Annotated in this window: 95 protein-coding genes, 1 tRNA gene, 1 other RNA gene, 9 pseudogenes, 1 riboswitch and 1 other annotated feature (2 of these 108 only partly in view); of the genes and pseudogenes, 55 read left to right on the top strand and 51 right to left on the bottom strand. The window is 70.1% G+C overall.

Annotated elements, in window-relative coordinates; genetic code table 11:
• A protein-coding gene (locus M6G65_RS33045; RefSeq protein ID WP_238194436.1) for an SEL1-like repeat protein crosses the window boundary here: on the bottom strand, nt 1–775 show its beginning. Its footprint begins 2,456 nt before the window's first position; only the first 775 of its 3,231 coding nucleotides appear in the window; it begins with the start codon at nt 773–775; its stop codon lies off the left edge, out of view.
• A gap of 302 nt (nt 776–1,077) precedes the next feature.
• On the opposite strand from M6G65_RS33045, the gene M6G65_RS33040 reads away from it, so the two are divergent.
• Nucleotides 1,078–2,865 (top strand): acyl-CoA dehydrogenase C-terminal domain-containing protein, encoded by a 1,788-nt coding sequence (locus M6G65_RS33040; RefSeq protein ID WP_250103405.1) that lies wholly within the window; start codon nt 1,078–1,080, stop codon nt 2,863–2,865.
• A 147-nt stretch (nt 2,866–3,012) separates the two neighbouring features.
• On the opposite strand, the gene M6G65_RS33035 is transcribed toward M6G65_RS33040, so the two are convergent.
• From M6G65_RS33035 to M6G65_RS33025, 3 genes are all read right to left on the bottom strand, one after another.
• A complete protein-coding gene (locus tag M6G65_RS33035) occupies nt 3,013–4,293 on the bottom strand; it encodes an O-acetylhomoserine aminocarboxypropyltransferase (RefSeq protein ID WP_250103404.1) in 1,281 nt (426 codons plus the stop codon).
• Nucleotides 4,294–4,384: 91 nt separating this feature from the next.
• Nucleotides 4,385–4,600, bottom strand: a complete 216-nt coding sequence (locus M6G65_RS33030) for a hypothetical protein (RefSeq protein WP_192706824.1) — start codon at nt 4,598–4,600, stop codon at nt 4,385–4,387.
• A gap of 29 nt (nt 4,601–4,629) precedes the next feature.
• Nucleotides 4,630–4,872: a hypothetical protein gene (locus M6G65_RS33025; RefSeq protein ID WP_250103403.1), complete on the bottom strand. Its 243-nt coding sequence runs from the start codon at nt 4,870–4,872 to the stop codon at nt 4,630–4,632.
• A 186-nt stretch (nt 4,873–5,058) separates the two neighbouring features.
• Here M6G65_RS33025 and M6G65_RS33020 point away from each other — a divergent pair, with 186 nt between their 5' ends.
• The 3 genes from M6G65_RS33020 to M6G65_RS33010 all read left to right on the top strand — a co-directional run bounded on the left by M6G65_RS33020 (nt 5,059) and on the right by M6G65_RS33010 (nt 9,373).
• Nucleotides 5,059–5,259, top strand: a complete 201-nt coding sequence (locus M6G65_RS33020; protein WP_250103402.1) for a hypothetical protein — start codon at nt 5,059–5,061, stop codon at nt 5,257–5,259.
• Nucleotides 5,260–5,918: 659 nt separating this feature from the next.
• Nucleotides 5,919–7,700, top strand: coding sequence for an ATP-binding protein (locus M6G65_RS33015; RefSeq protein WP_250103401.1), 1,782 nt, complete (start codon nt 5,919–5,921; stop codon nt 7,698–7,700).
• Between the two features lie 2 nt (nt 7,701–7,702).
• Nucleotides 7,703–9,373 carry a putative bifunctional diguanylate cyclase/phosphodiesterase gene (locus M6G65_RS33010; protein ID WP_238194430.1) on the top strand — a complete coding sequence of 557 codons (1,671 nt, stop codon included), beginning with the start codon at nt 7,703–7,705 and terminating at the stop codon, nt 9,371–9,373.
• A 171-nt stretch (nt 9,374–9,544) separates the two neighbouring features.
• On the opposite strand, the gene M6G65_RS33005 is transcribed toward M6G65_RS33010, so the two are convergent.
• From M6G65_RS33005 to M6G65_RS32995, 3 genes are all read right to left on the bottom strand, one after another.
• Nucleotides 9,545–9,619: transfer RNA gene (locus M6G65_RS33005), tRNA-Gly, on the bottom strand.
• Nucleotides 9,620–9,726: 107 nt separating this feature from the next.
• On the bottom strand, nt 9,727–10,191 hold the full coding sequence (locus M6G65_RS33000; protein WP_238194429.1) for an NUDIX domain-containing protein: 465 nt from the start codon (nt 10,189–10,191) through the stop codon (nt 9,727–9,729).
• A gap of 6 nt (nt 10,192–10,197) precedes the next feature.
• Complete coding sequence (locus M6G65_RS32995) at nt 10,198–10,893, bottom strand: fumarylacetoacetate hydrolase family protein (protein ID WP_238194428.1); 696 nt, start codon at nt 10,891–10,893, stop codon at nt 10,198–10,200.
• A gap of 137 nt (nt 10,894–11,030) precedes the next feature.
• Between M6G65_RS32995 and M6G65_RS32990 the strand changes: the two genes are divergently transcribed.
• The 3 genes from M6G65_RS32990 (at nt 11,031) to M6G65_RS32980 (ending at nt 14,822) form a co-directional block, all read left to right on the top strand.
• The gene (locus M6G65_RS32990) at nt 11,031–12,491 is read left to right on the top strand and encodes an FAD-binding oxidoreductase (protein WP_238194427.1); all 1,461 of its coding nucleotides are present in this window, start codon (nt 11,031–11,033) and stop codon (nt 12,489–12,491) included.
• Between the two features lie 256 nt (nt 12,492–12,747).
• Nucleotides 12,748–13,041 (top strand): DUF2218 domain-containing protein, encoded by a 294-nt coding sequence (locus tag M6G65_RS32985; RefSeq protein ID WP_192706816.1) that lies wholly within the window; start codon nt 12,748–12,750, stop codon nt 13,039–13,041.
• 188 nt (nt 13,042–13,229) lie between these two features.
• Nucleotides 13,230–14,822: an ABC transporter substrate-binding protein gene (locus M6G65_RS32980; RefSeq protein WP_238194426.1), complete on the top strand. Its 1,593-nt coding sequence runs from the start codon at nt 13,230–13,232 to the stop codon at nt 14,820–14,822.
• Between the two features lie 15 nt (nt 14,823–14,837).
• Here the strand turns inward: M6G65_RS32980 and putA are convergent.
• A pseudogene (gene putA / locus M6G65_RS32975) lies at nt 14,838–18,512 on the bottom strand (trifunctional transcriptional regulator/proline dehydrogenase/L-glutamate gamma-semialdehyde dehydrogenase).
• 204 nt (nt 18,513–18,716) lie between these two features.
• Here putA and M6G65_RS32970 point away from each other — a divergent pair.
• The gene (locus M6G65_RS32970; protein ID WP_250103400.1) at nt 18,717–19,763 is read left to right on the top strand and encodes a saccharopine dehydrogenase family protein; all 1,047 of its coding nucleotides are present in this window, start codon (nt 18,717–18,719) and stop codon (nt 19,761–19,763) included.
• A gap of 212 nt (nt 19,764–19,975) precedes the next feature.
• Here M6G65_RS32970 and M6G65_RS32965 read toward each other — a convergent pair whose 3' ends face one another.
• From M6G65_RS32965 to M6G65_RS32945, 5 genes are all read right to left on the bottom strand, one after another.
• Nucleotides 19,976–21,499 (bottom strand): UxaA family hydrolase, encoded by a 1,524-nt coding sequence (locus M6G65_RS32965; RefSeq protein ID WP_250103399.1) that lies wholly within the window; start codon nt 21,497–21,499, stop codon nt 19,976–19,978.
• 35 nt (nt 21,500–21,534) lie between these two features.
• Nucleotides 21,535–22,845 carry an MFS transporter gene (locus tag M6G65_RS32960; RefSeq protein WP_238194422.1) on the bottom strand — a complete coding sequence of 437 codons (1,311 nt, stop codon included), beginning with the start codon at nt 22,843–22,845 and terminating at the stop codon, nt 21,535–21,537.
• A 109-nt stretch (nt 22,846–22,954) separates the two neighbouring features.
• Complete coding sequence (locus M6G65_RS32955; protein WP_238194421.1) at nt 22,955–24,025, bottom strand: malate/lactate/ureidoglycolate dehydrogenase; 1,071 nt, start codon at nt 24,023–24,025, stop codon at nt 22,955–22,957.
• 112 nt (nt 24,026–24,137) lie between these two features.
• Nucleotides 24,138–25,643, bottom strand: coding sequence for a M81 family metallopeptidase (locus M6G65_RS32950; RefSeq protein WP_238194420.1), 1,506 nt, complete (start codon nt 25,641–25,643; stop codon nt 24,138–24,140).
• A 32-nt stretch (nt 25,644–25,675) separates the two neighbouring features.
• A complete protein-coding gene (locus tag M6G65_RS32945) occupies nt 25,676–26,392 on the bottom strand; it encodes a DUF1194 domain-containing protein (RefSeq protein WP_238194419.1) in 717 nt (238 codons plus the stop codon).
• A 111-nt stretch (nt 26,393–26,503) separates the two neighbouring features.
• Here M6G65_RS32945 and M6G65_RS32940 point away from each other — a divergent pair, with 111 nt between their 5' ends.
• Nucleotides 26,504–26,860 carry a hypothetical protein gene (locus tag M6G65_RS32940; RefSeq protein WP_250103398.1) on the top strand — a complete coding sequence of 119 codons (357 nt, stop codon included), beginning with the start codon at nt 26,504–26,506 and terminating at the stop codon, nt 26,858–26,860.
• Nucleotides 26,861–26,884: 24 nt separating this feature from the next.
• Here M6G65_RS32940 and M6G65_RS32935 read toward each other — a convergent pair.
• From M6G65_RS32935 to M6G65_RS32890, 10 genes and pseudogenes are all read right to left on the bottom strand, one after another.
• A pseudogene (locus M6G65_RS32935) lies at nt 26,885–27,651 on the bottom strand (DUF1223 domain-containing protein).
• Nucleotides 27,652–27,658: 7 nt separating this feature from the next.
• Nucleotides 27,659–28,675 (bottom strand): lipid A biosynthesis lauroyl acyltransferase, encoded by a 1,017-nt coding sequence (locus M6G65_RS32930; protein ID WP_238194416.1) that lies wholly within the window; start codon nt 28,673–28,675, stop codon nt 27,659–27,661.
• Between the two features lie 270 nt (nt 28,676–28,945).
• The gene (locus tag M6G65_RS32925) at nt 28,946–29,968 is read right to left on the bottom strand and encodes a zinc-binding dehydrogenase (RefSeq protein ID WP_238194415.1); all 1,023 of its coding nucleotides are present in this window, start codon (nt 29,966–29,968) and stop codon (nt 28,946–28,948) included.
• 75 nt (nt 29,969–30,043) lie between these two features.
• A complete protein-coding gene (locus M6G65_RS32920; RefSeq protein WP_373323653.1) occupies nt 30,044–30,358 on the bottom strand; it encodes an SH3 domain-containing protein in 315 nt (104 codons plus the stop codon).
• A gap of 3 nt (nt 30,359–30,361) precedes the next feature.
• Complete coding sequence (locus M6G65_RS32915; protein WP_238194414.1) at nt 30,362–31,129, bottom strand: SDR family NAD(P)-dependent oxidoreductase; 768 nt, start codon at nt 31,127–31,129, stop codon at nt 30,362–30,364.
• A complete protein-coding gene (locus M6G65_RS32910) occupies nt 31,126–32,409 on the bottom strand; it encodes a beta-ketoacyl-ACP synthase (RefSeq protein WP_250103397.1) in 1,284 nt (427 codons plus the stop codon). The genes M6G65_RS32915 and M6G65_RS32910 overlap by 4 nt, the downstream gene beginning before the upstream one ends.
• A gap of 102 nt (nt 32,410–32,511) precedes the next feature.
• Nucleotides 32,512–33,789, bottom strand: coding sequence for a Zn-dependent hydrolase (locus M6G65_RS32905; protein WP_238194412.1), 1,278 nt, complete (start codon nt 33,787–33,789; stop codon nt 32,512–32,514).
• A gap of 107 nt (nt 33,790–33,896) precedes the next feature.
• Complete coding sequence (locus M6G65_RS32900; protein ID WP_238194411.1) at nt 33,897–34,358, bottom strand: tellurite resistance TerB family protein; 462 nt, start codon at nt 34,356–34,358, stop codon at nt 33,897–33,899.
• 275 nt (nt 34,359–34,633) lie between these two features.
• Entirely contained in the window at nt 34,634–35,800 is a 1,167-nt protein-coding gene (locus M6G65_RS32895; RefSeq protein ID WP_238194410.1) for a carboxylate-amine ligase, read from the bottom strand.
• Between the two features lie 90 nt (nt 35,801–35,890).
• Nucleotides 35,891–37,408: a CYTH and CHAD domain-containing protein gene (locus tag M6G65_RS32890; RefSeq protein ID WP_238194409.1), complete on the bottom strand. Its 1,518-nt coding sequence runs from the start codon at nt 37,406–37,408 to the stop codon at nt 35,891–35,893.
• Between the two features lie 343 nt (nt 37,409–37,751).
• Here M6G65_RS32890 and selB point away from each other — a divergent pair, with 343 nt between their 5' ends.
• Nucleotides 37,752–39,713, top strand: coding sequence for a selenocysteine-specific translation elongation factor (selB, locus tag M6G65_RS32885; RefSeq protein ID WP_250103396.1), 1,962 nt, complete (start codon nt 37,752–37,754; stop codon nt 39,711–39,713).
• Here the strand turns inward: selB and M6G65_RS32880 are convergent.
• The 3 genes and pseudogenes from M6G65_RS32880 to M6G65_RS32870 form a co-directional block, all read right to left on the bottom strand.
• Complete coding sequence (locus tag M6G65_RS32880) at nt 39,710–40,009, bottom strand: hypothetical protein (protein ID WP_238194408.1); 300 nt, start codon at nt 40,007–40,009, stop codon at nt 39,710–39,712. The two genes, selB and M6G65_RS32880, sit on opposite strands and share 4 nt — an antisense overlap.
• 98 nt (nt 40,010–40,107) lie before the next feature.
• Nucleotides 40,108–40,386 (bottom strand): MSMEG_0570 family nitrogen starvation response protein, encoded by a 279-nt coding sequence (locus M6G65_RS32875; protein ID WP_238194407.1) that lies wholly within the window; start codon nt 40,384–40,386, stop codon nt 40,108–40,110.
• A pseudogene (locus tag M6G65_RS32870) lies at nt 40,379–41,592 on the bottom strand (MSMEG_0565 family glycosyltransferase). The gene M6G65_RS32875 and the pseudogene M6G65_RS32870 overlap by 8 nt, the downstream one beginning before the upstream one ends.
• A gap of 426 nt (nt 41,593–42,018) precedes the next feature.
• Here M6G65_RS32870 and M6G65_RS32865 point away from each other — a divergent pair.
• Both M6G65_RS32865 and hslV read left to right on the top strand, forming a co-directional pair.
• Nucleotides 42,019–42,824, top strand: a pseudogene (locus M6G65_RS32865) (SGNH/GDSL hydrolase family protein).
• Between the two features lie 146 nt (nt 42,825–42,970).
• Entirely contained in the window at nt 42,971–43,501 is a 531-nt protein-coding gene (gene hslV / locus M6G65_RS32860; protein ID WP_192707359.1) for an ATP-dependent protease subunit HslV, read from the top strand.
• 272 nt (nt 43,502–43,773) lie between these two features.
• On the opposite strand, the gene M6G65_RS32855 is transcribed toward hslV, so the two are convergent.
• On the bottom strand, nt 43,774–43,998 hold the full coding sequence (locus tag M6G65_RS32855; protein WP_250103395.1) for a hypothetical protein: 225 nt from the start codon (nt 43,996–43,998) through the stop codon (nt 43,774–43,776).
• On the opposite strand from M6G65_RS32855, the gene M6G65_RS32850 reads away from it, so the two are divergent.
• The 5 genes from M6G65_RS32850 (at nt 43,988) to M6G65_RS32830 (ending at nt 51,588) form a co-directional block, all read left to right on the top strand.
• Nucleotides 43,988–45,673, top strand: coding sequence for a methyl-accepting chemotaxis protein (locus M6G65_RS32850; protein ID WP_238194403.1), 1,686 nt, complete (start codon nt 43,988–43,990; stop codon nt 45,671–45,673). The genes M6G65_RS32855 and M6G65_RS32850 overlap by 11 nt on opposite strands.
• Before the next feature lie 263 nt (nt 45,674–45,936).
• Entirely contained in the window at nt 45,937–47,607 is a 1,671-nt protein-coding gene (locus M6G65_RS32845) for a methyl-accepting chemotaxis protein (protein WP_238194402.1), read from the top strand.
• 65 nt (nt 47,608–47,672) lie between these two features.
• Nucleotides 47,673–47,728, top strand: a sequence feature (sul1 is cis-regulatory element that is thought to sense ions involved in sulfur or methionine metabolism; They are found in Alphaproteobacteria).
• 60 nt (nt 47,729–47,788) lie between these two features.
• Nucleotides 47,789–49,285, top strand: coding sequence for a SulP family inorganic anion transporter (locus M6G65_RS32840; protein WP_238194401.1), 1,497 nt, complete (start codon nt 47,789–47,791; stop codon nt 49,283–49,285).
• A gap of 102 nt (nt 49,286–49,387) precedes the next feature.
• Entirely contained in the window at nt 49,388–50,701 is a 1,314-nt protein-coding gene (gene hslU / locus M6G65_RS32835) for an ATP-dependent protease ATPase subunit HslU (protein ID WP_250103394.1), read from the top strand.
• A gap of 62 nt (nt 50,702–50,763) precedes the next feature.
• Entirely contained in the window at nt 50,764–51,588 is an 825-nt protein-coding gene (locus tag M6G65_RS32830; protein WP_238194498.1) for an EamA family transporter, read from the top strand.
• 6 nt (nt 51,589–51,594) lie between these two features.
• On the opposite strand, the gene M6G65_RS32825 is transcribed toward M6G65_RS32830, so the two are convergent.
• The 4 genes from M6G65_RS32825 to M6G65_RS32810 form a co-directional block, all read right to left on the bottom strand.
• On the bottom strand, nt 51,595–51,996 hold the full coding sequence (locus tag M6G65_RS32825) for a PTS sugar transporter subunit IIA (RefSeq protein ID WP_010682249.1): 402 nt from the start codon (nt 51,994–51,996) through the stop codon (nt 51,595–51,597).
• 175 nt (nt 51,997–52,171) lie between these two features.
• Nucleotides 52,172–52,612: an HPr kinase/phosphorylase gene (locus M6G65_RS32820; protein WP_238194399.1), complete on the bottom strand. Its 441-nt coding sequence runs from the start codon at nt 52,610–52,612 to the stop codon at nt 52,172–52,174.
• The gene (locus tag M6G65_RS32815; RefSeq protein WP_250104325.1) at nt 52,612–54,405 is read right to left on the bottom strand and encodes a sensor histidine kinase; all 1,794 of its coding nucleotides are present in this window, start codon (nt 54,403–54,405) and stop codon (nt 52,612–52,614) included. The genes M6G65_RS32820 and M6G65_RS32815 overlap by 1 nt, the downstream gene beginning before the upstream one ends.
• 29 nt (nt 54,406–54,434) lie before the next feature.
• A complete protein-coding gene (locus M6G65_RS32810) occupies nt 54,435–55,145 on the bottom strand; it encodes a response regulator transcription factor (protein WP_010682252.1) in 711 nt (236 codons plus the stop codon).
• Between the two features lie 304 nt (nt 55,146–55,449).
• On the opposite strand from M6G65_RS32810, the gene M6G65_RS32805 reads away from it, so the two are divergent.
• The 3 genes from M6G65_RS32805 to lepA all read left to right on the top strand — a co-directional run bounded on the left by M6G65_RS32805 (nt 55,450) and on the right by lepA (nt 58,667).
• The gene (locus M6G65_RS32805) at nt 55,450–56,235 is read left to right on the top strand and encodes a HugZ family pyridoxamine 5'-phosphate oxidase (RefSeq protein WP_238194398.1); all 786 of its coding nucleotides are present in this window, start codon (nt 55,450–55,452) and stop codon (nt 56,233–56,235) included.
• A gap of 61 nt (nt 56,236–56,296) precedes the next feature.
• The gene (locus M6G65_RS32800) at nt 56,297–56,497 is read left to right on the top strand and encodes a hypothetical protein (RefSeq protein WP_091714603.1); all 201 of its coding nucleotides are present in this window, start codon (nt 56,297–56,299) and stop codon (nt 56,495–56,497) included.
• A 367-nt stretch (nt 56,498–56,864) separates the two neighbouring features.
• Nucleotides 56,865–58,667, top strand: coding sequence for a translation elongation factor 4 (lepA, locus tag M6G65_RS32795; protein WP_238194397.1), 1,803 nt, complete (start codon nt 56,865–56,867; stop codon nt 58,665–58,667).
• Nucleotides 58,668–58,775: 108 nt separating this feature from the next.
• Here the strand turns inward: lepA and M6G65_RS32790 are convergent, their stop codons facing one another.
• From M6G65_RS32790 to M6G65_RS32780, 3 genes and pseudogenes are all read right to left on the bottom strand, one after another.
• On the bottom strand, nt 58,776–59,093 hold the full coding sequence (locus M6G65_RS32790; protein ID WP_238194496.1) for a c-type cytochrome: 318 nt from the start codon (nt 59,091–59,093) through the stop codon (nt 58,776–58,778).
• A gap of 145 nt (nt 59,094–59,238) precedes the next feature.
• A pseudogene (locus tag M6G65_RS32785) lies at nt 59,239–60,521 on the bottom strand (PQQ-dependent sugar dehydrogenase).
• Between the two features lie 170 nt (nt 60,522–60,691).
• Nucleotides 60,692–62,194 carry an NAD(P)/FAD-dependent oxidoreductase gene (locus M6G65_RS32780; RefSeq protein WP_250103393.1) on the bottom strand — a complete coding sequence of 501 codons (1,503 nt, stop codon included), beginning with the start codon at nt 62,192–62,194 and terminating at the stop codon, nt 60,692–60,694.
• A gap of 332 nt (nt 62,195–62,526) precedes the next feature.
• On the opposite strand from M6G65_RS32780, the gene M6G65_RS32775 reads away from it, so the two are divergent.
• Nucleotides 62,527–64,224, top strand: coding sequence for a hypothetical protein (locus M6G65_RS32775; protein ID WP_250103392.1), 1,698 nt, complete (start codon nt 62,527–62,529; stop codon nt 64,222–64,224).
• Between the two features lie 3 nt (nt 64,225–64,227).
• On the opposite strand, the gene M6G65_RS32770 is transcribed toward M6G65_RS32775, so the two are convergent.
• The 7 genes from M6G65_RS32770 to M6G65_RS32740 all read right to left on the bottom strand — a co-directional run bounded on the left by M6G65_RS32770 (nt 64,228) and on the right by M6G65_RS32740 (nt 72,190).
• Nucleotides 64,228–65,457, bottom strand: coding sequence for a molybdopterin molybdotransferase MoeA (locus tag M6G65_RS32770; protein ID WP_238194394.1), 1,230 nt, complete (start codon nt 65,455–65,457; stop codon nt 64,228–64,230).
• Nucleotides 65,454–65,945, bottom strand: coding sequence for a cyclic pyranopterin monophosphate synthase MoaC (moaC, locus tag M6G65_RS32765; RefSeq protein ID WP_238194393.1), 492 nt, complete (start codon nt 65,943–65,945; stop codon nt 65,454–65,456). The genes M6G65_RS32770 and moaC overlap by 4 nt, the downstream gene beginning before the upstream one ends.
• Nucleotides 65,946–65,948: 3 nt before the next feature.
• Entirely contained in the window at nt 65,949–66,851 is a 903-nt protein-coding gene (gene trpC / locus M6G65_RS32760; protein ID WP_250103391.1) for an indole-3-glycerol phosphate synthase TrpC, read from the bottom strand.
• Nucleotides 66,848–67,885, bottom strand: coding sequence for an anthranilate phosphoribosyltransferase (trpD, locus tag M6G65_RS32755; RefSeq protein WP_250103390.1), 1,038 nt, complete (start codon nt 67,883–67,885; stop codon nt 66,848–66,850). The genes trpC and trpD overlap by 4 nt, the downstream gene beginning before the upstream one ends.
• Nucleotides 67,886–67,920: 35 nt before the next feature.
• Nucleotides 67,921–68,535 carry an anthranilate synthase component II gene (locus M6G65_RS32750; protein ID WP_238194390.1) on the bottom strand — a complete coding sequence of 205 codons (615 nt, stop codon included), beginning with the start codon at nt 68,533–68,535 and terminating at the stop codon, nt 67,921–67,923.
• Between the two features lie 229 nt (nt 68,536–68,764).
• Nucleotides 68,765–70,285 carry an anthranilate synthase component I gene (trpE, locus tag M6G65_RS32745; RefSeq protein WP_238194389.1) on the bottom strand — a complete coding sequence of 507 codons (1,521 nt, stop codon included), beginning with the start codon at nt 70,283–70,285 and terminating at the stop codon, nt 68,765–68,767.
• Between the two features lie 3 nt (nt 70,286–70,288).
• Nucleotides 70,289–72,190 (bottom strand): peptidylprolyl isomerase, encoded by a 1,902-nt coding sequence (locus tag M6G65_RS32740; protein ID WP_238194388.1) that lies wholly within the window; start codon nt 72,188–72,190, stop codon nt 70,289–70,291.
• Nucleotides 72,191–72,376: 186 nt separating this feature from the next.
• Between M6G65_RS32740 and tpiA the strand changes: the two genes are divergently transcribed.
• Nucleotides 72,377–73,138, top strand: a complete 762-nt coding sequence (tpiA, locus tag M6G65_RS32735; protein ID WP_192706776.1) for a triose-phosphate isomerase — start codon at nt 72,377–72,379, stop codon at nt 73,136–73,138.
• 275 nt (nt 73,139–73,413) lie between these two features.
• On the opposite strand, the gene M6G65_RS32730 is transcribed toward tpiA, so the two are convergent.
• Nucleotides 73,414–73,860 (bottom strand): nuclear transport factor 2 family protein, encoded by a 447-nt coding sequence (locus M6G65_RS32730; RefSeq protein ID WP_192706775.1) that lies wholly within the window; start codon nt 73,858–73,860, stop codon nt 73,414–73,416.
• 251 nt (nt 73,861–74,111) lie between these two features.
• On the opposite strand from M6G65_RS32730, the gene secG reads away from it, so the two are divergent.
• From secG to cobJ, 13 genes and pseudogenes are all read left to right on the top strand, one after another.
• Nucleotides 74,112–74,531, top strand: a complete 420-nt coding sequence (secG, locus tag M6G65_RS32725) for a preprotein translocase subunit SecG (RefSeq protein ID WP_250103389.1) — start codon at nt 74,112–74,114, stop codon at nt 74,529–74,531.
• A gap of 155 nt (nt 74,532–74,686) precedes the next feature.
• Nucleotides 74,687–76,315 (top strand): CTP synthase, encoded by a 1,629-nt coding sequence (pyrG, locus tag M6G65_RS32720; RefSeq protein WP_250103388.1) that lies wholly within the window; start codon nt 74,687–74,689, stop codon nt 76,313–76,315.
• A 58-nt stretch (nt 76,316–76,373) separates the two neighbouring features.
• The gene (locus tag M6G65_RS32715; RefSeq protein ID WP_250103387.1) at nt 76,374–76,826 is read left to right on the top strand and encodes a DNA polymerase III subunit chi; all 453 of its coding nucleotides are present in this window, start codon (nt 76,374–76,376) and stop codon (nt 76,824–76,826) included.
• A gap of 1 nt (nt 76,827) precedes the next feature.
• The gene (locus M6G65_RS32710; protein WP_250103386.1) at nt 76,828–78,417 is read left to right on the top strand and encodes a S10 family peptidase; all 1,590 of its coding nucleotides are present in this window, start codon (nt 76,828–76,830) and stop codon (nt 78,415–78,417) included.
• A gap of 75 nt (nt 78,418–78,492) precedes the next feature.
• Nucleotides 78,493–78,687: riboswitch (cobalamin riboswitch) on the top strand.
• Between the two features lie 34 nt (nt 78,688–78,721).
• Nucleotides 78,722–78,904, top strand: a complete 183-nt coding sequence (locus M6G65_RS32705; protein WP_210032911.1) for a CbtB domain-containing protein — start codon at nt 78,722–78,724, stop codon at nt 78,902–78,904.
• A 16-nt stretch (nt 78,905–78,920) separates the two neighbouring features.
• Nucleotides 78,921–79,658 carry a CbtA family protein gene (locus tag M6G65_RS32700; RefSeq protein ID WP_238194384.1) on the top strand — a complete coding sequence of 246 codons (738 nt, stop codon included), beginning with the start codon at nt 78,921–78,923 and terminating at the stop codon, nt 79,656–79,658.
• Nucleotides 79,651–79,938, top strand: a pseudogene (locus M6G65_RS32695) (DUF1636 family protein); the annotation flags it as partial. The gene M6G65_RS32700 and the pseudogene M6G65_RS32695, both read left to right, overlap by 8 nt.
• A 109-nt stretch (nt 79,939–80,047) precedes the next feature.
• The gene (cobW, locus tag M6G65_RS32690) at nt 80,048–81,082 is read left to right on the top strand and encodes a cobalamin biosynthesis protein CobW (protein WP_238194382.1); all 1,035 of its coding nucleotides are present in this window, start codon (nt 80,048–80,050) and stop codon (nt 81,080–81,082) included.
• 70 nt (nt 81,083–81,152) lie between these two features.
• The gene (gene cobN / locus M6G65_RS32685; RefSeq protein ID WP_250103385.1) at nt 81,153–84,500 is read left to right on the top strand and encodes a cobaltochelatase subunit CobN; all 3,348 of its coding nucleotides are present in this window, start codon (nt 81,153–81,155) and stop codon (nt 84,498–84,500) included.
• Nucleotides 84,497–85,864 (top strand): precorrin-3B synthase, encoded by a 1,368-nt coding sequence (gene cobG / locus M6G65_RS32680; protein WP_238194380.1) that lies wholly within the window; start codon nt 84,497–84,499, stop codon nt 85,862–85,864. The genes cobN and cobG overlap by 4 nt, the downstream gene beginning before the upstream one ends.
• Nucleotides 85,865–85,980: 116 nt before the next feature.
• A complete protein-coding gene (locus M6G65_RS32675; protein WP_238194495.1) occupies nt 85,981–86,553 on the top strand; it encodes a precorrin-8X methylmutase in 573 nt (190 codons plus the stop codon).
• Complete coding sequence (locus M6G65_RS32670; protein ID WP_238194379.1) at nt 86,553–87,332, top strand: precorrin-2 C(20)-methyltransferase; 780 nt, start codon at nt 86,553–86,555, stop codon at nt 87,330–87,332. Before M6G65_RS32675 ends, M6G65_RS32670 begins: the two co-directional genes overlap by 1 nt.
• Nucleotides 87,329–88,090 (top strand): precorrin-3B C(17)-methyltransferase, encoded by a 762-nt coding sequence (gene cobJ / locus M6G65_RS32665; RefSeq protein WP_238194378.1) that lies wholly within the window; start codon nt 87,329–87,331, stop codon nt 88,088–88,090. Before M6G65_RS32670 ends, cobJ begins: the two co-directional genes overlap by 4 nt.
• On the opposite strand, the gene M6G65_RS32660 is transcribed toward cobJ, so the two are convergent.
• On the bottom strand, nt 88,057–88,824 hold the full coding sequence (locus tag M6G65_RS32660; protein ID WP_238194377.1) for a cobalt-precorrin-6A reductase: 768 nt from the start codon (nt 88,822–88,824) through the stop codon (nt 88,057–88,059). The genes cobJ and M6G65_RS32660 overlap by 34 nt on opposite strands.
• Before the next feature lie 28 nt (nt 88,825–88,852).
• On the opposite strand from M6G65_RS32660, the pseudogene cbiE reads away from it, so the two are divergent.
• From cbiE to M6G65_RS32640, 5 genes and pseudogenes are all read left to right on the top strand, one after another.
• Nucleotides 88,853–90,086: pseudogene (cbiE, locus tag M6G65_RS32655) on the top strand (precorrin-6y C5,15-methyltransferase (decarboxylating) subunit CbiE).
• The gene (locus M6G65_RS34175; RefSeq protein ID WP_430929535.1) at nt 90,083–90,298 is read left to right on the top strand and encodes a cobalamin biosynthesis protein; all 216 of its coding nucleotides are present in this window, start codon (nt 90,083–90,085) and stop codon (nt 90,296–90,298) included. Before cbiE ends, M6G65_RS34175 begins: the two are co-directional and overlap by 4 nt.
• 38 nt (nt 90,299–90,336) lie before the next feature.
• Nucleotides 90,337–90,486: a cobalamin biosynthesis protein gene (locus M6G65_RS34170; RefSeq protein WP_430929585.1), complete on the top strand. Its 150-nt coding sequence runs from the start codon at nt 90,337–90,339 to the stop codon at nt 90,484–90,486.
• Nucleotides 90,483–91,259, top strand: coding sequence for a precorrin-4 C(11)-methyltransferase (cobM, locus tag M6G65_RS32645; RefSeq protein WP_238194375.1), 777 nt, complete (start codon nt 90,483–90,485; stop codon nt 91,257–91,259). Before M6G65_RS34170 ends, cobM begins: the two co-directional genes overlap by 4 nt.
• Nucleotides 91,256–92,575 (top strand): cobyrinic acid a,c-diamide synthase CobB, encoded by a 1,320-nt coding sequence (locus tag M6G65_RS32640; RefSeq protein WP_238194374.1) that lies wholly within the window; start codon nt 91,256–91,258, stop codon nt 92,573–92,575. The genes cobM and M6G65_RS32640 overlap by 4 nt, the downstream gene beginning before the upstream one ends.
• 44 nt (nt 92,576–92,619) lie before the next feature.
• On the opposite strand, the gene M6G65_RS32635 is transcribed toward M6G65_RS32640, so the two are convergent.
• Complete coding sequence (locus M6G65_RS32635; RefSeq protein ID WP_238194373.1) at nt 92,620–93,027, bottom strand: helix-turn-helix domain-containing protein; 408 nt, start codon at nt 93,025–93,027, stop codon at nt 92,620–92,622.
• Between the two features lie 382 nt (nt 93,028–93,409).
• On the opposite strand from M6G65_RS32635, the gene hmuQ reads away from it, so the two are divergent.
• Together hmuQ and M6G65_RS32625 are read left to right on the top strand one after the other, a co-directional pair.
• Nucleotides 93,410–93,757: a heme-degrading protein HmuQ gene (gene hmuQ / locus M6G65_RS32630; protein ID WP_238194372.1), complete on the top strand. Its 348-nt coding sequence runs from the start codon at nt 93,410–93,412 to the stop codon at nt 93,755–93,757.
• 369 nt (nt 93,758–94,126) lie between these two features.
• Entirely contained in the window at nt 94,127–95,632 is a 1,506-nt protein-coding gene (locus tag M6G65_RS32625) for an undecaprenyl-phosphate glucose phosphotransferase (protein WP_238194371.1), read from the top strand.
• A 72-nt stretch (nt 95,633–95,704) separates the two neighbouring features.
• Here M6G65_RS32625 and M6G65_RS32620 read toward each other — a convergent pair whose 3' ends face one another.
• Nucleotides 95,705–96,190 (bottom strand): transcriptional repressor, encoded by a 486-nt coding sequence (locus M6G65_RS32620; protein WP_238194370.1) that lies wholly within the window; start codon nt 96,188–96,190, stop codon nt 95,705–95,707.
• Nucleotides 96,191–96,316: 126 nt separating this feature from the next.
• Here M6G65_RS32620 and M6G65_RS33620 point away from each other — a divergent pair, with 126 nt between their 5' ends.
• From M6G65_RS33620 to M6G65_RS32610, 3 genes and pseudogenes are all read left to right on the top strand, one after another.
• Nucleotides 96,317–96,451 (top strand): hypothetical protein, encoded by a 135-nt coding sequence (locus M6G65_RS33620; protein ID WP_283214823.1) that lies wholly within the window; start codon nt 96,317–96,319, stop codon nt 96,449–96,451.
• Nucleotides 96,448–97,273, top strand: a pseudogene (locus M6G65_RS32615) (metal ABC transporter ATP-binding protein). Before M6G65_RS33620 ends, M6G65_RS32615 begins: the two are co-directional and overlap by 4 nt.
• A gap of 47 nt (nt 97,274–97,320) precedes the next feature.
• A pseudogene (locus M6G65_RS32610) lies at nt 97,321–98,144 on the top strand (metal ABC transporter permease).
• Here M6G65_RS32610 and M6G65_RS32605 read toward each other — a convergent pair.
• Genes M6G65_RS32605 through M6G65_RS32595 form a run of 3 tightly spaced genes read right to left on the bottom strand, consistent with a single transcriptional unit; the run spans nt 98,145 to nt 100,869 of the window.
• Complete coding sequence (locus M6G65_RS32605) at nt 98,145–99,008, bottom strand: SDR family oxidoreductase (protein WP_238194368.1); 864 nt, start codon at nt 99,006–99,008, stop codon at nt 98,145–98,147.
• Complete coding sequence (queG, locus tag M6G65_RS32600) at nt 99,005–100,147, bottom strand: tRNA epoxyqueuosine(34) reductase QueG (RefSeq protein WP_347710511.1); 1,143 nt, start codon at nt 100,145–100,147, stop codon at nt 99,005–99,007. Before queG ends, M6G65_RS32605 begins: the two co-directional genes overlap by 4 nt.
• A 29-nt stretch (nt 100,148–100,176) precedes the next feature.
• Nucleotides 100,177–100,869 carry a glutathione S-transferase family protein gene (locus M6G65_RS32595; RefSeq protein WP_192706754.1) on the bottom strand — a complete coding sequence of 231 codons (693 nt, stop codon included), beginning with the start codon at nt 100,867–100,869 and terminating at the stop codon, nt 100,177–100,179.
• A gap of 255 nt (nt 100,870–101,124) precedes the next feature.
• Here M6G65_RS32595 and M6G65_RS32590 point away from each other — a divergent pair, with 255 nt between their 5' ends.
• The 5 genes from M6G65_RS32590 to M6G65_RS32570 all read left to right on the top strand — a co-directional run bounded on the left by M6G65_RS32590 (nt 101,125) and on the right by M6G65_RS32570 (nt 105,720).
• Nucleotides 101,125–101,928 carry an undecaprenyl-diphosphate phosphatase gene (locus M6G65_RS32590; protein WP_250103384.1) on the top strand — a complete coding sequence of 268 codons (804 nt, stop codon included), beginning with the start codon at nt 101,125–101,127 and terminating at the stop codon, nt 101,926–101,928.
• 150 nt (nt 101,929–102,078) lie between these two features.
• Nucleotides 102,079–103,968, top strand: coding sequence for a methylmalonyl-CoA mutase subunit beta (locus M6G65_RS32585; RefSeq protein WP_238194367.1), 1,890 nt, complete (start codon nt 102,079–102,081; stop codon nt 103,966–103,968).
• Nucleotides 103,969–103,989: 21 nt separating this feature from the next.
• Entirely contained in the window at nt 103,990–104,364 is a 375-nt protein-coding gene (locus M6G65_RS32580) for a hypothetical protein (RefSeq protein WP_238194366.1), read from the top strand.
• Nucleotides 104,365–104,501: 137 nt separating this feature from the next.
• The gene (locus tag M6G65_RS32575; RefSeq protein ID WP_238194365.1) at nt 104,502–104,951 is read left to right on the top strand and encodes a hypothetical protein; all 450 of its coding nucleotides are present in this window, start codon (nt 104,502–104,504) and stop codon (nt 104,949–104,951) included.
• 49 nt (nt 104,952–105,000) lie between these two features.
• Nucleotides 105,001–105,720, top strand: a complete 720-nt coding sequence (locus M6G65_RS32570) for a glutathione S-transferase (RefSeq protein ID WP_250103383.1) — start codon at nt 105,001–105,003, stop codon at nt 105,718–105,720.
• Nucleotides 105,721–105,732: 12 nt separating this feature from the next.
• On the opposite strand, the gene M6G65_RS32565 is transcribed toward M6G65_RS32570, so the two are convergent.
• Together M6G65_RS32565 and M6G65_RS32560 are read right to left on the bottom strand one after the other, a co-directional pair.
• On the bottom strand, nt 105,733–107,493 hold the full coding sequence (locus tag M6G65_RS32565; RefSeq protein ID WP_250103382.1) for a bifunctional protein-serine/threonine kinase/phosphatase: 1,761 nt from the start codon (nt 107,491–107,493) through the stop codon (nt 105,733–105,735).
• A complete protein-coding gene (locus M6G65_RS32560; protein WP_238194362.1) occupies nt 107,490–109,028 on the bottom strand; it encodes a YifB family Mg chelatase-like AAA ATPase in 1,539 nt (512 codons plus the stop codon). Before M6G65_RS32560 ends, M6G65_RS32565 begins: the two co-directional genes overlap by 4 nt.
• A 146-nt stretch (nt 109,029–109,174) precedes the next feature.
• On the opposite strand from M6G65_RS32560, the gene M6G65_RS32555 reads away from it, so the two are divergent.
• From M6G65_RS32555 to M6G65_RS32540, 4 genes are all read left to right on the top strand, one after another.
• Nucleotides 109,175–109,435 (top strand): PepSY domain-containing protein, encoded by a 261-nt coding sequence (locus tag M6G65_RS32555; protein ID WP_192706747.1) that lies wholly within the window; start codon nt 109,175–109,177, stop codon nt 109,433–109,435.
• A gap of 52 nt (nt 109,436–109,487) precedes the next feature.
• Nucleotides 109,488–109,586: signal recognition particle sRNA small type (gene ffs / locus M6G65_RS32550), an RNA gene on the top strand.
• 36 nt (nt 109,587–109,622) lie between these two features.
• Nucleotides 109,623–111,485: a DNA polymerase III subunit gamma/tau gene (locus M6G65_RS32545; RefSeq protein ID WP_250103381.1), complete on the top strand. Its 1,863-nt coding sequence runs from the start codon at nt 109,623–109,625 to the stop codon at nt 111,483–111,485.
• Between the two features lie 81 nt (nt 111,486–111,566).
• Entirely contained in the window at nt 111,567–111,890 is a 324-nt protein-coding gene (locus M6G65_RS32540; protein WP_238194360.1) for a YbaB/EbfC family nucleoid-associated protein, read from the top strand.
• 240 nt (nt 111,891–112,130) lie between these two features.
• Here the strand turns inward: M6G65_RS32540 and M6G65_RS32535 are convergent, their stop codons facing one another.
• Nucleotides 112,131–113,750, bottom strand: a complete 1,620-nt coding sequence (locus M6G65_RS32535; RefSeq protein ID WP_238194359.1) for a phosphoenolpyruvate carboxykinase — start codon at nt 113,748–113,750, stop codon at nt 112,131–112,133.
• Between the two features lie 403 nt (nt 113,751–114,153).
• Between M6G65_RS32535 and recR the strand changes: the two genes are divergently transcribed.
• A protein-coding gene (gene recR / locus M6G65_RS32530; protein ID WP_250103380.1) for a recombination mediator RecR crosses the window boundary here: on the top strand, nt 114,154–114,220 show its beginning. 539 nt of this gene lie beyond the right edge of the window; 67 of the gene's 606 nt are visible here — the first part of the coding sequence; the start codon lies at nt 114,154–114,156; its stop codon lies beyond the right edge, outside the window.

Raw genomic sequence — 114,220 nt, 5'->3', positions numbered from 1 at the left:
CCAGCGCACCGATGTCGCGGCTCGTGGCCAGCTGGTTGATCGCCTCGCGCAGGCGGGCCGTCTCGTCCTGCAGCTCGGACAGAGACGCAGAAGGAGCGGCAACCTCCTCGATCCGGGCTTCGAGTCGGCGGGCGAGGTCCAGGCGCATGCTGGCGACCACGCCCCCGTCGGAGGCGGCATCCAGCGTGGGTCCGGCGGCGACCTCTTGCGACAGCTCCCGCTGCCGCTGGCGGATATCCTGGACCGCGTTGCGAATGTCGGCGGCTGCGGGACGGGCGCGGCGGCCCGGCGGGCGGGTGGCGGCGACCTGCTCCCCGAGCTGCGACATCCGGCGCTCGATATCGCCGAGACGGTCGGTGACTTCCTGGACGGGCGCAGCCTTCAGGGCGCGCTCGATGCGCGCCTCGATCTCGGCGAGCCGGCGCGCCTCGGCCTCCTGGGCGCTGCGCCGTTCCTCGTCGAGCACCCGGTTGAGGCCGTCGAGGCGGTCCATCAGGGCGTTGATGCCGTTGCCGTAGCCTTCGGCCGATTCGGCCTTGGCCGCGCGGCGTTCCTCGGCGGCCGCGGTCTCGGACCGGCTGGTGGTATGCGCGAGTTGCTCGGCGCGATGACGGCGACGGTGACGCCGATTGCCTCCCGGCGCCGGCTGCCCCTGCGGCACCACCGAGGCGATCCAGGTCTCCAGCGGAACACCTGCGCGCGCCGCGACGTCCCGGGCGGCATCCAGCACCTCGGGATCGAAACTGTCGAGCTGCGGCATCGCGTTGCGGGTCATCGGTGGCCTGTCGTCGGCAGCGTTCGGCAACCGATCCTGTGCACGACGGAGACACCCCGGCTGGGCATCCACGGAACGCGCACATCGGATCGTTCGAGCGTGACGATTAACTTTCTTGGTAAACACGAGGTTAAGGGTTCGATTGTCCGGTAATCACCAAGCCTGGAAGATCGTGATGGCTGAGGCCGGGCGTCACCCTGCGGCAAGGCTTCGCCGTTGATCGCCGGGCGGCGGATTGTTTACATGCGGCCAACGCGGCGGATCGATGCAAGAGGTCCGCGCACAGCCGGGGGAAGCCAGAGATGCCGCAGTACCGCGCACCGGTCGACGACACGCTGTTCCTGCTCACGGACGTCCTGGGATTTCACGCGCGCGACAACTTGGCCGGGTTCGCCGACGCTTCGCCGGACGTCGCCGAGGCGGTCCTGCGCGAGGGCGCCAAGCTGGCGGAAGAGGTGCTGGCCCCGCTGAACCGGACGGGTGATGTCGAGGGCTGCCGCCGGGAGGCGGACGGCACCGTCCGCACCCCGACCGGCTTCAAGGCGGCCTACGATACCTACGCGCAAGGCGGCTGGATGGGCCTCTCGGTTCCCGAGGCCTATGGCGGGCAGGGACTGCCGCACACGCTCAACACGGCGATCCAGGAATTCGCTTCCGGCGCCAATCTCGCCTTCGGGATGTATCCCGGCCTGACCCAGGGCGCGATGGCTGCCCTGCTGGTCCACGGCACCGAGGAGCAGAAGGCGCTCTACCTGCCCAAGATGGTCGAGGGCGCCTGGACCGGCACCATGAACCTCACCGAGCCGCATTGCGGCACGGATCTCGGCCTGCTGAAGACCAAGGCGGTTCCGAACGGCGACGGCTCGTACAGCCTCACCGGAACCAAGATCTTCATCTCGGCCGGCGAGCACGACCTGGCCGAGAACATCGTGCACCTCGTCATCGCCCGGATCGAGGGCGCGCCGGCCGGGACCAAGGGCATCTCGCTCTTCGTCGTGCCCAAGTTCCTGGTGAACGCGGACGGTTCCCTCGGCGCGCGCAACGGCGTGACCTGCGGCTCCCTGGAGCACAAGATGGGCATCCACGGGAACGCCACCTGCGTCATGAACTACGACGGGGCGACCGGCTGGCTGGTCGGCCAGGAGAATCGCGGCCTCAACGCCATGTTCGTGATGATGAACGAGGCGCGGCTCGCCGTGGGTGTCCAGGGACTGGGGCAGTCGGAGGTCGCCTACCAAAACGCCGCCGCCTACGCGAAGGACCGCCTCCAGGGCCGGGCGCTGACCGGCGCGAAGGCGCCCGAGAAGGCGGCCGACCCGATCATCGTCCATCCGGACGTGCGCCGCACGCTGATGCAGATCCGCGCCTTTAACGAGGCGGCGCGCGCCCTGATGCTCTGGACCGCGCTTCAGGCCGACATCCTGCACCGCTCCGAGGATGCCAAGGAGCGGCAGGCCGCCGACGACCATCTCGGGCTGATGACCCCGGTGGTGAAGGGCGTGCTCACCGATCGCGGCTTCGCCAACGCGGTTGAAGCGCAGCAGCTCCTCGGCGGTCACGGCTACATCGAGGAATGGGGCATGTCGCAGTTCGTGCGCGATGCCCGCATCGCCATGATCTACGAAGGCGCCAACGGCATCCAGGCCATGGACCTGATCGGCCGCAAGCTGCCCAAGGACGGCGGCCGGGCGATGATGGCCTTCCTGGGGGAGGTCCAGACGTTCCTGAAGGATCACGGCGAGGACCCGGCCATGGCGCCGTTCGTCAAGCCGCTTCAGGCCGGGGTGAACGACCTGCAGGGCGCCGTGATGTGGCTGATGCAGAACGCTTTCGCGAAGCCCGACAATGCCGGGGCGGGCGCGACCGACTTCATGCACCTCTTCGGCCTCGTGGCCCTGGGCTACATGTGGGCGCGGATTGCCAAGGCGGCCCTGGCCAAGCATGCCGAGGCGCCCTCACCGCGCTGGGAATCCAAGCTGGCAGGCGGCCGGTTCTTCATGGAGCGGATGCTGCCGGAGACCGGCTTGCGCCTGACGCGGATCAAGGCTGGTGCCGAGAGCACCATGGTCCTCGAGGCGGACGCTTTCTGAGCGTCTCGCCGAGCGCGCCCTTGAACGCGTAGCGCACGGCGGACGGTCAATCCCTCTCCGCCGACCTTGCGAGCGGACCGAAGCCATCCAGGCAGCACCGCGATCCCAGACCGCGCGCTGCTCCGGGTCGCTTCGCTGCGCGCGGGATCAGCTGCCGAGCGCCGCGTCCAGATCCTCGATGAGGTCTGCGGGATCCTCCAGGCCGATCGACAGCCGCACCACGTCCGGACCCGCACCGGCGGCGGTCTTCTGCGCGTCGGTCAGCTGGCGGTGCGTGGTGGAGGCCGGGTGGATGATCAGCGAGCGCGTGTCGCCGATATTGGCGAGGTGCGAGAACAGCTGCAGGTTCGAGACGAGCTTGACGCCGGCCTCGTAGCCGCCCTTCAGCCCGAAGGTGAACACCGCCCCCGCCCCATTGGGCGTATAGCGCCGGGCGAGCTGGTGATAGCGGTCGCTCTCCAGCCCGGGATAGCTGACCCACGAAACCGCCGGATGCGTCGACAGATGCTTGGCCACCGTCAGCGCGTTGTCGGAATGGCGCTGCATGCGCAGCGGCAGCGTCTCGATGCCGTTGAGGATCAGGAAGGCGTTGAACGGCGACAGGGCCGGCCCGAGATCGCGCAGTCCTAGGACCCGGCAGGCGATAGCGAAGCCGAAATTGCCGAAGGTCTCGGCCAGCACCATGCCGGAATATTCCGGCCGCGGCTGGCTCATCATCGGGTAGCGCGCATCGCCCGCCCACTGGAATGAGCCGCCGTCGACGATCAGGCCGCCGATCGAGTTGCCGTGGCCGCCGAGGAACTTCGTCGCCGAATGCACGATGATGTCGGCACCGTGCTCCAACGGGCGGATCAAGTACGGCGTCGCCATGGTGTTGTCGGCGACGAGAGGAATGTTGTGCTTCTTGGCGATCTGCGACAGCGCCGCGATGTCGGTGATGACGCCGCCGGGATTGGCGATCGACTCGCAGAAGATCGCCTTCGTGCGCGGCGTGATCGCCGCCTCGAAAGAGGCCGGATCATCGTTCTCGGCCCAGGCCACCGACCAGCCGAAGTTCTTGTACGAGTGATTGAACTGGTTGATCGAGCCGCCGTAGAGCTTGTTCGAGGCGACGAACTCGTCGCCCGGCTGCATCAGGGCGTGCATCGTCAGGAACTCGGCGGCGTGGCCGGATGCCACCGCCAGGGCGGCCGTTCCGCCTTCGAGCGCGGCGATGCGCTCCTCCAGCACGGCGTTCGTCGGATTGGTGATCCGCGTGTAGATGTTGCCGAAGGCCTGGAGCCCGAACAGCGAGGCGGCGTGATCGACGTCGCCGAACACGAAGCTGGTGGTCTGGTAGATCGGCGTCGCGCGCGCGCCCGTAGCTGCATCGGGGGCGGCGCCCGCATGGATCGCCAGCGTGTTGAAGCCGGGCAGGCGGTCGGTCATCGCCGAGTCTCCTCGGATCACCCAAGCCTGTACGCCCGCGCGGGAGCGGGGCGCAAGGTCGGGCCGTGCGCCACCGCCCGGGCCGAGACCGCTACGGGTCCGGCGCGTATCCGATGTCGACGTGGGGCTGTCCGGCATCGACCAAGGCGCGGTCCACGGCCTCGATGGCCAGAAGCGTCCGCGTGAGATCCTCGGCCATCGAGATCGGTGCCACGTCGAGGCCGCTCAGCCGCCGCGCGATGGCATTCCGCTGCCGCGCCAGCGCCGCGCGGGCCCGGTTCAAATCCTCGATCTCCTCGGACGTCATCTGCACTCCTCCACCGGATCGGTCCCCGCTCAGCCGCCCGGCGCCCAGTCGATATTCGGTCGCTGGGCCAGCATCCGCTCGAAATAATTGGCCACCGCCTGGGCACCATCGGTGTGCATCATGGCGACGGGATGCGCGAGGTAGGCGCGCGCGAGATCCAGGGGAATCTGGCCGGATTGGAGCGCGCTCAGGACCTCGCCGATGAAGGCATCGTTGGCCTCATTGAAGTCGTTTGACAGCTTCTTCCGGTCGTTCAGGGCCTTGATCGGCATTCCGCGTCCTTGTCGCTCGGGGGTGGTGTCGAACCCGATCGCTCCCGTCCCGCCCGAACCGGACGGGACCGCCGAAGGTTCCGGCGATGGACGCTGAACCCGATACCATGTGTGCAGCGCCGCATCTCGGTAACCGTCCGAACAGGGCGATTGGAGCGGAAGTCCGATCCTGGACGTTAACCCGGCATGTCGATCGATTCTGCCCGCACCCACTCCGTCGAGATCGTCCCCTGCCTGGACGATCCACGGTGTTACCGCTGGATCATCCGCGCCCGCAGCGGCGCGGTCGCCGAGCACTCGCCCTACGCATTCGTGACATCGAACGGCGCGCGCATCTCCGGTGAGTGCTGGATGCGCGAGCATTTCGACGAGGGACGCGGCGGCTAGCCTCTCTCCTGACTCCGACGCGACCTGGTGGACGGCGACGGGGCAAAAAGACGTGACCTCCCGCTTCCCCGCTCGGGAGTGTGCTCCGCTTCGCGGAAATTCCGGCGCGGCAAAGCGCAACGCTTCATCCTGTCAGACGGACGCACGTGTTCGCGGTCGCCGCTGCGGCGTCATTCCGAGAGTCCGCAGCGAGAGGCAATATGGCGTCTGATCAGCGCGCATTGTCCCTCCCTGCATGTCGCGAGCCGGGAGGAAGCAGCATCCGGGACCAGGCCTCGGGTTGAGCGCACGCACGCTGCCTTAGCATCGGTGGGAGACGGGCTCCCCCTACGATTCGTACCCGGCCGCCGCCCGAGTCGCGGGTCTCGCTTCTTGGATCCGGACCACCCAACAAGCCTCTTAAGCATCGTGACCGCATGCACGTGGCGCCAGCGCGTGTCGCAACGGTTGCGCACGTCGCTATGCAACTGTTGATACAGGCCAGGACCTGAGCCACATCACTCGATGATCTGAGTAGGCAATGATTAATCATTTCACCGCCTGAACTCTATCTTAGTTGGATCTTTAATACCGCTCGTGCAGTCTCGGCGAACTTCCGAGAAGCGGCCGAGGAGTGAGCGATGCTGAGCGCCGACAGGATGGACCGGGATGGGGCGCCCATGGCTCGAATCGGCTCCGTCACCTCCATCGACGGATCCAAGGTTCATCTCGCCCTCGCCGGCCAGCATGGCCGTCCGGACGTGCGTGTGACCGTCGGCAATTTCGTCCGGATCCACGCCGGGAACGCCCTGCTCATCGGCATCATCACGACCCTGTCGTCGGGCAGCGACCACGGGCGCCAGCCCGGCGCCTATGCCAGTCTCGACCTCCTCGGCGAGATCGTGATCGAGGAGGGCGCGCAGCGCTTCCGCCGGGGTGTCACCGCCTATCCTGCCATCGGCGACTCGGTCGATCTGCTCCCCGCGGAGCTGCGCGTGGTCTACCAGGCTACGGCCTCCGACACGGCTTCTGTCGGCGCGCTGTATCAGGACCCGGACATCCCGGCCTGCATCAAGGTCGAGGACCTGCTCACGAAGCATTTCGCGGTGCTGGGCACGACCGGTGTCGGCAAGTCGAGCGGCGTCGCGGTCATCCTCGATCAGGTGATGCGCGCGCGGCCGAGCGTGCGCATCTTCCTTCTGGACGTCCACAACGAGTACGCCGCCTGCTTCGGCGATCGCGCCAGCGTCATCAATCCGCGCAACCTCAAGCTTCCATTCTGGCTGTTCAACCTGGAAGAGATCGCCGACGTGATCTACGGCGGCCGTTCACCGATCGACGAAGAGATTGAGATCCTCGCGGAAGTAATCCCGCTCGCGAAGAGCAAGTACGCCCAGTACAAGGAGGCGAGCGATCGACAGATCGTCAAGCGCTCGATCGGCAAGGGCGCCGGCTACACGATCGACACGCCCGTCCCCTACATGCTGCAGGACCTGATCGCGCTGATCGACGAGCGGATGGGGCGTCTGGAGAACCGCGTCTCGCGGATGCATTACCACCGCCTGATGACCCGGATCGAGGCGCTGCGGAACGACCCGCGCTATGCCTTCATGTTCGAGAACGCCAATGTCGGCGGCGACATGATGGGCGAAATTCTGGCGCATCTGTTCCGGCTCGATCCGGACGGGCGCCCGATGACGATCATGCAGCTGGCGGGCCTGCCGATGGAGGTGGTCGACGCCGTTGTCTGCGTCCTCTGCCGCCTCGCCTTCGAGTTCGGGATCTGGAGCGAGGGCGCGATCCCGCTGCTGTTCGTGTGCGAGGAGGCGCACCGCTACGCCTCGGCCGACCGCTCGGTCGGTTTCACCCCGACGCGCCGCGCCCTGTCGCGGATTGCCCGTGAGGGCCGCAAGCACGGCATCTATCTCGGCTTGGTGACGCAGCGCCCCGCCGAGCTCGATCCGACAATCATGTCCCAGTGCAGCACGCTGTTCGCTATGCGGATGACCAATGACCGCGACCAGGCCTTCCTGGCGGCGGCCGTCTCGGACGCGGTCAATCTGCTCACCTTCGTCCCCTCTCTGGGCACCGGCGAAGTCATCGCTTTCGGCGAGGGCGTGCCGATGCCGGCGCGGATGACCTTCTATCCCCTCCCGCCCGAGCGGCAGCCGCGCAACGATATGAGCGGGCGTACCCCCGAGGATGGCGCGTCGATCGCCGGCGCGGCTTTCGTGGGCGCCGTCGTGGAGCGCTGGCGCGGCGCGACCATGAGCAAGGTGAGCGGGCTCGAGGCGGACCAGTCAGCGCTCTCGCGGCTCGGCCGCGAGGCGGGCGGCGATGGCGGACACGGCGCGGCTCTCGATCAGGTGCATCGCCGCCTGCTCCGGCGGCCCGTCGATGGGAGCGACGCGGCCGCGGAGGCCGGCTTGCGGTCCGCCAAGACGCTCTGGCAGCAGGGCTGAGCGTGAGCCAATCCCTGCCCAGCGACCGGCAGAGCTTGCTGGAAGCCGCGCTTCAGACGCTTCCGGTCGGCGTGGTGGTCCACGACGCCCGCGGCCTCTGCGTGCTGGCCAACGCGGCCGCGCGCGCCCTCGGTCCGAAAGCCCTTCACGACCTGCCGGAGGCGGCCTGCAATCAGCCCGAAGGCGCGGTGATCGAGGAGATCGGCGAGCGCGTGGTCGAGGCGCGGGCTCTACCGCTGCACGGCGAGCGGGATGCCTTCACGCTTACCACCCTCGCCGACGTGACGCAGCATCACCGGATCCAGCGCGAGCTGATCGCCCGGGCGTTCATCGATGCCCTGACGGGGCTGCCGAACCGCACGATGTTCGAGCAGAGTATCGAGGAACTCCTGGTGGAGGTGGGACCGGCGGACCGCTTCGCCCTGGCCTTCATCGATCTCGATAACTTCAAGCACATCAACGACTATTACAGCCACGACGCGGGCGACGCGCTGCTGCGCAAGGTTGCCGACCGGATTCGCGGCGCGTTGCGTCCGAGCGACTTGCTGGCGCGGATCGGCGGCGACGAATTCGTGCTGCTGCTCAACCCGATCTCCGATCCGAGCAGCACCCTGGCGACGGTGCAGGGCATCTCCGAACGCCTGAAGCAGCCGTTCTTCATCGACGGTCACGAGATCTTCGCGTCGGCGTCCATCGGGCTGAGCCTGTTTCCGGAGCACGGCACCACCTACGAGGTGCTGCGACGCCAAGCCGACAACGCCATGTACCGGGTGAAGGGCGGTGTGAAGGGCGGCGTCAGCGTCTTCGAGGAGACGATGAGCCACGCCGCCACCGCGCGCATGGCGGTCGAGCAGCGGCTCAGGCTGGCGATCCGCGACCGCTGCTTCTGCTGCGCCTTCCAGCCGAAGGTCGACATGCGCACCCACGCGGTGCTCGGCGTCGAGGTGCTCCTGCGCTGGCGCGACGAACTGGGCATGATTCAGGCCCCCGGCGACTTCATCGAGCTCGCCATCGAACTCGGCCTGATCAACGAGATCACGCTTCAGGTCCTGGCCGAGACCGTGCGGGCGATGCCCGACATTGACGAGGTTTTCGGACCCGACGTGTCGGTGAGCCTCAACATCGCAGCCAAGCAGGCCTGCGACGTCCCGTTCATGGCGGCCTTCTGCGACGCCCTCGGCGAGACCGGCCTGGCACGGCGCTTCGTGCTCGAACTCACCGAGGAGGCCTTCTTCACGAAAGGCCGCTTCCAGCGCGATGTCCTGCCGCGGATCCGCGCCATCGGCGCGCGGGTCTCCATCGACGATTTCGGCGTCGGCTATTCGTCGCTCGCGGCGCTCGCGGAGATCACCGCGGACGAATTGAAGATCGACCGTTCGTTCATCACCGACATCGACAAGCGGCCGCGCAGCCAGATCGTCCTCAAGGCGATCGAGTCACTCGGGCTGGCGCTGGGCATGTCGGTGGTGGCCGAAGGTGTCGAGACCTTCGAGGAGGTCGCCTACCTGCTTGGGGCGACCCAGATCCGCTGCGCGCAGGGCTTCTACTACGCCAAGCCGATGCTGATCGATCAGATCCGCCTGACGGAAGAGCGTGCGGCCGGGCCGCGGGCTACCGTTGCGCACAACCGGAACTCGGATTTCCGGTCTCCGAACCTCCTGAGGCGGGCCTAGACGGCCGCCGTAACACTGGAACGCCCGGGGCACCGCACTGGCGCCCCTCGTCAGGCCGGCGAACCCACTTGGTCCATGCGGCTCGTCCAAGGGATGGCTGCCACGAGCAGCCAGAAACGACAAAGGCCGCAGAGCTGCGGCCTTGGAAGTCGTTCGTTTGGTTGGGAAAACTGGAGCGGGCGAAGGGATTCGAACCCTCGACCCCAACCTTGGCAAGGTTGTGCTCTACCCCTGAGCTACACCCGCTCACTGTACCGTGCCGCCCGGACTTTCGTGCCGGCGGCCCCCGGCGGCGCTCTCTAAACACCATTCCGCCGGGCGACGCAAGCGCCTCTTTTGCGAACCGTGACGATTCACCAATTCGGGTCCGGCGGAAGCCCGTCGCGGATCTCCCGCAGGCGGGCCCGGGTCCCGCGGGTGGTGCCCTCGGGCAGGGCGTCGACCGGGAAGAAATCGCAGGCCGCGATCTCCCGGTCCGGCGCTTTGGGGCGCAGCATCGTGAAGGCCGGCAGGACGAACAGGGCGACGTGATCGCGCGGCGCGGCCACCACGTTCCGGTAGAGCCCGTGCAGGCGCGGCTGACCTTCGGGGACGATCTCCGCCTCCTCCCGGAACTCGCGCACCATGGCGTCGAGCGCGGTCTCACCGCGCTCGACGCCGCCGCCCGGCAGATGCCAGCCGCTGACGTAGGTGTGGCGCACCAGCGCCACGCGGCCTTGCGAGTCGATGGCGATCCCGCGCACGCCGAGGGTCATGCCGCGGGAGGCGAGCGCCCCGAGATGGAACAGGTGCCGCAGCAGGCGCCGGTCGAGGAGCATGCCGGGTCAGACGACGTCGAGGGTGATGTCCCCGAGGCCTTCGACAGCACCGACCATGCGCTGACCGCGCTCGACGGGGCCGACGCCGGACGGAGTCCCGGTGAAGATCAGGTCGCCCGGCTGCAGGTCGAAGTACCCCGACAGGTAGGCGACCTGCTCGGCCACCGACCAGATCATGTCGGCGAGGTCGCCCTTCTGGCGCGTCTCGCCATCCACCGTGAGAGTGATCGCGCCGCGCGCCGGATGCCCGATCAGCGAGACCGGATGGAGCGCGCCGATCGGCCCCGAGCCGTCCGCGGCCTTCCCGGTATCCCAGGGCCGGGACATCTTCTTGGCCTCGTCCTGGAGATCGCGCCGGGTCATGTCGAGGCCGACCGCGTAGCCGTAGACGTGATCGAGGGCGCTCTCGACCGGGATGTCGCTGCCACCGCCTGCGAGCGCGGCCACCATCTCGATCTCGAAATGGTAGTTGCGCGTCTTCGGCGGATAGATGTGCTTGGCGGGCTCGGACCCGACGATCTGCAGCGCGTCGGCGGGTTTCATGAAAAAGAACGGCGGCTCGCGATCCGGATCGGCCCCCATCTCGCGGGCATGGGCCGCGTAGTTGCGCCCGACGCAGTAGACGCGGCGGACCGGGAAGAGATCGCTGCTGCCGACGATGGGAAGCGCGACGCGGGGCGGGTTCTGGATGACGGAGAGCATCACTGCCTCTGCGGTGGATCGTCCGGATGGCCGGGCGCTGAGCCGCCCGAGACCTAGGAAATCGTTGTAAGGTGCGCATCGCCGCGCGCCATAGCGGCGCTTGCCAAGACGGCGCCCTGGCCTACAAAATTTTACCGATGACTCCGATCGCGGTCTCCCCAGGCACCTCCCACGACACCCTGCTCACGGCGCTGCGTGACGCGCTCGGCGCGCGGCATGTCCTGACCGACCCGGAGGATCTGGCGCCCTATCTGGTCGAGACGCGGCGATTGTTCACCGGCTCGGCCCTGGCGGTGCTGCGGCCGGCGAGTACCGAGGAAGTCGCCTTCGCGGTCCGCGCCTGCACGCAGGCGGGCATCGCCGTGGTCCCGCTCGGCGGCAATACCGGCCTCACCGGCGGCGGCGTGCCCTCGGGCGGCGTGGTGCTCTCCCTCGAGCGGATGACGCGCCTGCGCGCGGTCGAGCCGGTGGACGCCACGATCACAGTCGAGGCCGGGATGATCCTGCAGGATGTGCAGGATGCGGCAGATGCGGCCGGCATGCTTTTCCCGCTCTCCTACGCGTCCCGCGGCTCGGCGCGGATCGGCGGCGGCATCAGCACCAATGCGGGCGGGATCGCGGTCCTGGCCTACGGCAACGCCCGCGACCTCGTCCTCGGGCTGGAGGTGGTCCTGGCCGATGGGCGGGTCTGGGACGGGCTCAAGGCCCTGCGCAAGGACAATGCCGGCTACGATCTCAAGCAGCTGTTCATCGGCTCCGAGGGCACGCTGGGCATCGTGACGGCGGCGGTCCTCAAGCTGTTTCCGAAACCGCGCTCGACCAGCGTCGCCTTCGTCGGCCTGGATTCGGCACAGGCCGCCTTGGATCTGTTCGTGTTCCTGAGGGGCCGGATGGACCGCGACCTCACGGCGTTCGAATACCTGCCGCCCTTCGCCCTGGAGATCGTGCTGCGGCATGTTCCCGGCGCCGTACGCCCGCTCGACGGCGCCCACGGCGCCTACGCGCTGATCGAGGCGGCCTCGGCACGTCCGGATGCCGACACCCGTGCCGAGCTGGAAGCGGCGCTGGGCCAAGCGCTCGAGGACGGACTGATCGCCGATGCCACGAGCGGCGCGAGCGGCGCCCAGAACGACGCCCTGTGGCGCCTGCGCGAGGGCGTGCCGGAGGCCCAGACCCGTGAGGGCGCCTCGATCAAGCACGACATCTCGGTGCCGCTGTCGCGCCTGCCCGCGTTCCTCGACCGGGCAAGCGCCGCCTGCGTCGCCGCGATGCCGGGCCTGAGACCCTGCGGCTTCGGCCATTTCGGCGACGGCAACATCCACTTCAACCTGACGCAGCCGGCCGACATGAAGCCGGCCGACTTCCTGGCCGAATGGGGCCGGTTCAACCGGATCGTCCACGACATCGTGCACGAACTGGGCGGCTCGATCGCGGCCGAGCACGGCGTTGGCCTGATCAAGCGCGACGAGCTGGAGCATTATGGCGATCCGGTCGGGCTCGACCTGATGCGGCGGCTCAAGGCCGCCCTCGATCCGCAGACCCTGCTCAACCCAGGCAAGGTCGTCGCCGCGCCCGAACGCGACCCTCCTGCCGTCTGAGAAATTTGTGCGACGCGCCATAATTCGGCGCGCAGACGGGTGCAGGAGAGTCACGCGTCGTCGCGTTCCGCCGCGGACGCGCGGGGTGTTAAGCGACTGCTAACGCTTCGGACTGACCTTTATCACAGACGGCGGGGACATGTCTGTCAGCATCAGGCATGGCATTTGCTCACGGCACTACCTATCTCGCAGGTGCGAGATCGCTCGACGACCCGTCAACGACAGACAGCTTCCCATTCTTCTGGAGACCGACGGAATGCCCACCTCACAGGCCCGCGTGCAGACCACGGAAGCGAGCCGCTACCTGCAGCAGCTCTGCCGGCACTGGAGCCACAAGTTCAAGGTCGAGGCGACCCCCGAGCATGGCACCGTGCCGTTCGGCGAGGACCGAGTGTGCACGTTCGACGCCGAGCCGGACGCTCTGGTGATGCGCATCGACAGCGCCGATCCGGTCAACCTCACCCGGCTGGAGAACGTGGTCTCCGACCACCTCGCCCGCTTCGCGTTCCGCGAGAGCCTCGGCGATATCCGCTGGTCCCGCGCCGCCTGACGACGTTCACGCGGCCGGTCTGATCGGCTGATCTACCTGCGCCCGGTGCCATGCCGGGCGGTCGAACCCGTCCGGCTGCCAGCCGGGCGGGTTTTTCCGTTCTCGGGCGCCGGGATGCCGAGCCGCTGGCGTAGCATTTGCGAACGCCGGGCCGCGCGCCCCTCAGCCGGCGCATCGGGGACCCATCAATGAAGCGACGCACGCTGCTGCGAGGCGCCGGCGCCCTGGTTGCCGGGACGCTCGCCCGGCCGGCTCTGGTCCGGGCAGCCTCCGCGACCACGCTGAAATTCGTGCCCTACGCCGATCTCGCGCTGCTCGACCCGATCATCACCACCAACTACGTCACCCGCACCCACGCGCTGATGGTGTTCGACACCCTCTACAGCCTGGATTCCGGGTATCGCGCACAGCCCCAGATGGTCGCCGGTCATCAGGTGTCGGATGACGGCCTGACCTGGCAGCTCACCCTGCGCGACGGCCTCCGCTTCCATGACGGCACGCCGGTGCTCGCCCGCGACGTGGTCGCGAGCCTCAAGCGCTGGGCGTTGCGCGACGCCTATGGCGGGGCGCTGTTCGCGACGGTCGACGCGCTGACGGCACCGTCCGACACGGTGGTGACATTCCGGCTGAAGCGGCCGTTCCCGCTTCTGCCGGACGCGCTTGCGAAGCCGACCTCCTACCTCCCCGCCATCATGCCGGAGCGGCTGAGCACGATTCCGGCCACCCAGGCTGTCTCGGAGATCGTCGGCAGCGGACCGTATCGCTACGTCCCGGACGAGCGGGTGCCCGGCTCGCTCAACGTCTACCGGCGGTTCGAATCCTACCGCCCGCGCGAGGGCGGCACACCGAGCTTCACGGCGGGGCCGCGGATCGCACATTTCGATCGCGTCGAGTGGCGCACGATTCCCGACGGCGCCACCGCGGCCGGCGCCCTGCGCTCCGGCGAGATCGACTGGTGGGAGCAGCCGCTGGTCGACCTTGTGCCCGACCTGCTGCGGCAGCCGGCGGTGCGCGTCGATCTCGTGGAGACGGCCGGGCTGATCGGACAGATCCGGCTCAACCACACGCTGCCGCCGTTCGACAACCCGGCGATCTGCCGGGCCCTGCTGTCGGCCGTCGACCAGGCCGAGATGATGGATGCGGTCGCCGGCAGCGATGCCGCGATCCGGCGCGGTCCGGCGGGCGTGTTCACGCCCGGTGGCCCGATGGCGTCCGAAGCCGGCCTGGGGGCGCTCACCGGCCCGCGCGATTTATCCGCGGCGAAGCGGGCGCTGGCGGAGGCGGGATACAAGGGCGAGCGGGTCGTCCTGCTCGCCGGCACGGACGTGCCGCGGATCAACGCGATCTGCGAGGTGATGGCCGATCTCTGTCGCAAGCTCGGGATGAACGTCGATCTCGTCGCGACCGACTGGGGCACGGTGAACCAGCGCATCCTGAGCCCGAAGCCCCTCGACCAGGGCGGCTGGTCGATGTTCGGGATCTTCTCCGGCGGCCTCGACCATCTGTCGCCGGCCTATCACTTAGTCATCCGCGGCAACGGCCGAGCCGGCGTTCCGAGCTGGCAGACCGACACCGCGTTGGAGGAGCTGCGCAGCGCCTGGTTCGCTGCGCCCGACCACGCATCACAGAAGGCGGTGGCGGCCCGGATCCAGGCGCGCGTGCTGGAGATCGGCGCCTACATCCCGTGCGGCCAGTACTTCCAGCCCACCGCCTACCGGCGAGACCTTGAGGGCATGCTCACCGGCTTGCCGCTGTTCTGGAACCTGCGCCGTTCGGCCTGACCACCGGCGCGACCATCAGCCGACGCTCATCAGGCTGGCATTGCCCCCCGCCGCGGCCGTGTTGATTGCGGTGGAGACCTCGTCGACGAGCCCGATCGCGGTGTAGAGGTCGCCCCCTGCCAGCGCCTCCGGGGTTCGGGCCTGGACCGGCAGAATCGCCCCGGCGCGCGCCGCGACGGTCCGATTCAGACCCCGAAGGGCGTCGGCATCGCCCTCGAACAGGATGGCTTCGATGGCGCCAGCCGTGGCGAGGGAAGACGCGTCGGCAACGCGTGCCGCGCAGGCCTCCGGCAGACCGTGAAGCGCGGCCCGGATCGGCTCCGGTGCAACGACGACGGCGCGGTTCCCGCACGCCAGGATCGCGCCGACCTGGAGGAGGAGGCCCGGCTCCGTCGCGGCGATGGCCGCGACACGCCCGCGTGCTCGGAGACCGTAGAGGTTCCGCTCGCCGACCGGTCCCGGGAGGTCGATCTCCGCGGCCGCCGGGTACCGGGCCAACGACAGGGCCTCCGCCAGCCGACCGTGCCCCTTCGATCGCAGCCACGCCACATAGGGACACAGGAGCGTATCGCCGGTTCCGGGCCCGTCCAATGAAGCGGCCGGCGACCTCCGGACCAGCCGGCCGAGATAGAGCGGGCCGCCCGCCTTCGGACCCGTCCCCGAAAGCCCGGAACCGCCGAAGGGCTGCACGCCCACCACCGCGCCGATGATGTTGCGGTTCACGTAACGGTTTCCGGCCCGGACGCGGTCCAGCACATGCGCGATCGTCTCGCCGATGCGGCTGTGCAGGCCGAAGGTGAGACCGTAGCCGTTGGCGTTGATCGCATCGATCAGCTGGTCGAGATCCGTGCGGCGATAGCGCAGGACGTGCAGCACCGGCCCGAAGACCTCGCGCTCGACATCCGCGACACGGCTGATCTCGATCAGGGTCGGCGGCACGAAGGTTCCGTCCGCCGCTTGCGCCGGAAACGCGAACTGCTCAACGGCAAAGCCGCGGTCGCGCATCGCCGCCACGTGGGCGGTGATCGTGTCCGCGGCCTCGGCGGTGATGACGGGGCCGACATCGACGGAGAGCTGGCGCGGGTCCCCGAGCGCGAACTCGCGCAAGGCGCCCCGAAGCATGTGCAGCGTGCGATCGGCGATCTCCTCCTGGAGGCACAGGATCCGCAGCGCGGAGCAGCGCTGGCCCGCCGAATCGAACGCGGATGCGATCACGTCCGCCACCACCTGCTCGGCCAGCGCCGAGGAATCGACCACCATCGCGTTTTGGCCGCCCGTCTCGGCGATCAGCGGCACCGGCTCGCCGTGGCGGCTCAGGCGCTCGGCGAGGATGCGCTGGATGCCCTTGGCCACGGCCGTCGAGCCCGTGAACATCACCGCTTCGACGCGCCTGTCGCCGACGAGGGCGGCACCGACGGTGCCGTCGCCGGGCACAAGCTGCAGCGCGTCTTCCGGGACGCCAGCCTCATGCAGCACCCTGACCGCTTCGGCGGCGGTCAGGGGCGTCTCCTCGGCCGGCTTCGCGAGGACCGGATTGCCCGCCACCAGGGCGGCCGCGACCTGCCCGACGAAGATCGCCAGCGGGAAGTTCCAGGGCGCGATGCAGGTCACCGGCCCGAGGGAAACCTGCGCGCCGTCGAAGGTGCGCTGTGCCTCGGCCGCATAGTAGCGCAGGAAGTCCACGGCCTCGCGGATCTCCGCCACGGCGTTGGCATAGGACTTCCCGGCCTCGCGCACGATCAGCCCGATCAGCAACGGCATTCGCGCCTCGAGCGTGTCGGCGGCGCGGCGCAGGCACGCCACCCGGCTGGCAGGCGGAGTCGAGCCCCAGGCTTCGGCCGCAAGCTCGGCACAGGCCAGCGCCGAATCGATCTCCGGCGGTGCGGCCGGACGCCAGCATCCGACCAAGTCCCGATGATCGGCGGGATTGCGCACCGGTCTGTCCGCCGAGGCCGGATCCGCACCGGTCGGGACCGCGCGCCACGGCATCCGGCCGCTCGCCGCCAGGGCCTCGGACAACCTCGGCCAGCGCGGCCTCGTCGGCGAGATCGAGGCCCGCCGCGTTGGCCCGGGCCGGGCCGTAGAGCGCGCCCGGGCGCGGGATGTGCTCGTGCGGGGCGCCGGGCCTCGGCATGGCCTCGACCGTCGCGACCGGATCGGCGATCAACGTCGCGATCGGCACGGACTCGTCGGCGACCCGGTTCACGAACGACGTGTTGGCGCCGTTCTCCAGAAGCCGCCGGACCAGGTAGGCGAGCAGCGTCTCGTGTGTGCCGACCGGTGCGTAGATCCGGCAGGGCCGCCGCAGGTCGGTTCCTGCGACGACGGCTTCGTAAAGCGGCTCGCCCATCCCGTGCAGGCATTGGAATTCGTACTGCCCGATCTGGAACGCCGGGCCCCCCATCTCGACGATGCTGGCCAGGGTCTGCGCGTTGTGGGTCGCGAATTGCGGGAAGACGGCGTCGGGCGCGGCGAGAAGCCTGCGTGCGCAGGCGAGATACGACAGGTCGGTGTGGACCTTACGGGTGAAGACCGGGAAGTCGGTCAGCCCATCCACCTGCGCGCGCTTGATCTCGCTGTCCCAGTAGGCGCCCTTCACGAGGCGCACCATCAGACGGCGCCGGCTGCGCCGGGCAGGTCGATCAGCACGTCGATGACGAACGGGCATCGCTTGCCGTAGGCCTGGACGACGAAGCCAAGCCCGTCCCAGCCGGCAAGCGCCGGATCCAGCGCGAGGGCCTCGAGGATGTCCAGGGACAGATCGAGGCGGTCGGCCTCCTCGGCGTCGATGTTGAGGCCGATGTCGTAGCCCTTCGCCAGAACGGCGAGCGCCCGCACCCGGGGGACCAGCTCCGAGAGCACGCGGCCGCGCTGCGCCCGCACGTAGCGGGGGTGGAGTGCCGACAGCTTGATCGAGATCCCCGGCCCGCGGAGCACGCCCCGCCCGGCAGACGCGTCGCCGATGGCCCGGATCGCCCCCTCGTAAGAACGGGTGTAGCGCTCCGCATCGGCGGCGGTGAGCGCGGCTTCGCCGAGCATGTCGTACGAGTAGGTGAAGCCCTTCGCTTCCATGCGGGCGGCGTTGCGCAGGGCTTCCGCGATGGTCCGCCCGGTCACGAACTGCTCGCCCATCATCCGCATGGCGAGATCGACCCCCGTGCGGATGACCGGCTCGCCGCCGCGGGCGATCAGCCGGGTCAGCGCGGCGGAGAGGCCGGCCTCGTCGCGCGTGGCAGCCAGGCGGCCGGTGACCAGCAAGCCCCAGGTCGCCGCGTTGACGAAGAGCGACGGGCTGTGACCGAGATGGGCGCGCCAGTCGCCGCCCGCGATCTTGTCGCGGATCAGCGCATCGCGGGTCGCCGCGTCGGGGATGCGCAGGAGCGCCTCGGCGAGGCACATCAGCGCCACGCCCTCCTGGCTCGACAGCGCGTATTCGTGGATCAGGCCCTCGACCCCGCCACGCCGGGTCTGACGACGCAGGGTCTCGACCAAGTGCCGGGCCTGTTCGGCCACGCGCCGGGCGGCATCGGGCGACAGGCGCGCCTGATCGAGGAGCGGCGCCACGCAATCCGGCTCGGGCCGGCGGCAGGCCGCGACGACGGCCGCCCGGAGCGGCGACAATTTAGGCAGCGCCGCCGCGAAGGCGCCGAACGGCCCGGCAATATCGCCGATCGCATGGGATGCGTGCATGGATCATCCCCCGGGAGCGGCTGGCAATTCTCTCGCCGGCCCGGGTGCAGGCTACGCCGTCTGCCGCCGCGGTTTAAGCGCCTCTCAACGATCGTGGATGCGTCGTCCGATCACGGGGCGGCGTCCGGGGCATCGCCCAGCACGGACAGCGCTCACGCGGGCCGCGCGTTTTGACACCGGCGACAGCGGTGGCAGAAACCCGACATGACCGCGATCCTGATCTACGGCGCCAATGGCTATACCGGGCAGCTCCTGGCCGAGCATGCGGTCGCCGAAGGTCTGCGCCCGATCCTGGCGGGTCGCGATCCGGACAAGCTGCAGCCCTTGGCCGCGCGCCTGGGACTCGAAACGCGAGCCGCGCGCCTCGGCGATCCCCCGCGCCTGCGCGCCATTCTGGCGGGGGTCGCGACGGTGATCCACGCGGCCGGTCCGTTCTCCAGGACGGCGCGGCCCATGGCGGAAGCCTGCCTCGCTGCGGGCGCGCATTACCTCGATATCACCGGCGAGATCGAGGTTCTGGAAGCCCTCGCGGCGCGGGACGCTGACGCGAAGGCGGCTGGGATCGTCCTGCTTCCGGCTGCCGGCTTCGACGTGGTCCCGAGCGATTGCCTTGCGGCCCATGTGGCGCGCCGCCTGCCGGGCGCGACGCAGCTCCGGATCTCGATCGGCGGCTTCGGCGGGTTCAGCCGCGGCACCGCCCGCACCATGGCCGAGGGCATCGCCTGGGGGACGCGGGTGCGCCGGGACGGCCGCATCGTGGAATTGCCGAGCCCGCCCCGCAGCAGCGCCGATTTCGGCCGCGGCCCGCGGCGCACCGTCGGGCTCGGCTGGGGCGACGTGTCGAGCGCATGGTATTCCACGGGCGTCCCGAACATCGACGTGTTCTTCGAGGCGTTCCCGGCCATGGCGGCGGCGGCCGGGCTGCCGGCCGGCCTTCGGAAGATCATCGCCGGACGCACCGCGCAGCGTCTGATCAACCGCGGCATCGACCGGCTGCCGGCAGGGCCATCGGCCTCGGCGCGGGCTTCGGCCCGCAGCACCTTCTTGGCGGAGGCCTGGAATGCAGCCGGCCACCGGACGGCGAGCCGCATGGAGACGCCCGAGGGCTACACCCTGACGGCTTGGACGGCACTGGAGGTCGCCCGGCGTCTCGCCGCCGGCGCGGTGGCGGCGGGCTTCCACACGCCGGTCACCGCTTTCGGCCCGGACTTCATCCTGGGCTTTCCGAACGTGGTCCGGACGGATCTCTGACGATCATCTTCCGTCGTCATCCCGGGGCCGCGGAGCGGAGTTCGGGATCCAGACACACCGAGGTGTCAGGGATTGGCACCGAACGCGGTTCTGTATTCCGGGTCCGCCTACGGTGTCCCGGAATGACGAGGCGGATGATCGGAGGTGAACCAGAATACCTCCGGGACGAAGGTTTCAAGGTATCCTGGAGAATGCAAACGATACCCAGCGTATCACACCGTCGCGCCGATCTGCCAGGGCGCGAACTCCGACGATCCAAAGTCGAACTGCTCGCTCTTCGTGCGCTCGCCGCCGGCGACCTTCAGGATCAGCTCGAAGATCCGCTGTCCGGCCTGCTCCACGGTTTCTTCTCCGTCGAGGATCGTGCCGCAATTGACGTCCATGTCCTCCTCGAGCCGTCGGTACATGGCCGAGTTCGTAGCGATCTTGATCGACGGCGCCGGCTTGCAGCCGAACACGCTGCCACGGCCGGTGGTGAAGCAGACAAGATTTGCCCCGCCCGCCACCTGCCCGGTCGCCGAGACCGGGTCGTAGCCGGGCGTGTCCATGAACACGAAGCCCTTGGCGGTGACCGGATCGGCGTAGCGCAGCACCTCGACCAGGTTGGTGCTTCCGGCCTTCGCCATGGCGCCGAGCGACTTCTCCAGGATCGTGGTCAGGCCGCCCGCCTTGTTGCCGGGCGACGGATTCGCGTCGATCTCGGAGCCCTCCTTGCGGGTGTATTCCTCCCACCAGCGCATCAGGTCGGCGAGCTTCTGGCCGACCTCCGGGCTCACCGCGCGGCGGGTGAAGAGGTGCTCCGCCCCGTAGGTCTCGGTGGTCTCCGACAGGATGACCGTGCCGCCATTCTGCACCACGAGGTCGCTGGCGATGCCGAGCGCCGGGTTCGCCGAGACGCCCGAATAGCCGTCGGAGCCGCCGCATTGCAGGGCGACGATCAGCTCGCTCGCCGGCACCGGCTCCCGATGGACCACGTTCGCCTCGGCCAGGATGCCCTTCACGAAGTCGATGCCGGCCTCGACGGTCTTCCGCGTCCCGCCGAGGCTCTGGATGTTCATGCTGCGGATCCGGTCGCCGAGGCCCTGCTCCTCCAGGAAGGCGCCAATCTGGTTCACCTCGCAGCCGAGCCCGATCATCACGATGTGCGAGAAGTTGACGTGCCGCGCGTAGCCCGCGAGCGTCCGGCGCAGGAGCCGGAGCGGCTCGCCCATGGCCATGCCGCAGCCGGTCTTGTGGGTCAGCGCCACGACGCCGTCGACGTTCGGATAAGCGGCCAGCGGATCGAGCCCGAGGATCGGGTGGCGCCGGAATGCGTCGGCGATCAGGTCGGCGACGTGGGCGCTGCAATTCACCGAGGTCAGGATGCCGACATAGTTGCGCGTCGCCACACGGCCGTCGCGGCGGCGGATGCCCTGGAAGGTGGCTGGCGGGGTGACGAGCCGCGTCGGCACGGCATCGACGCCGAACGCGTAGTCGCGGGCGAACTCGCCCATCCCGAGATTGTGGACGTGGACGTGCCGGCCGGCCGCGATGTCGTCCTTGGCGAAGCCGATGATCTGGCCGTACTTGGTCACCGCCTCCCCGCTCCGGTGCGGACGCACCGCGACCTTGTGGCCGGCCGGGATCCGCTCGGCGGCCGTGACGCCATCCGCAACCGGCGTACCCGGCTCGATGGCACCGCGGGCAACGACGACGCCGTCGTCGGGTCGGAGGGTGATGACGGGATAGGCGGACATCGGTCTCTCCTGACAATCCGTCGTTGCGGCTTCGCTCATCGGGCCGCTTCGGTCCGGAAGGCCGGGGCGCGGGCGTCCCGAACCGGCAGCGGCGCGATCTCGCCGACGACAAAGAGGTAGATGAAGGCGCCCAGCAGGCAGAAGCCGCCGGCCACCATCAGCGGGATCGCGAACGAACCCTGGGTGACGGTCAGCATGAACCCCGTGAAGGTGGTCGTCACGATCCCGGCGACGTTCGAGGCGAAATTCTGGATGCCGCCGATCGACGCGACATGGGCGGGTGTCGGTGCTACATCCCCGGGCAGAGCCCAGATCGACGCGGCCGTGAAGGCGAGGCTGCCATAGGCCACGGCGAAGCAGAGCAGCGCCACGTAGATGTTGGGCGCGATGATCGACAGGGTGATCACCGACGACATCAGCATGCCGCCGACGAGGCAGGTCTTGCGCGCCGCCGTGAGGCTCCAGCCCCTGCGGTAGAGGGCGTCCGACGCAAAGCCGCCGAGCCAGCCGGCCGGGATCGAGGCGAGCGCCGGGAGGCTGCCCAGCGTGCCGAGCTCCGCCAGCGAGAAGCCCCGCGCCTTGACCAGGTAGGTCGGGAACCACGTGATGAAGAAGTAGATCACGAAGTTCAGGCAGAAGAACCCGGCCATCATGCCCCAGACCGTGCGGTAGCGGAACAGGGACAGCCACGGCACTTGGTTCTGGGCCTCGGCGGCGTCGACCGCTTTCGGCCGCTCCTGCGCGGCTCGCAGCGCTGCGAGTTCCTCGGGCGTCACCGCCGGATGGTTCTCGGGCTCGCGGTAGAGCCACATCCAGAACACCGCCCAGACGAAGCCGAGCAGGCCGGTGATGATGAAGGATTCGCGCCAGCCGAGCGTCGCGATCACCCACGAGACCAGGGGGATCGCGAGCGCCGACCCGACCCGGGAGCCGCTGTCGAAAATGCTGCTGGCGAAGCTCCGCTCCGAGCGCGGGAACCACGAGGCCGCGACCTTGGCGAAGGACGGGTAGGCCCCGGCCTCGCCGACGCCCAGCAGCATGCGCAGTCCGAGCAGGGACAAGAATCCGCGGCCGGCGGCGGTCAGCGCCGTGCAGGCCGACCACCAGACCACCGCGACCATCAGAGACAGCCGCGCCCCGACCCGGTCGGCGACGTAGCCGAAGGGCAGCTGCATCACCGCATAGGTCCAGAAGAAGCCCGACAGGATCAGGCCCATATCGGTGGCGCTGAGGCCCAGCTCCTTCGACATGGTCGGCGCGGCCACTGCGAGGTTGGCGCGGTCGATGTAGTTGATGGCGTTGGCGGCCATGCAGAGGCCGATCATCAGCCAGCGCAGTCTGGACATCCTGTTCCTCCCGCGTCGCGGGGATGGCGTCCCCGGGCAGTGCGGCGCCCCGTTATCCGAGGGTCTTCCGCAGGCGTATCTCGTCGAGTCCGGGGCGCGCGGCTCCGGTTCAGTCGCGATAGGCGTTGCCGTCCAGCCCGTGCGGACGTCCGGCGGCGAGCAGGGTCTCCCAAACGGGCTCGGGCAGGGGCACGCCGTCGGCGAGACGCTCGGCCCGCATCCGCCGCTCCGGCTCGCCGGGCAGCAGCACCTCGGCGCCGGGCATCGGCTTGGCGCTCTTGAAGAAGTCGAGATAGGTCCGCGCCTCGGCGGCGAGCGCGTTCTCGGTCCCGAAGGCCTCGGGCATCACGTAGATCGACAGCATGCCATTGCAGATCCGCCGCTTGCCCGGCCCGGCGGCGCCGGACCCGGTGAACGCCCCGGCGAGCAGCTCGCAGATGAGGGCGAGACCCGAACCCTTGTGCTCGCCGAAAGCCCGGATCGCCCCCGCGCCGCGCTGGTTGTCGCGCTCGACGCCCTCGAGCGGTCCGAACAGTGTGGCCGGATCAGCGCTGAGGCTTCCGTCCGGCTCGATCAGTGCGCCCTCCGGCAGCGGCTTGCCGCCTCGGGACGCGACCAGCACCTTGCCCTCCGCCACGGCCGAGGTGGCGAAGTCGAGGATGATCGGATCCGCGCCCGGAACCGGGAAGCCAGCGGAGAACGGCGCCGTGGAGAACCGGCGTTCCACCGAGCCGAAGGGTGCGACCAGCAGGCTCCCCGCCACGTTGACGAAATGGATCGAGATCAGACCGGCCGCAGCGGCGCGCTCCGCCCACTCGCCAATGCGCCCGAGATGGCCGGCATGGCGGAGCGCGACGATGGCAACGCCCGTCTCCTTGGCCTTGGCGATGCCGAGATCGGTGGCGAACGGCCCCGCCGTCTGCCCGAAGCCGTATTGCGCATCGAGGAGCGCGAAGGACGGGGCGTCGGTGATGATCTCGGGCGTTCGGCCGGCCTCGACCTCGCCCGACCGCAGCCATTCCACGTAGCGGGTGACGCGGACGACACCATGGGAGTCATGGCCGGTGAGGTTGGCGGCCACGAGGAAGCGGCCGATCCGCTCGGCCTCCGCCTCCGCGCAGCCCTCGCGCACGAAGATGTCTCGCACATAAGCAGACAGCCTGTCGGCCGAAATCCGCATTCCGTGTCCTCCCTGGCCGCGCCTCGTCGGGCGCGTGCGGGATGAACCTAGCGCCCTCACACGTGCTGCGCGAGCACCCGGGGTGACGGCACGGCGGTGGATGTCGTCCCGGTCACGGCCCCGGTTCCGGCGGATCGCCGTAGGGGAAGAAGTCGGCCGCCCGCATCTGGCTGTAGAGCAGATGGTCGAGCCGGACCGTGCCGAGGAACGGCTCCGGCGGCTCGACCAGCAGGATCGTCCGGGCGTAGCCGCTGTCGTCGAAGCCGCGCCGGAAATGGACCCGTGACTTGATCGCCACCACGTCGAACGCGGCCGGGTCGAGGCCGAGGCTCCAGAGCTCGGCGGGCTCGACGATCTGGGCGAGTTGCGGGCTGAGCACCAGAACGTTGCCGGATCCGAAGCCGATACAGATCCAGTGGCCACCCCCGCCGCCGCTCCCGGCGACGCCCGGCGCCGGCGCGGCGATTACCTGCAGCACGGTTCCGGTGATCCGCACCGGAGTTCCGGCGGACGGGTCGGCGCCGCCGCCCACGTCCGCGTCGAATTCGTCGCCCGGCCCGAGACCGCGAGCGAAGGCGTCCGCGACGGTTTCGGCCGACGCGACCGTGGCGACGAGGGTCCGGGTCAGGCCCCCCGCCACGATCTCGCGCAGCAGCCACGTGGCCTGACCGGAGCGGTCGCTGTGGTCTGCCAGCACGACGGGCCCCTCCCCCGCGGCGACGGCCTCACGGGCAAGCCGCACGCCGTCCGCGATGGGGTGAATCCGCGCCGCGTCCAGCAGACTTTGCCGGTGGCGCCACGCGAAGGCGGCAACGTCCCGGGCCACTCTGTCGGCGAGGTCGGGATCGCCGTTGGTCATCGCCTGCACGGTCATGCCGCCGTCCACGGCGTCGCCCCAGGGGAAGCCGAAGAAGACATTGACGTAGACGTCGGGCTCGCGCGCCTCCCAGACCAAGGCCCGCTGGACGAGGTCGGACCACGGCGCGGCGCCGGTCCACTGCACCACGGTGGGCGAGAGGATCGGGACCTTGATCACGCGGTGGGCCGGCCGGTAGTCGCCGCGCACGGCCCGGACAAGCATGCGGGCAGCGCGCTCGCCCTGGAGGTGGCCGTCGTAGTGGGGGAAGTACTTCACCGCGAACGCCATGTCGGCGTGGGCGAGGAACGCGTCATCCTCGTTGCCGTGCAGGTCGAAGGTCCCGGCGATCACGGCCCGCTTCCCGACCGCGTCGCGGACCTGCCGGGCGATGTCGGCCTCCGGACGGGGCACCCCGCGGACCGCCATCGCGCCGTGCAGCGCCAGATAGACGCCATCGAAGGGACCCTGCGCGTGCAGCTCCGCGACTATGTTTCCGAGGAAGTACGCGTAGGCGTCGGCGGTGATCCAGCCCGAGGCAGTGCCGGTGCGCGGCCAGAGCGGCGAGGTGATCCCGACGAGTTCGACGCCCGGGTGCTCGCGCGCCACCCGCACGAAGCCGCCCATGTAGCCCTTCGGATCGGTCGCGAGCAGCGCCTCTCCGGAGGCGGGCGAGCCTGGATAGATGAAGTCTTCCCGAGCCGTGTCGTTCGGCAGGAAGGTCACGGTCTCGTGCGTGAATTGGAGCACGGCAATGCGCATCGGGGAGAGATCCTCGGCAGTTCGGCGGCGGGTCAGGAGATCTCACGCACCAGCTTGGCGATGAGGGCGCGCCCGAACGCCTCGAAGCTCTCGGCGCTCATCACGAAGGCCCCTTCGCCCCCGATCACGACGGAGCGGTAATAGGCGGCCAGACCGCCGGCCGGGTTGGTGTGTTCCTTCAGGAAGCCGGGCATGCCTTCCGGATCGGTGAGGATGACGATGCCGTTGACGGTGCTGCCGGCCGCTACGGCCGCGTCCCGGGCCTCCGTGACGGACGGGCCCGCATTGCCGGTGCCGTCGCCGGAGATGTCGATCACCCTGCGGTCGGTCCGATACGGCGCCTGCGCCAGAAGCGTGGAGGCGAAGCGGAGCGCCGAGCCGATCGCCGTCCGGCCGTAGAACGGTCGCGGCGCCGCGGCGAGCTTGGCCGCGAAAACGTCCGCATCCCGCGCGGAGGCGATCACCATCCAGTCCACCGCGATCTGCTGCTCCCCGGGTCCCGCCCAGTCGAACAGCGCGACCCCGATGCGGCCGTTCGGCCCCTCTCCGATGGCGCGCAGGACGCGCGGATCGCTGAACGCCTCGGCATAGCCGCGCCGTTCGAGTTCGAACCTGTCCTCGCTGATGCTCAGCGACACATCGACGGCGAGGACCAGCAAGACGTCGACCGACTGCTCGGCGGCGCCGGCGCGGCGGCCCGCCAGCGACACAGCGGCGAGCATCCCGGACAGAAGATGGCGTCGCCGCATGGCCGACACTCGGTGAGGGGCGCCCACACGGGACGGCGGACGGCCACCTCCATGCAACGAGCCTGCCGCTCCTCTGGTTCGGCCCGGACCGCGGCGGGACGGCAGGCCGCTGTGCCACAAACGGGGAAAGTTCCGCGCGTCGCGCTCGGGGCTGCGCCGCTTTCCGCCTCATCCCGACCGGACCCCGGCGCGCTACCTCGCCCGCTGAGCGGTGCGGTCGGCACCGTCTCCAGCGAGGTGTGCCACATGCGGATTGTTCATCGGATCGGACGCGTTATCGAGACCCTCGTCGTCGGAGGCGTCACCGGTACGGTCGCGCTGGTCAGCCGCGCGCTCGACGCGACGATCGGGCTCGTCGGCCGCCTGTCCGAGCGCCTGGATGCGCGGCTGGCGGAACTGGCCCGCGAGTCCAGGGCCCGGCGCAGGCAGCAGGGCCGCCGACAGATCGATCCCGTCACGCTGAAATGAACCCCGCGATCCCGCGGCCGGCCGCTACAGCCCCGGACCTTTGGCCGCGCCGAAGATGCGGCCCGGGCGGCCGTCCGCGGCTCCCTGAAGCAAGACGACCCAACTGTCGGCGTCGGCCGTCTTCGTCTGCGTCACGGGCACGTCGAAGCGCGTCGCCTGCCCGGTCCAGGATCCGAGACGCTGCATGCCCCGCACGACGTTGACGTAAGTCGCGGTGCGGCCGCCATTCTCGCCGCCCTGGATCGCGATCGCCCGGCTGCGCAGCACCGGCACCAGCCAGACGTCGCCGTGCAACTCGGTCTTGGCCTCAGGCGCGGCGCCGACCTCGGCGAGGATCTGGTCCCCCTGCCGCTCGCTCTGTACCGGCACCGGCAAGCCCCCACGCTGCGCGGCGTCGCGCAGGAGTCGCTCCAGCGCGCTCCTGTCCGAACCGACCGCGAAGGCACTGCCGTCGATTACAACCTGCGGGGTGAACACCTGGCGCGCGCCGCGGCCCTCGCATAGGCACGCTGGCGCTCGGTGAGCGGGCGCAGGGCCAGCGTGTCCTTCCAGCCGAGATAATCCCAGTAGGTCACCGGCAGGGTGAGAGCGATCACCCCGGGCTGACGGGACAGATCGCGCAGAACCGGATCGGCCGTGCGGCAAGCGCCGCAGCCCTGGCTCGTGAACAATTCCACCACAGCGCGAACCGGCTCGGCTCGCGCCGCCGACGCAAGCACCAGGGTGGAGAACAGAACGGCAGCGCAGAGCGCGCGGCTGTCGCGAGTCAGGGCGCGGTGCCGGGGCGTCATTCGGGTATCAGAACGTCTGGGACGCCGTCTGTGAAATCACGTTGGCTTGAGAGCCATCTACCATCGGTTGAGGCGCCGTCGAGGTCGGCCTCGGCTTCGGCAGCATGTCCGGGCGCCAGCGCCGGTGCATCCAGAGCCACTGGCCGGGATTCTCGCGCACCCAGCTCTCGACCACGGCCGTCATCGCCTGCATGGCGCCCGCCACGTCGATGGTCCCGTCGGAGGCGCGCGGCAGGTCGAGGGGTGGCGTCAGTTCCAGACGGAAGCGCCCTTCGGGCAGCCGAACGACGCGGACGCCGTGCACCGGGCACTCGTAGTGCCGGGCGAGCTTGGCCAGCAGCGGGTTGGCAAGGCACGGCCGACCGAGGAACTGGACCACGACGCCGCGGGTGAAGTGCTGGTCGATGAGCTGACCGAGGTGCCCCCCATTCGCGACGACATCGCGCATGGCGAACACGGCGCCCGGCGTCGAGGCGGCCAGCCCGCCCATGGACCGGCGGCGGACCTCCTGGACGAGGCGGGCCGCGGCCGGATTGTTGGGCGGTCGGAACACGGCGGTCGCGTCCAGGCCGAAGCGGGCCGCGCAGATGGCCGGCAGCTCCCAATTGGCCAGATGCGCCGAGAAGATCAGGCCCGGCTCGCCGTCGTCGCGCAGGGCGAAGAAATGCTCGATCCCCGCGACCTCGGTCCGCGTGGGCGCCGTGGCCTCGGGATCGTAGTCGAACAGGCTGTCGAGATGGGCGTACTCGGCGCCGGTCCGGCCGAGGTTGTCCCAGGCCTCAAGGGCGATCCGCTTCCGCTCCGCCTCGGTCTTCTCCGGAAAGGCGGCCCGGAGATTGGCCAGGGCGGTGCGGTGTGCCGGCAGGAGCGGGCCGACCACACGCAGCAACGCGGCCCCGAGGGCGGTCGATCGCTGCGGCCCGAGGACCCGCGCGAGCCAGACCAGCGCTCGGATCAGGGGAATGGTGGCGAAGCCGGCGAGGCGCGGATACGACCGTTTCAACAGGAGAGCGAGACGCAGCACAATCGAATCCTGGGCCTGACACGGGCGGCCCCCCGACGCGTCCGTAGGGCGAAGCTTAAGCCATGTCTCCTGCAGTGCGAAATGGCGGCGGACGCCCCGACGTTGATCCTCGCGGATAGATCCGGTTCTGCGCCGTCGTTCCGGGGCGCCGCAGGCGAGCCCGGAACCCAGAACCACAGGCAGGCCAGGATCCGGCTCGCCGGCGGTTGTGGATCCCGGGCTCCGCTGCGCGGCCCCGGGATGACAGCGCGTGTGCGGCGTAGCCTCCAATCAGAGGCTGACGAGGATTTTCCCGAACACCCGGCGCGATTCCAGCCGCTCCAGGCCCTGCGCGAAGTCGGCCAGCGGGTAGACGGTATCCACCACCGGCCGGATGCCGGCCGCCATCTTGTCGAGTGACTGGCGGATGTTGGCGAGCGAGCATCCGAACGAGCCGGTGATCCGGTACTGCTGCTGGAACAGCTGCATCAGGTTCATGGTCGCCGAGACGCCGGAGGTCGACCCGCAGGTGACGAGCCGGCCGCCGCGCTTCAGGCACAGCAGGGAGCCGTTCCAGGTGTCGGCCCCGACATGCTCGAACACCACGTCGACACCCTTGCGCTTGGTCAGGCGGCGGACCTCGCCCTCGAAGCGCTCGGTGCGGTAGTTGATCACGTGGTCCGCGCCGAGTTCGGCGGCCTTGCGGCCCTTCTCGTCGTCTCCGACCGTCGTGTAGACCGTGCAGCCGATCGCCTTGGCCATGCGGATCGCTGCGGTGCCGATCCCCGAGCCGCCGGCATGGATCAGCACGCTCTCGCCGGGCTCCAGCCGGGCATTGTCGAAGAGCATGTGCTGGACCGTCCCGAAGGCGATGCCCGCGCAGGCCGCGTCGGTGTCGCTGACGCCGTCCGGCACCTTCACGACCAGCCGCGCCGGCATCGTCACACGCTCGCGGGAAAACCCGTCGAGGTGAAAGCCCATGACCCCCGAGACATCCTCGCAGAGGTTGTCGCGGCCCTCGCGACAGGCGCGGCACCGCCCGCAGGTCATGGCGCCGTAGGGCACGACCCGGTCGCCAGGCGCGAGATCGGCGACGCCCTCCCCCACCGACTCGATGATCCCGGCGGCCTCGGCCCCGACGATCAGCGGCATCTTCCGCTTGGCGAAGGCCATGCCGCGGAAACCCCAGACGTCGATGAAGTTGAGGCCGACCGCGCGGATCCGGACCTGCACCTCGCCGGCGCCGGGCGCGGGCGGCGCTTCGATCTCGCTCAGGCGCAGATCGCGGTCACCGAACAGCTGAAGGGCTTGCATAAGCGTTGTTTTCCGTTGGCGGCGCGGCGACGCGGTTCGTGCATCTCAGGGAAGGTCGGGCCTCGGAACCCGCCGCTAGTCCGGCGCCAGGTAGCGTCGCCGAGCCCAGCCCAGAACCCGGCCGGCCTTGACCCGGCACCACGTGGTGCGGCTCGGGGTCTCGTTGGTGCAGCCGAAAACCAGGGCGCGCGACCGGATCTCGCCGATCTGCTCGGCCGACGGGTCGGGCTCCGCGCGGATGCTCAGAGCCTCGCCGGGCGCAAGGCCCGAGATGCGGTACGTCTCCGGCTCGGCCAAGGCTGGATCCGCCGCGAGCGGCGCGATGCAGAGAGCGACAGGGAGAGCGAGGCGGGCGCGCATCGGCAGGGTGGTCCGGTTCGGCGGCGTCACCGGTCAGGTCCGATGCACGCCCATCATGGCGGTCAGGCCGCCATCGACGGGCAGCACGGCCCCGGTGATGTAGGAAGCCCCATCGCCGAGCAGGAAGGCTGCGAGCGCGGCGACATCGTCGGGACGCGCGAAGCGGCCCGCGGGGATCTGGCGCTCCATACCGTCTCGATACGCGGCGTAGCGCTCCATCATGGCGGTGTCGACGAAGCCCGGCGCGATCACGTTGACCGTGACGCCGCGCTTGGCCGTCTCGATGGCGAGGGTCCGGCAATAGGCGATGAGCGCGCCCTTGGTCGCCGCGTAGGCGGCGTTACCGGCATTGGCCCGCAGCGCGGCGACCGAGCCGATCGCCACGATCCGGCCGGACCGCGCCCGGGTCATCTCGCGCACAAGGGCCTTCGCGAGGCGGGTCAGCGAGAAGAAGTTGACCTGCATGGCGGCCTCGGCGCGCTCCTGATCGAGCATGGCCGCGAGCGCATCGCAGGATTGGCCCGCGTTGTGGACCAGCCCGTAATAGCCCGCCGCCTCCGCGGTCTCGCAGAAGCCGTCGAGCGCCGCCTTGTCGGCGAGGTCCAGGGCATGGGCCGCGAAGGCGCGATCCGGATGCGCCGCGCGCAGATCGGTAAGCAGAGTCTCCGCCGCGTCGGCCGAGGCGCGATAGGTGAAGTCGACCGCGTGACCCGCACCGGCGAGCGCGCGCACGATCGCCGCGCCGATCCCGGAGGCGCCGCCGGTGACGAGGACCCGGCGCGGGGTGGTCACGCCGCTCACGCCGGTTCCGCGCCGAAGACCAGGCAGGTGTTCTGGCCGCCGAACCCGAAGGAGTTCGACAGCACCGTGCGGACCGGCAGATCGCGGGCGGTCTCGGCGACGTCAAGACCGATTGTCGGATCCGGCACCCGATGGTTGATGGTCGGCGGGATCCGGCCGTTCCGCAGCGTCAGCAGCGACACGGCCGCCTCGATGGCCCCGGCGGCGGTGAGGGTATGGCCGATCATCGACTTGTTGGACGTCACCGGCAGGGTGGCGGCCCGGGCGCCGAAGACGGCCCCGAGACCGAGGCCCTCCATCTTGTCGTTCTCCGGCGTCGAGGTGCCGTGGGCGTTGACCGTGTCGATCGCGTCGGCCCCGATCCCGGCATCCTCCAGGCTCGCCCGGATTGCCGCGATGATCGGCGCCCCGTCCGGGCTGGAGCGGGTGCGGTGGAAGCCGTCGCCCTTCTCGCCGCAGCCGAGGACGTAGCCGAGGATCGCGGCGCCCCGGGCGGCGGCGGCCTCCGCGTCCTCGAGGACCAGAGCCGCCGCGCCCTCGCCCATGACGAAGCCGTCGCGGTCCTTCGAGAACGGCTTCGAGGCCGCTGCCGGATCGTCGTTGCGGGTCGAGAGTGCCGAGAGCAGCGAGAAGCGGATCAGTGATTCGGGATTTACCGACCCGTCGGTTCCGATGCAGAGCGCCGCCGCGGTCTCGCCGCGCCGGATTGCCTCGACGCCGAGTTGGATGGCGGTGGCGCCCGACGAGCAGGCGGTCGACAGCGAGATCGGCGAGCCCTTGGTGCCGAAGCGGTCGGCGATCCGGTCGGCGACGGTGCCGAAGATGAACAGGTCATGCCAGGGATCGAACCGGCGCGTTGCGGCGGCCCGGAGCAGGCCGGCATAATCGACCGGCCCGTCGCAGCCGGCGGCCTCAGCCAGAGCCTGCCGCTGCGGCCACTCCATCTCGACCGGCGGCACCGCGATGAACAGCGCCCCCGGGAAATCGCCCTTGGTCCCGATCCCGGACTGCGCCACCGCCTCCTCGGCAGCGACGGCAGCGAAGCGCTCGGACAGCAGCGGCGCCACCAGCGGGTCGGTGTTCAGGAAATCCACCGTGCCGGCGATGCGCGTGCGCAGGCCGTCCGTGGGGAACCGACCGATGGCGTGGATCCCGGACCGGCCCTCGGTCATGGCGGCCCAGGTGTCCGTCTGGCCCTGGCCGAGGGAGGAGACGACGCCGATGCCGGTGACCGCGACGAGCGGCCGGCCCTTGGCGTCGCGGTACGATCGCGCGCTCATGCGATGGTCCTTAAGGGATTTTTACGCTTTCGCACACCGGGCGACCCGACGTGTTCCGAAGCGCCGCACCGGCTGCGGCGATCCGGACCACGCTCCGGCCGGTCAGGCGGCCGTCGCCGCTTTTGGGGCGTTGGCGAGCCGCAGCACCGTCTGCAGCAGCACGTCGGCTCCGGCCGCGCAGTCGCTCTGGGTCGCGGATTCCGCCTCGTTGTGGCTGATCCCGTCCTTGCAGGGCACGAAGATCATCGCAGCCGGCACCTTGCCGGCGAGATTGCAGGCATCGTGGCCGGCGCCCGAGATGATCCGGCGGCGGGCATGCCCCAGCCCTTCGGCGGCTTGGTCGATGGCCGCCACGATGGCGGCGTCGAACGGAACCGGCTCCTTCCGCCAGATCCGGTTCAGCGCGATCTCGAGCTTGCGCCGCGCCGCGATCTCGGCCGCCGCCTCCTGGAGTGCCGCCTCCATCGCGTCGAGGGTCTCTGAGCGCGGGTCGCGCACGTCTACCGTGAAGGCGACCCGGCCCGGCACGACGTTGCGGGAGGGGGCCAGGATCGCGGCCTCGCCGATCGTCGCCACCGCCGAGGGCGCGTGCGCCAGGGCGATCCGCTCGGCGGCCAGCGCGAACTCCGACAGGGCCAGCAGCGCGTCCCGGCGGCGCGGCATCGGCGTGGTGCCGGCGTGGCTCTCGAAACCCGTGATCACGCCGTCGAACCACATGATGCCCTGGCCGCCCTCGACCACGCCGATGGTTTTGCCCTCCGCCTCCAGGATCGGCCCCTGCTCAATGTGCAGTTCGACGAACGCGCCGATCTCCTGCGCGCCCACGGCCTCGCCGCCGCGGTAGCCGATGGCGTCCAGGGCCTCAGCGACCGTCGTGCCGGCCGCGTCGCGCTTGGCCAGGATCGCGTCGGTGGTGAACTCGCCGGCATAGGCGGCCGAGGCCATCATGGCGGGGGCGAAGCGCGAGCCCTCCTCGTTGGTCCAGTTCACCACCATCAGCGGTGCCTCGGTCTCGATGTTGGCGTCGTTCAGACTGCGCATCACTTCGAGACCGGCCAGGACACCGAGAACGCCATCGAACTTCCCGCCGGTGGGCTGGGTGTCGAGATGCGATCCGAAGGCGATCGGCTTCCGGCTCATGTCGCGGCCGGGCCGGAGGGCGTATTGGGTGCCGAGCGCGTCGACCGAGACCGTCAGCTCGGCTGCCTCGCAGGCGTCTCGGAACCAGTCGCGCACCCGCCCATCCTCGGGCGAAAGGGTCAGCCGGTTGATGCCGCCGGCGGGCGTGCCGCCGAACGCGGCGGTTTCCAGAATCGTGGACCAGAGCCGCGTGCCATCGGCGCGCAGGTTGTGGGTCTTGCTCGGGATCGTCTCGGCCATGCCGGTTCCTTTCACGGCGCGATGCCGTGGGACAAGTGCTTTGTGAGGAGACGCCGCCGTCTCAGCGACGCGCGCGCCTCCAGCAACGCCGATGCCAACCGCACCGGTCAGGCTGGCGGATGGCGGACCGGATTGGCTCGAAGGAGCCCGACGCCGTCAACACGCAGCGCCGCCGCGATCTCACCGAGGGCGCTCGCCTCGATGTTGCTGATCCCGTCCTGATCGGCGACATCCGCGGCGATCAGGAACACGTTCTCGCGCTGGATCGCCGGTCGCTCGGAGATCGCCCCGACATGGCGCAGGTTCTCGGCACGACCGAGGCGGGTGCGCGCCCGGGCGATCCCTTCGTAGAGCTCGGTCTCCAGCATCAGCGCGTCGTAGCCCTTCATCAGCACCGGATCGGCGCGAAGGCCCTGAAGGGCAGCGTCGAATTCCCGACCGGCGACCTCGCCGTCGGCCACGATGACGTTGGCGGCCGCCGAGACGGCGGCGAGCATCAGCGCCTTATCGCCCGCGTAAGCGGTCACGGTGCGGCCAACTCGGCCGATGATGTCGCGCAGGAGGCTCATGCCGGATGATCGCGAATGGCTGCGGAAAACGCGTGAGGGATAGCAGAGCGCGGCTGCGAGGGAAGCCGCTGCGCTGCAGGCCGTCGACGCAACACTGGTATGGGCAGATGACAGACGGTTGGCTTTGCCGAATATAGGCAAATCGATCATCGTTTCGGCGAATAGACACGCTTCGGCAACATGCGTGTGCGACTCATCGTGACAACCGCGCTGTCAAAGCGCGGTCGGCGGATCGCAGGCTCCGACACCCCCCTCAGCCGGATCCTGTCCCGTCGTCACGCCGCCGGAACGTTGTTCGGGTGCCCCCCAGGCCCGGGCGTCGTGCCGGCGGCGGTCTCGTCGGCGAGATGGTCCACCACCGCCGATAGCGCTGCGCGCTCCGTGGCTCCGGACCGGCGCGCTGCCGCGAACACGGCCATCTGGCGATCCGCGCTCGTCCCTTCGGCCGCGATCGTGCGGGCGTGTCCGCAGGCCTCGGCGCAATGCAGGGCGTCTGCGTCCTCGGCGATCAGGCCCAGCACATCATCGACGCACGTGACCAAGGGTACCGCTTCAGCGCGGACCTCATCGATGAGCGTGGCCCGGATGCCGTCGCGCTCGGCCCGCCACAGGTTCTCCATGACGAAGCCCCGCGAAGCCGCGGTCAGGCCGGCATTGCAGGTCCGGTCCCGCACGACGTGCCGTACGAGACACCGGAACAGCGACGCGATGCAGAGCGCATCGTCGAGGCGCGTGCAGCTGTCGGCCACCCGCAATTCGAGGGTCGGATATTTGAGCGAGGCGCGCAGGTGCCACCAGAGGTAGCTGGCATCCGCTATGGCTCCGGCCCTGGTCATGACGTCGACGTAGCGGGCGTAGTCGGCCGCGTCGGCGAACAGCTCCGGCACGCCGGTCCGCGGCAACTCGGCGTAGGCGCGCATTCGGTAGCCGGCCAGCCCGGTCTGCTGGCCCTGCCAGAACGGCGATGAGGTCGACAGCGCCAGCAGCACCGGCAGGAACGGCAGCAGCCGGTTGATCAGCCCGATCCGCGCCTCAGGGTCCGGAACCTCCACGTGGACATGAAGGCCGCAGACGAGGTTGCGCCGGCCCAGCATGCGGAGGTCGGCCATGATGCCGTGATAGCGCGCCTTGTCGGTGGGACGCTGGTCACGCCAGCGCGCCGTGGGGTGCGTGCCCGCCGCGAAGGGCAGCACCCCCCGGTCGGCGCCGATCTCCGCGAGGCTGTGCCGCAAGCCAGCGAGGTGCTCCCTGGCCTCGGCGACATCGGCGCTCGGCGGCGAGGCCACCTCGACCTGAGACTGAAGCTGCTCGCGTTCGGCATGGTCGAGGCGAGCCCGCACGGCGGCGTGGAAGGCCCGGAGCCCGGCGCGCGGCGTCCCGCGTGTGCGCGCATCGGCGAGGAAGAACTCCTCCTCGATACCGAACCTGTAGGCGTGGGCCATCGGCGCTCCCTGCCCGCGCCCGGGCGGACCTTCCGGCGAACGCCACCGCACCGGCCGAGTTCCGGACCGTGCGGCGGCGCGCGCGATGCGTCAGCGCCAGAACGGCTTCACGTCGAGGAGCTCGGCCCGGGCTTCCGCGGCAGCCTCAAGCAGCTTCTGTGCCCCCGGGTCGTCCGGACCCGGCATCGGCGGCCCGGACAGGCTCTCGGTCATCGCGCGCGCGGTCTCCTGATCGTTCAGCACGCCGAGATGGTCCTGCAGGTCCGACAGGGCCGCCCCGAACTTGTCCTGCCGCCGCCGCGACTTCTTCTTGTGGAAGAGGCCGGCGAAGAACTCCGCGCCGTAGCGCAGCTTCTTCGCGGCGATCCGGGCACGGTGGCGGGTATGGGGGTCGAGCTTCTTGAGGCCGCGACCGCGCTTCTTGAGCCTCAGCCGAGCCCGGTCGAGCACGCGGGCCGCGAAATCGCGACCGTCCTCATTGGCTGCCGGCTGTGCCGCCCAGGAGCCGGTCTCGATCCAGCCGGCGAACTCGATGATGAGGCCGCGCCATTGCGGGCTCTCCAGGGTTGCGAGGACCGCGTCGTAGGCGCGCTCCCGCTCCGCCTCGGCCCGCTCGCGCAGGCCGTCGAGACCCTGATCATCCGGACGCTCCTCGACCAAAGTCGGCAGCGTGTGCCCGAGGAACACATCGAGGTTGCGGGCGTGGCCGAACGGCTCGGTCACCCGCTTGATCTCGTCGTTGAAGCCCTCCGCGCGCGGATCGCCCTCCAGCATGGGCGCGAACAGCGACAGGGCCGAGCGCAGCCGGCGCAGCGCCACGCGGATCTGATGCAGCGCCTCGGGGGCCCGGCCGCCCTCCAGGAACGCCGTCTCGTTGAGGCGCATGTGGCGTAGGCAGGCCCGCGCGACACGACGGAAAACGTCGCCGGCGCTCGCGCCCTCGGGAAGGTCCAGCGTCTCTGCCTTGACGATCGACGGGCCCTTGCCGTCGAGCAGCGCGAAGCCGACCGCACTCTTTGCCTTTACCGACAGGCGCAGCGGCACGGTCTCGGCGAGCCCCTGAGCGACCAGGAAGAGGTCGGCCGGGTCGCCCTCCTGAAGCTCCAGCTCGATCTCGCAGAGCGGCGCATCGCCGGTCGGGGCCTCGACACGGCCCTCGTCCAGGGTGACCAGGATCTTCGACGCGCCCTGCTCGACCGGAATCTCGCGGCGCCTCACCACGGTGGAGAACAGACGCTCCAGGGGCGCATCGGCCTCGCGCAGGACCTGCTCTGCCGCGGTCTCGGCCCAGGCCGCCGGGTCCGGCGTCTCGCCGGCGATCTCGGATTCCCACTCGGCCCGGTTGAACAGGCCGACATTGCCGCCGCCCGCCTTCACGGTCTGGATATAGCGGCCGCCCTTCGCGCGCACGCGCAAGGTCAGGCCCGCCGCCCGGAGGTCACGGCCCGGCGTGTCGTAATAGGTCGTGACCAGGAGCTCGGGGTCTACGGCCGCAGCGCCCTGGAGCCGCGGATGGGCGGCGAGCGCAGTCAGGTCCGGACCGGCGCAGTCGAGCTTCAGCTCGATCTCACGGGGCTCTGCCGGGGCGGCGCTATCGGTGTCGCTCATGCTCTCCTCTTTGTGACCTGCCTTGCCTGATGGCGCGAGGCGCTCAACCGGTTGCATCGAAGAGTCGCGCTGCCGCGGCTCGGGCTGGCCATCCAGCAAAGCATCCTGAGGGACATAGACGCTTCCACGGCGTCAAGCAGGGCGCAAGAGCACCGCCGTATGCGCATGAGGCATGTTGCACTGCGTTAAAAACGCGCTTTCCCAAATCCGAATCGCGTGGCAAAACAAATTGTCCACAATCCAATCTACCTCGCACGCCCCGGTCCCGACCGTCCGGCGGCTCGCGGTTCAACGTTGAGCCGGTGAGGCAGACTTCCCCTGCTGCGAGAGTGGTGCGCCCGGCGTGGACGGCGGCACCGCGGAGATGGTCCGGTCGGTGGCTGCGTTGAAGACCCTCCTCGTCGGCGTGATCGGGCATGTCGATCACGGCAAGACCGCTTTGGTGCGTGCGCTCACCGGGATCGAGACGGACAGGCTCAAGGAAGAACAGGCTCGCGGCGTGTCGATCGTCCCGGGCTTCGCCCTGCTGTCCTCGGATCAGGGTGAGATCGACCTCATCGACCTGCCCGGTCACGAACGATTTGTGCGCGCCATGGTGTCGGGTGCGACCGGCATGCGGGCCGTCCTTCTCGCCGTCGATGCGCAGGAAGGCATCAAGCCGCAGACTGTCGAGCACCTGGAGATCGCCCGCCTGATCGGCGTCCGCCGCGGTGTGCTGGCGCTGACCAAGACGGATCTCGCGTCGCCCGAGGCGATCGCGGCGCGGTCGGCCGAGATCACCGCCGCGGCGTCCCGCGCCGGAATCGAGGCGGGTCCCGTCATCGCCACCTCGGCGATCACCGGCGCAGGCCTCTCTGAGCTTGCCGCGGCTCTGTCCGCGCTGCTGGTCCAGGCAGAGCCCGGCACCGACGACGGCTTCCCGTATCTGCCGGTCGACCGGGTCTTCTCGCGGCCGGGTTTCGGCACGGTGGTCACCGGCACGCTGCGTCGCGGTCCGCTCGCGGTCGGAGACAATGTGGAGATCGTGCCCGGTGGCCGGACCGCAACGGTGCGCGGCCTTCAGATCCACGGCCGCCCGGTCGAGCGCGCCGAGCCCGGGCGTCGAACCGCCGTCGCCCTGCGCGGCGTCGGCCTCGGCGAGATCGCCCGCGGTCAGGCCCTGTCGCTGCCGGGCCTGCTCGCCCCGAGCCAGTGGATCGACGTGGCGATCACGGCCGCAACCAGCGCAGAGACGGCGCTGGCCGGCGGCACCGGTTGCCGCCTGCTGGTCGGCACCACGGAGGTCGAGGCTCGGCTGCGACTGCTCGACCGCGACGCCCTCGAGCCCGGCGCGAGCACCCAGGCGCAGCTGCACCTCGCAGATCCCGTTTCGGTGCCGGCTCGGGAGCCCTTCGTCCTGCGGCTCGACTCGCCGGCGGCGACGGTGGCGGGCGGCCGCGTGATCGATCCGGCCAGCCGGCGGCGCCGGCGGAACGATCCGCGCGTGATGGCCGATCTCGCCGCTCTGGCGACGGGGCGGCCGGCCGAGGTGATTGCGGTCCGTCTCGGGCAGGCCGGCGCGGCCGGCGCGTCGCTGATCGAGCTGGCACGCCTCGCGGGCGTGGCCCCGGACCGGGCTCGGGCGTTGCTGCTCGAATCCGGCGCGCGGGAGGTCGGCGAGCGGATCATCGGGGCCGGAGCCTTCGAGGCCCTCCGGACCGGCGCGCTGGCAGCCCTGTCCCAGCACCATCGTGACAACCCGATGGAGCACGGCATCGCGATCGAGCGTCTGTCCCGCTCGCTGTCTCTCACCGAGGCGCTCACCGGCACGGTCCTGCGGGCTCTCGCCGCTTCAGGTGCGGTCACCCAGGCCGGCACTCTGTGGCGGCGTGCGGATTTCGATCCGGCTCGGAACGAGAACGAGGTCGCCCGCCGGCTGGAGCAGCTCTTCCGCCGCGCCGGCTTGAACCCGCCCGACGAAAGCGACGCCGTGGGTCGCGACGTGCGCCGACGCGAGGCCCTGACCTATCTGGTCGGCGCCGGCACGGTGATCCGCGCCGTCGATCGCGTGCAACGCCGTGCGGTGCTGTTCCACCGCGAGGCGGTTGCCGGTGCCCGGACACGTCTGACCGAGGCCTTCCCCAACGCCACCACGGCCGAGTCGGGCTTCCTGGCCCGAGAGGCCGGAGCGACCCTGGGGATCTCGCGCAAGTTCTCGATCCCGCTCCTCGAGCACCTCGACGCGGTGGGCTTCACCCGGCGGGCCGGGGATCGCCGGGTGATCGTCGGCCTTGAACCGGGTTCTCCCAGCCGGGGTTCGGCCTAGAAATCCTCGCCCGGCCAGTCGCCGGGACCCAGCTCGTAGCAGGTGTAGCCGATCAGGCAGTTCGGATTGTCCCGGGTCGGACGAAACGCGCGTTTGGCAATCTCGGTGGGCTCGCAGAACGAGCGGTCCCGAACAAAGCGATCGTAGGTCATGCCGCCGGTCCCGAGCACCAGGGCACCCCGCGCCTGGATCAAACGCACGGTCTGCTGGCAGGTCATGGTCGTGCTCGAGGGCCGGGTCTGCGCTACGGCCGGGATTGCGGCCAGGATCAGCGCCGCAGCAATCCGGATCTTCATCGCCTTTGCCTGTCGTTCGCGGAGAGATGTGCGAACAACTTGACCGGTCCGGGCGCTTTCCCTGTGTCGGTTCGCCACGTCGGCTCGCAGGCGAGAGCCTACTCCTCGAAGGACTCGATGTGGACGGTTCCGGGGCCCTGGCGGCGCGCCGACATCTCGATCCGGGCCAGTTGGGCTTGTGCCCGGCCGCAGGGGAAACCGTAGCGGGCACGAACACGCTCGCTGGCGATACCGAGAGCCAGGCGGGTCAGGGCCACGAACTCCTCGACGGGGTAGTCCTGCCCGACCGCGAGGTGATCCTTGATGACCAGTGACGGCGAGTAGCACGTTTCCCTGGACCCGTCCGGCCAGCGGATGTGGAAGTGCATCTCAGGCATCGCGCGGGAACCGCTGAATATTCCAGGCTGCCGAGCCCGTGGCCACCGGCATCAGAGGTGCGGGCCCCGGCGCGAAGGATTCGTAGGTCGGCAAGTGGCGGGCCGCGCACGTTGCCCAGGTTTGGGCGCGGGCGACCGCGCGGCCGGCGTTGCGAAGCTGTGCGCGGCGCGCCGGCACCAAGCTGGTCCGCATCGCCGCTGCGATCCCAGCGGCATCGTCCGGGTCGGCCGCGAGGGCCTCGACCGATGCGGTGCCAACCACGCCGGGCGCCCGTGCCGAGATAATCGCTGGCGTCCCGCACGCCATCGCTTCCAAGACGCAGAGACCGTAGCCGCCGGTCAGCGACGGCGCGGCCAGCGTATCGGCGAGCCGGTAAAGGCCGGCATGTCCGCCTGCGCCATCGGACCGGTGCGGATGACCGGTTGGCCCGGGCCGATTGCCAAGCCCGCCCGCTCCAGCGACGCGCAGCACCGGGCCTCGTAGCCCGCATGGTCGGGGCGCGCCGCGTCGCCAGCCACGACGAGTTGCGCATCCGGCACAAGCTGCCGGACGGTCGCGAAGGCCTCGATGATCGTGAGCGTGTTCTTGCGTGGCTCGAACCCGCCGACGCTGAGGAAGACGGGCCCTGCGCCGAGCCCGAGCCGCCGGCGCAGATCAGCGTCGCCTGGCTCGGGTTCGGGCCGGTACACGGTGCTGTCGACACCGTGGCCGACCATGTCGGCCCGTGCTCCGTACGCGGCCAGCAGCGCTGCGGCGCCGGTCCGGCTGACGCAGAGCAGCCGGGCGGCATCGGCGATCGCGCGCTCCTGCCATTGCGCCATCTGGGGGTCGGCGACCGCGTTCAGGCGATGCACCGTGCGCACGAAACCGGCGATGAGGCGACGGCGGGTCAGGGTCGCCAGTGCATTGCCGCTGATGCCGCATTGCGCGTGAAACACGTCGAAGTCGCACGCCGCCGGCGTCGAGAAATGGGCCAGGTAATCGGCGATCCGGGTCTGCACCTGGACAGCGGCCGATCCAGTCACCGGCTTGGCCGAAACCGAAACCACCGGGCAGCCTGCGTCCCGGAAGAAGCCGCGCCCGCTGGGATCCGGGGCGTGGACCACAGCTTCGTGCCCCTGCGCGCAGAGGGCTTCGCCGAGGGCGAGCGCGTGGACCGTGCTGCTGCAGGGTTGGGTCGAGCGCGTGAGGATCGCGATGCGCAAGCTGTCGACCCTGGGACGGCCTGTCGTGGCTCGCAGCCGGTCCGGGCGTCGCGCCCGAATTCCCGAACCGCGTTCTCCGCCGCCCTGCCGGAGATCCGCAGCCGGCTCGACGCATGGTTCGTGCCGCGCGCGGATCTCGGCGCCGGCCTTCATCATCGATCCGTTGACTGACACGGCCAGTCACCGACAGGCGCCAGCACCAAGATCAGCCTTGCCCGCATGACGGGACCTGATCTTTGGTCGCGGTCGCCGTTCGGATCCGGGAGGGGAGTCGAGGCAGCGCCTCGGCAGCCCAGCTTCGCTAATTTTGTGTTACGAATTCATCATGCTTTCAAGCGGCGGACGGAACCCCACTTTGCAAGCCCGTGTGTCAGATTGTATCCGTTGCTCACGAGAGCCGGAGCCGTCGGTCCCGTGTCCCAGACTATGAACAGCTTTGGTCCCGCCCGGCCCGTCCGCAAGATGCTGCGACGGCTTGGTGTCCTCTGTAGCCTGCTCGTCGTGCCGACAGCTGTCCTGGCCTACGCGGACCTGCTTCCGGAATCGCTGGATCTTCTCGGGCTCGACCTGCGCGAGAGCCCGGACCTGCCGCACGTTGCCCGCCAGATCGCGATCGGCGCTCCGTTGAAGATCGTGGCGTTCGGCTCGTCCTCGACGGAAGGGGTGGGCGCCTCAAGCCCCGCGAACGCCTATCCGGCCCGTCTCCAGATCAATCTGCGGAAGAAGCTGCGCGGGATCGACGTCGCCGTGATCAACCGCGGCATCGGCGGCGAGCACGTGGACGACATGCTGGCACGCCTCGATCGGGATGTGATCGCGGCCGAGCCGCAGCTGGTCATCTGGCAGACGGGGAGCAATGATCCCCTGCGCGGCGTCTCGATCGACCATTTCCGCGAGGCCACGGTGGCGGCGATTCGGCGGATCCGCGAAGCGGGCATCGATGTCGTGCTCATGGAGCCGCAATGGTGCCCGAAGCTCGAGGCGACGCCCGGTTCGTCGCGGTTCCTGGACGCGGTGCGCAGCATCGGCGATGAGCTCGACGTGCCGGTCATCCGCCGCGCCGACCTGATGCACGGCTGGGTGCGCGAGGGAAAGCTGACTCCGAAGCAGCTTTTCGCCTCTGACGGCCTGCATATGGCTGATCGCGGCTACGCCCTTCTCGCCGAGGCCGCGGCGCATCGATCCTGCAGGACGCCGGCAGCACGCAGACGGCCGAGGCCGTCGCGGAGTAAGCCTCGCCCTCGCGAAGGGATGCGGGCAACGCGGGTCAGCGGCTGGACGACGCCGACAAGGCTCCCCATCTCGGCGCGATCGAGAGCGGAGCCGAAACTTGAGCCAAGACGCATTCAGGTCCGACGACCGGGGCAATCCGCCCCAGATGCACGCGACCACCATCCTGATGGTCCGGAAGGGCGGCCGTGTCGTGCTCGGCGGCGACGGCCAGGTGAGCCTCGGCCAGACGATCGTGAAGGGCAATGCCCGAAAGGTCCGGCGTCTCGCGAAGGGTGCGGTGATCGGCGGGTTCGCGGGTGCCACGGCCGACGCGTTCACGCTGTTCGAGCGCCTTGAAGCCAAGCTCGAACAATATCCTGGCCAGCTGACCCGCGCCTGCGTGGAGCTGACCAAGGACTGGAGGACCGACCGGTACCTGCGCCGCCTCGAAGCGATGATGCTGGTCGCCGATCGCGACGTCAGCCTGCTTCTGTCAGGTTCAGGGGACGTGCTGGAGCCGGAGAGCGGCGTGATGGCGATCGGCTCGGGCGGCAATTATGCGCTTGCGGCCGCACGCGCCCTGGAAGATGGCGAACTCGACGCCGAGGCGATCGTGCGCCGCGCGATGGCCATCGCAGCCGAGATCTGCGTCTACACGAACGGCAATCTCGTGATCGAGGCGCTCGACGCGGCCTGAGGCCATCCGGCGGACGCGCCTGATCGAAACGCCCTGACGGGTGAGACGGAGATCCGAAGAGCGATCCTGAGTGGGCCAGTCCGCGGCGTCGACCGCAGACTGGCGCCGCATCGCGTTCCCGACCCCGAGGGAGTCCAGCGCGGGCATCTTCGGCGAGATGCGAGAATACGCGTCCGGGCAATTGCTTTCTCCACGCCTGAACGAAGTCTGATATTCGGCCGTGATTTGACCGGCCAGAGTTCGGGCACGGCACCTGCTCGCTCACGAAGTACCTAGCCGTTCGCCGCGCCGACGTTCTCAATACCCGGTATGAATATTTCCGACTCGACTGCGAAGCGTCCGGCGATCACGTCGTCGGTTCCTTGTTGATGTCTTCCAGCGCACGCCCAGCCCGCATGATGTAAGACAAATTTTACATCGTGCAAATTAATACGTTCGTGCGAGATCAGAAAATCGGCGATGTCGCCGCGTAATGGGAACTGCAGGATGCGCTTCATCAACGATACCGGGCTTGTGACCAAGCTCTCGGTCGCATTCGGAACTCTGGCTGCAGTCACTATCGGCATCAGTGCGATCGGATACAGTCGTCTGTCAGCTATCGAGCTCACCAATGGCATGACGGAACACAGCTATAAGGTTCTGACGGAGCTCGAAAGCGTGACCACGTCGATGGTCAATCAGGAGACGGGTTTGCGCGGATACCTGCTGTCGGCCGATCCGAAGTTCCTTGAACCCTTCCGGGCCGGCCAGAAGGCCTTCAGCGCCTCCTTCGAGGCGGTGCGGGCCTTGACTGCCGACAACGGCGAACAGCAACGGCGCCTCGACGCGGTCGGTCAGTCCGCCCAAACGTGGTCCGACGTCGCCGCCAAGGAGATTGCGCTCGTCGAAGCGGGCAATCTTGCGAAGGCCCAGCAGAGCGAAGCCGGAGGCGTCGGAAAGGCATCGATGGACGCGTTGCGCGCCAAGGTTGGTGACGCGTCGCAGGCCGAGCGGGATCTCCTCACCATCCGGAGCACCGCGCAGGAGCAATCCTTCAGGACGGCCTATTTCACGAGCATCTTGGGCAGCGCGGCCAGCGTCGTGATCGCAGGTCTGCTGGGGATCCTGGTCTTCGCGATGCTTACGCGGCCGCTGAGCCGGCTCGTGGCCGTTCTTCAGCGGATGGCGCGGGGCGAGATCGAGGCGCCGATCGCCGAGGCGCAGCGCGGCGACGAGATCGGTGCGGTCGGGAAGGCCGTGGAGGGCATCAAGGCGATGGTGGCCAAGAAGGCGGCCGAGGACGCCGAGACGAAGCGCATCGCCGATGCGGCGGCCGCGGCCGAGCGGCGTAAGACCATGATCGAGCTGGCCGATGGCTTCGACCGCGCCGTGGGCGGCATCGTCGGCATGGTCTCGTCCTCGGCCACGCAGTTGCAGGCCACGGCCAGGACCATGTCGGCGACCGCGACCGAGACGTCGAGCCAATCGACCACCGTGGCGGCCGCGGCCGAGGAAGCCGCCTCGAACGTCAACACCGTCGCGGCCGCGGCCGAGGAACTGGGATCGTCGGTCCAGGAGATCGGCCGGCAGGTCAACGGCTCGGCCCAGCTGGCCCAGCTGGCGGTGACCGAGGCCGACCAGACCGGCGCACTCGTCCAGGAGTTGAGCGGGTCCGTGTCCCGGATCGGCGACGTGGTCGGCCTGATCTCCAACATCGCCGGACAGACCAATCTGCTGGCGCTCAACGCGACCATTGAGGCTGCCCGGGCCGGCGCCGCGGGCAAGGGCTTCGCCGTGGTGGCCGCGGAGGTGAAGGCATTGGCCGAGCAGACTGCGAAGGCCACGCATGAGATCTCCGGCCAGATCGCTCAGATCGAGACTTCCACCGGGCAAGCCGTGGCAGCCATCGGCGGCATAACCGGGCGCATCCGCGAGATCAGCAGCGTCGCCACGTCGATCGCGGCGGCTGTCGAGGAGCAGGGCGCGACCACGCAGGAGATCGTTCGGAACGTCGCTCAGGCGGCTCTCGGCGCCGGCGAGGTGACGACTAACATCTCCGGTGTCGCGGGCGCCGCCGAAGAGACCGGCGCCGCAGCCGATCAGGTCCTGAACGCGGCTTCGGAATTGTCGCGCCAGTCCGGAAACCCCACGGCCGAGGTCGGACGCTTTCTGGCAACCGTGCGGGCGGCGTGACGGATAGAACCGGAATCGCCGAACTGACAGGCGCACCTCTCAGCCAGTGGAGGTCGGGAGGTGCAGGTCGGAGAGCGCCAAGGTAGGTCGTCAGGCAGACAATCGGCCGTATGTTCTATCGCGCGTGGTCCGGGGATTGCCGGATGCTCCTCGGATCTCGCCGGGATCTGTCGGATACCGATATCGCCCCGGGTCGTGAGTTAACGACCCTTTGAACAATTGAAGCCATTTTGCCTCCAACCACGCCTCAGGGTTGGAATACAATGCAAATCGGCGGAAAGCTCCTGGGGTTCGTCGGCGCCTGCAGCCTGACGACGCTGGTCGTGGCGGGCGTCAGCGTGGCGACGCTTCAGAGCTTCGAACGCTCGTTGACCAAAGTCGAGAATGCCTCGATCCGGGCGCTGAATGCTGCGAACTTCAACCGCCTCGCCGCCGAAGTCACGATGGATTCGCGCGGCGTCTACGCGTCCGCCGACCGGACCGAGGCCGCGAAATACGCCGCCGGTGTCCGCAAGGGCTTGGCCGACATGGACGCGCTGCGGAGCGAGTGGGCGCCGCAGGTGACGGAGGCGGAGCGACCGCTCTTCGACGCGATGGCGCGCAATGCCGACGCGTTCCGAGCGCTGCGCACGGCCCTCGCCGAAGCGGGCGAGACGGTGAGCCCGCGCGCCGCCGCCGATCTCGGCTTCAACGACGCGAACCGCGCCAACCGCAAGGCCTTCCAGGCAAGCATCGACACCCTGGTGAATCAGGGGCGTGCCGAGATGGCGGCGATCAAGGGCGAGACGCAGGCGCTGTTCCAGGCGCGGACGCTGCTCCTTCTGGGTCTCGCCCTGGCCGGAGCCCTGATCTGCGGCGCACTCGGCCTGCTGGTCGGGCAGCGCCAGATCGCGCGGCCGCTGCGGGCGGTCTCGGACGCGATCCAGCGCCTGTCGCGCGGCGATCACACCCTGCCGGCCATTAAGCCGGGCCGCGACGAGATCGGGGCGATCTGGACGAGCATGCAGGTGTTCAGCGCGGCGATTCGGGACGCGGAGGCCCTGCGCCAGGATCACGAGCGCATGGATGCCGAGGCGGCCCTGCGCAAGCGCGCCGAGATGTCGAGTCTCGCGGACCGGTTCCAGGGCAGCATCGGCGGTCTCGTCGATCATCTCGCGGGCGCCGCGAACGGGATGGAGCGTGCCGCCGCCGCGATGGCCGGCAATGCCGAGCATACCGGCACGCAGTCGCAGGCCGTGACCCGTGCGGCCGAGACGACGGCCCACAACGTCGAGGCCGTCGCGGCCGCGACCGAGGAGCTGGCCGCCACCGCCAGCGAGATCGGGGTCCAGGTGACCCAGACCTCCACCGCTGCCGAGAGCGCCGTCGAGGCGGCGCGGCGGACGCGCTCCAGCGTCCAGGCGCTCGCCCGCAGTGCCGACGGCATCGGGCAGGTCGTCTCTCTCATCTCCACGATCGCGGGCCAGACCAATCTCCTGGCGCTGAACGCCACGATCGAGGCGGCCCGGGCCGGCGAGGCCGGCCGCGGCTTCGCGGTGGTCGCCACCGAGGTGAAGGATCTCGCGACCCAGACCGCCAAGGCCACCGAGGAGATTGCCGGCCAGATCGCCGCCATGCGCGCCGCGACCCACGAGGCGGTCGCCGCCATCGAGGAGATCGGCGGCACGATCGAGCAGGTCCACGGCATCGCGCTCGGCGTCGCCGCGGCGGTCGAGGAGCAGCAGCTCGCCACGCAGGAGATCGCCCGCAGCGTCTCCGAGGCCGCGAGCGGCACCCGGTCCGTCACCGAGACGATGGCGCATGTCCTCGAGGCAGCCCGCCAGACCGGCGCCAGCGCGGCCGAGGTGCTGGACGCCGCCGCCGACATCGCGCGCCGCTCCAACGGCCTCGGCGGCGAGGTCGCCGGGTTCGTGGCACAGGTGCGCGCCGCCTGAGCCGCGGCGGCGCTTCGCGCCGATGTTGCATTGCAGCGCCGGGCCCCGTAGGGTCCGGCCATTCGCAAGGACCCGGTGAAAGCCCGGGTGGCTCTTCCGGCCGCCGATCCGCCGGACCACGCATTCGAGGCGCTGATCGCTCCGCCCAAGCCGGCGGACACGCGTCCCGTGCGGAATGTTCATGTCACGCAACTTATCCGGAACTGCCGGCCTCCTTCACGGGTGGAGGTCGAACGTGCGCGCCGACGCCCTCTCGGGGATCGTCGTCGCCCTCGCGTTGATCCCCGAAGCCATCGGGTTCTCGGTCATCGCCGGAGTCGACCCGAAGGTCGGCCTCTACGCCTCGGTGGTGATTGCCTGCACGATCGCATTCGCGGGCGGCCGCCCGGCGATGATATCGGCGGCGACAGCCGCCACCGCGGTGGTGATGGTCGATCTCGTGCGCGAGCACGGAGTCCAGTACCTGTTCGCCGCCACCATCCTGATGGGGCTGATCCAGATTCTCGCCGGCCTGCTGAAGCTCGGCCGGTTGATGCGCTTCGTGTCGCAATCGGTCATGACCGGCTTCGTCAACGCGCTGGCGATCCTGATCTTCCTGGCGCAGCTTCCCGAGCTGACCGGCGTGACGCCGGCCACCTACGGGCTGATCGCCCTCGGCCTCGTGATCATCTACGGCTTCCCGCGGATCACGCGGGCGATCCCGTCGCCGCTCGTGGCGATCGCGGTGCTGACCACGCTCACGGCGGCGTTCCACCTCGACGTCCGGACGGTCTCGCATCTGGGCGCCCTGCCCTCGGCGCTACCGAGCTTCGCCCTGCCCGACGTTCCGCTCACCCTCGAGACCCTGCGGATCCTGCTGCCCTACGCGGTGACCCTGGCGGCGGTGGGATTGCTGGAGAGCCTGCTCACCGCGCAGATCGTCGACGACATGACCGATACCGGCAGCAACAAGAATCGCGAATGCATGGGCCAGGGTCTGGCCAACATGGCCTCGGCGGTGTTCGGCGGCATGGGCGGCTGCGCGATGATCGGCCAGTCGGTGATCAACGTCTCGTCAGGCGCGCGCGGCCGGCTGTCCACTTTGGTGGCCGGCGCCTTCCTGCTGGTGCTTCTCGTCGCGCTGCAGGGTCTGCTCGCCGTCGTCCCGGTGGCGGCGTTGACGGCCGTGATGATCATGGTCTCGCTGAACACCTTCTCGTGGCGCTCGCTGGCGCAGCTGCGCACCAACCCGCTGCCGTCATCGGCAGTGATGCTGGCCACCGTCCTGGTGGTCGTGGCGACCCGCGACCTCGCCATCGGCGTCCTGGTCGGCGTGCTCCTGTCCGGGGTGTTCTTCGCCGGGAAGGTGTCGCGGCTGAGCCGGGTGACCGCCGCGCTGTCCGCCGACGGCAGGACCAGGACCTACCACGTCACCGGCCAAGTCTTCTTCGCCTCGGCCGGCACCTTCACGGACGCGATCGACGTGCTGGAGCCGGTCGAGCGTCTCGTGATCGACGTGCACGCCGCGCATTTCTGGGACATCTCGGCGGTCGCCGCCCTCGACCGCGTGGTCCTCAAGGCCCGCGCAAGGGGACGCAGCGTCGAGGTGATCGGGCTCAACGCGGCGAGCGCCACCCTGGTCGAGCGTTTCGGCACGCACGACAAGGCCGGCGCATCGCCGTCGCTGGCAAGCCACTGAGGCGGCTATTCGCGCGCGCGCCGCCCTTGCGCGCGGCGGCGCGCGACCCCATTCCCGGCGCAGGGCCTGCGTGTCGGGCCGGGGAACAGGGATGGCTAAGCGGTGACGACGTTCTCTCCGCGCGAGATCGTGTCCGAACTCGATCGCTTCATCGTCGGGCAGCACGACGCCAAGCGCGCCGTCGCGATCGCGCTGCGCAACCGCTGGCGCCGCCAGCAGCTCACCGGGCCGCTGCGCGAGGAGGTGGCGCCCAAGAACATCCTGATGATCGGCCCGACGGGCTGCGGCAAGACCGAGATCGCCCGGCGCCTCGCCCGTCTCGCCAACGCGCCGTTCCTGAAGATCGAGGCCACGAAGTTCACCGAGGTCGGCTATGTCGGCCGCGACGTCGAGCAGATCGTCCGCGACCTCGTGGAGGTGGCGATCGGCCTGACCCGTCAGGTGAAGCGCGAGGGCGTGAAGGCCAAGGCCGAGGCCGCGGCCGAGAACCGGATCCTCGATGCCCTCGTCGGCCCCACCGCGAGCGCCGCCACCCGCGACAGCTTCCGCCGCAAGCTCCGCAACAGCGAGCTCGGCGACAAGGAAGTCGAGCTGGAACTGGCCGCCGGCGCGCCCGCGGGCCTGCCGATGTTCGAGATCCCCGGCATGCCGGGCGCGTCCATGGGTGCGATCAACATCGGCGACATGCTGGGCAAGGCCCTCGGCGGCCAGCGCGGCAAGCCGCGCCGTGTCCTGGTCCGCGACGCCTACGCGCCGCTGATGGCCGAGGAATCCGACAAGCTCGTCGACGACGAGGCGCTGGTGCGCGAGGCAATTCGCGAGGTCGAGAACAACGGCATCGTCTTCCTCGACGAGATCGACAAGATCTGCGCCCGCGAGGGCCGCTCGTCCGGCGATGTCTCCCGTGAAGGCGTGCAGCGCGACCTGCTGCCGTTGATCGAGGGCACGACGGTCGCCACCAAGCACGGCCCGGTGAAGACCGACCACATCCTGTTCATCGCCTCCGGCGCCTTCCACGTGTCGAAGCCTGCGGACCTGCTGCCGGAGTTGCAGGGGCGCCTGCCGATCCGGGTCGAGCTGCAGCCGCTCACCGTTGACGACTTCAAGCAGATCCTGACCACCACCGAGGCGAGCCTGATCAAACAGACCGTCGCCCTGATGGAGACCGAGGGTGTGACCCTCGCCTTCACGGACGACGCGGTGGACGCGCTCGCCCGCGTTGCCGTCGAGGTGAATTCCTCGGTGGAGAATATTGGTGCCCGCCGGCTGCAGACGGTCCTGGAACGGGTGATCGGCGAGATCTCCTTCACGGCCACTGACCGGTCGGGTGAGACCGTCCCGATCGATGCCGCCTATGTGCGGGCCCGGGTGCAGGATCTCGCGGCCAACGCGGATCTGAGCCGGTTCATCTTGTGAGCACCCTCGGGCGGGGCGCCCCGTCCGCAGTCGCGCTGTCGGTCGCGGCCCTGGTCACCGGCATGGTCTCGCTCCAGTGCGGGGCCACCTTTGCCAAGAGCCTGTTCCCGGCCGTCGGTGCGGCGGGGACGTCGGCGCTGCGGGTCGGCTTCTCGGCGCTGATCCTCATCGCCGTATGGCGGCCGTGGCGACGGAGCCTGCCGGCGCGGGAGGCGGGCTGGATCGCGCTCTACGGCGCGGCTCTGGGGCTGATGAACCTGCTGTTCTACCTAGCCCTGGCGCGGCTGCCCCTCGGGCCGGCCGTGGCGATCGAGTTCGCCGGGCCACTGGCGGTCGCGCTGATCGCCTCGCGGCGCCGATCCGATTTCCTGTGGATCGGCCTCGCAATCCTCGGGCTGCTGCTGCTCCTGCCGATCGCCACCACCGACGGGCTCGACCTCGTCGGCGTCGCGCTGGATCTCGGGGCGGCGCTGGCCTGGGCGCTCTACATCCTGTTCGGCCAGCGCGCCGGCCGGGTCGATGGCGGCCAAGCGGTCTCGCTCGGCATGTTCACCGCCGCGCTCGTGGTGGCACCGTTCGGTGTGGCCGAGGCGGGGGCGAGCCTCCTCGCACCCGGAATCCTGCTCTCCGGGCTCGCTGTGGCGATCATGTCGAGCGCCCTGCCCTACTCGCTGGAGATGACGGCCCTTCGCCGCCTCGATCGGAAGAGCTTCGGCGTGCTCATGAGCCTGGAGCCGGCCGTCGCAGCCTGTGCCGGCCTCGTGCTGCTGGGGGAGCGAATCAGTGCCGTGCAATGGCTCGCGATCGGCCTCGTCATCGCGGCCTCCGTGGGGATCACCGTCGGTTCGCGGCGATCGGCACCCCAGGCGGCGATCCTGGAGACGTGAGCGGCGTTACTTGCCGGCGAGGACGCGCGAGGCGACGTTGATGTACTTGCGTCCGGCTTCCTGGGCGTGAAGCACGGCGTCGCCGAGCTTCTCCTCGTCGCGGACGCTGGCGAGCTTGATCAGCATCGGCAGATTGATCCCCGCGACGACCTCGACCGAACCGCCGTTCATGCACGAGAGCGCCAGATTGGACGGCGTGCCGCCGAACATGTCGGTGAGCACCACCACGCCGTCTCCGGTATTCACGCGACAGACCGCGGACATGATGTCCCGTCGTCGCAGCTCCATATCGTCCTCCGGCCCGATCGTGATCGTTTCGATCTGATCCTGCGGGCCGACCACGTGCTCCAGAGCGGCCTTGAACTCGGTCGCCAGCAGCCCGTGAGTGACGAGCACCATGCCAATCATCGACACGTGTTCCAACGTCCTGTGTGTGCTGCCATGTTGTGCATCGCACAGCCCCCCACAAGGCGAACGCGACTTTTTTGCCCGGACATTGCTGTGATCATGCCATGGCTGCCGCGTGCGCGCCATGGGGGGATACCACCGTTGCGCGACTCGGCGCACCTGTGCGGCTGCGAAGTCACGGCTGCGCTTTTCGCAGCGCCGAACGGATGATCAGCGGCGCGAGGCCGGCGGAACGCACGCCGGCGTCCAGGACGACCCGCGGGAGCCTGACCCCGAGGACGAGCGCGGCCTCGGCGGGTTCGGGAAGGCGCGGCGCCTCCGCGACGAGATCGACCGCGAGTTGCAGGACCGTCTCGGCGCTGGGCGTGACGCCGAGATCGGCCAGCGACAGGATACCCTGCCCCCGCACCTCGACCCGGCCGGCCAGCGCGGGATGAGGCCGGGCCACCAGCCGCCCCTCCTCGACCGCGCAGACGACCCGGTCGTCCGCCACGAAGGTTCCATCCTCGCCGGATGCGAGCAGCAGCGCCAAGCTCGACTTCCCGGACCCGGACTCGCCGCGGACGAGGATCCCCGCGCCGCCGAGCGTGCAGCAGGCGGCGTGGAGAACGATCATCAGGCGTGAAGCTGGCGGGGCGCCGCCGGCAGGCGCACGATGAAGCGCGCGCCGCGGATCGTCGGCTCGCCCTCCTCGTCGGGTGCGCCGGGACGGTTCTCGGCGCGGATCGTTCCGCGATGCGCCTGGACGATCTGGCGCGAGATCGACAGGCCCAGGCCCGAATTCTGGCCGAAGCCCTGCTCGGGCCGGTCGGTGTAGAAGCGCTCGAAGATCCGCTCCAGAGCGTGCTCCGGAATCCCCGGACCCTCGTCCTCGCAGACCAGCTCGACCTCGCCCCGGACCCGCCGCAGCACGACGCGGACCTTCGCGTCCGAGGGCGAGAACGAGCGCGCATTGTCGAGGAGGTTGTTGACGACCTGTCCGAGCCGGCTGTCATGGCCGATGATCGTGAACGGCGCATCGAGGTCCGACGCCGTCGCCTCGACGTCGAGATGGATGAGGCAGTCCTTGGGCCGGCGTCGCTCGTTGGCCACCGACACGACCGTGGTGAGCAGCCGCCGCAGGTCGACCCGGCGCGCCTCCGCGCGGGCGAGTTCGGCATCGAGGCGCGAGGCGTCGGCGATGTCGCTGATCAGCCGGTCGAGGCGCTTCACGTCGTGCTGGATGATCGCCATCAGCCGGCCGCGCGAATCGTCGGTCTTGGCAAGCGGCAGGGTCTCCACCGCGCTGCGCAGCGAGGTGAGCGGGTTCTTCAGCTCGTGGCTGACATCGGCCGCGAAGCTTTCGATGGCGTCGATCCGCCGGTAGAGCGCCTGGGTCATGTCGCGGAGCGCCCCGGACAGGTGCCCGATCTCGTCGGTGCGCTCGGTGAAGTCCGGGATCTCCTCGCGGGTCTTGATGCCCATGCGCACCTTCTCGGCGGCCTCCGCGAGGCGGCGCACCGGGCCCGCGATGGCGCCCGCGAGCAGAAACGACAGCACCACCATCACGGCCGAGGCGACCAGGAAGACCTGCAGGAGGCCGAAGCGCTCCGAGGCGATGACGCGGTCGATGGCGTCGCCCTGCGTCGAGATGAGCAGCGCGCCGCGGACCGAGCCGGCCCGGTGGATCGGCACGGCCACCGAAACGGTGGTCTCACCGAGCTTGTTGCGCCGGACGAGGCTGCCGCGGTTGCCGCCGAGCGCGGCCTGGACCTCGCGGAGCGAATGCCCGTTGACCGGACCGGTCTCCTCGGCCTGCTCGGTGCGGCTGCGGAACAGGCCACCGAGCTTGGTCTGGATCGTCTCGAAGGCGGATTCGAGCATGCCCGGCTTGTGCGGCTTGGGCTCGAGCGGATCCGGCCGCCCGGCGTCGCCGCGCTTGAACAGGGTGCGGGTGTCGAACAGGAGGCCGCCCTCCTGGTCGTAGACCCGGGCGCGGTTGCCGGTAGGGGTGACGAGGCGCGAGAGGAGCGGCGCCACCTTCTCGGGGTTGAGCGAGAAGGCGAGCGGCTGCGATTCCTCTTCCACCGCCTCCCCGGCCTGCTGCTGGAGCAGCTTGTCGGGATCGATGCGGATCGTGTCGGTATCGACGGACGCGGAAGCCGCGATCGCCCCCGCGATGATCTCACCCTGGATGGCGAGACTCTGGATCCGGGCCTGGATGAGGCCTTGGCGGAACTGGTTGAGGTAGAGGAACCCGACGAGCAGCGCGATCAACCCGACGAGGTTGAGAACCACGATGCGGCGCGTCAGGCTCGGCGAGGCGCGCTGGCCGACCGCGTCCCAAAGGGCGCGGGGCCAACCGAGCGGACGGGACAGGGCTTGGGCCAGCGAGGGACGGGCCGGGGCATCCTCGGCCTGGGCGGGCATGCGGGCGGACACGCGGCGGACCCTGAAGATCACGCCTCCTTGAACCGGTAGCCGACGCCGTAGAGCGTCTCGATCATGTCGAAGCTCTGATCGGTCACCTTGAACTTCTTGCGCAGCCGCTTGATGTGGCTGTCGATGGTGCGGTCGTCGACGTAGACCTGATCGTCGTAGGCCGCGTCCATCAGGGCATTCCGGCTCTTCACCACGCCGGGACGCTGCGCGAGGGCCTGGAGGATCAGGAACTCCGTCACCGTCAGGGTGACGGGCTCGCCCTTCCACGTGCAGGTGTGGCGCTCCGGATCCATCATCAGCGCGCCGCGCTCCAGAGAGCGGGCGGCGACCTCCTCGGCCCCGCGCGGCGTAGCGCCGGGGGCCTCCTTGGCGAAGCGGCGCAGCACCGCCTTCACCCGCTCCACCAGCAGCCGCTGCGAGAACGGCTTATGGATGAAGTCGTCGGCGCCCATCTTGAGGCCGAACAGCTCGTCGATCTCCTCGTCCTTCGAGGTCAAAAAGATCACGGGAAGGTCTGATTTCTGCCGCAGGCGTCGGAGAAGCTCCATTCCGTCCATGCGCGGCATCTTGATGTCGAAGATCGCGAGATCGGGCGGCGAGTGCCGCAGACCGTCGAGGGCGGAGGCGCCGTCCGTATAGGTCTGGATGCGGTAGCCTTCGGTCTCAAGCGCGATCGACACCGACGTGAGGATGTTCCGGTCGTCGTCGACGAGGGCGATGGTCGGCATGCGCGGTCCCTGACTGAACGGGCTCAGGCGCGGTCCCGGCTCAATGCACAGGCCGCGCCACGTCCCGGCCCCCGAGGGGCAGGCGGACACGCGAGACGGACCGGTTTTGGCGCAGCCCGGCTCGCGCAAAGGGACAGGTGCTTTAGTACGGCCGATCGGAAAAAGCGAGCGGCGGTCATAGCTTGGCCGTAACGTCCGTGGTCGCGGCCGATCTGACGCGGTCCCGCCGCCTCGCGCGTCGTCAAGGGCGCCGCTAATGTGGCGGCGGACACGGACGGCGCTCGCAACGGGGGAGAGTGCGCGGATGAGCGAGACGATCGAGACCGGATCTGGACCGGGCGGTCCGGCGCGGCCGCTCCCGGCCGAGGCCGCGCCGTTCGACGCGATCGGCCTGTCGCGCACCCTCCTGCGCAGCATCCGCTCCGGTGCACTCGCGACGCTCGATCCGGACGGCACGCCCTTCGCCTCGCTGGTCACCATCGCCACCGACACGGACGGCACGCCGCTGATGCTGCTGTCGCGGCTCTCGGCACATACCCGCAACCTGCTCGCGGATCCCCGCTGCTCGCTGCTGTTCTCGCAGGGCGGGAAGGGCGACGCCCTCGCCCATCCCCGGCTGACCGTAGTCGGGCGCGCGACCCAGACTACCGACGCCCGTGCCCGGGACAGGTTCCTGGCCCGACACCCGAAGGCCAAGCTCTACGCCGACTTCCCGGATTTCGGCTTCTTCGCCCTCGATCCGTCAGCCGGCCACCTCAACGGCGGCTTCGCCAAGGCGGCGACGCTGACGCGGGACCAGCTGCTCCTCGATCTCGCCGGCGCGGACGCGGTCGTCGCGGGTGAGCGCGGCGCCGTGGAGCACATGAATGCCGATCACGCCGATGCGCTGGCGCTCTACGCCGCCGGATCGGGTGCGGAAGCCGGCCTGCCCTGGCGCCTCACCGGCCTGGACCCCGAAGGCATGGACCTGATGGCGGGCGATCGCACCGCGCGGGTCCTCTACCCGGAGCGCGTCACCGACATGGGTACGCTGCGCAAGAGCCTGGTTGCCATGGCCGCGCAGGCACGCGCGACCGGCACTGAGGCCTGAGAGCGCAAGGACTTCACGAAGGGGCATGGCGAAAAGTCGCTGGATGCCCCATATCGGGCCCATGAGTGAGACGCAGACAGATACCTACCCCTTCAGCCTCGATGTGGAGCCGGTCGGCGAGAGCGGCTCGTTGTTCCAGTGGAGCATCCGCAAGCACGGCAAGCTGCACCAGCGCTCGGACCGGAAGCATCCGACCGAGGCGAAGGCGCGCTCCCACGGCGAGGCCGAGATCGAGCGCCTGATCCGCGACCGCGGCCGCTGAGCAGCGGTTCGCTCGTCAGCGCCTGACACGTCCTTGTCCCGGGGACCGGCCTGTGCCGGCCCCCGTTCTTTTCGTGTCTTGCCCGACCGGACCCGTTTCGGCCGTCATGCCGGGGCGGCGTCGCGGAGCCCGGGATCCGGATCCGCCAACGCGCCAAGCCTGTCACCGACGGTGCGTCCGGATTTCGGGCCCTACCGCGCAGTCCCGGAATGACGGTGGATGCTTCAACCGGGCTTCGCATCCTCGTCGGCGCTTAGGCCGCGCTTGGCGCCTCCCCGCCGCGCTGCTATCTCGCGCGGGAGCCGCCCCATCCGAACACGTCCCGACGTCAGACGGTGCGCGCCGGCGCGCGCCGAACGGAATGCCGATGACAGCCCCGATCGACACCATCCGCAACTTCTCGATCGTCGCGCATATCGACCACGGCAAATCGACCTTGGCGGACCGGCTGATCCAAGCCACCGGCACCGTCGCGCTGCGCGACATGAGCGAGCAGATGCTCGACTCGATGGATATCGAGAAGGAACGCGGCATCACCATCAAGGCGCAGACCGTGCGCCTGGAATACAAGGCTGAAGACGGTAAGGACTACGTCCTGAACCTGATGGACACGCCCGGCCACGTGGACTTCGCCTACGAGGTCTCGCGCTCGCTCGCCGCCTGCGAGGGCTCGCTGCTGGTTGTGGACGCCTCCCAGGGCGTGGAGGCGCAGACGCTCGCCAACGTCTACCAGGCGCTCGACGCGAACCACGAGATCGTCCCGGTCCTCAACAAGGTCGATCTGCCGGCCGCCGAGCCGGACCGGGTGAAGGAGCAGATCGAGGAGGTGATCGGCCTCGATGCGTCGAACGCCGTGCCGATCTCGGCCAAGACCGGGCTCAACATCGAGGCGGTGCTGGAGGCGATCGTCACGCGCCTGCCGCCGCCGAAGGGCAAAAGCGACGCGCCGCTCAAGGCGCTCCTCGTGGACAGCTGGTATGACGCCTATCTCGGCGTCGTGGTGCTGGTGCGGATCATCGACGGCACCCTCAAGAAGGGGATGACCATCCGCATGATGGGCGCCGACGCGGTCTACGGCGTCGACCGGATCGGCGTGTTCCGCCCGAAGATGGCCGATATCGACGCCCTGGGCCCCGGCGAGGTCGGCTTCTTTACCGGCTCGATCAAGGAGGTGGCCGATACCCGCGTCGGCGACACCATCACCGAGGACAAGCGCCAGACCACCGAGATGCTGCCGGGCTTCAAGGAAGTCCAGGCGGTGGTGTTCTGCGGCCTGTTCCCGGTGGACGCGGCCGAGTTCGAGAACCTGCGCTCGGCCATGGGCAAGCTCCGCCTGAACGACGCCTCGTTCTCCTACGAGATGGAGAGTTCGGCCGCCCTCGGCTTCGGCTTCCGCTGCGGCTTCCTCGGGCTGCTGCACCTGGAGATCATCCAGGAGCGGCTGGAGCGCGAGTTCAACCTCGACCTGATCTCCACGGCGCCGTCGGTGGTCTACCGCCTCAAGATGCGCGACGGCGAGATCAAGGAATTGCACAACCCGGCCGACATGCCGGACGTCATGAAGATCGAGACGGTCGAGGAGCCCTGGATCCGCGCCACGATCCTGACGCCGGACGAGTATCTCGGCGGCGTGCTCAAGCTCTGCCAGGACCGGCGCGGCGTCCAGATCGACCTCAACTATGTCGGCAAGCGCGCCATGGTGGTCTACGACCTGCCGCTGAACGAGGTCGTGTTCGACTTCTACGACCGGCTGAAGTCGATCTCAAAGGGCTACGCCTCCTTCGACTACCACGTGTCGGACTACCGCGAGGGCGACCTCGTGAAGATGTCGATCCTGGTGAATGCCGAGCCGGTGGACGCCCTGTCGATGCTGGTCCACCGCACCCGCGCCGAGTCGCGCGGCCGGGCCATGTGCGAGAAGCTGAAGGACCTGATCCCCCGCCACCTGTTCCAGATCCCCGTCCAGGCGGCGATCGGCGGCAAGATTATCGCCCGCGAGACGATCAAGGCTCTGTCCAAGGACGTCACCGCCAAGTGCTACGGCGGCGACATCTCGCGCAAGCGCAAGCTCTTGGACAAGCAGAAGGAAGGCAAGAAGAAGATGCGCCAGTTCGGGCGCGTCGAGATCCCGCAGGAGGCGTTCATCGCGGCGCTCAAGATGGACGATTGAGGCGCGCCATCGTTGCGAGCGGAGCGAAGCAATCCAGCTGCGCGACGCTCGCCGACGGCCCGCTGCCCTGGGTTTGCTTCGCTCCGCTCGCAGTGACGGTGGTAGGGCTTATCCCGGCGGCAGCACGTCGATCTGGATGCCCGAGTAATACGCCGCGAGATTCGCAATATCGGCGTCCGACAGCTCCTTCGCGACCACGTTCATGATCTCGTTCTGCCGCTTGCCGTCACGATACTCGGTGAGCGCCTTGACGAGGTAGGGCTCGACCTGCCCGGCAAGGTTTGGAGCCTCCGGCAGCTTCGAGAGCCCGTCCATGCCGTGACAGGTCTGGCAGGCGGTCGCGCGCTTCTTGCCCGCGGCGGCATCCCCGGCCTGGGCCGCGAGCGGGACGAGGGTGGCGATCAGGACGAGAAGCGGACGAATCATCATCAAACTCGGATTTCGCGACGGCACTCTCCTCCCCCTTGTGGGGAGGAGTTGGAGGTGGGGGTGGTGCAGGAGGCACCGCAGCGCCTTACCCGGAACCACCCCCACCCTCGGTCCCTCCCCGCAAGGGGGAGGGAAGAACCCCCTACTTCTCGTACGAGATCCGGTAGATCGCCCCGGCCGAATCGTCGGAGACCAGCAGCGAGCCGTCGAGCATCACCGCGACGTCCACCGGGCGGCCGAGATACTCGCCGTCGCCGGTGAGCCAGCCCTCCGCGAACGGCTTGACCGACTCGACCTTCCCATCGGCCCCGAGCTTGGCGAACATCACCCGGGCGCCCACCGGCTCGGTGCGGTTCCACGAGCCGTGCTCGGCGATGAAGATCCCGCCCTTGTAGGCGGCCGGGAACTGCTTGCCGTTGTAGAAGGTCATGCCGAGATCGGCCGCGTGGGGCGGTAGCTCGGCCATCGGCGCGACGGCATCGGCCGGCGGGGCCGGTCCTTGTACTCGACCGTGCGGACCGAGCCGCCGCCGAACCACGGGAAGCCGAAGGTCTCGCCCGCCTTGGTGGCGTGGTTCAGCTCACCCGGCGGCTTGTCGTCGCCCATGCCGTCGACCTGGTTGTCGGTAAACCAGAGCGTCTTGTCGGTATTGAAGTCCATCCCGACCGAGTTGCGGATGCCCGTGGCGTAGACCTCACGGTTCTTGCCGTCGGCATCGATGCGGATGATGCCGCCGATGCCGGTCTTCTTGTAGAGGTCCATCTTCTCGGCGGGCGGCACGTTGTAGGGCTGGCCGAGCGCGATGTAGGTCTTGCCGTCCGCCCCGACCCGGCAGACCCGGGCGGTGTGGTTGAAGCTCTCCTCGGCGGCCGGGATCAGCTCGCCCTGCTTGACCAGCACGCCGGCGGCGACGTCCGGGTTCTCGTAGAAGAACTCGGCGGCCGGGAAGGCCAGCACCCGGTTCTGCTCCACGACGGTGAGGACGCCGTCCTTCGAGAAGCAGACGCCGTTCGGGATCTTGAACTCGATGCCGGGCGCGAAGGGGCGGACCTCGTCGGCGACCCGGTCCTTGTCGCGGTCGGTCACCGTGTAGATCTTGCTCTTGCGCGTGCCGACGAACAGCACCCCGGCATTGGGACCGACCGCGATCGAGCGGGCATCCGGCACGACGGCGTAGAGATCGATCTTGAAACCGTCGGGCAGCTTGATCTTCGACAGGTTCTTGCGGATCGCGTCGGCCCGCCGCCCGGTCTGCGGGACCTCGGCGGCGGCCTGAGTGTTGGTGCTATGGAAGCCCTGGAGCTTCTCCAGATCGTCGGTCTTGGCCTTGGTCTCGGCAGGGGCGGCGCCCTGCGCCAGGGCGGGCAGCACCGCCGCCGGCATGGCCACGCCCGCGAAGAGCGCAGCGAGAAGCAGAGATCGCATCGATGAATTCCTCCCGGCGGCCCTTGAACCAGGGCGTCGCCGAGAGGCAACGATAGGGGCGCGGCAGGGGCCGGCAAGCCGCAGCGGTGACGCGGCTCAAGCCCTGTCGCCTGCCACAGAGCCTCCCGTTGGCGCCTCGGTGGAGCCGAGCCGATCGAGCCGAATCGGCTTCAGGCGACCTTGCGCGGAACGAGGCGCTCGCTGCCCAGCGCGGCATCGGCACCCGACACACCCGCCTCGGTGTACTCGGCGTCCTCGTTGACCCGCCAGACATCGTGCCGGCGCCGGCCGCAGAGGATGTTCTCCACGGTCAGCATCGCGGTCATCATCGCGTGGTCCTGGTTGTTGTACTTGTGCATGCCGTTGCGGCCGACGAGGTGCAGGCCCGGGAAATCCCGCTCCAGCTCCCGCCGCACGGTGGCGACGTGGGCCGCATAATCCTCGTCGTAGACCGGGTAGGCCTTCGGCTGGCGGACCACGCAGGCATCGGCGACGTCGGCCGGGTCGATCAGGCCGATCTGACCGATCTCGCGCTTGGCGAGCGCCACCAACTCGGAATCGTCCGCGTTCCAGAGGCCGTCGCCCTCGAAGCAGAAATACTCCAGGCCCAGGCAGGTATGGTCCGAGTCCGGCACCATCTCGGGCGACCACGAGCGGAAGTTCTGGACACGGCCGACCTTCACCGACGGATCGTGGATGTAGATCCAATTGTCGGGGAAGTTCTTCTGCGACTTGGCGATCAGCGCCACGGTGAGGAAGTCGCGGTACTTCAGCGCCCGGGCGTTGAAGGTGCTCAGCGGCCGCGGCCGGATCGCGTCGACCAGCTCCCGCACCGGCGCGGAGGAGATCACGTGCCGCGCCGTGAAGGTCTCACGGCTGCCGTCGGCGCTGCGGGCCGCCACCGTCCAGATGCCGGTGGCGGCATCGTAGCTGAGGGAATCGACGCCGCGGTCGAGGTGGAGCTTCCCGCCCTGAGCCTGGATCTTGGCGGCGGCCGCCTCCCACATCATGCCGGGTCCGCGGCGGGGATAGCGGAACGATTCGATCAGCGTCTTGATGACGGGACCGCCGGTCTTGACCGGCTTGCGCAGGCCGAGCGAGCGCTTCAGCCCGTCGCGGATCGCCGCGCCGAGATCCAGCCCCTTGATGCGCTGCGCGGCCCAATCGGCCGAGATCGCGTCGCACGACATGCCCCAGACCTTCTCGGTGTAGGTCTTGAAGAAGATCGAGAACAGGCGCTCGCCGAACTGGTTGCGGACCCAGGCGTGGAAGGTCTTCGGGTCCTGAGTCGGCCGCAGACGCGCATAGAGGTACGAGGCGACGCAGGCCGCGCTGGTGAGCAGGCCGAGATTCCGGAGCGCCTCGAAGGCCTTCAGCGGGTAGGCGTAGTACCGGCCGCGATAGTAGATCCGCGACAGGCGCGGCCGCTCGATGAAGTCGTTGGGGAGGATCTCGTCCCAGAGATCGACCACGGCCTGCGACTTGGAGAAGAACCGATGGCCGCCGATGTCGAACAGGTAGCCGTTGTACGAGACCGTGCGCGAGATCCCGCCCACCTGAGCGGGATCCCGCTCCAGGACAGTGACGGACCGACCCTGCTTCGACAGCAGGTAGGCGGCGGTGAGGCCCGCGGGCCCCGCGCCGATCACCAGCGTCTCGGTGTGGTGGCTCATCCCCTGCTCCGGCGGTTCGTGGGTCGCACGACGCGCGAAGCGCCGACCTGCCGGGAGCATGGGTCTTCGTGGTTAAGGAATCGCTGGCAGATCCATCGGTGTTGCGCCGACCGATAGGGTCAGCGGCTGCGCCGAATAGCGCTCGTGAGCGCGGCAGAGAGCGGTCATGCTTGACGCCGTGTTAAGTCCGCCTGACCGACGATGCGCGCCAAGGCACCCGCCGCCCGCTCAGGGTGACCCATCGTGACCGCCTCAGCGCAGACCAGCACCCGGGCGCTCCCCGCCTCGGCAGCCGCACCGTCCTCTGGATCGTCGTCGGACTGTGCGTCGCGATGATGAGCACGCCAGAGGCCGTCTGGAATACGATCCAGCACCTCCGCGTGCCCGACCCTGACGATGCCATGCGCCTCGTCGGGGTCCGTGATCTCGTATCCGGCCAGGGCTGGTACGACACCGTGCAGCACCGATTCCTGCCGCCGGACGGCGTGCCGAGCCACTGGTCGCGCCTCGTGGATGCGCCGATTGCCGCGATGATCCTGGCACTGACGCCGCTCGCGGGCCCGGCACTGGCCGAAGGCGTGACGGCTGCGCTGTGGCCGTTGCTGCTGTTCGGGCTGTACGGCTGGGTGCTCTACCGCGGCGTCCGGCACAGCTTCGGCGAAAGGGCCGCCCTTCTGGCGGTCATTGTCGCAACCCAGACATTCGGGGTCACGATCCAGTTTCAGCCGGGACGTGTCGATCACCACAACGTCCAGATGATCGCGCTGCTCGGTTTGGCCGTCTGCATGATCCGCGGTGGCTTCCGATGCGGGCTGATCGGCGGCGGTTTGGCAGCGCTGTCGCTGGCGATCGGGCTGGAGGGCCTGCCCACCGTCGCGATGGCGGCCCTGTATCTGGTCGGCGACTGGTGCCTGCGTGGCCGGCCTGCGCGTCCGACGCTGACCGGGTTCGGCTTCGGGCTCGGGGCGGCGGCACCGCTCCTGTTCGCCGCCCAGACCTCACCCGACCTGTGGGCCGTCCCGCGATGCGACGCGCTCTCGCCACCCTGGCTCCTCATCGCGTCGGCCGGCCTGATCTTCGTCCTTGCAGCCCGTTGGGTCGGCGACCGCCTCGCCACGATCGGCAAGCGCGTGACCCTGGCGGCGCTGTGCGGCGCGATCCTGCTCGGCGGCTTCGCCTTGGTGTTTCCGGCCTGCCTGGGTGGGCCGTTCCCGGGCATGCCGCCCTTGGTGCGCGACCATTGGCTGCTGACGGTCAACGAGATGGCCTCGGTGCGGAAGCTCGTCGCGCAAGGCCAGTGGGAAGCGTTGGTCTTCCACCCAGTCGTGGCGCTCGCGAGCCTCACCGCCGCCTGGATGGCGTGGCGCGGCCGCGCGCGGCGCGCTTGGTCGGTGGCGGCCGTGTTCCTGTGGCCCGGCCTGATCCTCGGTGTCTTCCAGTTCCGCGGCCTCTACATCGCCGCCGGCTTCGTGCCGCTGGTCGCGGGTGCCGTGCTCGATCGCGCCCTGACGCAGGCGGCCGAAACCGGAACCGGCATGCGCCGCTGGAACTTCGCGCTCCTCGGGGGCGGGATGGTGAGCACGCTCTGGATGGCGCCCGCGCTCCTGGGCGAGGTTCTGCTCCCGGGCTCGCGCACGGCGCCCGATCCCGGCGGCGCCGCGGCGTGTCAGAGCGATGCGGCGCTGAGGCCGCTGGTGGCCCTGCCGCCAGGCACAATCCTGGCGCCGATCTTCCTGGGACCGTCGATCCTGCTGCGCACCCCGCACAGCGTCGTGGCCGCTCCGTATCACCGCGCCATCCCGGGTCTCACGGCGGCGATCGAGGGTCTGGGCGGCACCGAGGCGGACCTCGATCGCGTGCTGACGGCGTTCCGGATCCGTTATCTCATCGCCTGCCCGACCCGGCCGGCCGACGACCTCCAGGCTGAGCCGGCCTTCGCGACGCGGCTCGCCCGCGGCGCGGCGGAATCCGACCGGCTCGCACCTGTGGCTGTGTCCGGTCCGCTCAAGGTCTGGGAAGTCACGCGCTGAGCGTCAGAGCAGGCGGCGGTCGAGCCGGATGATCCGGCACGGATCGCCGGCCCGGGCGGGCGGCTCGTGCGGCGCACGGATCAGCAGCGCCTCGGAGCGGCCGAGCACCGCCAGCATCGAGGAATCCTGACGCTGCTCGGGCGTCGCCACGGGCAGCCGGCTCGGCTCGATGGCGAGGCTCGCCCGCATGTAATCGGCGCGGCCGTCATTGGCCGGGAGATCGCGGCCGAGCGTCGCCGGCTCGCTGCGATCAGCCCCGGCTTGAGGGTCGCCCTGGAGCGCGCGGATCGCCGGCACCACGAACAGCAGGCCGCAGACGATGGACGAAACCGGGTTGCCGGGTAGCCCGATCACCAGCATGTCGCCGAGGCGGCCGTGCATCAGCGGCTTGCCGGGCCGGAGCGCGACGCGCCAGAAGCCGAGTTCCAGCCCTTCCCGGGCGAGCGCCGCCTGGACGAGATCGTGATCGCCGACCGAGGCGCCGCCGAGCGTGATCAGCATGTCGGCCCGCGCCGCGCGCGCGCGCCGGAAGGCGTCTTCCAGGGCGCCGTGATCGTCCGCCGCGATGCCCAGATCGATGATCTCGGCCCCGGCCTCCGCCGCCAGGGCGGCGAGCGCGAGGCTGTTCGACGCGACGATCTGGTCCCAGGCCGGCGTCGCGCCGGCCTCCACCAACTCGTCGCCCGTCGCCAGGATCGCGACCCGGGGCTTGCGCCGGACCGGCAGGCGCGGGTGGCCGGCCGCGGCCGCCAGGGCCAGGCGGCGGGCATCGAGGCTGAGGCCCGCGGTCAGCAGGGTGGCGCCGGCGGTGAAGTCCAGGCCGGCACGGCGGATGAAGCGGCCGGGCTCGACCGCTTCGAGGACACGGACAACTCCGTCCTCGGCGCGCGCATCTTCCTGTATCAGGATCGCGTCGGCGCCGTCCGGAACCGGTGCACCGGTGAAGATCCGCACCGCCTCGCCCGGTCCGATGCGCCCCGAGAAGCCGTGACCGGCCGCGCTGGTGCCGATCAGCCGCAGGCTGGCCTCGGCACGATCGGCATCGGCGCTTCGCACCGCGTAGCCGTCCATGGCCGAGGCGGGGAACGGCGGCTGGGTCCGCGACGCGACGATGTCGGCTGCGAGCGTGCGGCCGGCAGCCTGAGCCAGCGGCACCGTCTCGGCCTCCACCGGGCCGGTGACGCTCGCCAGGACCCGCGAAAGCGCCTCGGCGACCGCAATCAGGCCGCTCATACAGCAGGGGCCCGGTAGGCGCCGGACCGGCCGCCATCCTTGGCAATGAGCCGGATGCCCTCGATCCGCATGCCGCGGTCCACGGCCTTCACCATGTCGTAAACGGTGAGACACGCCACCGAGACGGCGGTCAGCGCCTCCATCTCGACGCCGGTCGGGCCCTGGACCCGGACCTCGGCGGCGATGCGCAGGCCGGGCAACGCGTCGTCGGGCTCGATCTCCACCCGAACCTTCGACAGCAGCAGCGGGTGGCAGAGTGGGATCAGCTCGTGGGTGCGCTTGGCCGCCATGATTCCGGCCAGCCGCGCGGTGCCGATCACGTCGCCCTTCTTGGCGTCGCCCTCGCGGATCAGCGCCAGGGTCGCGGGCTCCATCACGATGCGGCCCTCCGCCCGGGCGGTGCGTTCGGTGGCGGGCTTGTCGGTGACGTCGACCATATTGGCCGCGCCGCTTGTGTCGAGATGGGTGAGCGTCGTGCCCGGCTGCATCGCTCAGCCCTTCTTCCGGGCCTTGCCGCCCTTGGTGTCGGCGCCTTTGGCCGCGCCGACACCGAACAGCAGCGCCCGGGTCGCCTGCGTGACGTCGGCCTGACGCATCAGGCTCTCGCCCACCAGGACGACGCCGAGGCCGTTCTCCTGCAGGCGCGCGACGTCGGCATAGCCGCCGATGCCGCTCTCCGCCACCGCGATCCGGTCCTCCGGAATGCCGGGTGCGAGGCGGATCGCCGTCTCGAACGAGACCTCGAAGGTCTTGAGGTTGCGGTTGTTGATACCGATCAGCGCCGTGCCGAGCGGGACCGCGCGCGCGAGCTCGGCCTCGTCGTGCACCTCGACCAGAACATCCATCCCGAGGAGATGGGCCGTCTCCACGAGCGCGACAGCCTCGTCGTCGCCGAGGCAGGCCATGATGACGAGGATGCAGTCGGCGCCCCAGGCCCGGGCTTCGTAGACCTGGTAGGGCTCGAACAGGAAATCTTTGCGCAGGACCGGTAGCCCGCAGGCGGCGCGCGCCTGCGTCAGGTATTCCGGTCGCCCTTGGAACGACGGCTCGTCGGTCAGGACCGACAGGCAGGTGGCGCCGCCCGCCGCGTAAGCGGCGGCCAGGGTCGCGGGATCGAAATCGGCCCGGATCAGACCTTTCGAGGGCGAGGCCTTCTTCACCTCCGCGATGAGCGCCGGGCGCCCCTCGGCACGGTGAGCGCGGATCGCCGCCGCGAAGCCGCGGACCGGATCGGCCTGCGCGACCTTGCGCTCGAGCTTGGCGAGCGGCACGCGCAGCTTGGCTTCGGCGATCTCGCGGCGCTTGTAGGCCTCGATGCGGGCCAGCACGTTCGGCCGCTCGGGCGGCGCCTCCGCGCCGGTCTCGTGGGTCGCCTCTTGCGTGAGCGAGCTCATCGGCCCTCCTGCCCATTGGAGCGGTCGTTCGAGGCTTGGACGAGGCGGGCGAGGGTCGCCCGAGCCGCCCCGGAATCGACCGCATCCTGCGCCCGCGCGAGTCCATCCGCCAGGGTCGGCGCCCGACCCGCGACGACGAGTGCCGCCGCTGCATTGAGAACCGCGATATCCCGGTAGGCGTTGCGTGCCCCCGCCAGCACGGCTTCGAGCGCCCGGGCATTGTCGGCCGGATCGCCGCCACGCAGCTCCTCGGGCGCGCGCAGCGGCAGCCCGAGGTCACGGGGATCGATGGTGAAGCGGGTTATCCGGCCGTCCTCCAGGGCGACGACCCGCGTCGGCCCGGTGACGGTGATCTCGTCGAGCCCGTCGGACCCGTGGACGGTCCAGACGCGGCGGCTGCCGAGTTCGGCCAGAACCCGTGTCAGCGGCTCGGCGAGCGCCTCCTGGGCGACGCCGAAGAGCTGGTAGGCGACGCCGGCCGGATTGCTCAGCGGTCCCAGCAGGTTGAAGATCGTGCGGACCGGCAGCTCCGAGCGGACGGCGGCCACGTGGCGCATGGCCGGGTGGTGGGCCTGCGCGAACAGGAAACACAGCCCGGCCTCGTCGAGGCAGCGCGCACGGCTCTCGGCATCGAGCCCCAGCCGGACGCCGAGGGCCGCCAGCACGTCTGCCGCGCCGGAGCGCGACGTCGCCGCGCGGTTGCCGTGCTTGGCGACCGGCACGCCGCAGGCCGCGACCAGGATCGCCGCCAGAGTCGAGACGTTCACGCTCCCGGAATGGTCGCCGCCGGTCCCGACCACGTCGATAGCGGTCTCCGGCGCCGCGACACGGGTCATGCGGGCGCGCATCGCCTCGGCCGCGCCGACGATCTCCTCGACGGTCTCGCCGCGCACCTTGAGGGCGGCGAGGAACGCGCCGGCCTGGACGGGCGTCACCTCGCCCGACAGCAGGTCGTCGAACGCGGCGCGCGCCTCGGCGCGGTCGAGGGCGAGGCCCCCGGCGACCTTCGCGAGATGGGGTCTGAAGCTGTCCATAGGTTCTATCGGAGGGCCGCCCCGGCCTCCGGGCGTCAATGCACGTCGGCGCGGGTCCTGTCACGCGCCGCGTTCCAGGCCGCGGCGAGATCCAGGAAGTTCTTCACGATCTCCGTGCCGTGCTGCGAGCGGATGCTCTCCGGATGGAACTGGACGCCGTGGAGCGGGCGCTCGACATGCTCCAGGCCCATGATCAGGCCGTCCGCCTCGGCGGTGACGCGGAGCGTCTCCGGGCAGCTCGCGCGATCGACCACGAGGGAGTGGTAGCGCGTCGCCTCGAAGCTGTCGTTGAGGCCGCGGAACAGGCCGCGCGCGCCGTGGCGGATGGTGGAAACCTTGCCGTGCAGCGGCAGGGGCGCCCGCACCACGTCGCCCCCGAAGGCCTGGCCGATCGCCTGGAGCCCGAGACAGACACCGAAGATCGGGATCTCCTCGGAGAGATCCCGCACCACGTCGAGGCAGATCCCCGCCTCGTTCGGCGTGCACGGGCCGGGCGAGAGCACGATCGCATCCGGCGCCTTGGCGCGGATCTCCGGGACGGTGAGGGCGTCGTTGCGCACGACATCGATCGCGCTGCACAGCGGCCCGATGAGATGGACCAGATTCCACGTGAAGGAATCGTAGTTGTCGATGACGAGGACGTTGGACATCGCGGCGGCACGCTCGGGCATGCAGGCGATGTGACCGCTCGGGACGATGGGGTCAACCGTGCGCGGCGCGCGCCTCCCAGCCGAAGACCTCATCCTGAGGTGCGGCGCAGCCGCCTCGAAGGAGGGCTCCAGGGATCGCGCGGCCGGCTGGAGGCCTCCTTCGAGGCTTCCGCTGCGCTCCGGCACCTCAGGATGAGTGCGTGTTCGGGAGGGGCCGGAGCCCAGTGCTCTACTGCCCGCGCTTCGCCTGCGCGGCGAACCGCACCGCCTCCTCGGCGGCCCGGAACAGGGCCTTGGCCTTGTTGACGCATTCCTGCTGCTCGGAGGCGGGATCGGAATCGTAGACGATCCCGGCGCCAGCCTGGACGTGCATCCGCCCGTCCTTCACCACAGCGGTGCGCAGGACGATGCAGGTGTCCATCTCGCCGCGGGCGCCGAAATAGCCGATGCAGCCGGCGTAGGGGCCGCGCTTCTCGCGCTCCAGCTCGTCGATGATCTCCATGGCGCGCACCTTCGGGGCCCCCGAGACGGTGCCGGCCGGAAAACCCGCCGCCAGGGCGTCGAGCGGGTCGTGACGCGGGTCGAGGTCGCCCTCGACGTTCGACACGATGTGCATGACCTGGCTGTAGCGCTCGATGAAGAACGAGTCGGTCACGCGGACGCTGCCGATCCGCGAGACGCGCCCGGCATCGTTGCGCCCGAGGTCGAGCAGCATCAGGTGCTCGGCCCGCTCCTTGGGGTCGGCGAGGAGTTCCTCCGCCAGAGCCGCGTCCTCGGCCGGCGTGGCGCCGCGGCGGCGCGTCCCGGCAATCGGCCGGACCGTGACGGTGCCCTCGCGGACCCGCACGAGGATTTCCGGCGAGGAGCAGACGATCTGGAAAGCCTCGAAGTCGAGGTAGCAGAGGAACGGCGCCGGGTTGGTGCGGCGGAGCGACCGGTACAGGCTGAAGGCCGGGAGCGTGAACGGCGCCGAGAAGCGCTGGGAGAGCACCACCTGGAAGACGTCCCCGGCGACGATGTACTCCTTGGCCCGCGCCACCATGGCGAAGAATTCGTCGGGAGACGTGTTCGAGACCGGCTCCGGATGGGCCACCGCGGAGAGGTCGATCCGCGCCTCGATCGGCAGCGGGCCCTCAAGGGCGGCCGCCACCCGGTCGAGGCGCTGGAGCGCGTCCTCGTAGGCCGCCCGGGCCGCAACGCCCCCTGAGGGCCGCACCGGCGAGACCACGGTGATGAGGTCGCGGATCGAGTCGAAGACCACCATCACCCGGGGCCGGATCAGGATCGCGTCCGGCACCCCGAGGGGATCGGGATTGGGCTCCGGCAGCCGCTCCATGGCGCGAACCATGTCGTAGCCGAGATAGCCGAACAGGCCGGCGGCCATCGGCGGCAGATTCTCGCCCTCCGACGCGCCGATCGCGCTCTCGGCGATCAGGGCCCGCAGGCTCGCGAGCGGCGCCCGGTCGTCGGGCTCGAAGCGCGTCAGATCGGCACCGCGCGCGATGGCGGCGGCGCCGTCGCGGCAACGCCAGACCAGGTCCGGATCGAGGCCGATCATCGAGTAGCGCCCGCGGACGGCGCCGCCCTCGACCGATTCGAGCAGGAAGGCCGATCCCGCGTGCCGGGCACGCAGCTTCAGGAACGCCGCCACCGGCGTCTCCAGATCGGCCACGAGGCTCAGCGCGACGAAGCTCGGCTGGCCGGCCTCGTAGCGTTCAGCGAAGGCCGCGTAATCGGGAGCCTCGGCCATGCCTCAATACTCGCCGCCGATCGCGCGGCGCAGGGCCGGCGCATCAATCTTCACGCCCGCGTTCTTCTGAACCTCGGCGATGTACTGGGACAGCACGTCGTCGGCGAGCGCGGCCTGGAAGTTCTGCGTGATCGTCCGGTCGCTCGGGCTGTCGGCGACGAAGGCCGGCATCGTCGCGGCCGTGACCTTGAAGACCGCCCGGGAGTCGTTCGCCGCCGCGGTCCCGGCCTTGCCGACGGGCGTGGCGAAGATCAGGTTGACGTCGTCGGTCGTCAGCATGTCCCTGGCCTGGTTGCGGGCCAGATCCTGCACCTCCTGCGAGTTGACGCCGACCTCCTTGGCGACGTCCTCCAGGGACTCGCCCTTGTTGAGCTTCTCCGTGAGCTCGCGCCCCTTGGCCTGCAGGCGCTTGGCGATCTCGGCGGCGGTCCAGCCGGCCTTCACGCCGTCCTTGACCTGATCGAGCGGCTTGTCGTGGGCGGGGTCGATGTTGGTGACGTCGTACCAGACATAGCCGCCGGCCTTGGTGCGCAGGGGCTCGTTGTCGCCGCCGATTTCGGCACGGAACAGGGCCGGGAGGGTCGTGTCCGGATCGGGAATGTCGCCGACCTTCCGGCCCTCCGGATCCTTGCCGTTGGGATCGACAGCCTTCACGGACACGAGCTTGAGCCCGCGCTCGGCCGCGATGTCGGTGAGCGGCTTGGCGCCGGCGCGCTGGTCCTCGATGGCGTCGCGGGTCGTCTCCATCGCGTCGCGGGCGCGGGCCAGGGCGAGGCCCTTGCGGATCTCGCCTTCGACCTGCTCGAACGGCTTCACGGTCCCCGGCTCGATCTTGGTCACGCGCAGGAGCACCGTCCCGAAGCGGCCCTGGACCGGCTGGCTCACGCCGCCCTCCGGCAGCGCGAAGGCGGCATCGCCCACCGCCTTGTCGAACAGCTCGCTCTTGGTGAGCGTGCCGAGGGTCAGATCCTTCTTGTCGGTGCCCCGCTCGGTCGCGACCGCCTCAAAGGTCTTGGAGCCGTCCTCGATCGCCTTGCGGGCGGCCTCGGCGGCGGCGCTGTCGGGGAACACGATCTGCTGGATCGTGCGCTTCTCCGGGCTGCCGTAGCGATCCTTGTTCAGCCCGTAGGCGGCGCGGGCATCGGCATCGGTGATCGCCTCGGGCTTGGCCATCGCTTCCGGATCGACCACCAGGAGATTGGCGGACCGGAATTCGGGGGCGCGGAAGCCGGACTTGTTGGCGTCGTACCAGGTCTTCAGTTCCTCGTCGGTCGGATCCGGGATCTGCCCCGCCGTCGAGGGCGTCAGCATCAGGTAGGACGCCGCGCGGCGCTCGGTCGTGTAGCGGTGGACCGCCTCGCGCAGGGCGACCGGTACGTGCAGGTCGGACGACACCGCCTCGGCGAGCTGGAGCCGCGCGATCACCGCGCGCTGCTCGCGCACGAACATCCCCTCGTTCAGGCCGGCGCGCTGCAGGGTCTGGTAGAACAGCTGCGGCTCGAACTGGCCCTGCTGGTTCTGGAAGCTCTTCTCGTCGTGGATCGCCCTGATCACCGAGGAATCCGGGACGGCGAGGCCCAGGTCATGGGTCTTCTGATCGAGGGCGGCCTCGGTGATCAGCTGGGACATCACCTGCCGGTCGAGGCCGAGCATCCGCGCCTGGTCGGGGGTGAGCGCGCGCTTCAGCTGCGCCTGATAGCGCTGCATCTGATTCTGATAGGCCGACCGCACCTGCTCAGCGGTGATCGGCGTGCTGCCGACGGTCGCCACGTTGTTGCTGGCGCCGCCCCGGAAGAACTCCTCGACGCCGTAGATGCCGACGCCGGCGATCAGCAGCGTGAAGACGACCGTCAAGACGATCTTGCCGAGCCAATGCTGGCTCGCGTTGCGGATGCCCTGAAGCATGGTCTGTGATCGAATACCTTCAGCGGCCGATCCGTCGCCGGACCGGCACTCTCCCTGAGAGCCGACCGCGATAGACCATTCGCGTCCACAGGCAAAGGCTCGGGCGCCGCACTCCGTTTGCGCGCTCAAGCTCGCTCTGGTAGGCCGCGACAACTTCGGAACAGCCGCGGCGGAAAGAGGGCGGGAATGACGCAGTCGGGGCGCAGACCGCTGGTCGCCGGCAATTGGAAGATGAACGGCACGCGGGCGTCGATCCAGGTGGTCGAGGCGATTCGCGAGCGCCTCTCGCCGGACCTCGCCGCCCGCATCGACGTGCTGATCTGCCCGCCCGCGACCCTGATCGGCTCCTGCGTGGCCGCCGCCGCCGGCTCCCCGATCGCCATCGGCGGCCAGAACCTGCACGCCCGCCCGAGCGGCGCCTTCACGGGCTCGATCTCGGCCGAGATGCTCGCCGATCTCGGCGCCAAGTACGTGATCGTCGGCCATTCCGAGCGGCGGGCCTACCACCACGAGACGGATGACGGCGTCCACGCGAAGGCGCTGGGCGCGCGCCGCGCCGGCCTGTGCGGCATCATCTGCGTCGGCGAGACCATCGAGGAGCGCGAGCAGGGCCGCGCCCTCGACATCGTCCGCGCCCAGCTCGCCATCGGCCTGCCGAAGGGCGCGACCGCGGCCGACACGGTCATCGCCTACGAGCCGGTCTGGGCGATCGGCTCCGGCCGCACCCCGACGCCGCGCGACATCGCCGAGGTCCACGCGTCGCTCCGGGAGATGCTCGACAAGCTCGTCGGCGACGAGGCGCAGAAGATCCGCATCCTCTACGGCGGCTCGGTGAAGCCCGGGAACGCGAAGGAACTCCTGTCCGTCGACAACGTCGACGGCGCCCTGGTCGGCGGTGCCAGCCTCGTGGCTGAGGATTTCCTGGGGATTTGCGCCGCCTATTCGTGAGCGGGCCTGCGCGCCGTCCTCACGAGCCGGAACGAGGCACAGGTCAAGGACCTACCTCCCGATCGCGCGACTATCCGCGCCGTCATTCCGGGGCGCCGAAGGCGAGCCCGGACCCGAAGGGGCACGCCGTAGGCGGGCAATCCAGTCTCGCTGTCGGTGCACATCTTTGGCGCGCCGGCGGTTCTGGATCCCGGGCTCCGCTGCGCGGCCCCGGGATGACGGGAAGCGGCTGAAACACTCCGCTCCGTTCGGGATGACGGTCGAACGAGGTACCGTCAGATCTTGAACGCCTGACGGGCCATCAGCCGCCAGCGCCCGCCGTCCCGGCGCCAGACCTGCATCACGCCGATATGCACCGGGGAGGTCTTGCCGTTCGCGGTGGACTCGCCGGTGAAGACGTGGCGCGCGATGGCATCGTCACCCACGATCGAGACCGACCGGTCGGACAGGGTGATGCTCGGGAAGGAGGCGCGCTTGGTCGCGAGCGGCTCGATGAAGGCCGCCTTGTCCTGAACCAGCCCGCTCGAATGGCCGTAGCTCAACCCGTCGAGGGTCAGGGCTTCCAGGGCCGGCCCGTCGCCGGCGAGCAGGGCCTTGGTCAGGGCGTCCACCGCCTCCTCCACGGCGGCGGCGTCCGAACCGGCGGCCGTCCCGGGACGCGTCCGCAGCAGGACAGGCGTTGCGAGGGCAGCGGCCAGCGCTGCGCGGCGTGAGATCGGCATGGCTTCCTTCCCGGATGAGGCGGCGGATTGGGTGCGCCGTCCTACGGTCCGAGACAGAGCACAGCTGGCTGCCGCGCGCGAGGCCCGCGGGCGACACGCGCGACCGGATCATAAAGTTGGCGCCGGACCGCGAGTGGTGTATGGCCGGCGCAGATTTGCGGCCGTTGCCCGGAGCACCGGCCGTCGCGCGCTTTCGCCGGTCCCCGCGGCCGGCCGCCCTGCGCGAGCCTGAAGACGTTTTCGGAATCCCGATGCAGACCGTCCTGATCGTCGTCCACCTCATCATCGTGCTCGCACTGATCGGCGTGGTGCTGCTCCAGCGCTCCGAGGGTGGCCTCGGGCTTGGCGGCGGCGGCAGCGGCGGTGTCGCGGGCTTCATGACCGGCCGGGGCGAGGCCAACGCCCTGACCCGCGCCACCGCGATCCTGGCGGCCCTGTTCTTCGCCACCAGCCTGCTGCTCGCGATCCTGTCGCATCGCTCTGCGGCGCCGAAGTCGATCCTCGACACCGGTGCGCCCCAGACCTCGGGCCAGCCCGCCAAGCAGCCGACCGGCGCCGACAACCTGCTCGACACGCTCCGCCAGCAGCAGGACCGGGTCCCCGCGACGGCCCCGGCCCAGCCGGCCACCCCGGCGCAGCCGGCGGTTCCGGACGCGCCGCAGTCGCGCTGACGGCGCGCGCCGGGAGCGGCGCAGCGTCCCACTCCTTCCCGCTGGATCGGCGCCATGCCGATCCGTCCCATGCGTGGCGCGATCCCCAGTCCATACACGGGCCGGGGCATTCGCCGTTTGGCAAACGCCAGCACCTTCTTTATGGACCGAGGCCCATGACGCGGTACGTTTTCATCACCGGCGGCGTGGTTTCCTCCCTCGGTAAGGGTCTCGCTTCGGCGGCCCTGGCGGCGGTGCTTCAGGCCCGCGGCTACCGGGTCCGGATGCGCAAGCTCGACCCCTATCTGAACGTCGATCCGGGCACGATGAGCCCGACCCAGCACGGCGAGGTGTTCGTCACCGACGACGGCGCCGAGACCGACCTCGACCTCGGCCATTACGAGCGCTTCACCGGCGTTCCGGCAAGCCGGGCCGACAACATCACCACGGGCCGGATCTACCAGGACATCATCGCCAAGGAGCGGCGGGGCGACTATCTCGGCGCCACGATCCAGGTGATCCCGCACGTCACCAACGCGATCAAGGACTTCGTCCTCGACGGCAACGACAGCTTCGACTTCGTCCTGGTCGAGATCGGCGGGACGGTCGGCGACATCGAGGGGCTGCCGTTCTTCGAGGCGATCCGCCAGCTCGGCCAGGAGCTGCCCCGCGGCACCTGCTGCTACGTGCACCTGACGCTGCTGCCCTACATCCCGTCCGCGGGCGAGCTGAAGACCAAACCGACGCAGCACTCCGTGAAGGAGCTGCGCTCCATCGGCATCCAGCCCGACATCCTGCTCTGTCGCTGCGACCGGGACATCCCGGTCGGCGAGCGGCGCAAGCTGGCACTGTTCTGCAACGTCCGCGAAACCGCTGTGATTGAGGCGCGGGACGTGGCGTCGATCTACGAGGTGCCGCTCTCGTACCGGACCGCCGGCCTCGACCGGGAAGTGCTCGGCCATTTCGGCCTGGAGCACGGCGAGGAACCGGATCTCGGCCGCTGGAGCACCATCGCCGAGCGGGTGCGCAACCCCGAGGGCGAGATCTCGATCGCCATCGTCGGCAAGTACACGGGGCTGAAGGACGCCTACAAGTCGCTCACCGAGGCGCTGACCCATGGCGGCATCAGCCACCGGGTGAAGGTCAACCTCGAGTGGATCGAGGCCGAGGTGTTCGAGCGCGAGGACCCGGCGCCGTTCCTGGAGGGTCTCAACGGGATCCTTGTGCCAGGCGGGTTCGGCCAGCGCGGCGCCGAGGGCAAGATCCGGGCGGCCCGCTACGCCCGCGAGAAGCGCATCCCCTATCTCGGCATCTGCTTCGGCATGCAGATGGCGGTGATCGAAGCGGCCCGCTCGCTGGCCGGGATGCCCGAGGCGAACTCGACCGAGTTCGGCGAGACCTCGGAGCCAGTGGTCGGCCTGCTGACCGAGTGGCTGCGCGGCAACGAGCTGGAGCGGCGGGCCGCGGCCGGCGACCTCGGTGGCACCATGCGGCTCGGCGCCTACGAGGCGAAGCTCGATCCGACCTCCAAGATCGCCCAGATCTACGGGTCCGAGCAGATCTCCGAGCGGCACCGCCACCGCTACGAGGTCAACATGGCCTATCGCGAGCGGCTGGAGGCCAAGGGCCTGCGCTTCTCGGGCGTCTCGCCGGACGGGCTCCTGCCCGAGACGGTCGAGCATGTCGGGCATCCGTGGTTCATCGGCGTGCAGTTCCACCCGGAGCTGAAGTCGCGCCCGTTCGAGCCGCATCCGCTGTTCAAGGGCTTCGTCGGCGCGGCGATCGAGCAGAGCCGGCTGGTCTGAGGGCGCGGCGGCGCGCCGCTCCTCGCGCCGCGGTCCCGGACCCTATATTGACCGGACTGTGACCGAGATTCTCTTCTACCACATGCAGCGTCAGCCCCTGGAGAAGGTGCTGCCGAACCTCGTCGAGCGCTCGCTCGACCGGGGCTGGCAGGCTGCGATCCAGGCCGCTACCGAAGAGCGCCTGCAGGCGCTCGGCGACCACCTCTGGACCTACTCGGACGAGAGCTTCCTGCCGCACGGCACCGACCGCGAGCCGGATGCGGGGAGCCAGCCGGTCGTGCTGACCCTGCGCGACATCAACCCCAACACCGCCTCGATCCGCTTCCTGGTCGAAGGTGCCGACCTGCCGCCGGATGCCGAAGCCTACGAGCGGATCTGCATCCTGTTCGACGGGACCGACCAGGATGCGCTGCTGCGCGCCCGCGAGCAGTGGAAGCAGGCCAAGGAGGCGGGCCACGCGGTCGCCTACTGGCAGCAGGACGATTCGGGCCGCTGGAACAAGAAGGCGTAACGTGCTCCTCAGCCAATGCCTCGGGCGTGCCGCTCTCGTTGCCGCCCTGACCCTCGGGGCGCCGTTGGCAGCCGGCGCACAGGACGCGCCGCACGATCCCCGGCCGTCGGAATCCAGGCAGGCGCCGCGGGGGCCGGAAGGCCGCCGTCTGCCGCCGGACTCGGCGACGCGGCACAGCCTCACCCTGCCGAACGGCAAGAGCCTCGACTTCACCGCCACGGCCGGCAGCCTGCCCCTCGTCGACGAGGCCGGGAAGCTGCAGGCCGAGATCGCCTACGTGGCCTATACGGTGGCGCCGGAGGCCGGCCGCGAGCGCCCCGTCACCTTCGCGGTGAATGGCGGCCCGGGCGCGGCGTCCGCCTATCTCAACATCGGGGCGATCGGACCCTGGCGACTTCCCACGGGCGGCGACAGCATCAGCCCCTCGCAGCCTGTGGCGCTCACGCCCAATGACGGGACGTGGCTCGGCTTCACCGATCTGGTCTTCATCGATCCGGTCGGCACCGGCTACAGCCGCGCGGCGGACGGCAACGGCAAGGCCTATTGGAACATCGATTCCGACGCCTCGACCCTGGCGGCGGTCATCGCGCGTTACCTGCGCGTCAACGACCGGATGGCGAGCCCGAAATTCTACGTCGGCGAGAGCTACGGCGGTTTCCGCGGGCCGCTCATCACCGAGAAGCTTCAGGACGATATCGGGGTCGGCCTGTCCGGAATGGTGCTGCTCTCGCCGGTTCTGGACTTTGCGTGGCTGGAAACGCCGCGTGCCAACCCCTGGGGCTACGTCCTGAAGCTGCCCTCCCTGGCGGCCGGCGCCCTGGAGCGGTCCGGCACGGTCCCGACCCCGGCGCTCCTGAAGGAGGCCGAGTCGTACGCCTCGGGCCCCTATCTGGCGGATCTGCTCAAGGGGCCAAGCGACGCGGCCGCCGTGGCACGCATGACCGAGCGGGTCGCACCCCTGGTCGGGCTCGATGCCGCCCTGGTGCGGGCGCAGGCCGCGCGCCTGTCGACCCGCAGCGTCCAGCGCGAGATCGACCGTGCCGAGGGTCGCGTGACCAGCGCCTACGATACCGGCATCACCGGCTGGGACCCCAATCCGGATGCGGCCCAGTCGAGCTTCGGCGACCCGCAGCTGACCGCGCTGCAGGCGCCGCTGACCAGCGCAATGCTCGACCTTTACGCGCGCACGCTGAAGTGGCCCGTGCCCAATATGCGCTACGAACTCCTGAACAATGCGGTGAACCGCGGCTGGAGCTGGGGGTCGGGCCGGCAGGCGCCCGAGGTGCTGTCGAACCTCAAGAGCACCCTGGCGCTCGATGGCCGCCTGCGAGTGCTGGTGGCGCACGGCTTCACGGATCTCGTGACGCCCTACTACGCCTCGAAGCTCCTGCTCGCGCAGGTCCCGGCCTACGGCGCCGGCCGCGTCGGCCTCGCGGTCTATCCCGGCGGCCACATGTTCTACTCGCGGCCCGACTCCCGCGCCGCGTTTAAGGCGGATGTGGAGCGGCTCTATGCGGATGCCATGAAGGCGCGCGACGCCGGACCGGCACCGGCGGGAGCGCCCGCGGAGCGCCTCAAGGATACGCCCTGAGCGACGAGTGGCGCGCGCTCTGGATAATCCGGATCTTACCGCCCGCCACTCCGTTGTGCGCAAGCCGCCATGCGTCTACAACGGCTGTGTGACGGTGCCCCGGCGACGGGGTGAAAAGGGAATGCGGTGAGGGGCGCGAGCCTCGACTCCGCGGCTGCCCCCGCAACTGTGAGCGGCGAGCGCCTGCCAGAGCGCCACCGGAGCGATCCGGGAAGGCGGCAGGCGCGCAGAGCTGCGAGCCAGGAGACCTGCCGTCACGCCAGGATCCCGGAATGCCGCCGGTGGGGCGGCTGGAGACACATTGATGACCACCTCGACCCTCGCCCCCGTCGCCGCCGGCACCCGCTCGTCCGAGCGTTCGGTTGCCGTCGCGCTCGCGGCCTTCCTGGGCCTCGGCCTCCTGTTCATGGCGGGCTTCTCGCCGGCGATCGCGCTCCACAACGCGGCGCACGACTTCCGGCACACCCAGAACTTCCCCTGCCACTGACGCCTGCATCGCAGGGATGATCATCCGGCTTCTGTCGGCGGCGCTCGCCGCCGGCTTCCTCGCGGCTGCGGTCGTGACGGGGCTCGAGCTCACGCTGACCTCGCCGCTGATCGTGGCGGCCGAGCGCTACGAGCGCAAGGAACCGACGCATCAGGCGAAGATCGGCCTGCCGATCGTGCTGGCGCATGCCGGGCACGACCATGCCGCGCCCGACGCAGCGCCGGAATGGCAGCCTGGCGAAGGCCTCCCGCGCATGGCGTTCACCGCACTCGCGACCCTGGTCGGCGGCGTGGGCTACGCCCTGCTGCTCGGCGCCGTGATGCTCGCCTGCGGGCGCGATCCGACGCCGCAGGTCGGCCTCGCCTTCGCGGTGGCGGGTTTCGCCAGCGTCGCCCTCGCCCCGGGTCTCGGCCTGCCGCCGGAACTGCCCGGCAGCGAGGCCGCGCCGCTCGCCGCACGGCAGCTCTGGTGGGTGATGACCGCCGCCGCCACCGGGATGGGCCTGTACCTGATCGGAATCCGGCGCTCGCTGATCGCGATCCTGGGCGGACTCGTCCTGATCGTCGCGCCACACGCCGTCGGTGCGCCGCCGGCACCGGAGGGCGCGTCCGAGCTGCCCGCCGCACTGGCCGCACAGTTCGCGGCCCGCTCGCTGGCGATCAGCTTCGTGTTCTGGATGCTGATCGGGCTCGGCCTCGGCTGGGCGTGGCAGGCCTTCTCGCGCGAGGCGGCAGCGGGGTCCGCCCGTGTCTGAGACCGTCCTGTACGTCTGCACCACCTGCCGCCGCGAGGGTGACGACCCGGACGGTCCCCGGGCCGGCGCGCGCCTGCTCGAGGCCCTGCGGGACCGCGCCGGCGATGCCCCGGATCTGCGGGTCGAGCCGGTGGAGTGCCTGTCGGTGTGCAAGCGCCCCTGCACGGTGGCGGTCGCCTCGGCCGACCGCTGGACCTATGTGTACGGCGACATGGATCCGGCGGCCTCCGCCGAGACCATCCTCGCCGGGCTCGCGGCCTACGCGGCGACGCCGGACGGCATCGTGCCCTGGCGCGAGCGCCCGGCCGAGTTCCGCAAGGGCGTGATCGCCCGCATCCCCCTTTTCCCGAACCCCGCCCGCGCACCGCCGGCGCCCTGGAGGCCGCGGAATGACCCTCGTGAACAAGATCCCCTGCACCATTGTCACGGGCTTCCTCGGTGCCGGGAAGACCACGCTGGTCCGCCACGTGGTGGAGAACGCCAAAGGCCGTCGCCTCGCCATCCTGGTGAACGAATTCGGCGATGTCGGCTTCGACAAGTCGTTCCTGGCCGCCTGCGGCGTCGAGGGCTGCACCGAGGACTCCATCGTCGAGCTGCCGAACGGCTGCATCTGCTGCACCGTCGCGGATGATTTCGTGCCGGCGCTGGAGACGCTGCTGTCCCGCGCCGAGCCGCCGGAGCACATCCTGATCGAGACCTCGGGCCTCGCCCTGCCGAAGCCCCTGGTCCAGGCGTTCCAGTGGCCGGCGATCCGCTCGCGGGTCACGGTCGATGGGGTCGTCGCGGTGGTCGACGGGCCGGCGGTCGCGGCCGGCGCCTTCGCGGAGGATCCGGAAGCCCTGGCCGCCCAGCGCGCGGCGGACCAGTCTGTCGATCACGACAATCCGCTCGAGGAGGTGTTCGAGGATCAGCTCCTCTGTGCCGATCTCGTGGTGCTCAACAAGGCCGACCTGATTGATGCCGCGACCCGCGCCCGCGTCCGCGGCGAGGTCGAGGGGCACCTGCCCCGCGCAGTGAAGGTGGTGGAGACCGCGAACGGCGCCATCGACCCCCTGGTGCTGCTGGGCCTCGGCGCCGCGGCCGAGGACGATCTGGCTTCGCGGCCCTCGCACCATGGCGAGGGCGAGGATCACGACCACGACGATTTCGAGACCGTGGCGCTGCCGGTCCGCCCGGCCGTGACGGCGGCCGATCTCGCGGCCCGCGTCGAGAAGGCGGCAGAGGCCGAAGGCGTCCTGCGGATCAAGGGCTTCGCCGAGGTCGAGGGCAAGCCGATGCGCCTCGTGGTGCAGGGCGTCGGCCGGCGGGTCGCCCACCATTTCGACCGGCCCTGGCGGGCGGGCGAGGCCCGGGACGGCAAGCTCGTGGTGATCGGCCTTAAGGGCTTCGACCAGGACGCGGTCGCCGCGGCGTTGGCGGGATGAGGGCGGCCGCGCGCGCCCTGACGACCCGCGTCGGCGCGCGGTCGCGCGCGGTCACGGTCTAGGGGCCGCGATGCATCTTGTGCGCATGGATACCGTCTCCCTCGGCGAGGGCGAGGCGGCGGTGGACCTCGGACAGGAGCACGGCGATCTCGTCGTCCTGTCCTTCACCGACAGCGATCTCGCGGGGATCGGGCAGGCGCACGCCGCCGAGCCCGGTCTGCCGAGCCTGCGCCTCGCCAAGCTCGCCAAGCTGCGCCATCCCCTGTCGGTCGACCTCTACGTCGAGCGCGTGGTGACGCACGCCAAGGTGGTGGTGATCCGCTGCCTCGGAGGGCTGGATTACTGGCGCTACGGCGTCGAGCGCTGCGCCGAGGCGGCGCGGGCGCACGGCGTCGTACTGGCGGTGCTGCCGGGCGACGACCGGCCCGACCCGCGGCTTGCGGCCTTCTCCACGGACTCGGACCTCGCCGAGCGACTCGATCGCTATTTCCGCGCCGGCGGTCCTGACAACCTGCGCCGGATGCTGCGGCTGCTGGCCACCCGCACCGGCGCCGATCTGGTGGTGGAGCCGCCCGAGCCGCTGCCGCGCGGCTTTCCCTGGTGCGCGGGCTGCGGCGTGCTGCCCCTCGATCGAGCCGTCGCGGCAGCCGCGAGCGCCGTGCCGCTGGCGGGTTCCCGGACGCCGAGCACGCCTCTGGCTCTGCTCCTGATCTATCGGTCTGCCGTGCTCGGCGGCGACACCGCGCCGTTCGTCGCGCTCGCCGAAGCCCTGCGCGCCCGCGGGATCGGCGTGCTGCCGATGGCGGTGTCGAGCCTGAAGGAGCCGGTCGCCGCTGCCGCGGTCGCGGAGGCGGTGCGGGCGCGCAGGCCCGATCTCGTGATCGCCGCCACGGCCTTCTCGGCCCGCGAGGACGGCCTCGATTTCGTGCTCGGCGACGCCGATTGTCCGGTGCTCCAGGCCTTTACGGTCGGCGCGTCGCGGGCAGCCTGGGAGGCCTCGGCGCGGGGCATGGGCGCGGCCGATCTCGCCATGCAGGTGGCCCTGCCGGAATTCGACGGACGGCTCTCGGGCTTCCCGATCTCGTTCAAGGAGGAGGCGCCGGAGGTCGCGGGCTTCGCGGAACGCCGGGCCGTTCCCTACACCGCCGGCATCGCGGCGCTCGCCGAACGCGCCGCCGGCTGGCTGCGCCTCGCCGCCCTGCCCCGTTCGCAGCGACGCGTGGCCCTGGTTCTGTCCGACTATCCGGCCCGCGGTGGCAGGGCCGGCTTCGCGGTCGGACTCGACACGCCCGAGAGCGCGCGGACGATCGCCGCCGATTTGGCCGAAGCCGGCTACGCGGCGACCGGTCTGCCGGATTCCGGCGCCCTGATGACCGCGCTCACGCAGGGCCCAGCGTCGTTCCGCGTGCCGCTCGCCGACTACGCCGCTTGGCTTGCCGAACTTCCGGCGGACATGTGCGCCGCGCTCACCGACGCGTGGGGTCCGCCCGACTACGATCCCGGCTGCGTGGACGGCGCGTTCCGGTTCCGCGTGGCCGAGGGTGAGCCGGCAACGTCCGGGGGTCGCCTCGCCGTCTTCCTCCAGCCGGACCGCGGGCGCGATCCCGACCGGAAAGCCGGCTATCACGATCCGGAGCGCGTCCCGACACACGCCTATCTGGCCTTCCATCTCGGATTGCGGCAGCACTTCGACGTGCTGGTCCAGCTCGGCACGCACGGGACGACCGAGTGGCTGCCGGGCAAGGCCGTGGCGCTCGCGCCCACCTGCTTCCCCGCCCTCTGCGTGGGCAGCCTTCCGGTGGTCTATCCATTCATCGTCGATGATCCGGGCGAGGCGGCCCCGCTGAAGCGCCGCCTTGGCGGGATCGCGCTCGGTCACCTGACGCCGACGACCGCCGCGCACGACCTGCCGCCCGAGGCTGCGCGCCTGCGCGAGCTGGTGGAAGAGTATTCCGCGGCGAGCGTCCTCGATCCGCGCCGGGCCGCGCTCATCGCCCGTGCCATCCTGGAGGATGCCGAGGCGGCCGGGCTGCTCGACGGTGCCGGCATCGGCCCGGAAACCCCAATGGACGAGGCGCTGACCCGGCTCGACGCCCATCTCTGTGACCTCGGCGAGACCGTCTTCCGCGACGGCCTGCACGTCTTCGGACGCGCGGCCGACGGGGCCGCGGACGCGGCTTCGTCCTGCGCGACCGGCGAGCGCACCGGCCTGCTGGCCGCCCTCGATGGCCGGTTCGTCGCGCCCGGTCCCGCCGGCTCGCCGTCGCGCGGGCGTGCGGACGTGCTGCCCACCGGCCGAAACCTCGCCACCCTCGATCCTCGCGCCATCCCGAGCCGCGCCGCGGCGCGGCTCGGCGAGCAAGCGGCCGCAGCGGTCGTGACCCGCTACCTCCAGGACGAGGGCACCTATCCCGAGCGGATGGTCATCGATCTCTGGGCCTCCCCGACCCTGCGCACCGGCGGAGAGGACGTGGCGCACGCCCTGGCGCTGATGGGCGTGCGGCCGGTTTGGGACCATGCGAGCACCCGGGTCACCGGTTTCGAGGTGCTGCCGCTCGCCCTGCTCGACCGGCCGCGGATCGACGTGACGGTGCGGGTCTCCGGCGCATTCCGCGATACGTTCCCCGACACACTCGCGCTGCTCGACCGGGCCGCGCGGGCCGTCGCCGACCGTGACGAGCCGGACGACGAGAACCCGCTGGCGGCGGCCCGGCGACGTGGCGAGACCGCGGTCCGGGTCTACGGCGCGGCTCCGGGCCGGTACGGCGCCGGAGCGGCGGCCGCCGCGCTCGACGGCGCCTGGGATGCGCGCAGCGATCTCGGGCGTGCCTACCTGGCGGCCAGCAGCCACGCCTACGGCGACCATGAAGGACCCGACGCGGATTTCGCCGCCCGGGTGGCGGCGGCAGACGCCTACCTGCACGCCTTCGACGTGGCCGAACGCGATCTCTTCGACGGCGATGCCGCGGTCGACGCGATGGGCGGCTTCGCGGCGGCCGCCGCCCTCGGGGGCGCCAGCCCGAAACTCTACAGCCTCGACGTCTCCGTGCCGGAGCGGCCGAAGGCGCGCACGGCCCGGGAGGATGCGGCACGCCTGATCGGCGGCCGGCTCGCCGATCCGCGCTGGATCGCCGCGCAGCTGCGCCACGGCTATCGGGGCGCGCAGGAACTGGCGCAGGGTCTCGACGCGGTCTTCGTCCTCGCCGCGACGAGCGACGCGGTGACCGATGCCGGCTTCGACCGGCTCTACGCGGCCTGGATCGCCGATGCGGAGGTGTTTGAGCGGCTGCGCGCCGCCAATCCCGCGGCGACCCGGGCGATCCTGGAGCGCTTCGGCGAGGCGCGAGACCGCGGCCTCTGGCGCAGCCGCCGCAACGCCCTGCCCGCCGACGCGCTGATGCCGGAGGCGGCCGAATGAGCGCCCCGGCGCGCCAGCACCGCCGCGCGCTGCCGGAGGCCCCTACCCGCCGGGGTTGGTGCCCAGGTCTCGCCCGCCCGATGCCCACCGGCGACGGTCTCCTCGCGCGCGTGCACCCGCCGCTCGGGATGCTCTCCCGCGATCAGGCGCGGGCCGTGGTGGAGGGCGCGCGCCGGTTCGGCAACGGCCATCTGGACCTCACGGCCCGCGCCAATCTGCAGATCCGCGGCGTGTCCGACGCGACCCGGGCGCCCCTCGCCCGCCTGCTGGAAACGGCTGGGCTCGGCGACGTGCGCGCCGATGGCGGTCCGCAGCGACTGACGCTCACGAATCCGCTCGCCGGACGCGACGCGTCTGAAGCGATCGATGTGCCGGCGCTGGCCCGCGCCATCGAGGCTGCGGGCCTTGCCGTCCCAGGTCTGCCGGCCAAGACCCTCGTCGTCGTCGACGGACGCCCGGATGTGGCGCTGCCGGACGCCGACTGCTTCGTGGTTGGTAGCGGCGCGGGTACCGTCGTGATCGCGGCCGACACCGCCGAGGGCCGGCGCGACCTCTTCACCTGCTCCGAACAGGAGGCCCCTGCCCTCGCGGCGGCAATCCTGGCCGCCTTCGCGCGTACGGGTCATCGCCGGATGCGCGACCTGTCGGACGAAAGACTCGAGGACCTCGCTAGCCCTCTGCGGGCGCGTTGTCCGGTGGGGGATCTGCCTTCCGAGGCGGGAGGTGGTCGCCGAGGCGTCGCGCGGGACTTCAGGCCCTTCGCCCCAGCTGCCGGCCTTCGCACCGTGTCGGGTCATCACATCCTCGCCATCGACGCGCCGTTCGGCCGGTGCACCGCAGACTCCCTCGACCGTGTCGTAGAGGTGGCGGATGCGGTCGGCGCGGACGCGATCCGCCTCTCGCCGACGCGCGGTTTCGTCCTTCTCGCCGCACCCGGCACGGAGGCCGCACCGGCACGGGCCGCACTCGCGGATGCGTTCATCGTCGCACCCGACGATCCCCGGCGCGGGATCGATGCCTGCACGGGCGCGCCGGGCTGCGCTTCCGGATCAACGCCGACGCTGGCAGATGCCGCGCGTCTGGCCGAGGCGTTGAGATCATTGGAGATGCCGCCGCTTGCGGCGCACGTCTCCGGCTGCGCCAAGGGCTGCGCTCGGCCGGGTCCGGCCGACCTGACCCTCGTCGGCCAGGATGGCCTGTACGGCCCGATCGTTGGGGGTGCGCCCGGCGATGAGCCGGCGCTCTATCTCTCTATCGAGGCGGTGCTGGAGCGGTTAGGAAGGGCCAAGACTGTCGGGCTCGCCGCCGCGTTCGCGCCGGATACAGACCTGACGATGTCCGGGAGGACCAGGAGACCGGCATGAGCGCGAGCCAGAACGCCCTGCGCCAGACAGGATCGGAGCCGGCCGCGGCCCACGAACCCCCGTCCCGCTACGATTACATCCGTGATGGCGGCGCGATCTACGCCCGCTCCTTCGCGATGATCCGGGCCGAGGCCGACCTCGCGCGCTGGTCCGGCGCGGCCGAGCGCGTCGTCGTGCGCATGATCCACGCCTGCGGCATGACCGACCTTCCCGCGGACGTGGAGATGTCGCCGGATTTCGCAGAGGCCGGCGTGGCGGCGCTCCAGGGCGGCGCACCGATCCTGTGCGATGTGCGCATGGTGGCCGACGGCGTCACGCGGGCGCGGCTTCCGGCCGCCAACCCGGTGATCTGCACGCTCGGCGACCCGCGCGTGCCGGATCTGGCGAAGCAGCTCGACACCACCCGATCCGCCGCCGCCCTGGAGCTGTGGCGCGAGCATCTTCCGGGCAGCGTCGTCGCGGTGGGCAATGCGCCGACCGCCTTGTTCCGCCTGCTCGAATTGCTCGACGCCGGGGTGAAGCCCCCGGCTGCCGTCATCGGGATCCCGGTGGGCTTCGTCGGGGCCGCCGAGTCGAAGGACGCGCTCGCCCGGGATGGCCGAGTCCCCTTCGTGGTGGTCCACGGGCGGCGGGGCGGCAGCGCCATGACGGCAGCCGCGGTCAACGCCCTCGCCAGCGAGGTCGAGTGATGGACGGGTTCGAACGCCTGGACGCGCCCGCCGAGGAGATCGCGGCCGTGGCGGTGACCGGTACGCTCTACGGCGTCGGCATGGGTCCCGGCGATCCGGAGTTGCTGACCGTGAAGGCGCAGCGGATCCTGATGCGCGCGCCGGTGCTGGTGCATTTCTGCAAGCGCGGGAAGCGCGGCAATGCCCGCACCATCGCGGACGCGATCCTGCGCGATCCCGCCCGCGAGATGCCGCTGGCCTATCCCTACACCACCGAGATCCACCCGGAGCATCCCGACTACGTCGCGGCGCTCGCGGCGTTCTACGACGATGCGGCCGGGCAGCTCGCCGACCATCTCGGCGCTGGACGCGACGTGGCGATTCTGTCGGAGGGCGACCCCTTCTTCTACGGCTCGTTCATGCATCTCTGGCGGCGCTTGAAGGACCGCTTCACCGTGGAGGTGGTGCCGGGCGTGACCGGCATGTCCGGCTGCTGGACCCGGGCGGGGACCCCGATCACCTGGGGCGACGACGTCCTCACGGTTCTGCCGGCGACCCTGTCGCTCGATGCGCTCACCGAACGCCTGCGCGGGACCGACGCCGCGGTCGTCATGAAGCTCGGACGGCACCTGCCCAAGGTACGTGCGGCGCTGGCGGCGGCCGGGCTGCTCGAGCGCGCGGTCTATGTCGAGCGCGGCACGATGGCGGGCGAGCGCGTCGTGCGGCTCGTTGACAAGGCGGATGACGACGCCCCGTACTTCTCGATGGTGCTGCTGCCCGGCGAGGGGCGGCGGCCTTGAGCGGAAGCGTCACGGTCGTCGGCCTCGGCCCGGGCGACCCGAGCCTGCTCACCGAATCCGCCCGCCGCGCCCTGGACGCGGCCGAGGATCTGATCGGCTACTTTCCCTATGTCGCCCGCGTGCCCGAGCGTCCAGGCCTCGTCCGGCATGCCAGCGACAACCGGGTCGAGGTCGACCGCGCCCGCCACGCTCTGCAGCTCGCGGCCGGGGGCCGACGGGTGGCGGTCGTCTCCGGCGGCGACCCCGGCGTCTTCGCCATGGCGGCGGCCGTATTCGAGGCGGTGGAGCACGGCGAGCCCGGCTGGCGCGACCTCGCGATCACGGTCGAGCCGGGGATCACCGCCATGCTGGCGGCCGCGGCGCGGCTGGGGGCGCCGCTCGGGGGCGACTTCTGCGCCCTATCGCTCTCGGACAACCTGAAACCCTGGCCGGTGGTGACCGCCCGGCTCGAGGCTGTGCTGCGGGCGGATCTCGTCGTTGCGCTCTACAACCCGATCTCGTCGGCCCGGCCCTGGCAGCTCGGGGCCGCGCTCGAGATCGCGGCCGGGATCCGCGCTCCGGAAACGCCCGTGATGTTCGCGCGCGCGATCAGCCGGCCGGACGAGGCGATCCGGGTTGCGACGCTCGCCGAGGCCCGCGACGTGCCGGCCGACATGGCGACGATGGTCATCCTGGGCGCCTCGACCACGCGCCTGATCCCCCGCGACGGCCGTCCGCCCTTCGTCTACACCGCGCGCAAGGTCGAGGGGCCGGCGTGATCGCCGAAACGCAGCCAGCGGCGTGCGCCCTCGGCATCCGGGACGCTCGGCACGTCAGGCTTCTCGGGCCGGCGAACCATGACGACGGGAATCGCCAGTCCGCGCGCCGCCGCGATCTTGCCGTAGGTCGCCGCGCCACCGGAATTCTTGCTGACCACGATCTCGATGCCGTTGGCGCGCATCAGGGCGACCTCGGAGTCTGCGTCGAAGGGGCCGCGCGCCTCGAGCGCGGTCAGATGCGGCACCGGCAGCAGGTCGCCCAGCGGCTCGACGGTACGCGCCAGATATCTGTGCTGCGGCGCCGCCGCGAAGGCTCCGGCTTCCTGGCGGCCGATCGTCAGGAACACGCGCCGGGGTTCCTGCCCCAGGGCGGCAACGGCCTGCTCCATGGTGTCGACCTCGTTCCAGACGTCGCCGGCGCCGCGGTGCCAGGGTGGACGGCGGATCGCGAGGAGCCGGACACCCGTCAGCACGGCCGCGCGTGCGGCGTTGGCGGAGATGGCTGCGGCGAAAGGATGGGTCGCGTCGATCAGGCAATCGACCCCCTCGGCGGCGAGGTACCGGGCCAGCCCCTCGGCCCCGCCGAAACCGCCGACGCGGGTCGGCACGGGCTCGGCTTTCGGCGCGGCGGTCCGGCCGGCCAGCGACAGCACCACGGACAGGTCGGGTCGACCGGCGAGAGACCGCGCGAGGGCACTCGCCTCGCCGGTCCCGCCGAGGATCAGGATCCGCATGCCACCGCTCGTCATGGGCACCTTGTCCATGAGCGCTGAGCCTCTGTCGAGCCGGACCAGCCCGGCCCCCTGGCTGTCGATCGTGGGCATCGGCGAGGATGGACGGGCCGGGCTCGCACCCGCCGCCGCCGCGGCGCTCGACGCCGCCCGTGTCGTCTATGGCGGCCGGCGCCACCTTGCCCTCGCGGGCCCGCTCGACGCCGACATGCGGCCTTGGCCGAGCCCGATCCACGCGGCCTATCCGGGCATCCTCGATCGCCGAGGCGAGCCCACCTGTATCCTCGCCACCGGCGACCCGTTTCACTACGGCATCGGCGCCGAGATCGCCCGGCTGGTACCGGCGGCCGAGATCCGCGCGTTTCCGCAGCCCTCGGCGTTCAGCACGGCCTGCGCACGGCTGGGCTGGCCGCTGGCCGAGTGCGGCCTGGTCACCCTCCACGGTCGGGCGCTCGCCCGGATCATCCCACATATCCGGCCGGGCGCCCGGCTGCTCGCGCTGTCATGGGATGGATCGACCCCAGCGGCGCTCGCCGGCCTGCTCCGCGAGCGCGGCTTCGGCGCGTCGCTGCTGACCATCCTCGAGGCCATGGGCGGCCCGCGCGAGCGCGTCCGTGCGGCTCGCGCCGACGCCTTCGATCTCGGCACCATCGACCCGCTCAACACCGTGGCGATCGCCGTCGCCGGCGAGGGCCGCAGCCTCCCGCTATCGCCGGGGCTCGGACGACAGCCTGTTCGAGAATGACGGGCAGCTCACCAAGGCGGAAATCCGCGCCCTGACCCTCGCGGCCCTGCGTCCCCATCCGGGCCTGCACCTGTGGGACATCGGAGCCGGCGCGGGCTCGATCGCGATCGAGTGGATGCTCCGCCATCCGACCCTGCGCGCCACCGCGATCGAGGCGCGGCCTGACCGGGCCGAGCGCATCCGGCGGAACGCCGAGGCTCTGGGCACGCCGGATCTCGCGGTGGTCACCGGTGCGGCCCCGGACGGGCTCGCCGGCCTGCAGGCGCCGGATGCGGTCTTCATCGGCGGCGGCGTTTCGGAGCCGGGCCTCCTGTCGGCGGTGCTGGCGGCGCTCAGGCCGGGCGGACGCTGCGTCGCCAACGCGGTGACGCTCCAGGGCGAAGCCGCCCTGCTGGCGGCCTTCGCGCAACAGGGCGGCAGCCTGCGACGCTATTCGGTCGACCGAGCGAGCCCGGTGGGCGGCCTGCACGGCTGGCGCCCGGCGATGCCGGTGACCCAATGGGCCTGGACGAAGTCATGACCGATCGTCTCGTCGCCGGCATCGGATTCCGCCGGAGTACCGGCCCCGACGAGATCGCGGCGCTGATCACCCGCGCGCTCAAGCAGGCCGGCGTCGACGGCACGGCGCTTGCCGCCGTCGCCACCGCGGCCGACCGCGCCGGCGAACCCGCGATCGCCGCGGCCGCGGCCGGGTTCGGCCGGCGCCCTGCCCGGTCGGACCCGACGCCCTAGCGGCCTCCGACGCACGGGTCGTCACACGCTCCGCGCGCATCGAGAACCTGCGCGGGGTCGGCTCGCTGGCGGAAGCGGCCGCCCTGGCCGTGGCGGGACCAGACAGCAGCCTCGTTCTTCCCCGGATCGCGAGCGGCGGCGCCACCTGCGCGCTGGCCCTGCGGCCCAACACGAATCCTGCCCCATGACGGTTCACTTCATCGGCGCCGGCCCCGGCGCGGCGGATCTCATCACCGTGCGTGGCCGCGACCGGATCGCGGCTTGCCCGGTCTGCCTCTACGCCGGATCCCTGGTGGCGCCCGAGATCCTCGGCTGGTGCCCGCCCGGCGCGCGGATCATCGATACCGCCCCCCTCGACCTCGACGCCATCATGGCGGAGATCGAAGCCGCGCATGCCAGCGGACAGGACGTGGCGCGCCTTCATTCGGGGGATCTGTCGATCTGGAGCGCGCTGGCCGAGCAGATGCGGCGGCTAGACGGGCTTGGGATTCCCTACACGGTGACGCCGGGCGTCCCGGCCTTCGCGGCCGCGGCCGCCCTGCTGCGGCGCGAGCTCACCGTGCCAGGCGTGGCCCAATCCGTCGTGCTCACCCGCACCTCCGGCCGGGCGAGCGCCATGCCTGAGCGCGAGACGCTGGCGGCCTTCGCGGCCACCGGCGCGACGCTCGCAATCCATCTGTCGATCCACGTGGCCGAGCGGGTGGCGGGCGAGCTGATCCCGTTCTACGGGCCGTCCTGCCCGGCGGCGGCGGTGTTCCGCGCGTCCTGGCCGGATGAGCGGGTGCTGTTGGGCGACCTTGCTACGCTGCCCGGCCTGGTCGCGGCGGCGGGCCTGGAGCGGACCGCGCTGATCCTCGTCGGGCCGGCGCTCGGCGCCGAGACCTTTCGCGAGAGCGCGCTCTACGCCCCCGACTATGATCGGCGCTACCGTCCGGGCGGCACCGTCGGGACCGCGTCGTGAGCGCGCCCGGACTCCTCGTCGCGGCGCCCCGCTCCAGCTCCGGCAAGACCACCGTGGCGCTCGCCCTGATGCGGGCGCTGACCCGGCGCGGCCTGCGGATCCGGGCCGCGAAATGCGGGCCGGACTACATCGACCCGGCCTTTCACAGGGCCGCGACCGGCCGGCCGAGCTTCAATCTCGACAGCTTCGCCATGGCACCGCCCCTGCTCGACGCCCTCGCCTCGGCCACGGCGACCGATGCCGACCTGGTGATCGCCGAGGGCTCCATGGGCCTCTTCGACGGTGTGCGGGCCGCGGAAAGCCGAACCGGAGCCAATGCCGACATCGCCGCCCGCTTCGGCTGGCCGGTGGTGCTGGTGGTCGATGTATCCGGCGCGGCCCAATCGGCTGCCGCGGTCGCGCTCGGCTGCAAGCTCTACGATTCGCGGGTGACGATTGCCGGGGTGATCCTGAACAAGGTCGCGAGCGCGCGTCATCGCCGCTTGGTCGAGGCCGGAATGGAGCGGGTTGGCTTGCCGGTTCTCGGCGTGTTGATGCGCGACGCACAACTCGTCTTACCCGAGCGTCATCTCGGCCTGGTCCAGGCCGGCGAGACCACCGATCTCGAGGCGCGCCTCGACCGGCTGGCCGATCTGGCCGAGGCGGGAATCGACCTCGACGCCGTGACAGCCTCCGCCGGTGGCGCCGTACCGGTCTCGACGGACTCGTCGATCGTCCCGCCCGGACAGCGCATCGCCGTCGCGCGGGATGCGGCCTTCAGCTTCCTCTATCCGCACATCGAAGCCGGATGGCGCAGGGCCGGGGCTGAACTCGTCCCGTTCTCGCCGCTCGCCGACGAGCCGCCCCACGCAGGTTGCGATGTGTGCTGGCTGCCCGGCGGATACCCGGAACTGCACGCGGGACGTCTGGCGAGCGCCAGCCGGTTCATGGATGGGTTGCGCACCTTTGCGCAGGCGCGTCCCGTCCACGGTGAGTGCGGCGGCTACATGGTCCTGGGGCAGAGTCTCGAAGATGCGGACGGCGTGACTCACGCCATGGCGGCCCTGCTGCCGGTCCGGACCTCATATCACCGTCGCAAGCTCCACCTCGGCTACCGTGTCGCGCGGCTCTGCGGCGACGGCGTTCTTGGCAGGCGCGGCGCCCGCCTGGTCGGACACGAGTTCCACTACGCCAGCGAAGTGTCGCCGGTGCCGGATGAATCGGCGGCGCTTGCCCAGGTCGCGGATGCGGAGGACGTCGCGCTGGGCCTCGCCGGGCACCGCCACGGCACGGTCACCGGAAGCTTCTTCCATGTCATCGCCGCAGACCAAGCGTAGGCGCGAGCCCTACGCAGTGACGGGTTTGCGGAGGACGGCTTCGGTCAGGTCGGGTTGGCCGGGGGCGGGATGTTGCGCGCCTGAGCAAGGCGCGCAACGCTGCGGACCAGCGCCAGCACGTCCCGGCGCATCTGCTCATCCTCGATCTGCGCGTAGGCCCGCAGCAATTCGATCGCTCCGTGCGCGCTGAGGAAGCCGAACACATCCTCACGGGAATTTTCGCGGGGCTCGTTCTCCTCGAAGAACGCCGAGACTGGCACCTCAAGTAGCCGTGCGATCTCGCGCAGCCGCCCGGCGCCGACCCGGTTCTGGCCCTTCTCGTATTTCTGCACCTGCTGAAAGGTCACGCCGACCGCGTTGCCCAAAGCGGTCTGGCTCATGCCCCGCGCCTTGCGCAAAGCCGTGATGCGGATACCAACGAGGCGGTCGACGTCAGTGGTCTGCTTCGGCATCGTCTGACCGGACAGATCCTTCTCCGCGGAAGAGATTGCGTCCTGTTGCGGACGCGGTGTCTTCGCCTCGCTGTCGCGCCGCTTCACCGTCCGCCCCTGCGTCCTATGTCGTACGAGTCGATCTACCCGCTCAAGTGCTCGCGGCCGGCAAACGCCAGACCCGCGACACAATCGAGCGACGCCGCAGTAGGACACCAAGTTGTCAGGCTTCGCAAGTCTAAGGTTACAGCTTCTAGTTTAACCTTACACATCTTTGCAACATTGTTGCTGAAATGTCGACAGCGAAACTCTGCGCAGTTTCTGTGGTGCGCCCTGTCGCCGCGCCATGGGTCACCCTAGAGACAGCGACACTTGTATGATTAACGCCTCAGAGGAGAAACGCATGTTCATCGCGATGAATCGCTTCAAGGTGGTCAAGGACGCGACCGACGATTTCGAGGCGGTCTGGCTGGGCCGCGACAGCCATCTGGGCGAGATGCCGGGCTTCGTCGAGTTCCACCTGCTTCGCGGTCCGGAGCACGAGGACCACGTCCTGTATGCATCGCACACGATCTGGCGCTCGCGGGCGGATTTCGAGGCGTGGACGCGTTCCGAACAGTTCCGGAAGGCGCATGGCCGCGTTCCCTCGACGAAGCCTCTCTATCTCGGCCATCCGCAATTCGAAGGCTTCGAGACGATCCAGACTGTCGGCTCTCCCGGCGCAAATTCGGAGCGCGTCGAGGCCATCTGATCAAGCTTGGCTTTCACAAGCGGTCGCGGCCACCGTCTCAGGGGCGTGAGGCTATGCCATCTGCGGGATCGATCAACGCCCGCCGCGACCCCGGCCAACGCGTCTGAATCACATAGGTTCAGGCCCAAACGGTCGTGCACCGGACTGTTTGGGTGCTGAGCGTGCGATACAGCCGCTCAGCATTAGTTCAGCATTAATCATGTATTGCCGCGGTTCAGGTTGCGCACTAAGTCGCGCTGAGCTCGAAATCCCGGAATCGTGAGTCGTTCGGGCCCACGGCTTGCTCCGTCACGGATACAGGCCGGCGCTGAAACCTTGCGCGTTTCAGACTGGTACAGAGTCCGATCAAGACGGGACGTGGCGCGGCAAATGTTTCACGATCGGCTTCCGGAAACGTTCCAGGCCCTTCCCGAGGCGGCGGAGCACCGCCGCAACGTGTGGTCGGCGGTGCTTCCCCGTCGCGGTCGCGCCGTGGCGCGGATCGGCTTGTCATCGGCCCTGGCCTTCACCGACGTCCTGGCGATCCTGGCGGTCACACTCTGCATCGAGTTTGGCTACCACGTCGCGTACGAGGACGGCCCGCTCTGGCTGGGCAGCCTGCGCGGGCTCAGGCTTTCGGCGCTGCTGAGCCTGGTCATCGTCGCCACGACCGCGCTTCGGTCCGAATACAATCTCGACAACGTGATCGCGCGGAAGGCGAATCTCCAGCGCGTGGCGTCGCTGTGGCTGGTGGCCTGGGCGGCTCTGCTCGTGGTCAGCTTCATGACCAAGACGACCAACGACTACTCGCGGATCGTGTCGATCGGGATCTTCCTGCTCGGGCTCCCCACGTTGATGGCGACGCGGGACCTGATGACGCGCGTCGTGCGCAGGCGTCTGACGGCCGGATCGGCGTCCGTCAGCCGCGTCCATCTGGTCGGGTACGAGGACGACATTACCCGCTTCTACGCCGCCAACGAGTCCGAGAATCTCGGCCTGCGGATCGTCGGTACGAGCTACCTGCGCCGGGTCGATCCGGGGGCCGACACGGCGACCCGCCATGATCAGCTGCAGGAAGACCTCGACCTCGCCGTCTCGGTCGTCCGCTTCCTGCGGCCGGACGATGTGTTCGTGCTCGTGCCCTGGGCCGACACCGCGGAGGTCGAGCGCTGCATCGACGCATTCCTGAGGGTTCCCTCCGCCCTGCATCTGCGCCCCGGCACGGTGCTCGACCGGTTCCCGGACCTGCAGGTCGCGCGGGTCGGCGGCGTCTCGGGGATCAACATCGGCCGTCGCCCGCTCAATCTGGGCGAGGTGTTGCTGAAGCGCGCGTTCGATCTCACGGTCTCGGCGATCGCGCTGGTTTCGCTGTCTCCGTTGCTGGTTGCGATCGCCGTGGCGATCAAGCTCGACAGCCGGGGGCCGGTCTTCTTCCGTCAGAAGCGGTACGGGTTCAATCAGCAGCCGTTCGGTGTGTTCAAGTTCCGGTCGATGCGCGCTGAGCCGGACGCGGCGTTCCGTCAGGCGACCCGCAACGACAGCCGCATCACCCGCGTCGGCGCGTTCCTGCGGCGGACCAACCTTGACGAGCTACCCCAGCTGATCAACGTCCTGCGGGGCGAGATGTCGTTGGTCGGCCCCCGGCCTCACGCGCTCGCCCACGATCGCAGCTTCGAGCGGCGGATCGCGCTCTACGCCCGTCGCCACAACGTTCGGCCTGGGATCACTGGTTGGGCGCAGGTCAACGGGTTCCGCGGCGAGACGCTTACCGACCTCGACATGGAGCGGCGTGTCGCCTGCGACCTCCACTACATCGACAATTGGTCGATCTGGTTCGACATCCAGATCATGGTTCAGACCATCGTGTCCCGCCGCGCCTATCGGAACGCGTTCTGACGGGTTGCTGACATCCGGCCGCACGCCTGGCATCGGCCGTTGTCGAGGCGATGGCGCCGGGATCCGTCGGCGTCAGGACGCATGCTTCCCCTGGCTGCAGGCGTCGCAATCGCCTTCGACCTCGAGGATGCTGTGCGTGGGCGTAAATCCGGCCCGCTTCAGCGTGCGCCCGAGGCCACCCTCGACTTCCTCCGAAGACGTCTCATCGACGCCGCCGCAGGTGCGGCAGATCAGGAAGATGACCCCCTCCCCCGGCGCATGGCCGTGCGCGCAGGGGATGAAGGCGTTGCGGCTGGCGATCCGATGGACCAGCCCCTGCTCCATGAGAAAATCGAGCGCGCGATAGACCGAGACGGGTGCCACGCGCCTGCCCGGTGCGCTGAGGCGCTCGGCGATGTCGTACGCGCCCTGCGCCTTGCCGGATTCGGCCACGGCCTCCAGCACCTCGCGGCGCAGCGGCGTGAATTGCAGCCCGCGCTCGCGACAGAGGGCTTCCGCCCGCGCGAGCATGTCACCCGCGCCGGCATGGCACGCGTCGTGACCCTCGTGACGGTGCATGATGGCTCCAGTGGACTGATCCGCAGGTTGTCCCGCGGGTTTGTTACAGTGTATCACCGCCACCCTGGACCGCACCAGTAGCCCTGCACGGTCCCCGCGCCGGCCCGAGCGCGCGACGAGGACGCCTTGCCGATCACTCCCAGCCCGAGACACGCGGCCCGGCGATCCCTGTTCCAGAGCGGGATCGGGCTGCGCCTGGCGCTTGCCGGAGCTCTCTCGGTCTTCGTGTGGCTGACGATCGCCTGGGCGCTCACGGCATGAATGTTTCGCGGCAGCAGCCGGCCCCGATCCGGCTCGTCGGCCTGACCCTGGGCTACGACCGGCATCCGGCGGTCCACCATCTCGATGGGACGGTCCGGGCCGGGGATCTGCTCGCGCTGGTCGGACCGAACGGGGCCGGCAAATCGACCCTGCTGAAGGGCATGGCCGGGGAAATCCGCTGTCTGGAAGGGCGTATCGAGCGCGCGGGCGCCCTCGCCTACATGCCGCAAGCCGACGAGATCGACCGGAGCTTCCCGCTCAGCGTCATGGACCTCGCCGGCATGGGGCTCTGGCGACGGTCCGGCGCCGGCGGAGCCTCCGCCGGAATAGCCGGGCGATCGAGGCGGCCCTCTCGGCGGTCGGTCTCGAAGGGTTCGAGGCGCGGCCGATCGGCACGCTGTCCGGCGGCCAGTTCCGCCGCGCCCTGTTCGCACGGCTCATCCTGCAGGATTGTCCCGTGGTGCTCCTCGACGAGCCGTTCACCGGCATCGATGCCCGGACGGTGGACGATCTCCTCGCGCTGATCGCGGCCTGGCACGCCGAAGGACGTACGGTGATTGCCGCCCTCCACGACCTGGCACAGGTGCGGGCGCATTTCCCGTCCACGTTGCTTCTCGCGCGGGAGCCGGTGGCCTGGGGGCCGACCTCACGGGTACTGACGCAGGAGAACCGGCACGCGCGCGCAATCTCTCCGAGGCCTGGGACGAGGGCGCGCCGATCTGCGCCGGCCGGCAAGCCGCGGGCGCGCATGACCATGCGCACGCGCACGACCACGCTGCGCACGGCCCAGGCGCACACGGTCATCACGAGGACGCCGCGTGATCGATCCGTTCGGAACAGTCCTGGCGCCGTTCGTCGAGTTCGGCTTCATGCGCCGGGCGCTGGCCGGCTGCCGGCGCTGTCGGTGTCGGCGCCGCCGGTCGGGGTGTTCCTGACCCTGCGCCGGATGAGCCTGATGAGCGACGCGATGAGCCACGCCATCCTGCCCGGCGCGGCGGCCGGCTTCCTGGTCGCCGGCCTGTCGCTGCCGGCGATGACCCTCGGCGGCCTTGTCGCCGGCCTCGCAGTGGCGCTGCTCGCCGGCGCCGTGACCCGCGCCACGGTGGTGCGGGAGGATGCCAATCTGGCGGCCTTCTACCTCATCTCGCTGGCGGCCGGCGTGCTGCTGGTCTCCCTGCGCGGTTCGCAGATTGACCTGATGCACTTCCTCTTCGGCTCGGTTCTGGCGCTGGACGATGCCGCCTTGTGGCTCCTGGGCGGCATCAGCACGCTCACCCTCCTGGCGCTCGCGCTGATCTACCGGCCGTTGGTCATGGAATGCGTCGACCCGCTGTTCCTGCGCACGGTGAGCCGCAGCGGCGGCCCGGTGCATCTCGCCTTCCTGGCGCTGGTGGTCGTGAACCTCGTCGGCGGCTTCCAGGCGCTGGGCACCCTGCTGGCGGTCGGGCTGATGCTGCTTCCGGCGGTCGCCGCGCGGTTCTGGGCCCGCGACCTCGGCGGTCTCATCCCGGTCTCGATGCTGATCGCCGCGACGGCGAGCATCTCGGGGCTCAGCGTGTCCTATCACTTCGATCTGCCGAGCGGTCCGGCCATCGTGCTGGCGGCCGGGGCGCTGTATGTCGCCTCGATGATGGTCGGGCCCCGCGGCGGCCTGCTCCGCCGCCTCGTCCGGACGCGCCACCTCGAAGCCTGATCAGGGCCGGTCCTTCAGGGACGCCATCCCCTCGCGGTAGGTCGGGTATGCGAGCGTCACACCGAGTTCCTCGCGGATCAGTGCGTTCCGGACACGCCTGTTCTCACCGTAGAAGCTGCGCGCCATCGGCGACAGGTCGGCGGTCTCGAAGTCGATCTCGGGCGGCAGGGGCAAGCCGGTGAGGGCGGCTGCGTGCTCGGTCACCGTCTGCGGCGCGGCCGGCTCGTCGTCGGTGACGTTGTAGACCGCCCCGGCCCGCGGCCGGTCGATGGAGGCGAGCAGCGTCGTGGCGATGTCGTCCACGTGGATCCGGTTGAAGACCTGACCGGCCTTGACGATTCGCTGGGAGCGGCCTTCGCGCAGCTTCACGATCGGGTTGCGGCCCGGCCCGTAGATGCCCGACAGTCGGAAGACCTGCACGGCCTTGCCGGTCTCGGCGCCGAGCTTGAGCCACGCCGCCTCGGCATCCAGACGAATCCGGGATCGGGCGCTGCGCGGCGCGGCCGGCGTGGTCTCGTCGATCCAGGCCCCACCCTGGTCGCCGTAGACCCCGATGGTCGAGAGATAGCCGATCCAGCCGATCCGGCTGGCCCGGATCGCCGCCTCGTAGCGGGCGAGGACCGGATCGCCCTCCTCGCCCGGCGGTGCCGATACCAGGAGCGCGTCCGTCTCGGCGAGGTCGTCGGCAATCCGGGGGTCGTCGGCTTCCGGGCCGAAGGCGCGCATGGTGAAGCCGGTCTCGGCCGCGATGCGGTCGGCGGACGCCGCCTCGGTGACCGTGGCGCGCACGATCGCGAACCGGTCGCGCGCGCGCTCGGCGAAACGGCGGCCGGTGAAGCCGAGCCCGAAGACGAAGAGATTCATGCGGCGGATGTCTCGCCCACCCCCACTCCCGTCAAGCCGGAAGCCCGCCACTCGTCGCGGACATGCACGTCGGTCTCTCCGACGCCGAACCGACGATAGAGGGATTCGACCGCCTCTTGCCCGAGAAGCCGGCTGCACGCCCAGACTGCCATGCCGCGCACCAGCGGCGATGTATCGGCAAGCCGGGCCATGGCCGTCTCGGCCAGATCCGGATTGCCGGAATTGCCGATCGCGATCATCACGTTGCGCAGGAAGCGGTCGCGGCCCGTACGCTTCACGGGCGTGCCGGCGAAGAACCTGCGGAACGCCGCATCGTCCAGAGCCGCGAGATCTTTCAGGGCGGGCGCCGCCAGATCCGCCCGGGCGGCCAGCCGGTTCTCCGCGGCCGTGCGGGCGAACTTGTTCCAGGGGCAGACCGCGAGGCAGTCGTCGCAGCCGAACACGCGATTGCCGATCGCGGGCCGGAACGCCTCGGGGATCGGCCCGGGATGCTCGATGGTCAGGTAGGAGATGCAGCGCCGGGCATCGAGGCGGTAGGGCGCCGGGAACGCGTCGGTCGGGCAGATGTCGAGGCAGGCCCGGCACGAGCCGCAATGATCGCGCCCGGGCGGGTCGGGCTCGAATTCCGCGCTGGTATAGATCGCTCCGAGGAGCAGCCAGTTGCCGTGCTCGCGGGAGATCAGCACCGTGTGCTTGCCCTGCCAGCCGAGCCCGGCGGCTTCGGCCAGGGTCTTCTCCATCACCGGGGCGGTGTCGCAGAACACCTTCACCCGCACGTCGCCCTTCGCCGACAGGTAGCCGCCGAGTTCCTTGAGCCGGCCCTTCAAAACCTCGTGATAATCCCGGCGTTGCGCATAAGCCGCGACTGCGCCGCGGTCCGTCCTCGCCGTCAGCGCCAGCGGATCGTCGTCCGGCCGATAGCTCATCGCCAGAACCAGGATGCTGCGCAGGCCGGGCCACAGGCCGGTCGGCCGGGCGCGCTGATCCGCCCGCTCCGCCATCCAGTCCATGGTGCCGTGCGCGCCCTCGGCGAGCCACGTCGAGAGGCGGCTCGGCAGATCCGGGAGACGGTCCGGACGGGTAACGCGCAGGCCGCAGAAGCCGAGCGCCCGGGCCCGGGTCTCGGCGAGGCGGCGCAGATCGGCGCCGAAATAGGTCCGTCGGTGGCTCAGAAATCCAGATCCGCGTAATGGGCGGCCGGCGCCATGCCGGGCACCCGGTCGGCGAGCAGGCCGCGGAACGAGGGCCGCGACTTGATCCGCGCGTACCAGTTTCGCGCCATCTCGTCCTCGTCCCAGGGCACGTCGCCGAGATAGTCGACGCACGAGAGATGGGCGGCCGCCGCGAGATCGGCATAGGTCAGGTTGTCGCCGGCGATCCAGCGGCGGCGCGCGATCAGGTAGCCGATGTACTTGAGGTGGTAGCGCACGTTGCTGCGCGCGGCGCGAATCGCGTTCATGTCCGGCGGGCCGCCGCCCTCGTGGGCCGACATGAAGCGCTTCGAGATCTTCTCGTTCACGAGGTAGGCCGTCACCTCGGAATCGAACTTGACCAGGAACCAGTCGAGCAGGCGCCGAACCTCGACGCGCTCGACGGTGTCCTCCGGCAGCATCCGCCGCCCCGAGAGACCGAGCCCGCGCGTCTCGTCGAGATATTCCGCGATGACGCCGGCACCGGGGATAACCAGACCGGTCTGCTCCAGCAGCACGGGCGTCACGCCCGCCGGATTGATCAGCAGGAAATCGTCGCGCCGCTCCCAGGGCCGTTCCTCAAACAGCGTCGGCTCCATGCCCATCTCGGCGAGTACGAGACGGATGAACCGGGAATTCGCGCAGAAGGGGAAGTGGTAGAGGGTTGCCATCGAGGCCGTGCGGGACGTTCGGTCTGCCAGCGCGGCCGGTCCCGCGCTCGTCGAGGGTCCTGAAACGCAGATCTTCGGCGCGCAGGACTTCGGACCGAGCGTTATTGCCCGACCGTTGCCGAGCCCTTAACACGCGCAGCCGGCTCCGGTAACCGCCCGTCAACCCTGATCGGCGAAGCCACCGGCACAACTATTCAGGTGGTTCGCGGCGTGCCCGGCATGGGTCGGCGCGCGCCCGCGGCACAAGGCTTCGCGATGGATCCGGCAAGCATCGGCAAGGCAGTCCTGCTCGCCCTGGTTGAGGGCGCGACCGAGTTCATCCCGGTCTCCTCCACCGGCCACCAGTTGCTCGTCGGCCACTTCATCGGCTTCCACTCGCCCAACAACACCTTCGAGGTGCTGATCCAGCTCGGCGCGATCCTAGCCATCCTGGCGGTCTATTTCCGGCGCCTGCTGGGCATCGCCACCGCCCTTCCCAACGATCCGAAGGCGCGCCGCTTCGTTCTCGGCATCCTGGTGGCCTTCCTGCCGGCGGCGATCATCGGCGGCATCTTCTCGAAGATGATCAAGGCGTACCTGTTCAACCCGTGGATCGTCTGCGCGACCCTGGTGGCGGGCGGCTTGGTGCTGCTCGTCATCGGCGACACCGATCTGCGGGTGAAGAAGACCGACGTCTACGATTTCTCGCTGCCGATGGACCTGAAGATCGGCATCTTCCAGTGCCTTGCGATGATCCCCGGCGTGTCGCGTTCGGGCGCCACAATCGTGGGCGCGATGCTGATGGGCGCCGACAAGCGCTCGGCGACCGAGTTCTCCTTCTACCTGGCGATGCCGACGATGGCGGGCGCCTTCGCCAAGGATCTGCTCGACAACTACAAATACCTGTCGAGCAACGATGTCGGCCTGATCGTGATCGGCTTCATCGTGTCGTTCATCTCGGCGCTGTTCGTGGTGCGGGTGCTGCTCGACTACGTGTCCCGACACGGCTTCTGGCTGTTCGCGTGGTGGCGGATCATCGTCGGCGCGCTCGGCTTCGCGGGGCTGATCATCTTCGGCTGACCCGCCGGCCGTCGCGGCGACGGCCGATCAAAATTCGGTCACCCGCGGCTTGAGGTTTCCTAAACCTTCGGGCGATTGCCTCCGGCGGAACGGCGTGCGAGGCAATCCCATGAAAGCGGCGCAGCAGACGCCGCGCCCTGGGACGCTCCGATGGAAGACACACCCCTCGCCGACCTCTTCGAGCCCGCCGACCGCGCGCGCTGGCTCGGCCTCGTCGAGGGTGTCCTGAAGGGCGCCGATTTCGAGAAGCGGCTCGTGTCCCGGACGGCAGACGGCCTGCGGATCGAGCCGCTCTACGGTCCGGCCAAGCCGGCAGTGCAGCCGGTCCGCGAGCCCGGCCCGTGGCGGATCGCGCAGCGCGTCGATCATCCGGACATCGCCGCCGCCAACGCGCAGGCCATCACCGACCTCGAGGGCGGGGCCGACGCCCTCGTCCTGGCCTTCGCGGGTGCGCCCGCCGCTCGGGGATACGGCCTGACCGCCGCGACCGTCGAGGATCTCGACGCGGTGCTCAAGGGCGTGATGCTGCCGCTGATCGCCCTGCGCGTCGATGCCGGCGGCCGGGGGCTCGAGATCGCCCGCCTCGTGAAGGCCCTGGCGGAGCGTCGGGGCGAGGATCTCGCCACCTACGATCTCGATCTCGGCATCGACCCGGTTGGCGTCCTGGCCGCCACCGGCAGTCTCGGCGCCGTCTGGAGCGAGATCGCGCCGCGTCTCGCCGAGACCGTCGCGGAGTTGGGCGCCGCGGGTTTCCGCGGGCGGGCCTTCCTGGCCGACGGGCGGCCCTACCACGAGGCCGGAGCCGGGGAAGCCGCCGAGCTGGGCGCCGTGCTGGCGACCGCCGTCGCCTATCTGCGCGCGCAGGAAGCCGCCGGCCACGACCTCGACAGCGCCCGCGACCGCATCGCGGTGCTGCTGGCGGCCGACGCCGACGAGTTTGTCACGGTCGCGAAGTTCCGCGCCGTGCGGCGCCTGTGGGCGCGGGTCGAGCAGGCCTGCGGCCTCGATCCGAAGCCGCTCCGGGTCCACGCCGAGACCGCATGGCGGATGATGACGAAGCGCGATCCCTTCGTGAACATCCTGCGCACCGGGATGGCCGCGGCGGCGGCCGGGATGGGCGGGGCCGACAGCGTGGCGGTCCTGCCCTACACGCAGGCGCTGGGCCTGCCCGATGCCTTCGCCCGGCGTGTGGGCCGCAACAGCCAGATCGTCCTGATCGAGGAATCACACCTCGCGCGGGTCAGCGATCCGGCGGCGGGCGCCGGCGGCTTCGAGGCGCTCACCGCCCAAATCGCCGAGGCCGGCTGGGCGGCGTTCCAGACGATCGAGGCCGAGGGCGGGATCGTCGCCTCGCTGAGCGTCGGCAAGCTGCAACGGCGGATCGAGCTCATCCAAGAGGCACGGGCAAAGGCGGTCGCGACCCGGCGTGAGGCGCTGACGGGCGCCAGCGAGTTCCCGAACCTCGCCGAGAAGCCTGTCACCGTACTCGACGTGGCGCCGGTCAGCGCGCCGCGAGGGTCGAATTTCGGCTCGGGCTCGGCGGTCGCCTGCGACGCCCTGCCCTCCCAGCGCCTCGCCGAGCCCTACGAGACGCTGCGCGACGCCTCCGACGCCTTTCTCGCCAAGACCGGGCGCCGGCCGGCGGTCTTCCTCGCGAATCTCGGCGCGGTGGCCGCCTTCAACGCCCGGGCGACCTTCGCGGCCAACGCCTTCGCGGCGGGCGGCATCGAAGCCCTGTCGAACGACGGCTTCACGGACGCGGACGCGCTCGCGGCCGCCTTCCGGGATTCCGGGGCCGCGCTCGCCTGCATCTGCTCCACCGACGCCATCTACGCGGAGCGCGCCGTCGCGACCGCTGAGGCGCTGGCCCGGGCCGGGGCCGGCACGGTGTACCTCGCCGGCAAGCCCGCGGATCTCAGCGAGCCGCTGAAGCAGGCGGGCGTTGACGCCTTCCTGCATGTCGGCTGCGACCTCCTCGCCCTGCTGAACGCGGCGCTGCGCACAGCGATGCGCGCGCCGACCCAGCAGCCGGCGACCTGACCCTCCCCGGACCGGAGCCGCATGACGCGCCTGATTGCCGCCGCCCTGATCCTCGCCTGTACGGTTCCCGCCACGGCCGCGTCGCGCAGGCCGCCGGTTCCGGACCGGTTCGACGGCACGTGGAGCGTCGAGATCATCACCGAGGCGGGCACGTGCGACCGGGCCTACCGCTACCCGGTCCGAATCGAAAACGGCCGGGCCCGCTTCATCGGCGCCGCCTTCACGGTTCAGGGGAGCGTCGCCGGAAACGGCGCCGTCCGGGGATCGATCTCGAACGGGATGGCCACGGCCGTCGTCAGCGGACGCCTCGGCGCGAACGGGTTCGGCGCCGGCACCTGGGTCGCCTCCGGATCTCTCGAATGCCGCGGTCGCTGGAACGCCGAACGCCGGGGATGAGCTCCGGTCGGAAGGCGTCGCAAAACGGTCTGGATCTTGCCCGGAATCGGGCACGCCGAAAGACGGATCAGCCCCGTTCCCGACGCAATCATGAGGGAATGCTGAACGTGGTTCGGATACCCGACGAGGCCGCCCGCATGAAGTCTTCGATCCTCGCCTCCCTCACCGTCCTCGCTCTCATCTCGACGGCGCAGGCGCGCCCGCATCGGCAGCCCGCGGCCCCGGCGGTGAACGCGGCGGAGGCCGAGAAGGTGCTGGCGCCGCTGCGGCAGGCCGCCACCGAGTGCTTCGCCGATACAGTGCTGTCGAACCCGAAGGCGACCGCCGAGGCGCGGGCGGGCCACTGGTACGAGGCCGTCGGCATCACGGGCTTCCTCTGCCGTCCCGAAGTCGCCGCGATGATCAAGGCCCACGATCGGCTCTACGGTGCGAAGACCGGGGAGCGGTACTTCAAGGGCGCCTACGCCAAGCATCTCGATCAGCAGCTCGCCGAGCGGCTCCAGCCGATGCTGGCCCACAAGGCCGTGGCCAGTGCCGAGCCGCCCGCCGAGAAGGCGGCCGCCGAGGACGCCGCGGCCGGCAACTGACGCGGGAACGGCCTCTTCGGGTACCGTCTTCGCCAGCGAGGAGGCGGCTGTGGCCTACGAGCTTCACTATTGGCCGATGATCCAGGGGCGCGGCGAGTTCGTTCGCCTCGCCCTGGAAGACGCCGGGGCCGACTACGTCGATGTCGCCCGGCAGGATGACGAATCCGGCGGCATCGAACCGATGCTCGGCCGCCTCTCCGATCCGGCGAACGCGCGGCCGCCGTTCGCACCGCCGTTCCTTCGGGACGGGGACGTGGTCGTGGCTCAGACGGCTGCGATCCTGCTCTATCTCGGCCCGCGTCTCGGACTTGTCGGCGCGTCGGAGCGCGACCGGATCTGGACGCACCAGCTTCAGCTCACCATCGCGGACGCCGTGGACGAGGCGCACGACACTCACCATCCGGTCGGGGTCGGCCTGTACTACGCCGAGCAGAAGCCAGAGGCCCTGCGCCGGGCCAAGGGCTTCCGCGAAGAACAGATCCCCAAGTTCCTCCGCTATTTCGAGCGCGTGCTGGCGGCCAATGACGGCGGTCGGCTCGTCGGATCCGATCTGTCCTACGCGGATCTGTCGCTGTTCCAGCTCGTCGAGGGACTGCGCTACGCCTTCCCGAAGGCGGCGGGCGCAGCCTTGCGCGACACACCCAAGGTCGTGCGCCTCCACGAGGCCGTGGCGGAGCGACCGCGGATCGCCGCCTATCTGGCCAGCGAGAGGCGGATCCCGTTCAACGAGGACGGCATCTTCCGCCGCTATCCCGAACTGGACGCCTGAGGAGGCGGCATCTCACCGGGGCGGATGGGCGACGAGGATGCCGGCGAGGGTCAGCGCCACGATCCCCAGCGTCAGCGACAGAAGACGCCAGAACAGCAGCGGATCCCGCTCCAGCAGCGATGTCCGTCTCCCGTCCGTGAAGGCCGGGTTGGGATACCGGAGATCCTGGATGAACTCCGAGAGGGCCTGATAGCGCCGGGCCGGATTCGGATGAACGGCCTTCCGGAGAGCGCCATCGACCCAGACCGGCAGCAGCGGGCGCGTCGTCAGGGCCGAGACGTAGCGAAGCCGGCGCTGCGCCGCCGGCGTACGCGCCCGGGGCACCGCATCGCCGTAGGGAAGCCGGCCGGTCAGCATCTGGTAGGCCATGACGCCGACCGCGAACACGTCGGACCCGGCCGTTGACGGCGCGCCCAGGAAGCATTCCGGCGCCGTGTACTGCACCGTGCCGAGGATCTCGGCCGGGTCGATCCGCGGATCGCCCTCGGCGACGCCGGCAACCTTCGTGGCACCGAAGTCGATGACCTGAACGGTACCCGAGGCGTCGATCAGGACGTTGTCGGGCCGCAGGTCCTGATGGACCATCTCCCGCCGGTGAAAGGCCTGGACGCCCTTCGCGAGCTGCTCGGCGAGGCCCCGCACGGCTTCGAGCTCGGGCGCGGCGTGATCGCGCATCCACTGCGTCAGGGTCTGACCCTCGACGTAGCGCATCACCGTGTAGAGGTGATTGCGGCGCCGGTTCTGCGGATGGGCTTGGAGGACGTGCGGATTGTCGATCCGGCGGGCGATCCACTCCTCCATGACGAACCGTTTGCGCTGGGCGGGATCGTCGCGCAGATCCAGCGACAGGACCTTCAGGGCGACACGTGCCCCGGTCTCCAGATCCGTCGCGAGGTAAACGCGGCTCCGGGGACCGGAATGGAGCGTGCGCAGGAGGCGGTAGCCGTCGAACTCGGCAGGCGGGTCGAGCAGGGGTGCGGGATCGAGACCCTGGACATCCTCGAGCAGATCGACGGCTTCACCCGCCGGCACGGAGTCGACCCGGACGATCTGGACCGTCAGATTGTCCGTGCTGCCGGCAGCGAGAGCCGCCTCGGCGATGGCCCGGGCAGCCGCATCGAGGTTCTCCGCAGACGCGATCGCCGAGACCATATCGCGCGGCGTGACATGCTCATGCACGCCGTCCGTGGTGAGCACGAAGGTGTCGCCCACGTCGATGCTGAGCGTGTGGTAATCGATCTCGACCCGGCCGTTCACGCCCAGAGCGCGACCGAGATAGGATTCCGCCGCGGAGACGATGACGCGGTGGTCCTCGGTGAGCTGCTCGAGGGATCGTCCCGCCACGCGCCAGATCCGGGCATCGCCGGCGTGAAAGAGATGCGCGGTGCGCGACTTCAGGATCAGGACATCGAAGGTCGTGACGTAGCCACGGTCGGCATCGATCGGATCGAGGCCGCGCCGGGTCTGGGCGTGGAGCCAGGAATTGGCCGCCGCGATCACCTTCTGCGCCGAGTTCTTCACCGACCACGTATCGGGGGTCGCGTAGTAGTCGCTGAGGAAACTCTTGATCGCGGTCTCGCTCGCCGCAGCCCCCGCCGCGCTGCTGCTGATCCCGTCGGCCAGCGCCACGGCGATGCCTTTCAGGCCGAGCTCCGGCTGCTGCGGCACGAGGGCGCCGTGAAAATCCTGATTGGCGTCCTTGCGGCCGGCCGTGCTGTGCTGGCCGATCGAGACGGTCAGGTCCGAACCCGGATTGCTGGGGGGCGCACTCAAGCCGCGACCGCCGTGCCGTCGCCGCGACCGCGATACGAGAGGGCCTCGGCCAGATGCAGCCGACGGACCTGCGTCTCGCCGTCGAGATCGGCGAGCGTCCGGGCGACACGCAATGTGCGGTGGAAGCCGCGGGCGGAGAGCCGCATGCTCTCGGCCGCCTGCCGGATCAGCGCTGTCCCGTCGGCATCGGGGCCGGCGACCTCTTCGATCAGGTTCGCCGGGCAGGTGGCGTTGGTGGTGGCGGGCGACAAACCCCGGCCGGCATAGCGGGCGCTTTGCAGGGCGCGCGCCGCAGCAACCCGGGCGGCGGCCTCGGGCGACCCTTCCGCGGGCGGCGGCAGGATCAAGTCGGCCGCCGTCACTGCCGGGACCTCGATGCGCAGGTCGATCCGGTCGAGCAGCGGGCCCGAGATCCGCGCCTGATACTGCGCCATGCAGCGGTCGTTCGGGCCCCGCCGGCAGGCGTAACCCGGCTCCAGCCCCTGGCCGCAGCGGCACGGATTCATGGCCGCCACAAGCTGGAACCGGGCCGGATAGGTGACCCGGTGATTGGCGCGGGCGATCATCACCTCGCCGGTCTCCATGGGCTGACGCAGGCTGTCGAGGACCTGTGGGGCGAATTCGGGAAGTTCATCCAGGAAAAGGACGCCGCCATGGGCGAGGGAGACCTCGCCCGGGCGCGCGCCGAGCCCGCCGCCGACCAGCGCGGCCATCGAGGCGGAATGGTGGGGCTGGCGAAACGGTCGGCGGTTCGAGAGCGCGCCGTCCTTCAATTCGCCCGCGACCGACTGGACCATGGAAATATCGAGCAGCTCGCGGGGGCCGAGCGGCGGCAGGATCGAAGGCAGCCGGGCGGCGAGCATCGACTTGCCCGAGCCGGGCGGCCCGTTCATCAGCAGATTGTGGCCGCCCGCGGCGGCGACTTCGAGGGCGCGCTTGGCCCCCTCCTGTCCCTTGATGTCGATCAGGTCCGGCAAGGGTCCCGCGAGACCAGCCACCGCGGCCTCCGGGCGCGCCATGACCTGGCTGCCCTTGAAGTGATTGGCGAGCTGGATCAACGAGCGCGGGGCGAGCACGTCGAGGTCGCCGCCGGCCCAGGCCGCCTCCGGCCCGGTCGAGGCCGGGCAGATCAGGCCGAGGCCGCGCGCGCCTGCCGCGATGGCGGCCGGCAGCACGCCGTTGACCGCGGTGATGCTGCCGTCGAGGGCGAGCTCGCCCAGGACGCAGTAGCCGGCGAGGGCATCCGCCGGAATCGCGCCGATCGCCGCCATGACGCCCAGCGCGATCGGCAGGTCGTAATGCGAGCCCTCCTTGGGCAGATCCGCGGGGGCGAGATTGACGGTGATGCGCTTGGCCGGCAGCGCCAGCCCCGAGGCGATCAGGGCGCCACGCACCCGCTCGCGCGACTCGGCCACCGCCTTGTCGGGCAGACCCACCACCGTGAACACCACCGAGCCCGGGATGATCTGGACCTGCACGTCGACCGCGCGCGCCTCGATACCCTCGAAGGCGACAGTGGCGACGCGCGTGACCATAGGTGAAGAATCCTCGACGCCGCAGGCTTGGGCGTTTCAGATCTGCGGGAGAATTGTAGGGGACTCAAGAGGATCCACGGCGCGAGGGAACCCCTCTGCTGCATTCCTGTTCACAGCCGACAACTCGTGATGGATTGGAGACTGCCTTGCGCCTCGCCACGCCACTTCTCGCGCTGACCTTCGCTCTCGGCCTCGCAACCGCGGCCCAAGCCGATGAGAAGCTTCCGCCGGACCAGCAGGCCAAGGTCGAGGCCATGCTGAAGCAGGAAGGCTTCACTAAGTGGAAGGAGATCGAGCTGGACGACGGCATGATCGAGGTGGATGACGCGATCGACGCCAGCGGCAAGCAGTTCGACCTGAAGCTCGATCCCAAGACCCTGGCGATCGTGAAGCGCAAGGCCGAGTAGGCGGCATCGAGGCAGCGCTTGCGTTCGGGCCGAGGCCCGGCCATATAGCCGGCGGGGGGTTGGCGAGGGACGTTTCACTCGCCAACCGGGTCAGGTCCGGAAGGAAGCAGCCCTAACGAGACCGAGCGGGTCTTCGTCCAGCCTCCCACCTCATTCCCTGCGCGCGGCAGCCCGATTCTGACACGGCATGGACGCTTCGACCGGCACGCCTGACGACGAGCCGGGCCTGCCCGGGTTTCCAGCGCCCGCAGCCGCGGCGACGCCCTACCGGGTGCTCGCGCGAAAATACCGCCCCACGAATTTCGGCGACCTGATCGGTCAGGACGCGATGGTCCGGACCCTGGCCAACGGGTTCGCGGCCAATCGCATTCCGCAGGCCTGGATGCTCACCGGCGTCCGCGGGGTCGGCAAGACCACGACGGCGCGCATTCTCGCCCGCGGCCTCAACTACGCCCGCGCCGGCCAGCCGGATACCGGCCCGACCGTGTCGATGCCGGAACTCGGCCTCCACTGCGCGGCGATCATGGAATCCCGGCACATGGACGTGCTGGAGATGGATGCCGCCTCGCATACCGGCATCGGCGACGTCCGGGCGATCATCGACGGCATCCGCTACGGGCCGGTCTCGGCGCGCTACAAGGTCTACATCGTCGACGAGGTCCACATGCTCTCCGAGAAGGCGTTCAACGCCTTCCTGAAGACACTCGAGGAGCCGCCGCCGCACGCCAAGTTCGTCTTCGCCACCACCGAGATCCGCAAGGTGCCGGTGACGATCCTGTCCCGCTGCCAGCGCTTCGACCTGCGCCGGGTCGAGGCGCCGACGCTGCACGCCCATCTCGCCAAGGTCTGCGCGGCCGAGGGCGTCTCCGTCGAGGACGAGGCCCTGGGCGCGATCGTGCGCGCCGCGGAGGGCTCGGTGCGCGACGCGCTCTCGCTGCTCGATCAGGCCATCGCCCACGGCGCCGGCACGATCACCGCGCAGAGCGTGCGCGACATGTTGGGTCTCGCCGATCGCGCCCGCATCCTCGACCTGTTCGAGGCGGTGATGCGCGGGTCGGTCCCGGCCGCTTTCGCGGAATTGCGGGCGCAGTACGATTCCGGCGCCGACCCGTCGGTCGTCCTCTCGGATCTCGCCGCCTTCACCCATCTCGTCACCCGGCTCAAGGCCGTGCCGGAGACCGCGTCGGATCCGACGCTGAGCGAGACCGAGCGCGTCCGCGGCGCTGAGTTTGCCGAGAAGCTCTCGATCCGTGCGCTGTCGCGGGCGTGGCAGATCCTGCTGAAGGCCATCCCGGAGGTTCAGGCCGCCCCGCGCCCGCTCGCGGCGGCCGAGATGGCGATCGTGCGCCTCGCCTACGCGGCCGACCTGCCCACGCCGGACGAAGCCCTGCGCCAGCTGAAAGCCGAGGCGGCCGCGGCACCACAGGACGATCCGCCCGCGCCGTCGGGGCGCCCGCCTCTGCCACCGATCCCGGATCTGCGCGGCGGCTCGGCGGCTCTCGCGGCTTCACCCCGAACCGAACTGGCACAGCCCAATCCGGCGGCCGTGCCGACGGCGATGGCTATCGCGGCCCCGCGGCCGGCACCGGTGGCGCCTCCGACGCCGCGACTCGGCCGTTTCGAGGATCTGATCGCGCTGGCCGATGCCAACCGGGACATCCTGCTCCGCACGGCGCTGGAGCGGGACATCCACCTGGTGCGATTCGAGGAGGGCCGCATCGAGTTCCGGCTCGCGACCGGCGGGCGTCCGAGCCTCGCCACCGACCTCGCAGCCGCCATCGAACGCTGGACCGGACAGCGCTGGGTCGTCGCCCTCTCGAAGGAAGAAGGTGCGCCGACGCGTGACGCCGCGGCCCGCGCCGCCACCGAAACCCGCCGGGAGAACGCGGCCGCCGATCCGTTCGTGCGCGAAGTGCTCACCCGCTTTCCCGGGGCCGAGATCGTCGACGTGCGCGAGACTGCGCCCGAGGCTCTCCCCTCGGCCGAGCAGGAGATCCTCGGGGTGGGAGACGCCGCCCCGGTGGACGAGGTCGAGGACGACGAAGCCTGAGCCCTCGGCCCGGCCGCCCATGGCGGTTGGCGGCCGGCGTTCCCAGATCACCCCACGACAAGGAAACGGGAAGAGAGCCGCATGCGCGACCTGATGGGCATCATGAAGCAGGCCCAGGCCATGCAGGAGAAGATGGCCAACCTGCAGTCCGAGATGGACGGGATCGAGGTCACCGGCGCCTCGGGCGGCGGCTCCGTTCGGGTCACGATGACCGCCAAGGGTCAGATGAAGGGCGTCAGCATCGACCCGTCCCTGATGGTGGCGGACGAGCGCGAGATCCTTGAGGATCTGATCGTCGCCGCCTGCAACGACGCCCGCGGCAAGGCCGAGGCGACCATGCAGGAGCGCATGGCCGAGCTGACCAAGGGCCTGCCGCTGCCGCCGGGCATGAAGCTGCCGTTCTAGGGCTTGTCGACGCGGAGGGGTCTCCAGCCTGCGGGCCGGTCATCTCTGCGCCCCGTCATCCCGGGGCCGCGCAGCGGAGCCCGGGATCCAGACCCGCCGACCTGCCAGACACGTACACCCCCGGTGCGTCTGGATTCCGGGCTCGCCTGCGGCGCCCCGGAATGACGGGCTGTCCGGCCCGTGCGCGACCGCTTTGATCGGGCGATCACGGGCGGCACGTCGGGCCGCCCGATCTCATGGTCAGGCTGCGATCGCCTGCGCGGTCGGCCCGGCAGCGCGCACGTCGGCGTCGACATGGGCCTCGAACCGCTTGAAGTTGTCGTCGAACATCTTCACGAGGCGCGCCGCCGTCTCCACGAAGGCGCCCTTGTTGGCCCAGGTCTTCACCGGGGTCAGGATGTGCGGCTCGACGCCCGGAACCGAGACCGGCACCGCGAAGCCGAAATACGGGTCGCGGCGGAACTCGGCCTGTGCCAGCGAGCCGTCGAGGGCAGCGCTCAGCAGGCGGCGCGTCACGCGGATCGGCATGCGCCGGCCGGTGCCGACGCCGCCGCCGGTCCAGCCGGTGTTGACCAGCCAGCAATCGACGCTGTGCTTGGCGATGAGGTCGCGCAGCAGGTTGCCGTAGGTGCTCGGATGCCGCGGCATGAACGGGGCGCCGAAGCAGGTCGAGAAGGTCGCCTCCGGCCCGGTCAGGCCGCGCTCGGTGCCGGCCACCTTGGCGGTGTAGCCCGAGAGGAAGTGGTACATCGCCTCGGCGCCGGTGAGCTTGGCGATCGGCGGCATCACCCCGAAGGCGTCGCAGGTCAGCATCACGATGTTCTTCGGATGCCCGGCCCGGCCTGTCGCGCTCGCGTTGGCGATGAAGTCCAGCGGGTAGGCGCAGCGGGTGTTCTCGGTGAGCGACGCGTCGTCGAAGTCCGGCATGCGGGTGACCGGATCGATGATCACGTTCTCCATCACCGTGCCGAAGCGCTCGGTGGTGGCGTAGATCTCCGGCTCGGCGTTGCGCGAGAGACGGATGGTCTTGGCGTAGCAGCCGCCCTCGAAGTTGAAGATCCCGGAATTCGACCAGCCGTGCTCGTCATCGCCGAGCAGCTGGCGGGAGCTGTCGTTCGACAGCGTCGTCTTGCCGGTGCCCGAGAGGCCGAAAAAGATCGCCGAGCCGCCCTCGGCGTCGAGCGCCGCGTTGGCCGAGCAGTGCATCGGCATCACGCCCTGACCGGGCAGAATGTAGTTCAGGTAGGTGAAGACCGACTTCTTCATCTCGCCCGCGTAGGCCGAGCCGCCGATCAGCACGAGCTTCTTCGAGAAGTCGATGGCGATCACCGTCTTCGACCGGCATCCATGCCGGGCGGGATCCGCCTGGAAGCTCGGCAGGTCGATGATCGTCATGTCCGGCACGTAGGACGCGATCTCGGAGCGGTCCGGCCGGATGAGCAGGTTGCGGATGAACAGCGAGTGCCACGCGAACTCGGTGAACACCCGCGCCTTGACCCGGTAGGCGGGATCGGCGCCGCCGTAGAGGTCCTGGGCGAACAGCTCCTTGCCCTCGGCATGCTTCAGGAAGTCTTGGCGCAGGGTCTCGAACTGCTCGGGCGTGATCGCGCCGTTGTTGTCCCACCAGACCTCGTTCTCGGTGCCGGCGTCGCGGACCACGAACTTGTCCTTGGGCGAGCGGCCGGTATGGCTGCCGGTGGTCGCGACGATCGCGCCGCCGCGGGCGAGCTGCGCCTCCTTGCGGGACAGCGCCTCTTCGTAGAGGCGCGGCGCCTCGAAATTCCAGTGGACGGCCTTGAGGTCGCGGAAACCGGCCGCCTCGGCACCGTGGGCCGCGTTGTGATCACCGATGTTGGTCAAGAGCGTATCTCCCGGGCCCCTGTTCGACCGTCGACGCGACTGAGCCGGACGGCACCGCCGTCCGGATCCGACCGGGAGACGTCCGCGCGGTCGTACAGGTCCGCCGCGCGCAGGATCTCCGTTCCCCGGCTGCTTGCCGTCCCTGCAACGAGTAGGCGGCGAAGCTTCGCTGTCATTATGGGCTCCTCCAGGGGCCCGCAATGTGGACAAACAGGTTAGACCACAGTCGTGGACTCAGGAACCCAAGTCTGTAAGCCGTTTCGCGCGTCGTGCAGCAGAACGGTACGGGCGGACCGACTCTGGAATACCCATATACCAGAGGTGCGAGCCTGAACCCTTGCGCGCCGCCCGGCGGCGTCTATGCCCGTCCGGATCCTCCGCCCCTCCTCGCCCAAGAGGCACGATGCCCCAAGCCGTCGCCGGCCCCGAGATCGAGCGCCTGATCCAGCTTCTCGCCCGCATGCCGGGCC

Source organism: Methylobacterium tardum, from assembly GCF_023546765.1.
Lineage (GTDB): Bacteria > Pseudomonadota > Alphaproteobacteria > Rhizobiales > Beijerinckiaceae > Methylobacterium > Methylobacterium tardum.
Note: the sequence above shows the minus strand (reverse complement) of the source record. Positions and strands in the feature narration are given on the sequence as shown.

Coding starts and splice junctions, on each gene's coding strand:
- M6G65_RS33040 (WP_250103405.1), top strand. CDS start 1,078: ATGCCGCAGTACCGCGCACCGGTCGACGACACGCTGTTCCTGCTCACG.
- M6G65_RS33035 (WP_250103404.1), bottom strand. CDS start 4,293: ATGACCGACCGCCTGCCCGGCTTCAACACGCTGGCGATCCATGCGGGC.
- M6G65_RS33030 (WP_192706824.1), bottom strand. CDS start 4,600: ATGACGTCCGAGGAGATCGAGGATTTGAACCGGGCCCGCGCGGCGCTG.
- M6G65_RS33025 (WP_250103403.1), bottom strand. CDS start 4,872: ATGCCGATCAAGGCCCTGAACGACCGGAAGAAGCTGTCAAACGACTTC.
- M6G65_RS33020 (WP_250103402.1), top strand. CDS start 5,059: ATGTCGATCGATTCTGCCCGCACCCACTCCGTCGAGATCGTCCCCTGC.
- M6G65_RS33015 (WP_250103401.1), top strand. CDS start 5,919: ATGGCTCGAATCGGCTCCGTCACCTCCATCGACGGATCCAAGGTTCAT.
- M6G65_RS33000 (WP_238194429.1), bottom strand. CDS start 10,191: ATGCTCCTCGACCGGCGCCTGCTGCGGCACCTGTTCCATCTCGGGGCG.
- M6G65_RS32995 (WP_238194428.1), bottom strand. CDS start 10,893: ATGCTCTCCGTCATCCAGAACCCGCCCCGCGTCGCGCTTCCCATCGTC.
- M6G65_RS32990 (WP_238194427.1), top strand. CDS start 11,031: ATGACTCCGATCGCGGTCTCCCCAGGCACCTCCCACGACACCCTGCTC.
- M6G65_RS32985 (WP_192706816.1), top strand. CDS start 12,748: ATGCCCACCTCACAGGCCCGCGTGCAGACCACGGAAGCGAGCCGCTAC.
- M6G65_RS32980 (WP_238194426.1), top strand. CDS start 13,230: ATGAAGCGACGCACGCTGCTGCGAGGCGCCGGCGCCCTGGTTGCCGGG.
- M6G65_RS32970 (WP_250103400.1), top strand. CDS start 18,717: ATGACCGCGATCCTGATCTACGGCGCCAATGGCTATACCGGGCAGCTC.
- M6G65_RS32965 (WP_250103399.1), bottom strand. CDS start 21,499: ATGTCCGCCTATCCCGTCATCACCCTCCGACCCGACGACGGCGTCGTC.
- M6G65_RS32960 (WP_238194422.1), bottom strand. CDS start 22,845: ATGTCCAGACTGCGCTGGCTGATGATCGGCCTCTGCATGGCCGCCAAC.
- M6G65_RS32955 (WP_238194421.1), bottom strand. CDS start 24,025: ATGCGGATTTCGGCCGACAGGCTGTCTGCTTATGTGCGAGACATCTTC.
- M6G65_RS32950 (WP_238194420.1), bottom strand. CDS start 25,643: ATGCGCATTGCCGTGCTCCAATTCACGCACGAGACCGTGACCTTCCTG.
- M6G65_RS32945 (WP_238194419.1), bottom strand. CDS start 26,392: ATGCGGCGACGCCATCTTCTGTCCGGGATGCTCGCCGCTGTGTCGCTG.
- M6G65_RS32925 (WP_238194415.1), bottom strand. CDS start 29,968: ATGCAAGCCCTTCAGCTGTTCGGTGACCGCGATCTGCGCCTGAGCGAG.
- M6G65_RS32910 (WP_250103397.1), bottom strand. CDS start 32,409: ATGAGCGCGCGATCGTACCGCGACGCCAAGGGCCGGCCGCTCGTCGCG.
- M6G65_RS32905 (WP_238194412.1), bottom strand. CDS start 33,789: ATGGCCGAGACGATCCCGAGCAAGACCCACAACCTGCGCGCCGATGGC.
- M6G65_RS32900 (WP_238194411.1), bottom strand. CDS start 34,358: ATGAGCCTCCTGCGCGACATCATCGGCCGAGTTGGCCGCACCGTGACC.
- M6G65_RS32895 (WP_238194410.1), bottom strand. CDS start 35,800: ATGGCCCACGCCTACAGGTTCGGTATCGAGGAGGAGTTCTTCCTCGCC.
- M6G65_RS32890 (WP_238194409.1), bottom strand. CDS start 37,408: ATGAGCGACACCGATAGCGCCGCCCCGGCAGAGCCCCGTGAGATCGAG.
- M6G65_RS32880 (WP_238194408.1), bottom strand. CDS start 40,009: ATGAAGATCCGGATTGCTGCGGCGCTGATCCTGGCCGCAATCCCGGCC.
- M6G65_RS32875 (WP_238194407.1), bottom strand. CDS start 40,386: ATGCCTGAGATGCACTTCCACATCCGCTGGCCGGACGGGTCCAGGGAA.
- hslV (WP_192707359.1), top strand. CDS start 42,971: ATGCACGCGACCACCATCCTGATGGTCCGGAAGGGCGGCCGTGTCGTG.
- M6G65_RS32850 (WP_238194403.1), top strand. CDS start 43,988: ATGCGCTTCATCAACGATACCGGGCTTGTGACCAAGCTCTCGGTCGCA.
- M6G65_RS32855 (WP_250103395.1), bottom strand. CDS start 43,998: ATGAAGCGCATCCTGCAGTTCCCATTACGCGGCGACATCGCCGATTTT.
- M6G65_RS32845 (WP_238194402.1), top strand. CDS start 45,937: ATGCAAATCGGCGGAAAGCTCCTGGGGTTCGTCGGCGCCTGCAGCCTG.
- M6G65_RS32840 (WP_238194401.1), top strand. CDS start 47,789: ATGTCACGCAACTTATCCGGAACTGCCGGCCTCCTTCACGGGTGGAGG.
- M6G65_RS32830 (WP_238194498.1), top strand. CDS start 50,764: ATGGTCTCGCTCCAGTGCGGGGCCACCTTTGCCAAGAGCCTGTTCCCG.
- M6G65_RS32825 (WP_010682249.1), bottom strand. CDS start 51,996: ATGATTGGCATGGTGCTCGTCACTCACGGGCTGCTGGCGACCGAGTTC.
- M6G65_RS32820 (WP_238194399.1), bottom strand. CDS start 52,612: ATGATCGTTCTCCACGCCGCCTGCTGCACGCTCGGCGGCGCGGGGATC.
- M6G65_RS32815 (WP_250104325.1), bottom strand. CDS start 54,405: ATGCCCGCCCAGGCCGAGGATGCCCCGGCCCGTCCCTCGCTGGCCCAA.
- M6G65_RS32810 (WP_010682252.1), bottom strand. CDS start 55,145: ATGCCGACCATCGCCCTCGTCGACGACGACCGGAACATCCTCACGTCG.
- M6G65_RS32805 (WP_238194398.1), top strand. CDS start 55,450: ATGAGCGAGACGATCGAGACCGGATCTGGACCGGGCGGTCCGGCGCGG.
- M6G65_RS32800 (WP_091714603.1), top strand. CDS start 56,297: ATGAGTGAGACGCAGACAGATACCTACCCCTTCAGCCTCGATGTGGAG.
- lepA (WP_238194397.1), top strand. CDS start 56,865: ATGACAGCCCCGATCGACACCATCCGCAACTTCTCGATCGTCGCGCAT.
- M6G65_RS32790 (WP_238194496.1), bottom strand. CDS start 59,093: ATGATTCGTCCGCTTCTCGTCCTGATCGCCACCCTCGTCCCGCTCGCG.
- M6G65_RS32780 (WP_250103393.1), bottom strand. CDS start 62,194: ATGAGCCACCACACCGAGACGCTGGTGATCGGCGCGGGGCCCGCGGGC.
- M6G65_RS32775 (WP_250103392.1), top strand. CDS start 62,527: ATGATGAGCACGCCAGAGGCCGTCTGGAATACGATCCAGCACCTCCGC.
- M6G65_RS32770 (WP_238194394.1), bottom strand. CDS start 65,457: ATGAGCGGCCTGATTGCGGTCGCCGAGGCGCTTTCGCGGGTCCTGGCG.
- moaC (WP_238194393.1), bottom strand. CDS start 65,945: ATGCAGCCGGGCACGACGCTCACCCATCTCGACACAAGCGGCGCGGCC.
- trpC (WP_250103391.1), bottom strand. CDS start 66,851: ATGAGCTCGCTCACGCAAGAGGCGACCCACGAGACCGGCGCGGAGGCG.
- trpD (WP_250103390.1), bottom strand. CDS start 67,885: ATGGACAGCTTCAGACCCCATCTCGCGAAGGTCGCCGGGGGCCTCGCC.
- M6G65_RS32750 (WP_238194390.1), bottom strand. CDS start 68,535: ATGTCCAACGTCCTCGTCATCGACAACTACGATTCCTTCACGTGGAAT.
- trpE (WP_238194389.1), bottom strand. CDS start 70,285: ATGGCCGAGGCTCCCGATTACGCGGCCTTCGCTGAACGCTACGAGGCC.
- M6G65_RS32740 (WP_238194388.1), bottom strand. CDS start 72,190: ATGCTTCAGGGCATCCGCAACGCGAGCCAGCATTGGCTCGGCAAGATC.
- tpiA (WP_192706776.1), top strand. CDS start 72,377: ATGACGCAGTCGGGGCGCAGACCGCTGGTCGCCGGCAATTGGAAGATG.
- M6G65_RS32730 (WP_192706775.1), bottom strand. CDS start 73,860: ATGCCGATCTCACGCCGCGCAGCGCTGGCCGCTGCCCTCGCAACGCCT.
- secG (WP_250103389.1), top strand. CDS start 74,112: ATGCAGACCGTCCTGATCGTCGTCCACCTCATCATCGTGCTCGCACTG.
- pyrG (WP_250103388.1), top strand. CDS start 74,687: ATGACGCGGTACGTTTTCATCACCGGCGGCGTGGTTTCCTCCCTCGGT.
- M6G65_RS32705 (WP_210032911.1), top strand. CDS start 78,722: ATGACCACCTCGACCCTCGCCCCCGTCGCCGCCGGCACCCGCTCGTCC.
- M6G65_RS32700 (WP_238194384.1), top strand. CDS start 78,921: ATGATCATCCGGCTTCTGTCGGCGGCGCTCGCCGCCGGCTTCCTCGCG.
- cobW (WP_238194382.1), top strand. CDS start 80,048: ATGACCCTCGTGAACAAGATCCCCTGCACCATTGTCACGGGCTTCCTC.
- cobN (WP_250103385.1), top strand. CDS start 81,153: ATGCATCTTGTGCGCATGGATACCGTCTCCCTCGGCGAGGGCGAGGCG.
- cobG (WP_238194380.1), top strand. CDS start 84,497: ATGAGCGCCCCGGCGCGCCAGCACCGCCGCGCGCTGCCGGAGGCCCCT.
- M6G65_RS32675 (WP_238194495.1), top strand. CDS start 85,981: ATGATCCGGGCCGAGGCCGACCTCGCGCGCTGGTCCGGCGCGGCCGAG.
- M6G65_RS32670 (WP_238194379.1), top strand. CDS start 86,553: ATGGACGGGTTCGAACGCCTGGACGCGCCCGCCGAGGAGATCGCGGCC.
- M6G65_RS32660 (WP_238194377.1), bottom strand. CDS start 88,824: ATGCGGATCCTGATCCTCGGCGGGACCGGCGAGGCGAGTGCCCTCGCG.
- M6G65_RS34175 (WP_430929535.1), top strand. CDS start 90,083: ATGACCGATCGTCTCGTCGCCGGCATCGGATTCCGCCGGAGTACCGGC.
- cobM (WP_238194375.1), top strand. CDS start 90,483: ATGACGGTTCACTTCATCGGCGCCGGCCCCGGCGCGGCGGATCTCATC.
- M6G65_RS32635 (WP_238194373.1), bottom strand. CDS start 93,027: ATGCCGAAGCAGACCACTGACGTCGACCGCCTCGTTGGTATCCGCATC.
- hmuQ (WP_238194372.1), top strand. CDS start 93,410: ATGTTCATCGCGATGAATCGCTTCAAGGTGGTCAAGGACGCGACCGAC.
- M6G65_RS32625 (WP_238194371.1), top strand. CDS start 94,127: ATGTTTCACGATCGGCTTCCGGAAACGTTCCAGGCCCTTCCCGAGGCG.
- M6G65_RS32620 (WP_238194370.1), bottom strand. CDS start 96,190: ATGCACCGTCACGAGGGTCACGACGCGTGCCATGCCGGCGCGGGTGAC.
- M6G65_RS32605 (WP_238194368.1), bottom strand. CDS start 99,008: ATGAATCTCTTCGTCTTCGGGCTCGGCTTCACCGGCCGCCGTTTCGCC.
- M6G65_RS32595 (WP_192706754.1), bottom strand. CDS start 100,869: ATGGCAACCCTCTACCACTTCCCCTTCTGCGCGAATTCCCGGTTCATC.
- M6G65_RS32590 (WP_250103384.1), top strand. CDS start 101,125: ATGGATCCGGCAAGCATCGGCAAGGCAGTCCTGCTCGCCCTGGTTGAG.
- M6G65_RS32585 (WP_238194367.1), top strand. CDS start 102,079: ATGGAAGACACACCCCTCGCCGACCTCTTCGAGCCCGCCGACCGCGCG.
- M6G65_RS32580 (WP_238194366.1), top strand. CDS start 103,990: ATGACGCGCCTGATTGCCGCCGCCCTGATCCTCGCCTGTACGGTTCCC.
- M6G65_RS32575 (WP_238194365.1), top strand. CDS start 104,502: ATGAAGTCTTCGATCCTCGCCTCCCTCACCGTCCTCGCTCTCATCTCG.
- M6G65_RS32560 (WP_238194362.1), bottom strand. CDS start 109,028: ATGGTCACGCGCGTCGCCACTGTCGCCTTCGAGGGTATCGAGGCGCGC.
- M6G65_RS32545 (WP_250103381.1), top strand. CDS start 109,623: ATGGACGCTTCGACCGGCACGCCTGACGACGAGCCGGGCCTGCCCGGG.
- M6G65_RS32540 (WP_238194360.1), top strand. CDS start 111,567: ATGCGCGACCTGATGGGCATCATGAAGCAGGCCCAGGCCATGCAGGAG.